Origin of the sequence: Psychromonas sp. MME2 (genome assembly GCF_040566515.1) — a bacterium.
Taxonomy (GTDB): domain Bacteria; phylum Pseudomonadota; class Gammaproteobacteria; order Enterobacterales; family Psychromonadaceae; genus Psychromonas.
In genome coordinates this window covers 115343-230685 of the sequence record NZ_JBEWXI010000012.1, presented here as the reverse complement: position 1 = coordinate 230685, position 115343 = coordinate 115343, and the positions used below count along the sequence as shown (strand labels likewise).

The 115343-nt window shown below is 39.5% G+C and carries 108 protein-coding genes, 1 tRNA gene, 1 other RNA gene and 5 pseudogenes (2 of these 115 running past the window's edge); 53 read left to right on the top strand and 62 right to left on the bottom strand.

Features of this window, described 5'->3' with window-relative positions:
- The 11 genes and pseudogenes from miaB to yrfG all read left to right on the top strand — a co-directional run.
- Window positions 1–762 (top strand): annotated as a pseudogene (gene miaB / locus AB1A03_RS11385) (tRNA (N6-isopentenyl adenosine(37)-C2)-methylthiotransferase MiaB) (it extends 670 nt beyond the left edge of the window).
- A gap of 45 nt (window positions 763–807) precedes the next feature.
- Window positions 808–1842 carry a PhoH family protein gene (locus tag AB1A03_RS11380; RefSeq protein WP_354624766.1) on the top strand — a complete coding sequence of 345 codons (1035 nt, stop codon included), beginning with the start codon at window positions 808–810 and terminating at the stop codon, window positions 1840–1842.
- Window positions 1842–2321, top strand: coding sequence for an rRNA maturation RNase YbeY (gene ybeY, locus AB1A03_RS11375; protein WP_354624765.1), 480 nt, complete (start codon window positions 1842–1844; stop codon window positions 2319–2321). Before AB1A03_RS11380 ends, ybeY begins: the two co-directional genes overlap by 1 nt.
- 5 nt (window positions 2322–2326) lie before the next feature.
- On the top strand, window positions 2327–3187 hold the full coding sequence (corC, locus tag AB1A03_RS11370; protein ID WP_354624764.1) for a CNNM family magnesium/cobalt transport protein CorC: 861 nt from the start codon (window positions 2327–2329) through the stop codon (window positions 3185–3187).
- Window positions 3188–3302: 115 nt separating this feature from the next.
- Window positions 3303–4745, top strand: coding sequence for an apolipoprotein N-acyltransferase (gene lnt, locus AB1A03_RS11365; protein ID WP_354624763.1), 1443 nt, complete (start codon window positions 3303–3305; stop codon window positions 4743–4745).
- A 188-nt stretch (window positions 4746–4933) separates the two neighbouring features.
- Window positions 4934–5662, top strand: a complete 729-nt coding sequence (locus tag AB1A03_RS11360) for an ATP-dependent zinc protease family protein (protein WP_354624762.1) — start codon at window positions 4934–4936, stop codon at window positions 5660–5662.
- Window positions 5663–5670: 8 nt separating this feature from the next.
- Complete coding sequence (locus tag AB1A03_RS11355; RefSeq protein ID WP_354624761.1) at window positions 5671–6117, top strand: UUP1 family membrane protein; 447 nt, start codon at window positions 5671–5673, stop codon at window positions 6115–6117.
- On the top strand, window positions 6077–7201 hold the full coding sequence (locus tag AB1A03_RS11350; protein ID WP_354624760.1) for a UUP1 family membrane protein: 1125 nt from the start codon (window positions 6077–6079) through the stop codon (window positions 7199–7201). Before AB1A03_RS11355 ends, AB1A03_RS11350 begins: the two co-directional genes overlap by 41 nt.
- Window positions 7201–8154: an alpha-L-glutamate ligase-like protein gene (locus tag AB1A03_RS11345; RefSeq protein WP_354624759.1), complete on the top strand. Its 954-nt coding sequence runs from the start codon at window positions 7201–7203 to the stop codon at window positions 8152–8154. The genes AB1A03_RS11350 and AB1A03_RS11345 overlap by 1 nt, the downstream gene beginning before the upstream one ends.
- Before the next feature lie 211 nt (window positions 8155–8365).
- Complete coding sequence (locus tag AB1A03_RS11340) at window positions 8366–8542, top strand: hypothetical protein (RefSeq protein ID WP_354624758.1); 177 nt, start codon at window positions 8366–8368, stop codon at window positions 8540–8542.
- Window positions 8543–8828: 286 nt separating this feature from the next.
- The gene (gene yrfG, locus AB1A03_RS11335; RefSeq protein WP_354624757.1) at window positions 8829–9497 is read left to right on the top strand and encodes a GMP/IMP nucleotidase; all 669 of its coding nucleotides are present in this window, start codon (window positions 8829–8831) and stop codon (window positions 9495–9497) included.
- Window positions 9498–9605: 108 nt separating this feature from the next.
- Here yrfG and AB1A03_RS11330 read toward each other — a convergent pair whose 3' ends face one another.
- The 8 genes from AB1A03_RS11330 to zapE all read right to left on the bottom strand — a co-directional run bounded on the left by AB1A03_RS11330 (window position 9606) and on the right by zapE (window position 15964).
- Window positions 9606–10028, bottom strand: coding sequence for a ClpXP protease specificity-enhancing factor (locus tag AB1A03_RS11330; protein WP_502945949.1), 423 nt, complete (start codon window positions 10026–10028; stop codon window positions 9606–9608).
- 105 nt (window positions 10029–10133) lie between these two features.
- The gene (sspA, locus tag AB1A03_RS11325) at window positions 10134–10769 is read right to left on the bottom strand and encodes a stringent starvation protein SspA (RefSeq protein WP_354624756.1); all 636 of its coding nucleotides are present in this window, start codon (window positions 10767–10769) and stop codon (window positions 10134–10136) included.
- 104 nt (window positions 10770–10873) lie between these two features.
- Window positions 10874–11608: a cytochrome c1 gene (locus tag AB1A03_RS11320; protein ID WP_354624755.1), complete on the bottom strand. Its 735-nt coding sequence runs from the start codon at window positions 11606–11608 to the stop codon at window positions 10874–10876.
- Window positions 11605–12885, bottom strand: coding sequence for a cytochrome b (locus tag AB1A03_RS11315; protein ID WP_354624754.1), 1281 nt, complete (start codon window positions 12883–12885; stop codon window positions 11605–11607). The genes AB1A03_RS11320 and AB1A03_RS11315 overlap by 4 nt, the downstream gene beginning before the upstream one ends.
- Complete coding sequence (gene petA / locus AB1A03_RS11310) at window positions 12885–13475, bottom strand: ubiquinol-cytochrome c reductase iron-sulfur subunit (RefSeq protein WP_354624753.1); 591 nt, start codon at window positions 13473–13475, stop codon at window positions 12885–12887. The genes AB1A03_RS11315 and petA overlap by 1 nt, the downstream gene beginning before the upstream one ends.
- A gap of 327 nt (window positions 13476–13802) precedes the next feature.
- Window positions 13803–14192: a 30S ribosomal protein S9 gene (gene rpsI / locus AB1A03_RS11305; protein ID WP_354624752.1), complete on the bottom strand. Its 390-nt coding sequence runs from the start codon at window positions 14190–14192 to the stop codon at window positions 13803–13805.
- Between the two features lie 13 nt (window positions 14193–14205).
- Window positions 14206–14634, bottom strand: a complete 429-nt coding sequence (gene rplM / locus AB1A03_RS11300; protein WP_354624751.1) for a 50S ribosomal protein L13 — start codon at window positions 14632–14634, stop codon at window positions 14206–14208.
- Between the two features lie 220 nt (window positions 14635–14854).
- Window positions 14855–15964, bottom strand: a complete 1110-nt coding sequence (zapE, locus tag AB1A03_RS11295) for a cell division protein ZapE (RefSeq protein ID WP_354624750.1) — start codon at window positions 15962–15964, stop codon at window positions 14855–14857.
- A gap of 358 nt (window positions 15965–16322) precedes the next feature.
- Here zapE and pykF point away from each other — a divergent pair, with 358 nt between their 5' ends.
- Both pykF and degS read left to right on the top strand, forming a co-directional pair.
- The gene (gene pykF / locus AB1A03_RS11290; RefSeq protein WP_354624749.1) at window positions 16323–17732 is read left to right on the top strand and encodes a pyruvate kinase PykF; all 1410 of its coding nucleotides are present in this window, start codon (window positions 16323–16325) and stop codon (window positions 17730–17732) included.
- Between the two features lie 438 nt (window positions 17733–18170).
- Entirely contained in the window at window positions 18171–19238 is a 1068-nt protein-coding gene (gene degS / locus AB1A03_RS11285; RefSeq protein ID WP_354624748.1) for an outer membrane-stress sensor serine endopeptidase DegS, read from the top strand.
- Window positions 19239–19327: 89 nt separating this feature from the next.
- Here the strand turns inward: degS and murA are convergent, their stop codons facing one another.
- From murA to AB1A03_RS11245, 8 genes are all read right to left on the bottom strand, one after another.
- Entirely contained in the window at window positions 19328–20587 is a 1260-nt protein-coding gene (murA, locus tag AB1A03_RS11280) for a UDP-N-acetylglucosamine 1-carboxyvinyltransferase (protein ID WP_354624747.1), read from the bottom strand.
- Window positions 20588–20600: 13 nt separating this feature from the next.
- Window positions 20601–20849 carry a BolA family protein gene (locus AB1A03_RS11275; RefSeq protein ID WP_354624746.1) on the bottom strand — a complete coding sequence of 83 codons (249 nt, stop codon included), beginning with the start codon at window positions 20847–20849 and terminating at the stop codon, window positions 20601–20603.
- A gap of 8 nt (window positions 20850–20857) precedes the next feature.
- Window positions 20858–21124 carry an STAS domain-containing protein gene (locus tag AB1A03_RS11270; protein WP_354624745.1) on the bottom strand — a complete coding sequence of 89 codons (267 nt, stop codon included), beginning with the start codon at window positions 21122–21124 and terminating at the stop codon, window positions 20858–20860.
- On the bottom strand, window positions 21121–21546 hold the full coding sequence (locus tag AB1A03_RS11265) for an MlaC/ttg2D family ABC transporter substrate-binding protein (RefSeq protein WP_354624744.1): 426 nt from the start codon (window positions 21544–21546) through the stop codon (window positions 21121–21123). The genes AB1A03_RS11270 and AB1A03_RS11265 overlap by 4 nt, the downstream gene beginning before the upstream one ends.
- Window positions 21546–21734 (bottom strand): hypothetical protein, encoded by a 189-nt coding sequence (locus AB1A03_RS11260; RefSeq protein ID WP_354624743.1) that lies wholly within the window; start codon window positions 21732–21734, stop codon window positions 21546–21548. The genes AB1A03_RS11265 and AB1A03_RS11260 overlap by 1 nt, the downstream gene beginning before the upstream one ends.
- Before the next feature lie 2 nt (window positions 21735–21736).
- Entirely contained in the window at window positions 21737–22207 is a 471-nt protein-coding gene (gene mlaD, locus AB1A03_RS11255; protein WP_354624742.1) for an outer membrane lipid asymmetry maintenance protein MlaD, read from the bottom strand.
- Window positions 22208–22273: 66 nt separating this feature from the next.
- Entirely contained in the window at window positions 22274–23053 is a 780-nt protein-coding gene (mlaE, locus tag AB1A03_RS11250; RefSeq protein ID WP_354624741.1) for a lipid asymmetry maintenance ABC transporter permease subunit MlaE, read from the bottom strand.
- Window positions 23050–23859 (bottom strand): ATP-binding cassette domain-containing protein, encoded by an 810-nt coding sequence (locus AB1A03_RS11245; protein ID WP_354624740.1) that lies wholly within the window; start codon window positions 23857–23859, stop codon window positions 23050–23052. The genes mlaE and AB1A03_RS11245 overlap by 4 nt, the downstream gene beginning before the upstream one ends.
- A gap of 283 nt (window positions 23860–24142) precedes the next feature.
- On the opposite strand from AB1A03_RS11245, the gene kdsC reads away from it, so the two are divergent.
- The 10 genes and pseudogenes from kdsC to glgC all read left to right on the top strand — a co-directional run bounded on the left by kdsC (window position 24143) and on the right by glgC (window position 32678).
- Entirely contained in the window at window positions 24143–24691 is a 549-nt protein-coding gene (kdsC, locus tag AB1A03_RS11240; RefSeq protein WP_354624739.1) for a 3-deoxy-manno-octulosonate-8-phosphatase KdsC, read from the top strand.
- A complete protein-coding gene (gene lptC, locus AB1A03_RS11235) occupies window positions 24692–25255 on the top strand; it encodes an LPS export ABC transporter periplasmic protein LptC (protein WP_354624738.1) in 564 nt (187 codons plus the stop codon).
- Window positions 25242–25787 carry a lipopolysaccharide transport periplasmic protein LptA gene (gene lptA / locus AB1A03_RS11230; protein WP_354624737.1) on the top strand — a complete coding sequence of 182 codons (546 nt, stop codon included), beginning with the start codon at window positions 25242–25244 and terminating at the stop codon, window positions 25785–25787. The genes lptC and lptA overlap by 14 nt, the downstream gene beginning before the upstream one ends.
- A 5-nt stretch (window positions 25788–25792) precedes the next feature.
- Window positions 25793–26518, top strand: a complete 726-nt coding sequence (gene lptB, locus AB1A03_RS11225) for an LPS export ABC transporter ATP-binding protein (RefSeq protein ID WP_354624736.1) — start codon at window positions 25793–25795, stop codon at window positions 26516–26518.
- A gap of 38 nt (window positions 26519–26556) precedes the next feature.
- Window positions 26557–28005, top strand: a complete 1449-nt coding sequence (locus AB1A03_RS11220) for an RNA polymerase factor sigma-54 (protein ID WP_354625300.1) — start codon at window positions 26557–26559, stop codon at window positions 28003–28005.
- A gap of 101 nt (window positions 28006–28106) precedes the next feature.
- On the top strand, window positions 28107–28553 hold the full coding sequence (gene ptsN, locus AB1A03_RS11215) for a PTS IIA-like nitrogen regulatory protein PtsN (RefSeq protein ID WP_354624735.1): 447 nt from the start codon (window positions 28107–28109) through the stop codon (window positions 28551–28553).
- A 38-nt stretch (window positions 28554–28591) separates the two neighbouring features.
- A pseudogene (gene rapZ, locus AB1A03_RS11210) lies at window positions 28592–29439 on the top strand (RNase adapter RapZ).
- Window positions 29440–29715: an HPr family phosphocarrier protein gene (locus tag AB1A03_RS11205; protein WP_354624734.1), complete on the top strand. Its 276-nt coding sequence runs from the start codon at window positions 29440–29442 to the stop codon at window positions 29713–29715.
- Between the two features lie 12 nt (window positions 29716–29727).
- Window positions 29728–31089, top strand: coding sequence for a magnesium transporter (gene mgtE, locus AB1A03_RS11200; RefSeq protein WP_354624733.1), 1362 nt, complete (start codon window positions 29728–29730; stop codon window positions 31087–31089).
- 368 nt (window positions 31090–31457) lie between these two features.
- Complete coding sequence (gene glgC / locus AB1A03_RS11195) at window positions 31458–32678, top strand: glucose-1-phosphate adenylyltransferase (protein WP_354624732.1); 1221 nt, start codon at window positions 31458–31460, stop codon at window positions 32676–32678.
- A gap of 129 nt (window positions 32679–32807) precedes the next feature.
- On the opposite strand, the gene AB1A03_RS11190 is transcribed toward glgC, so the two are convergent.
- The 3 genes from AB1A03_RS11190 to clpS all read right to left on the bottom strand — a co-directional run bounded on the left by AB1A03_RS11190 (window position 32808) and on the right by clpS (window position 35918).
- A complete protein-coding gene (locus AB1A03_RS11190) occupies window positions 32808–33176 on the bottom strand; it encodes a YacL family protein (protein WP_354624731.1) in 369 nt (122 codons plus the stop codon).
- Between the two features lie 108 nt (window positions 33177–33284).
- Window positions 33285–35546: an ATP-dependent Clp protease ATP-binding subunit ClpA gene (clpA, locus tag AB1A03_RS11185; protein WP_354624730.1), complete on the bottom strand. Its 2262-nt coding sequence runs from the start codon at window positions 35544–35546 to the stop codon at window positions 33285–33287.
- A gap of 45 nt (window positions 35547–35591) precedes the next feature.
- The gene (gene clpS, locus AB1A03_RS11180; protein WP_354624729.1) at window positions 35592–35918 is read right to left on the bottom strand and encodes an ATP-dependent Clp protease adapter ClpS; all 327 of its coding nucleotides are present in this window, start codon (window positions 35916–35918) and stop codon (window positions 35592–35594) included.
- Window positions 35919–36416: 498 nt separating this feature from the next.
- Between clpS and AB1A03_RS11175 the strand changes: the two genes are divergently transcribed.
- The 3 genes from AB1A03_RS11175 to AB1A03_RS11165 all read left to right on the top strand — a co-directional run bounded on the left by AB1A03_RS11175 (window position 36417) and on the right by AB1A03_RS11165 (window position 39585).
- On the top strand, window positions 36417–36836 hold the full coding sequence (locus AB1A03_RS11175; protein ID WP_354624728.1) for an Hsp20/alpha crystallin family protein: 420 nt from the start codon (window positions 36417–36419) through the stop codon (window positions 36834–36836).
- Window positions 36837–37062: 226 nt separating this feature from the next.
- A complete protein-coding gene (locus tag AB1A03_RS11170; protein WP_354624727.1) occupies window positions 37063–38916 on the top strand; it encodes a phosphate ABC transporter substrate-binding/OmpA family protein in 1854 nt (617 codons plus the stop codon).
- Between the two features lie 18 nt (window positions 38917–38934).
- A complete protein-coding gene (locus AB1A03_RS11165) occupies window positions 38935–39585 on the top strand; it encodes a hypothetical protein (protein WP_354624726.1) in 651 nt (216 codons plus the stop codon).
- 265 nt (window positions 39586–39850) lie between these two features.
- On the opposite strand, the gene AB1A03_RS11160 is transcribed toward AB1A03_RS11165, so the two are convergent.
- From AB1A03_RS11160 to nrdD, 6 genes are all read right to left on the bottom strand, one after another.
- Window positions 39851–40246, bottom strand: a complete 396-nt coding sequence (locus AB1A03_RS11160) for a phosphate ABC transporter substrate-binding protein (protein ID WP_354624725.1) — start codon at window positions 40244–40246, stop codon at window positions 39851–39853.
- Window positions 40247–40257: 11 nt separating this feature from the next.
- Window positions 40258–40593 (bottom strand): hypothetical protein, encoded by a 336-nt coding sequence (locus AB1A03_RS11155; RefSeq protein WP_354624724.1) that lies wholly within the window; start codon window positions 40591–40593, stop codon window positions 40258–40260.
- Window positions 40594–40721: 128 nt separating this feature from the next.
- Window positions 40722–41423, bottom strand: a complete 702-nt coding sequence (locus tag AB1A03_RS11150) for a hypothetical protein (RefSeq protein WP_354624723.1) — start codon at window positions 41421–41423, stop codon at window positions 40722–40724.
- Between the two features lie 35 nt (window positions 41424–41458).
- Window positions 41459–43075 carry a methyl-accepting chemotaxis protein gene (locus AB1A03_RS11145; protein WP_354624722.1) on the bottom strand — a complete coding sequence of 539 codons (1617 nt, stop codon included), beginning with the start codon at window positions 43073–43075 and terminating at the stop codon, window positions 41459–41461.
- 212 nt (window positions 43076–43287) lie between these two features.
- Window positions 43288–43758 carry an anaerobic ribonucleoside-triphosphate reductase-activating protein gene (gene nrdG, locus AB1A03_RS11140; RefSeq protein WP_354624721.1) on the bottom strand — a complete coding sequence of 157 codons (471 nt, stop codon included), beginning with the start codon at window positions 43756–43758 and terminating at the stop codon, window positions 43288–43290.
- A 75-nt stretch (window positions 43759–43833) separates the two neighbouring features.
- On the bottom strand, window positions 43834–45951 hold the full coding sequence (nrdD, locus tag AB1A03_RS11135; protein WP_354624720.1) for an anaerobic ribonucleoside-triphosphate reductase: 2118 nt from the start codon (window positions 45949–45951) through the stop codon (window positions 43834–43836).
- A 358-nt stretch (window positions 45952–46309) separates the two neighbouring features.
- Here nrdD and rsxA point away from each other — a divergent pair, with 358 nt between their 5' ends.
- From rsxA to nth, 7 genes are all read left to right on the top strand, one after another.
- Window positions 46310–46888, top strand: coding sequence for an electron transport complex subunit RsxA (gene rsxA / locus AB1A03_RS11130; RefSeq protein ID WP_354624719.1), 579 nt, complete (start codon window positions 46310–46312; stop codon window positions 46886–46888).
- Between the two features lie 14 nt (window positions 46889–46902).
- On the top strand, window positions 46903–47460 hold the full coding sequence (gene rsxB / locus AB1A03_RS11125; protein WP_354624718.1) for an electron transport complex subunit RsxB: 558 nt from the start codon (window positions 46903–46905) through the stop codon (window positions 47458–47460).
- Between the two features lies 1 nt (window position 47461).
- Complete coding sequence (gene rsxC / locus AB1A03_RS11120) at window positions 47462–49690, top strand: electron transport complex subunit RsxC (protein WP_354624717.1); 2229 nt, start codon at window positions 47462–47464, stop codon at window positions 49688–49690.
- 2 nt (window positions 49691–49692) lie between these two features.
- Window positions 49693–50745 carry an electron transport complex subunit RsxD gene (gene rsxD, locus AB1A03_RS11115; protein WP_354624716.1) on the top strand — a complete coding sequence of 351 codons (1053 nt, stop codon included), beginning with the start codon at window positions 49693–49695 and terminating at the stop codon, window positions 50743–50745.
- Window positions 50745–51371 carry an electron transport complex subunit RsxG gene (gene rsxG / locus AB1A03_RS11110; RefSeq protein WP_354624715.1) on the top strand — a complete coding sequence of 209 codons (627 nt, stop codon included), beginning with the start codon at window positions 50745–50747 and terminating at the stop codon, window positions 51369–51371. The genes rsxD and rsxG overlap by 1 nt, the downstream gene beginning before the upstream one ends.
- Before the next feature lie 80 nt (window positions 51372–51451).
- Entirely contained in the window at window positions 51452–52057 is a 606-nt protein-coding gene (locus tag AB1A03_RS11105; protein ID WP_502945966.1) for an electron transport complex subunit E, read from the top strand.
- Window positions 52058–52066: 9 nt separating this feature from the next.
- Window positions 52067–52702, top strand: coding sequence for an endonuclease III (gene nth / locus AB1A03_RS11100; protein ID WP_354624713.1), 636 nt, complete (start codon window positions 52067–52069; stop codon window positions 52700–52702).
- Window positions 52703–52894: 192 nt separating this feature from the next.
- Here the strand turns inward: nth and AB1A03_RS11095 are convergent, their stop codons facing one another.
- The 4 genes from AB1A03_RS11095 to AB1A03_RS11080 all read right to left on the bottom strand — a co-directional run bounded on the left by AB1A03_RS11095 (window position 52895) and on the right by AB1A03_RS11080 (window position 55187).
- A complete protein-coding gene (locus AB1A03_RS11095) occupies window positions 52895–53293 on the bottom strand; it encodes a hypothetical protein (RefSeq protein ID WP_354624712.1) in 399 nt (132 codons plus the stop codon).
- Window positions 53294–53861: 568 nt separating this feature from the next.
- The gene (locus AB1A03_RS11090; protein ID WP_354624711.1) at window positions 53862–54038 is read right to left on the bottom strand and encodes a type 2 periplasmic-binding domain-containing protein; all 177 of its coding nucleotides are present in this window, start codon (window positions 54036–54038) and stop codon (window positions 53862–53864) included.
- Window positions 54039–54055: 17 nt separating this feature from the next.
- On the bottom strand, window positions 54056–54406 hold the full coding sequence (locus AB1A03_RS11085; protein ID WP_354624710.1) for a LysR family transcriptional regulator: 351 nt from the start codon (window positions 54404–54406) through the stop codon (window positions 54056–54058).
- Between the two features lie 196 nt (window positions 54407–54602).
- On the bottom strand, window positions 54603–55187 hold the full coding sequence (locus AB1A03_RS11080) for an NAD(P)H-dependent oxidoreductase (protein ID WP_354624709.1): 585 nt from the start codon (window positions 55185–55187) through the stop codon (window positions 54603–54605).
- 365 nt (window positions 55188–55552) lie between these two features.
- On the opposite strand from AB1A03_RS11080, the gene AB1A03_RS11075 reads away from it, so the two are divergent.
- Window positions 55553–56635, top strand: coding sequence for a LamG domain-containing protein (locus AB1A03_RS11075; protein WP_354624708.1), 1083 nt, complete (start codon window positions 55553–55555; stop codon window positions 56633–56635).
- A gap of 575 nt (window positions 56636–57210) precedes the next feature.
- Window positions 57211–60405, top strand: coding sequence for an alpha-amylase family glycosyl hydrolase (locus AB1A03_RS11070; protein ID WP_354624707.1), 3195 nt, complete (start codon window positions 57211–57213; stop codon window positions 60403–60405).
- A gap of 391 nt (window positions 60406–60796) precedes the next feature.
- Here AB1A03_RS11070 and xylA read toward each other — a convergent pair.
- The 4 genes and pseudogenes from xylA to AB1A03_RS11050 all read right to left on the bottom strand — a co-directional run bounded on the left by xylA (window position 60797) and on the right by AB1A03_RS11050 (window position 65324).
- Window positions 60797–62115 (bottom strand): annotated as a pseudogene (gene xylA / locus AB1A03_RS11065) (xylose isomerase).
- Window positions 62116–62403: 288 nt separating this feature from the next.
- Window positions 62404–62706 (bottom strand): helix-turn-helix transcriptional regulator, encoded by a 303-nt coding sequence (locus AB1A03_RS17375; protein WP_502945965.1) that lies wholly within the window; start codon window positions 62704–62706, stop codon window positions 62404–62406.
- A 102-nt stretch (window positions 62707–62808) separates the two neighbouring features.
- Window positions 62809–63578, bottom strand: a pseudogene (locus AB1A03_RS17370) (XylR family transcriptional regulator); the annotation flags it as partial.
- Window positions 63579–64046: 468 nt separating this feature from the next.
- On the bottom strand, window positions 64047–65324 hold the full coding sequence (locus tag AB1A03_RS11050) for a family 8 glycosyl hydrolase (protein ID WP_354624704.1): 1278 nt from the start codon (window positions 65322–65324) through the stop codon (window positions 64047–64049).
- 466 nt (window positions 65325–65790) lie between these two features.
- Between AB1A03_RS11050 and AB1A03_RS11045 the strand changes: the two genes are divergently transcribed.
- Window positions 65791–67056, top strand: a complete 1266-nt coding sequence (locus AB1A03_RS11045; protein ID WP_354624703.1) for a carbohydrate porin — start codon at window positions 65791–65793, stop codon at window positions 67054–67056.
- 319 nt (window positions 67057–67375) lie between these two features.
- Here AB1A03_RS11045 and AB1A03_RS11040 read toward each other — a convergent pair whose 3' ends face one another.
- The 7 genes from AB1A03_RS11040 to AB1A03_RS11010 all read right to left on the bottom strand — a co-directional run bounded on the left by AB1A03_RS11040 (window position 67376) and on the right by AB1A03_RS11010 (window position 74266).
- On the bottom strand, window positions 67376–68215 hold the full coding sequence (locus AB1A03_RS11040; RefSeq protein WP_354624702.1) for an inositol monophosphatase family protein: 840 nt from the start codon (window positions 68213–68215) through the stop codon (window positions 67376–67378).
- Between the two features lie 181 nt (window positions 68216–68396).
- Window positions 68397–68540 (bottom strand): hypothetical protein, encoded by a 144-nt coding sequence (locus tag AB1A03_RS11035; RefSeq protein ID WP_354624701.1) that lies wholly within the window; start codon window positions 68538–68540, stop codon window positions 68397–68399.
- A gap of 376 nt (window positions 68541–68916) precedes the next feature.
- Window positions 68917–70044 (bottom strand): TIR domain-containing protein, encoded by a 1128-nt coding sequence (locus tag AB1A03_RS11030; protein WP_354624700.1) that lies wholly within the window; start codon window positions 70042–70044, stop codon window positions 68917–68919.
- Between the two features lie 29 nt (window positions 70045–70073).
- On the bottom strand, window positions 70074–70511 hold the full coding sequence (locus AB1A03_RS11025; RefSeq protein ID WP_354624699.1) for an RNA-dependent RNA polymerase family protein: 438 nt from the start codon (window positions 70509–70511) through the stop codon (window positions 70074–70076).
- Window positions 70512–70996: 485 nt separating this feature from the next.
- The gene (locus tag AB1A03_RS11020) at window positions 70997–71992 is read right to left on the bottom strand and encodes a hypothetical protein (protein ID WP_354624505.1); all 996 of its coding nucleotides are present in this window, start codon (window positions 71990–71992) and stop codon (window positions 70997–70999) included.
- Window positions 71993–72363: 371 nt separating this feature from the next.
- Window positions 72364–72651: a hypothetical protein gene (locus AB1A03_RS11015; RefSeq protein WP_354624698.1), complete on the bottom strand. Its 288-nt coding sequence runs from the start codon at window positions 72649–72651 to the stop codon at window positions 72364–72366.
- Window positions 72652–73108: 457 nt separating this feature from the next.
- Window positions 73109–74266 (bottom strand): PilT/PilU family type 4a pilus ATPase, encoded by a 1158-nt coding sequence (locus AB1A03_RS11010; protein WP_502945964.1) that lies wholly within the window; start codon window positions 74264–74266, stop codon window positions 73109–73111.
- A 421-nt stretch (window positions 74267–74687) separates the two neighbouring features.
- Between AB1A03_RS11010 and AB1A03_RS11005 the strand changes: the two genes are divergently transcribed.
- Genes AB1A03_RS11005 through AB1A03_RS10990 form a run of 4 tightly spaced genes read left to right on the top strand, consistent with a single transcriptional unit; the run spans window position 74688 to window position 79264 of the window.
- Window positions 74688–74954 carry a DUF4212 domain-containing protein gene (locus tag AB1A03_RS11005; RefSeq protein WP_354624696.1) on the top strand — a complete coding sequence of 89 codons (267 nt, stop codon included), beginning with the start codon at window positions 74688–74690 and terminating at the stop codon, window positions 74952–74954.
- 11 nt (window positions 74955–74965) lie between these two features.
- Complete coding sequence (locus AB1A03_RS11000) at window positions 74966–76684, top strand: sodium:solute symporter family protein (RefSeq protein ID WP_354624695.1); 1719 nt, start codon at window positions 74966–74968, stop codon at window positions 76682–76684.
- 55 nt (window positions 76685–76739) lie between these two features.
- Entirely contained in the window at window positions 76740–78584 is a 1845-nt protein-coding gene (locus AB1A03_RS10995) for a DUF294 nucleotidyltransferase-like domain-containing protein (RefSeq protein WP_354624694.1), read from the top strand.
- Complete coding sequence (locus AB1A03_RS10990) at window positions 78584–79264, top strand: exonuclease domain-containing protein (protein WP_354624693.1); 681 nt, start codon at window positions 78584–78586, stop codon at window positions 79262–79264. Before AB1A03_RS10995 ends, AB1A03_RS10990 begins: the two co-directional genes overlap by 1 nt.
- Window positions 79265–79310: 46 nt before the next feature.
- Here AB1A03_RS10990 and glnS read toward each other — a convergent pair.
- The 12 genes and pseudogenes from glnS to AB1A03_RS10930 all read right to left on the bottom strand — a co-directional run bounded on the left by glnS (window position 79311) and on the right by AB1A03_RS10930 (window position 91355).
- Window positions 79311–80971, bottom strand: a pseudogene (glnS, locus tag AB1A03_RS10985) (glutamine--tRNA ligase).
- A 175-nt stretch (window positions 80972–81146) separates the two neighbouring features.
- Window positions 81147–81836, bottom strand: coding sequence for an aspartate/glutamate racemase family protein (locus tag AB1A03_RS10980; RefSeq protein ID WP_354624692.1), 690 nt, complete (start codon window positions 81834–81836; stop codon window positions 81147–81149).
- Between the two features lie 50 nt (window positions 81837–81886).
- On the bottom strand, window positions 81887–82201 hold the full coding sequence (locus AB1A03_RS10975) for a YdbL family probable chaperone protein (RefSeq protein WP_354624691.1): 315 nt from the start codon (window positions 82199–82201) through the stop codon (window positions 81887–81889).
- Window positions 82202–82231: 30 nt separating this feature from the next.
- Complete coding sequence (locus AB1A03_RS10970) at window positions 82232–82405, bottom strand: YnbE family lipoprotein (RefSeq protein ID WP_354625299.1); 174 nt, start codon at window positions 82403–82405, stop codon at window positions 82232–82234.
- Window positions 82406–82422: 17 nt separating this feature from the next.
- Entirely contained in the window at window positions 82423–84438 is a 2016-nt protein-coding gene (locus AB1A03_RS10965) for an intermembrane phospholipid transport YdbH family protein (protein ID WP_354624690.1), read from the bottom strand.
- Window positions 84439–84444: 6 nt separating this feature from the next.
- Window positions 84445–85404: a KpsF/GutQ family sugar-phosphate isomerase gene (locus AB1A03_RS10960; RefSeq protein ID WP_354624689.1), complete on the bottom strand. Its 960-nt coding sequence runs from the start codon at window positions 85402–85404 to the stop codon at window positions 84445–84447.
- A gap of 49 nt (window positions 85405–85453) precedes the next feature.
- Window positions 85454–85530, bottom strand: a tRNA-Pro gene (locus tag AB1A03_RS10955).
- Between the two features lie 181 nt (window positions 85531–85711).
- Window positions 85712–86914 carry an enoyl-ACP reductase FabV gene (fabV, locus tag AB1A03_RS10950; RefSeq protein ID WP_354624688.1) on the bottom strand — a complete coding sequence of 401 codons (1203 nt, stop codon included), beginning with the start codon at window positions 86912–86914 and terminating at the stop codon, window positions 85712–85714.
- Window positions 86915–87017: 103 nt separating this feature from the next.
- Window positions 87018–88223 carry an FAD-dependent monooxygenase gene (locus AB1A03_RS10945; RefSeq protein WP_354624687.1) on the bottom strand — a complete coding sequence of 402 codons (1206 nt, stop codon included), beginning with the start codon at window positions 88221–88223 and terminating at the stop codon, window positions 87018–87020.
- The gene (ubiH, locus tag AB1A03_RS10940) at window positions 88220–89455 is read right to left on the bottom strand and encodes a 2-octaprenyl-6-methoxyphenyl hydroxylase (RefSeq protein ID WP_354624686.1); all 1236 of its coding nucleotides are present in this window, start codon (window positions 89453–89455) and stop codon (window positions 88220–88222) included. The genes AB1A03_RS10945 and ubiH overlap by 4 nt, the downstream gene beginning before the upstream one ends.
- 2 nt (window positions 89456–89457) lie before the next feature.
- The gene (gene pepP / locus AB1A03_RS10935; RefSeq protein WP_354624685.1) at window positions 89458–90774 is read right to left on the bottom strand and encodes a Xaa-Pro aminopeptidase; all 1317 of its coding nucleotides are present in this window, start codon (window positions 90772–90774) and stop codon (window positions 89458–89460) included.
- A gap of 11 nt (window positions 90775–90785) precedes the next feature.
- Window positions 90786–91355 carry a UPF0149 family protein gene (locus AB1A03_RS10930; protein WP_354624684.1) on the bottom strand — a complete coding sequence of 190 codons (570 nt, stop codon included), beginning with the start codon at window positions 91353–91355 and terminating at the stop codon, window positions 90786–90788.
- Window positions 91356–91579: 224 nt separating this feature from the next.
- Here AB1A03_RS10930 and AB1A03_RS10925 point away from each other — a divergent pair, with 224 nt between their 5' ends.
- The 5 genes from AB1A03_RS10925 (at window position 91580) to serA (ending at window position 95032) form a co-directional block, all read left to right on the top strand.
- Window positions 91580–91888: a cell division protein ZapA gene (locus AB1A03_RS10925; protein WP_354624683.1), complete on the top strand. Its 309-nt coding sequence runs from the start codon at window positions 91580–91582 to the stop codon at window positions 91886–91888.
- Between the two features lie 104 nt (window positions 91889–91992).
- Window positions 91993–92177: non-coding RNA, 6S RNA (gene ssrS / locus AB1A03_RS10920), on the top strand.
- A gap of 99 nt (window positions 92178–92276) precedes the next feature.
- Window positions 92277–92888: a 5-formyltetrahydrofolate cyclo-ligase gene (locus AB1A03_RS10915; protein ID WP_354624682.1), complete on the top strand. Its 612-nt coding sequence runs from the start codon at window positions 92277–92279 to the stop codon at window positions 92886–92888.
- 93 nt (window positions 92889–92981) lie between these two features.
- A complete protein-coding gene (rpiA, locus tag AB1A03_RS10910) occupies window positions 92982–93638 on the top strand; it encodes a ribose-5-phosphate isomerase RpiA (RefSeq protein WP_354624681.1) in 657 nt (218 codons plus the stop codon).
- A gap of 164 nt (window positions 93639–93802) precedes the next feature.
- On the top strand, window positions 93803–95032 hold the full coding sequence (gene serA / locus AB1A03_RS10905) for a phosphoglycerate dehydrogenase (protein WP_354624680.1): 1230 nt from the start codon (window positions 93803–93805) through the stop codon (window positions 95030–95032).
- A gap of 47 nt (window positions 95033–95079) precedes the next feature.
- Here the strand turns inward: serA and AB1A03_RS10900 are convergent, their stop codons facing one another.
- The 9 genes from AB1A03_RS10900 to AB1A03_RS10860 all read right to left on the bottom strand — a co-directional run bounded on the left by AB1A03_RS10900 (window position 95080) and on the right by AB1A03_RS10860 (window position 102846).
- A complete protein-coding gene (locus AB1A03_RS10900) occupies window positions 95080–95811 on the bottom strand; it encodes a GGDEF domain-containing protein (RefSeq protein ID WP_354624679.1) in 732 nt (243 codons plus the stop codon).
- A gap of 19 nt (window positions 95812–95830) precedes the next feature.
- Complete coding sequence (gene rlmF / locus AB1A03_RS10895; RefSeq protein WP_354624678.1) at window positions 95831–96772, bottom strand: 23S rRNA (adenine(1618)-N(6))-methyltransferase RlmF; 942 nt, start codon at window positions 96770–96772, stop codon at window positions 95831–95833.
- A 25-nt stretch (window positions 96773–96797) separates the two neighbouring features.
- Window positions 96798–97541 carry a DUF3108 domain-containing protein gene (locus tag AB1A03_RS10890; RefSeq protein ID WP_354624677.1) on the bottom strand — a complete coding sequence of 248 codons (744 nt, stop codon included), beginning with the start codon at window positions 97539–97541 and terminating at the stop codon, window positions 96798–96800.
- Between the two features lie 12 nt (window positions 97542–97553).
- Entirely contained in the window at window positions 97554–97943 is a 390-nt protein-coding gene (locus AB1A03_RS10885) for a SufE family protein (RefSeq protein ID WP_354624676.1), read from the bottom strand.
- Window position 97944: 1 nt separating this feature from the next.
- Window positions 97945–98556, bottom strand: a complete 612-nt coding sequence (locus AB1A03_RS10880; protein ID WP_354625298.1) for a penicillin-binding transpeptidase domain-containing protein — start codon at window positions 98554–98556, stop codon at window positions 97945–97947.
- Window positions 98496–100091 carry a transglycosylase domain-containing protein gene (locus tag AB1A03_RS10875; RefSeq protein ID WP_354624675.1) on the bottom strand — a complete coding sequence of 532 codons (1596 nt, stop codon included), beginning with the start codon at window positions 100089–100091 and terminating at the stop codon, window positions 98496–98498. Before AB1A03_RS10875 ends, AB1A03_RS10880 begins: the two co-directional genes overlap by 61 nt.
- 243 nt (window positions 100092–100334) lie before the next feature.
- Window positions 100335–100616: an ATP-dependent helicase C-terminal domain-containing protein gene (locus AB1A03_RS10870; RefSeq protein ID WP_354625297.1), complete on the bottom strand. Its 282-nt coding sequence runs from the start codon at window positions 100614–100616 to the stop codon at window positions 100335–100337.
- Window positions 100535–102529 carry an ATP-dependent helicase HrpB gene (gene hrpB, locus AB1A03_RS10865; RefSeq protein WP_354624674.1) on the bottom strand — a complete coding sequence of 665 codons (1995 nt, stop codon included), beginning with the start codon at window positions 102527–102529 and terminating at the stop codon, window positions 100535–100537. The genes AB1A03_RS10870 and hrpB overlap by 82 nt, the downstream gene beginning before the upstream one ends.
- Window positions 102530–102537: 8 nt before the next feature.
- Complete coding sequence (locus AB1A03_RS10860; protein ID WP_354624673.1) at window positions 102538–102846, bottom strand: hypothetical protein; 309 nt, start codon at window positions 102844–102846, stop codon at window positions 102538–102540.
- Between the two features lie 449 nt (window positions 102847–103295).
- Here AB1A03_RS10860 and dksA point away from each other — a divergent pair, with 449 nt between their 5' ends.
- From dksA to panD, 7 genes are all read left to right on the top strand, one after another.
- Window positions 103296–103745 (top strand): RNA polymerase-binding protein DksA, encoded by a 450-nt coding sequence (gene dksA / locus AB1A03_RS10855; RefSeq protein ID WP_354624672.1) that lies wholly within the window; start codon window positions 103296–103298, stop codon window positions 103743–103745.
- Between the two features lie 69 nt (window positions 103746–103814).
- Window positions 103815–104717, top strand: a complete 903-nt coding sequence (gene gluQRS / locus AB1A03_RS10850) for a tRNA glutamyl-Q(34) synthetase GluQRS (RefSeq protein ID WP_354624671.1) — start codon at window positions 103815–103817, stop codon at window positions 104715–104717.
- 120 nt (window positions 104718–104837) lie between these two features.
- Window positions 104838–106220 (top strand): polynucleotide adenylyltransferase PcnB, encoded by a 1383-nt coding sequence (pcnB, locus tag AB1A03_RS10845; protein ID WP_354624670.1) that lies wholly within the window; start codon window positions 104838–104840, stop codon window positions 106218–106220.
- On the top strand, window positions 106213–106695 hold the full coding sequence (gene folK, locus AB1A03_RS10840; protein WP_354624669.1) for a 2-amino-4-hydroxy-6-hydroxymethyldihydropteridine diphosphokinase: 483 nt from the start codon (window positions 106213–106215) through the stop codon (window positions 106693–106695). The genes pcnB and folK overlap by 8 nt, the downstream gene beginning before the upstream one ends.
- 33 nt (window positions 106696–106728) lie before the next feature.
- Window positions 106729–107523 carry a 3-methyl-2-oxobutanoate hydroxymethyltransferase gene (gene panB, locus AB1A03_RS10835; protein ID WP_354624668.1) on the top strand — a complete coding sequence of 265 codons (795 nt, stop codon included), beginning with the start codon at window positions 106729–106731 and terminating at the stop codon, window positions 107521–107523.
- A gap of 15 nt (window positions 107524–107538) precedes the next feature.
- On the top strand, window positions 107539–108390 hold the full coding sequence (gene panC / locus AB1A03_RS10830) for a pantoate--beta-alanine ligase (protein ID WP_354624667.1): 852 nt from the start codon (window positions 107539–107541) through the stop codon (window positions 108388–108390).
- A gap of 72 nt (window positions 108391–108462) precedes the next feature.
- Window positions 108463–108843, top strand: a complete 381-nt coding sequence (gene panD, locus AB1A03_RS10825; protein WP_354624666.1) for an aspartate 1-decarboxylase — start codon at window positions 108463–108465, stop codon at window positions 108841–108843.
- A 94-nt stretch (window positions 108844–108937) separates the two neighbouring features.
- Here the strand turns inward: panD and AB1A03_RS10820 are convergent, their stop codons facing one another.
- Window positions 108938–110713, bottom strand: a complete 1776-nt coding sequence (locus AB1A03_RS10820; RefSeq protein WP_354624665.1) for a choice-of-anchor I family protein — start codon at window positions 110711–110713, stop codon at window positions 108938–108940.
- Between the two features lie 645 nt (window positions 110714–111358).
- On the opposite strand from AB1A03_RS10820, the gene AB1A03_RS10815 reads away from it, so the two are divergent.
- Window positions 111359–115343, top strand: the 5' portion of a protein-coding gene (locus AB1A03_RS10815; protein ID WP_354624664.1) for a trypsin-like serine protease. It continues 65 nt past the right edge of the window; only the first 3985 of its 4050 coding nucleotides appear in the window; it begins with the start codon at window positions 111359–111361; the stop codon falls past the right edge of the window.

The following is a 115343-nucleotide window of genomic DNA, read 5'->3' as shown; positions in this document are numbered from 1 at the left end:
TATGTCGCCTCGATTGATGGCATTGATCGTTTACGTTACACCACCAGTAATCCAATTGACTTTACGGAAGAGATTATTGATGTTTATAGAGATACCCCAGAACTAGTGGATTTTTTACATCTACCAGTACAAGCTGGTTCAGATCGCATTTTAAGTGCCATGAAACGCGGCCATAGCGTAGCTCAGTACAAAGAAAAAATTGCACAACTCAAAGCCGTTCGCCCCAATTTAACCATCAGTAGTGATTTTATTGTTGGTTTCCCTAATGAAAGCGATGACGATTTCCAACAAACAATGGATCTAATTAATTATATTGGTTTTGATACCAGCTATAGCTTCATTTATAGTCAACGCCCAGGCACGCCGGCAGCTGATATGCCTGATGATGTAAGCCCTGAAACTAAAAAACAGCGTTTAGCTATTTTACAAGATAGAATTCATCAAAACTCTCAGCTTATTGGTCGTAAAATGGTCGGCACGGTACAGCGTATATTAGTTGAGGGACCTTCACGAAAAAATATCATGGAACTGTACGGACGCACAGAGAACAATCGCATAGTCAATTTTGAAGGTGACCATCGCTCAATTGGTGGATTCGTTGATGTTGAAATAACCGAAGTGCATACCAACTCCATTCGAGGAAAATTCATTCGGGGTGAATCTGAAATGAATTTACGCGAATCAATTCGCCCAAGTGATATTGTTAATAAACATGAAAATAAATTAGGTGTTGAAACTTTTACGCCTGAATTAAATGCATAAATATAATAAGGGGTATAAATCCCCATATAATGAGGTTTGATAATTTTGACTACAAAGTTAACTACAGTTCATCTTGATTTAGTACCAGCCGATACCAGCCGATTAGCGATTTTGTGCGGTGCCTTTGATGACAATTTAAAACAAATTGAACGTCGTTTAGGTGTTGAAATCGTCTATAAGGGTGCACATTTCCAAATTCTTGGTGAACATCGCTATGCACAAGCTTGTAGTGATTTATTAAAAGATCTTTATATCGAAACATTGACCGTAAAAGGAAAAAGGGCAACCTTAAATGATTCTGATATCCATCTCGCCCTGCAAGCGCTCATTAATAATCATCATTTATTAGAAGTGAAGAGTAACGAACAGCAAACGGCCTACCAAACGTTATCAATTAAAACAAAACGTGGCATCATTAAACCTCGTGGGGAAAATCAAACAAAATATGTCAATAACATGCTCACCAATGATATTAGCTTTGGTATCGGGCCTGCTGGCACAGGTAAAACCTATCTAGCCGTGGCATGCGCCATTGAAGCGTTGGAACGGCAAGAAGTTCGCCGTATATTATTGACTCGTCCAGCCGTTGAAGCGGGTGAAAAATTAGGTTTTTTACCCGGGGATTTATCGCAAAAAGTTGATCCCTATTTACGACCTTTGTATGATGCCCTTTTCGAAATGCTAGGCTTTGAGAAAGTTGAGAAATTAATCGAACGCAATGTAATAGAAATTGCACCTCTTGCCTATATGCGAGGACGCACGTTAAATGATGCATTTGTCATTTTAGATGAGAGCCAAAATACAACTGTTGAACAGATGAAAATGTTTCTAACCCGCATCGGTTTTAATTCGACCGCGGTTATCACCGGCGACATTACACAGATCGATTTACCTCGGCATCAGAAATCAGGATTACGTCATGCGATTGAAGTACTGGGTGAAATCGATGATGGAATCAGTTTTAGCTTCTTTGTCGCTGATGATGTTGTTCGACATCCAGTTGTGGCTCGCATCGTCAAGGCCTATGAAGCCTTTGACCGAAAAACTGAATTAGCAGCGGAGCATATGGAGAAAAAATAATGCGACTTTATATTGATTTACAAATAGCGACTATTAATCAACAATCATTACCCTCATTAGCAATGATGCAAGAATGGGTTAGTGCAGCAATCACTGCGGGTTCAAAATCGCTACGCAAAAGAGCAGAAGTCACGGTACGTATTGTTGAACTCATTGAGAGTCAGCAATTAAATAATCAATATAGAGCTCAAGACAAGCCAACCAATGTCCTTTCATTTCCTTTTCAAAATCCCCCAGGGTTAACATTACCACTACTTGGGGATCTTATTATTTGTAAGGAAGTTGTTGAAAGTGAAGCAATAGCACAAAAAAAAGAGCTAACTGCTCACTGGGCACATATGCTCATTCATGGTACCTTGCACCTTTTAGGTTATGATCATATCATTGATGAGCAAGCTGAAAAAATGGAATCAATCGAAACAGAGCTGTTAATCAAACTTGATTTTGCAGATCCCTATTTAAGTGAAAAGAGTAAATAAAATTAATGTCTGATGACAAGCAAGAGCAACTAGACGAGCCTAAACCTGGATTATTTGATAAAATTGGTAACCTTTTTAATGGCGTTCCAAAAAATAAAAAAGAGTTATTAGAAATTATTCAAGGTGCAAAACAACGTGAGATCATCGATCAAAAAACCAAAGATATGATCAAAGGCGTGCTTGATGTCTCTAAATTACGCGTTCGTGATATCATGATACCGCGAGCGCAAATGATAACGCTTGGTTTACATCAAAGTGTACAAGAATTTCTTCCTCAGCTTATCGAATCATCACACTCGCGTTTCCCGGTGATAACCGAGGATAAAGACCATATAGTCGGTTTGCTTTTGGCCAAAGACTTACTTGTATACGGCTTCAGCAGCGAGGCACACGATTTTAAAATTGAAGATATTCTTCGTGAAGCGGTTGTTGTCCCAGAAAGTAAACGTCTCGATACACTGCTAAAAGAGTTTCGCAGCCAACGCTACCACATGGCCATTGTTGTTGATGAATATGGTGGTGTATCAGGGTTGGTCACTATTGAAGATATTCTCGAAGTAATTGTGGGTGAAATAGAAGATGAATATGATGATGTCGATATTGCTGAAATACGCAAAATAGGCAAAAGAACCTATGCGGTCAATGCACTCACCTCTATCGAAGACTTTAATGATTATTTTTTAACAAAATATAGTAATGAAGAGCAAGATACGATAGGTGGATTAATCACACATAAACTTGGCCATTTACCAGCAAGAGAAGAAATTGCAGTCATTGATGGCTACAAGTTTAAGGTAACTAAAGCTGATAGCCGTCGTTTAATACAATTGCAAGTACGTATTCCTAAAGAGCGAAAAACCGATTGATAAATAGTATATTCAGTCATCTGCGCCGATTTATAGGACAGATTTGGGGGCAACTGATTGTTGCCTTTGTTTTGGGTGTCGTACAAATTTTTGCATTTGCACCATATCAACACGAATGGGTCATTTATCCCTCTTTGGTCGCTTTTTTCTATTATTTGACCATCTACACAAGACCACTAAACACTATTTTTTAGTGAGTTTTACTTTTAGCATTGCCTTTTTTATCGGTACCATCCACTGGGTCTATGTGAGCATGGACCTATTTGGTGGCATGCCAATGTTAGTCAATCTATTACTCATCCTTATTTTATGTGCCTATTTAGCGCTTTTTCCAACCTTAGCATTATGGCTAAATGCCCGCTTTTTCTGGCTTAATAAAAGCATTCGCTATCTTTTATTAACACCCGTTTTGTGGTTAATATCTGATTGGTTAAGAGGATTTGTTTTAACAGGATTCCCATGGGCCTATTTAGGTTATAGCCATGCAGATACCCCTCTCGTTGGTTATGCGCCTATTTTAGGTGTTCAAGGTGTAACCCTCGCAATTATGATTATCTGTGGTGCACTGGCATTACTGCTACAAAGAGAAAAAATATTCTTAAATATTACCCTTATCTGTATTTTATTCATAACGGGCAGTGCATTAAAAACAAAGGAATATACAGATCAACAACCTGCGCAAATGGCCTCTTTAGTACAGGGAAATATAGCGCAAAAGGAAAAGTGGTTACCAGAACAGCTCTACCCCTCGCTGTTTAAATACCTTGACCTTAGTGAGACAGGTTTAGATGACCAACCAGAGCTGATCATCTGGCCTGAGTCAGCCATTGCAGCACTTGAACTAGATATGCAAAATTTCTTACAACCACTTTCAGAAAGCCTAGCCATTCGCAACAAAACACTGATCACTGGAATAATTGGTTATACACGTAAAACGGATCAATATTATAATACCATCATTGCACTGGGTAAGTTACCCGCTGGGAGTGATTATTCTTTAACGGGCGGTAATCGCTATCAAAAACATCATCTGTTACCGATCGGTGAATTTGTTCCCTTCGAAAACCTATTACGTCCACTTGCCCCTTATTTCAACCTACCGATGTCAAGCTTTGCTCGAGGTTCGGAGGTACAAAATAACTTACAATCTCCAGAGTCAGCAATAGCCGCTGCATTATGTTATGAAATCGCATTCCCAGAACTATTAAGACAAAACATAACAGCAACCACAGGCACAATCTTAACAATTAGTAATGATGCATGGTTTGGCAACTCAATCGGTCCCGACCAGCATTTACAAATTGCAAGAATGCGCGCCATTGAATTTGCTCGCCCACTACTACGCGTCACAAATAATGGTGTTACGGCTATGTTTGATAGGAATGGCGATGAAATCGCTCGGCTAGAACGCGATAAAGCGGCGGTATTGAGCCATTTATTTAAGCCTGCGATAGGCAAAACACCTTATCAAAACTATGGCTCAATACCATTACAAATCTACTGCACATTGATATTGCTAGGCGTGTTTATATACCGAAAAGTAAAAACTCACAATTAGCACTTATCCATCACATGAAACGACTATCAAAAGCTAAACCAATGGTTCGTTGCGTAATAAAAATTAACTACACACTATAAAAAATTAATAAGTTACAGATAACAACACAATAAAAATGCTACTATTACCATTATATAAAATATATTTTATAATTTATTAGGTTATCAAATAGTAGTTAAGGAATTTTTATGCCATTAAATAAATGTACAATGACACTTTTACTCACTTTTTTTCTCCTTTCAGGGTGTGCAGTAACAAGTAATGAAGTACAAGAAAAACAATTAAATGATTTACAAACATCTTTACAAGAAAATCAACAACAAAATAAAGCATTACAAAGCAAACTAGTTGAAAAAGAAACTGAACTAGCAAAAAGCAAAACAAAAGTTGCTCAATTAACAACGCTAACAAATACATTAAAAGCAGAAGTTAAAACAGCAAATGCAGCAACCAATAACAGTGTAGAAAAAATTGGTAATAAAACGATTCTTGGACAGACTGAATGGGTATACATCTCTTCAGCAAAAAGTAATTTTAAAGGGAGAATTGATACCGGAGCGACCACCTCTTCACTTAATGCCCAAGATATCCAAAGATTTGAACGCGATGGTCAAAAATGGGTTCGTTTTACACTACCCCATGTAAATGAAGAGAAAGGCACACCAATAGAAGCAAAAATTGACCGTATCGCTAAAATTGTACAATCAAGCAATCCTGGTGTAGAAAATGAACGTATCGTAGTTAAGTTACGTATTCACCTTGGTGGTATTTCAACCTTGACAGAGTTCACTCTTGCTGACCGTTCACATATGGAATACCCCGTTTTAATTGGCCGTACATTCATGCAAGATCTTGTACTTGTTGATATTAGCCAAGAATATATTCACCCCAAATATAAATCAAAAACTAAAGAGTAAGGAATCCTATGAAGGCTCGTATTTTATTTTATGCATTAGTTGCAGGGCTGTTTAGCATTGGTATATTTCAAACAGTACAACGACACATTGCCTTTGATATTCCTTGGTTACCAGGAGAAACTCGTACTATTTGGAATATTGATGCTAAGGTTAGTTTTGAAGCGAATGGTGAGCCTATTATCGCTTCATTATCTATCCCGACTCAGCAAGCTGGATATAATCAAATATCACAAACAGCTTCATCGCCTGGCTATGGGCTATCATTTTTAGATGAAAATGGACACGCGTTGGCACAATGGACTAAACGTGAAGCCAATGGCACACAAACACTCTACTATAATGTACAAATGCTTGTGAGTGATAAAATTGATGCCCCACAAATAACCGCCCTGCCACCTTTATTTGAAAAAGAATATGAAGCCTCAGCATATACAGCAGGAAAAGATTCTCATTAAAGATGCCATGGCAACAAGTGCCGATGCATATAGTTTCGCTCGTGAAATAATCAAGCAACTTAATGACCAAAATCCAAACCAAAATGTGACATTGCTATTATCACGAGCCACTTCAAAAGCAGACTTACTGATCTCACTGCTAAATGAAGCTGAAATACCAAGCAAAAAAATTGCAGCGCTTGAATTAGAGGATGGTTTTAGACAACAGCAATTATCGTATTTCGTTGAAGTGTTTGAAGAAAAAGATGGCGATATTACATCAAAACTATTCAACCCTGAAAACCTGCAAGCAGTCAATCGTGATAATTTATTGCTTTGGGATCAAAGCGGCAAGGCCGTTATTGAGCTGACTGGCGGAGAAAACTCTCGCATCAGTTTTTCTATGATCAAACAAGAACACCCTGCTTTATCCGCCTTGCTACAAAAATCAGATAACGACCATTTGTTCAATTTTTCAATACATAGCCTACCTATTGAAGACCAATCAACCTTTAAAAATATTTTAATGATTCCATTAGGTGTGCTAATTGTTGTTATTATGCGCGTACTAATTGGACTTAAAACATCAGGTACATTCATGCCTGTTTTAATCGCCATGGCATTTATTCAAACCAGTCTGATAACCGGGATTTTAGGTTTTCTGCTACTCGTAGCGGTTGGCTTATTTATCCGTTCATATCTTTCACACCTCAATTTATTACTGGTGGCACGAATATCGACTGTTATCATCATGGTTATTTTGTTGATCGCTATGTTTAGTGTCCTAGCTTATAAGCTAGGTCTCACTGAAGGATTAAAAATAACATTCTTCCCAATGATCATTCTTTCATGGACCATTGAACGTATGTCGGTTCTATGGGAAGAAGAAGGCCCTAAACAGGTTATGCTACAAGGTGGTGGAAGCTTAATTGTTGCAGTGCTCGCCTATTTCGCCATGAGCAACGTGGTCACTCGCTATTTAATGTTTAACTTTATTGGATTACAGTTTGTTGTTATGTCATTAGTACTCGTACTCGGAAGCTATACGGGTTACCGTTTATTAGAGCTACGCAGATTTAGACCCTTAGCTAACAAGGAAAAATAATGTTATTTGCGAATCCATTTACACTAAAGGCTAATGGAGTGCTTGGCATGAACCAACGTAACGGTCGCTATATTGGCCGTTATAATCCACGTAGGCTTTATCCTTTAGTTGATAATAAGTTACAAACTAAAATAATAGCCCAAAAGGCCAATGTCACAACACCCGCTTTATTAGGTGTTATATCCGTACAAGCTGAAGTTGACGGCGTTGAAAAATATATTAAAGATGCGCCTGGTTTTGTTATTAAGCCTGCAAAAGGTAGTGGTGGTAAAGGTATTTTAGTTATTACTAAAATTGAGAATGGTCGCTATTTTAAAGCCAGTGGTAGCGAAGAAAGCCTATCGGAAATTAAACGCCATGTTACAGATATTCTTGCAGGATTGTTTAGTTTAGGGGGAGGCGCTGATGTTGCCGTTATTGAAGGACTTATCCAGTTTGATAATGCCTTTGATGGATTTAGTTTTGAAGGTGTTCCCGATGTTCGCGTAATCGTCTTTAAAGGCTTTCCTATAATGGCGATGATGCGACTTTCAACCGCAGCATCCAATGGTAAAGCTAATTTGCATCAAGGTGCTGTTGGAGTTGGTGTTGATATAACATCCGGCAGAGCGTTACATGCAGTGCAGTTTGATCAATCAATTAAATTTCATCCTGATACCAATAAAGAGTTAAAAACATTAGAAGTACCACATTGGGAAAGGCTTATTTATCTTGCTGCTAGTTGCTATGAAATGTGTGGAATGGGTTATCTTGGCACTGATATGGTATTAGATCGCGAGCAAGGGCCTATGTTATTGGAGCTCAATGCTCGCCCCGGACTTGCAATTCAAATAGCCAATGGAACAGGCATTTTACCTCGATTAAAGCTTATCGAAAGCTTAGGAGACACAAGTACAATGAGTGTTCAGGAGCGCATTGATTTTTGTAAACAACACTTTACTCCCTCGCGCTAAATAAACAAACCCGTCATTCGTTCATATCGTAACTGAGATGCAATAATGACGGGTTCTGCTATCTTGTTCTAACTTATATTTTATTCTGGCCAAACAGGCAGCTTTTAATAAGCAGTTATATACTAAGAGTAGTTAATTGAGATAATGAACTAATCGCAAATTTACTAGCTTAGTGCCTATATTAATCTGTAGATAAAAGGGGGGAACGAAAATGAGTAATCACGAAAATTCAACAGCGTTACTGATGGAAGTGCCACTATTATTAGAAGCAATGATTTTAGAATTAGAGCTTCGTGGCTGTGAAAATCATCACCCAATAGTTAGTAAAGCAAAAGCAATGCAAAATAAAATAAAACAGTTAAATAATAATGCCAATTCCATTAATTAGATGATTTATTTAGGTAGAAGAATAAATCAATAACAGTGCGCATATATTTTAGAGTAGATAACACTAATCCGCATAAGTATCTACTCTATCTTGTTTGTTAAAAGAATAGACTGCGATTACTATTGAATCTCGCGCCCTCCTGCTCTCCCTTATTTTTCCTCAGCAAGCTATGACCATAATATTATGCAAATTGCTATAATGGCATAACAGGTATAACTGGTATAACTGGTATACCCATCAGAATAAGAAGGTATACTTACATTATTGAATTAAACAAGAGACAACTATGTTTGACTGGAATAACGTAGATACCGTACTGTTAGATATGGACGGCACATTATTAGATTTACGCTTTGATAACCAATTTTGGCTAGAACAATTACCCGTTGCCATTGCCCGTAAAAATAACATATCTATAGAAGTTGCTAAAACAAAAATAACAAGCCAATACAATGCAGTAAAAGGAACGCTTGATTGGTATTGTATTGATTACTGGAGTAAGCAAACGGGTATAGATATTCGTCAATTAAAACGCAGCAATGCAAAAAACATTAGCATACGTATCGATGTTATTGCCTTTTTAATTGCATTGCAGGAACGTAATATTGAAAGAGTATTGCTAACAAATGCACATCCAGATAGTTTAAGCCTTAAAATGGAGCAAACAGGACTAGATCAACATCTTGACCATCTCTATTCTACGCATCAATTTGGCCACTGTAAGGAATCTTTAACGCTTTGGCAGCGCTTACAAGCACATCATCCTTTTAATCCAGAAAGGACCTTATTTATTGATGACAATGAAGATCTACTGCTAGTCGCTCGTCAATTTGGAATACGTCATGTACTTGGAATTAAAAACCCAGACTCAACTAAACCAATGCAACTATTTAATGATTGCCTATCAATTGATGACTACGGGATATTAACTAAGCAGTTAACAGAAATAGAATAATTACCTATTCATTTACGTAACGGTTATGATAATAAAGCTTTGTAAATGGCAAAATGATCACTTTGCCATCATATCAATAACTTCTTAAATGCTTAACGGTATGATTTATTATTTAACTATCGTCAAGCTAGGGCGTTTATGTTTAGTCTCTTTTTGCAAAGAATGGTCTGCACTATTATCTTTATTGCTATCTTTATCAAGCGCTTCATAGGCAGGCTCTGAAGGGAAAATAGTACCCGCACCATTTTCTCTCGCATAAATTCCTTCAATAGCATACAAAGGCACATATACTTGCATTGGAACACCTGAAAATCGCGCATTAAATGCAACTGCATCATCATTCATAGAAAATTGCATCACAAATCGAGGGGCGATATTTAAGACAATTTTTCCATCTTCAATAAACTGTAATGGTACCTCAACACCCGTTTGAGTGGCATCGACAATAATATGTGGCGTACATTCGCTATCGACTATCCAATCATAGAATGCACGTAAAAGGTATGGTCGTTGTACCAACATATTATTCATAATAGAGATCCTATTTGATTAGCAATTGAAAGTTACGGAATGTATATTACCACTCCATAACTAATTTTACTCACGTTAATAGATTAACAACAATTAATTTGCCTATTATCCACCAACACGGATTTCACGCTCAGTTTCAGTCATAGACGCTTGGAAAGACTCACGTTCAAAGACCTTAACCATGTAACTTTTCAGACCTGCAACATTGTCAAAACCAAGATCAATTTTCAATTCAGGAAGACGCCATAGTAGCGGAGCCATATAACAGTCAACTAGAGTAAACTCTTCTGACATAAAGTAAGCAAAATGGTCAAAAACAGGCGCGATTAATAAAATAGCATCACGTAGTTTTACACGAGCTACTTCTGCATCAGCTTCATCATTACCTAAAATACGGTCTACAAGCGGATACCAATCACTTTCAATACGCTCCATCATTAAACGACTTTTACTGCGTTCAACTGGATAAACAGGCATCAATGGTGGATGAGGGAAACGCTCATCTAAGTATTCCATGATAATACGTGAATTATATAAAACCAGTTCACGGTCTACTAATGTAGGCACGTTATTATAAGGATTAAGTTCAGTTAACTCTTCTGGCCAGTTATCTTCAGAAACAAAAGTTATCTCAACACTAACTCCTTTCTCTGCTAATACGATACGCGTTTGATGACTATATAAGTCAGATGCACCAGAAAAGAGTGTCATGATAGAACGTTTATTTGCGGCTACAGCCATGGAAAACCCCTAATATTTAAATTAAATTGTTCGGTTTAAAAGCAAAAAAGGCAATGACGATCAATATCATCATTGCCAATAATGAATTACGAATAATGGTGACGTTAGTGCACGTCTCGCCAGTACTCTTTCTTCAGCAAGTAACTAAGGATAAATAATACGAGTAGGAAAGCAATTACCCATACCCCCATACTTTCACGCTCGAGTTTATTTGGCTCACCAGAATAGGCCAAGAAGTTTACCAGATCTAATACGGCTTTGTCATACTCATCCGATGACATTTCCCCTTGGCCATTGCTTTCTAAACTGACAATACGCTTATGCTCCACCCCATCAATCATCTCTGTTTCATAAATAGCAGTGGGAATACCCTGCAACTCTTCAAGTACATGTGGCATAGCAACATCAGGAAAAATTACATTATTTACAGCAAAAGGTCTATTTTCATCACGGTAGAAAGAACGTAAATAGGTATAAATCCAATCTGTACCACGAAGTCGAGCAACTAATGTCAAATCAGGAGGTGGACTACCAAACCATTTAGTCGCATCCTTCTTGTCCATACTATTAACCATCAACTCACCAATTTTGCTATCTGTAAAGATGAGATTTTCTTGCATTAACTCATCGGAAATCCCAAGGTCTGTAGCAACACGTTGATAACGTTGGTATCCCGTTGAATGACAAGCAAAACAGTAATTCATAAATAATTTTGCACCACTTTGCAAGGATGCTCTATCGTGCAAATCATTATTTGCTTTATCTAAATGAACATTGCCAGCGGATGCAAAGGCCAGCACTGGTAGTAATGCCATTAAGGCTATCATTAATTTTTTCATTTGAATGTTAACCTCGTTGGTAATGGCTTAGTTCTTTCATTTTTACTGTATAACCAGAGCGCAATAAAGAAACCGAAATAACCGATCGTACCGACACGTGCAATGATGGTGAGTAACGGGGTTGCAGGTAAGGCTCCAAGAATACCTAAAACGATAAAGCTCACGGTAAACTGTGCAATATTCACTTTGTGTATCAAACTACGGTAGCGTATTGATTTAACTTTACAACGGTCTAACCACGGCAAGAAAAATAGAATAACAATTGAACCACCAAAAAAGACAACACCAATTAATTTATCAGGGATAGCACGTAAAATGGCATAGAATGGCGTGTAATACCAAACAGGTGCAATATGGGCGGGTGTTTTTAGGCTATTAGCAGGCTCAAAATTGGGCGCTTCTAAGAAATAACCGCCACCTTCTGGCAGAAAGAAGATAATGGCACAGAACAAAATAAGAAAACCTGCAACCCCCATAATATCTTTGACAGTGAAGTAGGGATGGAAAGGCACAGCATCAATAATATCCTTCTTACCGCTATACTGAGGATGAAAAGTAAATTTTCCTTTCGCTTCAGTAGAGGCACTGCCCTTTTTCTGTTTAATTTCAACTCCATCTGGGTTATTTGAGCCAACCTCATGCAAAGCAACAATATGTAAAAATACAAGAGCTACAATAGATAAAGGCAATGCGACAACATGCAGCGCAAAAAAACGTGTCAATGTCGCACCAGATATAACATAATCACCGCGGATCCACAGTGTTAAATCATCACCGACAATAGGAATTGCACCAAACAACGAGATAATCACTTGCGCTCCCCAAAAGGACATTTGCCCCCAAGGAAGTAGGTATCCCATAAATGCTTCTGCCATTAAAGCGAGAAAGATTAACATACCAAAAATCCAGATCAATTCACGAGGTTTTTGATATGAACCATAGATTAATCCACGAAACATATGTAGGTAAATAACCACAAAGAAGGCGGATGCCCCCGTTGAGTGCATATAACGTAACAACCAACCGTATGGTACATCTCGCATAATATATTCAACGGAAGCGAAGGCGCCCTCTGCTGATGGATTATAATGCATGGTTAACCAGATACCCGTTAATATTTGATTGACCAACACCAGCATCGCCAGTGAACCAAAAAAATACCAAAAGTTAAAATTAACGGGTGTCGGATATTGCGCTAAGTGTTTATTCCATGTTTCCGTCATAGGAATACGAGCATCAATCCACTCTATGGTGCCCGTGACTAATTTATTAAGCATTAGGCATCTCCCTTATCTAAGCCGATTAACACCACACTATCACTCACGTAATGGTGTGGTGGAATAACTAAATTCAATGGTGCAGGTACATTTTGAAAAACGCGTCCAGCCATATCAAATTTGGAACCATGGCAGGGGCAAAAGAAGCCTGATTCGACACCTTCTACTTGCTCAGAAAAACTGTCAGGCAGATAACTCGGTGAACACCCTAGATGTGTACAAATACCCACGGCAATAAAGATATCAGATTTTAAGGAGCGCAACGCATTTGTTGCATAGACTGGCTGTTGAGGCTCTTCTGAATTAGGATCGCGCAGCTGCTCATCTAAAGTCGCTAGCTCATCTATCACCTTTTTAGTACGTGATACTACCCAAACAGGTTTTCCTCGCCACTCAACGCGGATCAATTGTCCCGGTTGTATCTTGCTAATATCGACAGAAACTGGGGCTCCAGCTGCTTTTGCTTTTTCACTCGGGCTCCAAGATTTCACGAAAGGTACCGCCACTGCAGCGGCTCCTACAGCACCAACAACACCTGTTGTTAATGTTAGAAACTTACGGCGACCAGTACTGACAGGCGCATTGCTCATTTAACCATCTCCATTGTGAGCTACTAAAATAGTGAGGATGCACATCATTGCGTGTAAATTACAAATTTGGTGGGTGCATAAACTGCTTGAATTTTAAAGAAACAGGGATAAATTTACAAGCTATTAACATTATTTTTAAGAATGCAACCACATAAAATCACTGCTTAATTGATAATGCTCTCATTAGTACATTAATTTACCGAGTTTATCCCTTTATTTTTAAGGGCAATAACTGTTATGAGAAGAATATCGATAATAGAGGGGGGAAATTTAGATAAAAAAAAGCCCAGTAAACACTGGGCTTTGGCAATTCTGATAACGTAAATATTAACGTTTTGAGAATTGTGGACGTTTACGAGCTTTATGTAGACCCACTTTCTTACGTTCAACTTTACGAGCATCACGTGTAACAAAGCCAGCTGTACGTAATTCCGCACGTAGAGTTTCGTCATATTGCATTAAAGCACGAGTGATACCTAAACGGATTGCACCCGACTGACCTGTATTACCACCACCTTTAACAGTGATGTTTAAGTCAAATTTTTCAAGACTGTCAATAAGTACTAATGGTTGACGAACAACCATACACGCAGTTTCACGACCAAAATATTCGTCAAGATTGCGTTTATTGATAGTGATATTACCGCTACCAGCCTTCATGAATACACGAGCTGTTGAGCTTTTTCGACGACCAGTGCCGTAGTATTGATTTGCCATTGTTTTAATCCTATTAGATGTCTAAAACTTGTGGTTGCTGTGCAGAATGTTGATGCTCAGTACCAGCATAAACTTTCAATTTACGATACATTGCGCGTCCTAAAGGACCTTTTGGCAACATACCTTTTACAGCAGTCTCAATAACACGTTCAGGTGCACGATCGATTAGTTTTTCAAAGCTAATTGATTTAATACCACCGATGAAACCAGTGTGATGGTAGTAAATTTTATTTTTAGCTTTATTACCTGTTACAGTAATTTTCTCAGCATTAATAACGATGATGTAATCACCAGTATCAACATGAGGAGTGTATTCTGCTTTATGTTTACCACGTAAACGTAGAGCAATTTCAGTAGCCAGACGGCCTAAGGTTTTACCTTCAGCATCGACAACAAACCAGTCGCGTGTGACTTCAGCTGGTTTAGCAACAAAAGTTTTCATTAAGTTATACCCAAATTAATGATTTAAAAAACAATTATCAAATTTGATAATCAGAAATGTATTTTGCCATTCCGTATCCCTTCGAATACGTCAAGCGTAAACAATAAATCCACCATGTAATATATTGGGGAGGTGGATAACGTGGGCGGCGACATTGTACAGAAAAAGAGAGCAGAGATCACGTAAATATTGTAATAAAAATAACAATAAACAAATTAGATTAATGATGTGCCTGATGAAGGTATGATTTGCTTTGCATTTCCAATAGCCTAGATATACAACGGTTGAATTCAAAAGATAAGCGCTCACCGATATATAACTGCTCAATTTGTACTTCTGCAGAAATAATTAATGCAACATTATGATCATAAAATTCATCAACCATGGCAATGAAACGCCGTGCTAAATCATCATTCGCCGCGTCCATCTGTTTAACATTAGCAACAATAATAGTGCGATAGATGATAGCAATTTCAATATAATCTAAAACACTTCTAGGGCCGTCACACAAAGCGATAAATTCAATACTTAACGTATTGGCGCTATAGGCAATGGTTTTTATAGAACGATTATTCACCACTATTTCTTGTCCATAATGTTTATCTCCTTGAGCTAGATTTTCAAAATGCGCTTTATTTTGTAATTGCGCCTTCTCATCTAATGGGTATTGGTAAATTTCACTTTCAGTTAACCGTCCTAATCGATAATCTCGCCCACCATCAAGATTAAAAATATCACAATGCTGGTTAATTAAGGCTATCGTTGGTAAGAATCGAGCTCTTTGTAAACCATTTTTATAGAGATCATCAGGGTGAAGATTAGAAGTAGCTAATAAGGTTATCCCCTCGGCAAAAAAAGCATTTAATACACCGGAGATAATCATTGCATCCGTAATATCCTCAACAAAAAATTCGTCGAAACACAATATATCGGTTTCTTTAGCAAATTTTTTCGCAATTTTTGTCAATGGATTAACTTCTCCTTGTAGTTGAGTCAACTCCTTGTGCACACGCAGCATAAAATGATGAAAATGTAATCGTAATTTTCGCTTGGTCGGTAAACTTTGAAAAAAGAGATCCATTAAATAGGTCTTACCTCGTCCCACACCACCATATAAATAGAGCCCATTAATAAAAGGACGTTGTTCAACGGTATTTAATAATTTATTTTTGATACGATCAATTAATCCCCTTGTCACAGGCTTACTAGACTCTCTCGATATCAACTGGTCATATAAGCATTGCAAATGATTAATTGCATCCGCCTGAACGGGATCATGCACAATTTTTTTATTTTTCAAATCGGTTTGATATAAGGAAGATGGTGTCACATAGCGCTCGATATAGGTGAAATATTGTATATATTGTAATTCAAACTACTATCAGTTGATTGTCCAACGACATTTATATCCCCGCATGGCAAGAACACCAGTTAGCATCTAAAGAGCTGTATTAATGAGAAGCAGATCAACATATAATCATTAGTAGTTACAAAAAATTACAGCTAACGCACAAAATTTTACAATAAATTACAATAGTAAAATGAAAAAAAATCCAATTAAATGACAATATACTGGAATAAATCATTTTTTATTGCTGTATTTATTGTAAAATGTGCGCCAGTTAAATAACCAGATTAAATTTTTTTTAAACTATAGCAAAAATCAAACACATTATTGGAGAAAAACTGTGAGAAAAACAAAAATAGTTTGTACTATTGGGCCAAAATCAGAATCAAAAGAGATGCTAACTAAGTTAGTGAACAACGGCATGAATGTCATGCGTCTTAACTTTTCTCATGGTAATTTTGCCGAGCACGGAGCTCGAATTGCAACTATTCGTGAAGTTTGCCAAGAAACAGGTAAAAATGTTGCGATCTTACTAGATACTAAAGGTCCAGAAATCCGTACCGTTAAGCTTGAAAATGGTGCAGATGTACTACTTACTGCTGGTCAAGAGTTTACCCTAACAACAGACCAAACTATTGTTGGTGACAATACTAAAGTAGCTGTAACTTATGAAGGTTTAACTAAAGACCTAGTAATTGGCAATACCGTATTACTTGATGACGGTTTAATTGAAATGACAGTTAAACGTGTTACAGATACAGATGTAATCTGTGAAGTAGTTAATACTGGTGAACTTGGTGAAAACAAAGGTGTTAACTTACCTGGCGTTAAAGTACAGCTTCCAGCACTTTCTGCTAAAGATAAAGGCGATTTAGTATTTGGTTGTGAACAACAAGTTGACTTTATTGCTGCATCATTTATTCGTAAAAAAGAAGATGTTCTTGAAATGCGTGAGCACTTAAAAGCTCACGGTGGTGAAAACATCCAAATTATTTCGAAAATTGAAAACCAAGAAGGTGTGGACAACTTTGATGAGATCCTAGCCGTTTCGGATGCAATCATGGTTGCACGTGGTGACTTAGGTGTTGAAATTGCAGTTGAAGAAGTTATCTTTGCTCAAAAAATGATGATTGAGAAAGCAAATAAAGCACGTAAACCAGTTATCACTGCAACACAAATGCTTGATTCAATGATCAAAAACCCTCGTCCAACTCGTGCTGAAGCAGGCGATGTTGCCAACGCTATCCTAGATGGAACAGATGCGGTAATGCTTTCAGGTGAAAGTGCTAAAGGTAAATACCCAGCTGAAGCAGTAGAGATCATGGCAACTATCTGTGAGCGTACAGATAAAGTTATGCCAACTAAAACAAACATTAAAGAAAAAGATTTACGTATTACTGAAGCGGTTTGTAGCACTGCAGTTAAAAATGCAGAGCAACTTGATGCTAAACTAATCATTGTTGCAACAGGTGCAGGTAAATCAGCTCGTTCACTACGTAAATACTTCCCAACGACGCCAATTTTAGCACTAACGAGCAATCCAAAGACTCGCCAACAATTAGCGTTAACTAAAGGCGTTTCAGCTAAAGTTATCGATGAGCAAAAAACCACAGAAGATTTTTATCAACTAGGTATGGATATGGCTAAAGAGCTTGGCCTTGTTGCTGCGGGTGATAAAGTTGTTATGGTATCTGGTGCGCTAGTTGACTCAGGCACAACAAATACCTCTTCTGTACACGTTATTGCTTAATTGAATAACTAACAGATTAGATAATTGTTCAATAAAAAGCATCACCTTTGCGTGATGCTTTTTTATGTCTATACCCATATTATACCAATCGGAGTAAATAGCGGATCTATTTTGCTGGTTAAAATAACTTACTTTTTTGTTGTAAGTTTCGTAAAGAGGCAACCATTTATGTCAACTTACGCCTCAAATTAAGCCTTTTTTCCTGCGCAAAATTTAGATCACATACTTAATCCAATTGGTATTACTTACATTTTATTCCTAGCATTTCTGTATATTTATCCTTGCTGACTTTGCATCTTGAAGTATGATCATCATAAAAATAGATTATTTCCATAATTACTTGTTCTAATTCAAGAAACGATAATAAAGCCGCCCTGCACTTTTATTTTTATATATATACTAATCACTTTGCTCTATTTGATACTGGCATTTAATAACATGAATTTTAAATCTTCATTTCTATATTTCTTTAAACCCATTTTTTGGGGGCTGCTCGCGGCAACGGCAATTATTTATGCTCACAAATTAAATAATCTAATGACCTTACTCGAAAAAGATAATCGAGTTGCAAGTTATAGTGAAGCAGTAAAGAAAGCATCTCCAGCCGTGGTTAATATATACTCGCAGCAATATATCGACTCTAGCCTTGACAATGAGCAACACATTCAACCAACGGGTCTAGGATCTGGAATCATTATTGATGGTGAAGGTCATATTTTAACTAACTTCCATGTCGTTGCTAAAGCAGATCAAATTTTAATCGCACTACAAGATGGCCGTCTATTTACTGCCTTGGTTGTTGGTAGTGATATCGTCACTGATTTAGCTGTATTAAAAATAAATGGTGATAACTTACCTGTTATCCCACAAAATCAACACTACAAACCACAGGTCGGGGACATTGTTCTGGCCATAGGAAACCCTTACAATTTGGGACAGACCATTACCCAAGGCATTATCAGCGCCACAGGCAGAAATGGTATGAGTTCCTCGGGCCGCCAAGATTTTCTGCAAACAGATGCGGCTATTAATGCAGGCAACTCTGGCGGAGCTTTAATCAATAGTAATGGAGAGTTAGTAGGAATTAACACTTCGGAGTTTTACACAAGTAATACCAATATGAGCAATGGAATCAGTTTTGCTGTGCCCTATAAACTCTCGCAACGGATAGCAAATAGTTTAATAGCACACGGCCGAGTTATTCGAGGCTCCCTTGGCCTAGTAGCTGAAAATTTAGATCCTTTAATTGCAAGGTTATGGGGATTAAAAGCACAAAACAGTATTATCATTAAAAAAGTACATGCCCAAGGACCAGCTGCAAAAGCAGGCATTGAAGTCGATGATATTCTATTAAAAATAGATTCTCAGAAGGTCAGTAATCTTGTCGAAGCGATGGATGATGTCGCAGAAATTCCACCAGGAACAAAAACCAAACTTACGCTATTACGCAAAGGTAAGGAAATTGAAGTGGAAGTAGAAATAGGCGAATTAGATTCTATTCAATAAGGTAATAATAAAAAATTGAATGGTATGCTATGCCTGCGATTAATTAGCGTAAAATCCCCACTACCATTGTTGGCAATGGGGTAAGGTCGCTATCCTTCGACACGTTTTATTTTGGCACCTAATGCAATCAGCTTATCTTCAATCGCTTCATAACCGCGATCAATATGATAAATTTCATCAACAATCGTTTCCCCCTCAGCAATCAAGCCAGCAATCACTAAACTTGCTGAAGCACGTAAATCCGTTGCCATCACTTTGGCGCCACTTAACAGGTCATGATCACCACAGATAGCCAAATTCCCTTCTAATTCGATATTAGCCCCCATGCGTTGTAATTCAGGCACATGCATAAAACGATTTTCAAAGATATTTTCTTTAATTCGCCCCCGTTCAGGAGCAACGGTATTAAGCACTGTAAATTGCGCTTGCATATCAGTTGGAAACGCAGGATATGGTGCAGTAGTAATATTGACTGATTTTAATTGACGATCAATCATATCTACTTCAATCCAATCTTCTCCTGTCGTTACCAATGCGCCGGCCTCTTCAAGTTTAGAAAGCACCGCCGATAATAGTGTTGGATCCGTATTTATACATTTAACTTTACCACCACTAACAACGCCGGCGACCAAAAATGTACCTGTTTCAATACGATCAGGTTGTACTTGATAATGGCAATCACCTAGTGATTCAACACCTTCAATCGTTAATGTATCACTGCCCGCGCCTTTGATCTGCCCACCCATTGCATTAATAAAATTCGCTAAATCGACTATTTCCGGCTCTTTAGCCGCATTCTCAATAATAGTTTTACCATCCGCCAAAGCAGCAGCCATCATTAAATTACCGGTGCCAGTTACGCTGACCATATCCATATAAATATGTGCACCTTTTAAACGGCCATCAACACGCGCCTTGATAAAGCCCTCTTCAACCTTAATAACAGCCCCCATTTGCTCAAGTCCATGGATATGCAAATTAACAGGACGTGCACCAATAGCACAGCCTCCAGGTAAAGAGATATCAGCTTCACCAAATCGAGCAACAAGTGGCCCTAAGGCTAAAATAGATGCACGCATACTGCGTACTAACTCATAGGATGCCGTATAATTTTTGACTGTTGATGCATTAATATGTACTTTGTGACCATCTTGAGATGCCTCTGCACCAAGTTCACATAATAGCTCTAACGTTGTCGATATATCTTTTAATAAAGGAACATTACTTAAGTGAATATCTCCTTTGGATAATAATGTCGCAAAAAGAATTGGCAATGCGGCATTTTTTGCGCCGGAGATAGCAACCTCACCTTTTAATTGGCAACCACCTTGAATTAAAAACTGACCCATGAAATGTCCCTTACTAAATAAAATGTTTTTGTTTCTGCCATTCGTCTGGCGTTAGTGCTTTAATCGTTAAGGCATGAATTGCATTACTCGCTATGTATTCAGTTAACGGTTCATAAATAACCTGCTGTCTTTTCACTCGACTTAAGTCGCTAAAAAGCGCTCCCACCACGATAACTTGAAAATGACCACTTTCACCTTTTACAATACATTGATCAAGCGTCAACGCTTGCTCTAGCTTTTCTTTAATTATTGTAATATCCATTAAATACCTTACATTTTAAAAATGAAACCTAGCCCATATAAATGAGCTAATACTGATGCTTTATCTGACAATCCGATATAATTCAAATCAGAATAATTACTTTTAATTTGTGCCAGATAGGCAATGCCAGCCGAATCAATATTATCTAATTTATGTAAATCAACGGTTTTTATACTTTTATAGCTATCAATAGCAGGAAACTTTCTCTCTGATATTTCACTTAATAATAAATTTCCCGTTAATATTACGGTTGTACCATCATCATTATCTATCACGATGACAACTCACTATTTTTTTCATTGAGCAGCTTAATAACATGGTCTATGCCATTTTTTTCGATTAATTCATTAATCTCAGACTGCTTGGTGGATAACATGCTAATGCCTTCAGCTACTACGTCAAATACTTTCCATTCTAACGTTCTTTTATTTTTTCGCAGCTTAAACGCTAGTTTTGTCAGTTTGCCATTTTTATCTGTAACATGCACGGCAACCGATATAATCGAGCTATCTTCATAATTTCTATTATCGAGCACTTTGATTTCTTGTTGGTCATACTCAAGTAACATGTGGCCATAGACATTCACTAGATAAGTTTTAAATGTTTCAACAAATTCATCACGCTGCTTTTCGGTTGTGTCCTTAAGATGTGTACCCATCACTTTGTAGGCTGCATACTTATAATCGATATAAGGCATTAATTCTTCATCAATGACCACCTTAATATAACTGGTTCACGCTTTAAACGTTCAGCATCAAGGTCTATACGTTCCGACGTTTTAATTGCAACGGAGCGGATAACTTCATTTGGATCACTTATCTCTGCTATTTTGGCATAAGAACAGCTGACAAAAATTAAGGCTAAAATAGGTAATAAACGCTTCATTATTATTTATCCTTATTAATAGAGTAAATGAATTGGCCGATTAAATCTTCTAGGATCAATGCAGATTTAGTATCCTCAATGCGATCCCCGTCTGCTAACATAGCAATATCATCATCAATAAACCCAGGTTGAATACCAATGTACTGCTCACCGAGCAAACCCGATGTCAATATCGACAGTGACGATGTTTCTGGATAGAAACCACTTCTTTCATACATAGAGAGCTCCACAATTGGGCGATAATTTTTAACATCTAACTTTATATTTTCCACGCGCCCAACAACAACGCCACCGAGTTTAACGGGAGCTCTGACCTTCAATCCACCAACGTTAGAAAAAGTCGCATATAAGGTATAACTATTCCCCTCACCACGTAGCGAAACACCAGCAACACTAAATACGAGTATGGCTAAACATAATATCGAAGCAACAACGAAGCTACCAACCCATAATTCCAGTTTATTCTTAGACATAATATATTCCAAACATATAAAAATCCGAGTAAATTAATCGCTTAACACTTATAACAATAATCTATTTTAAGTGCCAAACATAAATATTGTTAATACAAAGTCCATCGCAAGCACTAGCAATGATGAAACAACAACCGTTTGCGTTGTCGCCTTACTAATTCCCTGCGCATTGGGTATAACATGGTAACCATTATAAAGTGCCACCCAAGTTATCAGTACGGCAAAAAAAACACTTTTTATTATACTATCAACAACATCAGGATAATAATCAACGCTACCTTGCATCACTGACCAATAGGAACCACCATCGATCCCCATCCAGCTAACACCAATTAAATACCCCCCCCAAATGGCGACAACATTAAAAAACAAGACAAGTAAAGGTAAGGTAATAATCCCTGCGATCAAGCGTGGTGCAATGACACGTTTTAAAGGTGAAACCGCCATCATTTCCATGCTAGCTAGCTGCTCAGTGCTCTGCATTAAACCAATTTCAGCCGTTAACGCAGAGCCAGCACGACCAGCGAAAAGCAGAGCACCAACAACAGGAGCTAACTCTCGTAATAGAGAGAGCGCCACCATGCTACCTAAGCTCTGTTCTGCGGCATAGTCGACTAATACATAGTAACCTTGTAAGCTTAATACCATCCCTATAAATAAACCTGACGTTAAAATAATAGGTAGGGACAAGATCCCAAGCTGATATATCTGTGCGACAACAAGCGAAAATAGCTTGCTATGAGGCCTGCCACGAAATGTATCCCAAAACATCAAACAACTACGACCAATCGTACGCGTAATTGCTATGCTGCCTCTGCCAATCGAACTTATATACGTATTTATCATAAGTTCACCTTTTTTATATCAACAGCAAAATCATCACTCTTGAAATGAAAAGGCACGGGTCCTTCACTTCTACCATGAATAAATTGTTGCAATAATGGATTATCCTTTTGTTCAAGTACAGAATGCGTTGGTCCCTGCGCTATGATTCTTTGCCCTGCCAGAACATAAACCTCATCGGCAATAGACAAGACTTCATGCACATCATGGGAAACAATTATCGATGTTAATCCCAACGATTGATTCAATTGCTTAACTAAGTTTAGCAATACATTCATAGAAATAGGATCTTGCCCTGTAAAGGGCTCATCGTACATAATCATTTCCGGATCTAAGGCGATAGCTCGTGCTAAAGCAACACGACGAGCCATTCCACCAGAGAGCTCTATTGGTTTTAAATCTCTTGCGCCACGTAAACCAACGGCCTCTAATTTCATCAACACTAAGATAGTGAGTAGCGACTCATCGAGCTTACAATGTTCTCGCAGTGGAAATGCAACATTTTCAAATACAGACATTTCATTAAACAATGCACCACTTTGAAATAACATGCCCATCTTTTTTCTTGCTTCGTACAAAGAGTTATCAGAACAGTTATGAATTTCCTTGCCATTAAAAATTATTTCACCGCTATCTAACGCAAGTTGGCCACCAATAAGTTTTAATAGCGTCGTTTTACCGATACCACTTGGCCCTAAAATAGCTGTTATTTTTCCACGTTTAAATTCAAAATTTAAATTATCAAACAATAATCTATCATTTCGAGAGAAACAGAGGTTTTTAATAACAAGATGATTTGAATGTTTCATGTACAACCGTTATCTTTATGGATAGAAAGGTACAGTGTAAGGTTATGAGCATTTTTATACAATTATTTAATAGCCTGAACATAAATTATCATAGCACTGGTATGACCTATTTATGTAATAATGGTATATTGTTGAAAAACAAATAACAATTACACGTTAACACTTTATTTTTCTGACAATAACCGTAACAATGTAGCATCACCACATAACGAATTAAAATTAATGAGATTACTATATTCATTTTATATAGTATCCAGTTATCGATCTAAATATCGGGAAAATCATGGTCACAACACCCTATGGAAAAATTAGCCAATTAAACTATCGCAAAGCAGAAAAAATAAAAATGCTTATCTGCGATGTCGATGGTGTGTTTTCAGATGGCCGAATTTATTTAGGTAACCAAGGTGAAGAGTTAAAAGCATTCCATACCAAAGACGGCTTCGGTATAAAAGCGATATTAAAAGCTGGTATAGATGTAGCGGTGATAACTGGACGACAATCTAAAATTGTCTCTGACAGAATGCAAGCACTTGGCGTACCTTATATATTTCAAGGGCAAGAAGACAAGATAAGTGCCTATCAATCACTATTAATAAAACAAAAATTAACAGCACAAGAAGTTGCCTATATTGGTGATGATGTTGTCGATTTACCCGTCATGCAAGCATGTGGGCTAGGTATTGCAGTAAACGATGCCCATCCTTTAGTGCTGCAACATGCTGATTTAATTACTTATACAAAAGGTGGTTTTGGAGCTGTACGAGAGGTATGTGACCTATTACTACAATGCAATAATCAGTTGCATACAACACAAGGCAAAAGTGAATAAATGAATAAGCGGCAAAGCATTCCATTTATCATATTATTAGTGGCATTTTTAACGTGGCTATACTTGAAACCACAAAAAGAGCTACCGGAAACATCAAAACACCAACCTAGCTATATAGCCTATAATGTCACTAATACTCATTTTGATATTGCGGGACGAAGCGATTATAAATTATATGCAGATAAAGTAATTAATTTTAATGCAACCAATAAAACCCTTTTTGAAAATCCAAGGGTTATTATATACGCTAGAAAAACAGACGACAATGTCCCCTCCATTTGGCAACTAAGCAGTAAAAAAGGGGTGCTTTACAATCAAGACACACTAACGTTAAATGATGATGTATGGCTAAAAAATCTGAGCTTGGATCAATTAGTGCAAACGATGCACACACAAGAGCTAACGATACTATTAGATAAAAAAGAAGTGACCAGCGATCTTTTTGTTAATTGGACTGGGCCGCAAATGAAGCAACAAGGCGTCGGACTATGGGGGTCATTAGAGTCTGAAGAATTTGTTGTCAAAGATAAAATTGAAACGGTATATCTCAATGAAAAAAATTAAATTTAGCATAGCAATCAGCACGTTAATCATCACATTTTCCTGCTTTTCCATTGAGTCTGATTATGAACAGCCGATCCATGTTAGCTCCGTCAGTCAACATGCAAAAATGAAGGAAAATACGGTTGTATTTATTGACAATGTGATATTAACTCAGGGAACGATCAAAATTACCGCAGACAAACTAACGGTCATTCGTGGTGAAAAAGCAAACCAAGAAATAATGATAGCAGAAGGCAATTTAGCGACATTTTATCAAACACAAGATGATGGCAAACCCTTTGATGCCCAAGCCAACACCATTCGCTATGATCTAGCAGAAAGCACCATCACGCTACAGGACAATGCTCAAGTAAAACAACTAGATAGTGAAGTTAATGGTGAAAAAATCGTGTACTCCATCAATAATGAAGAGTTAACGGTGAGCACGGGTCAAGCTGCAACTGATCGTGTTAACACGGTATTTTTACCCGCACAATTTGAAAATAAAAACACATCGACCTCGGACGACAAAACCATAGAAAAAGAAGAATAGATAGAATGGCAGAATTAATTGCACAAGGTTTAGTGAAAAGCTACAAAGGTCGCACGGTAGTTAATGGTGTTAGCTTAACCGTGAAAACAGGTGAAATTGTCGGTTTACTTGGCCCTAACGGCGCGGGTAAAACAACCTCTTTTTACATGGTGGTGGGTTTAGTAAAACAAGATGAAGGTAAAATAACCATTGATGATGAAGATATTTCTCATCATCCCATGCATATTCGAGCACAAAAAGGGATCGGTTACCTCCCTCAGGAGGCCTCTATATTTCGTCGTTTAACGGTAAGCGAAAATATCATGGGCATTTTACAAATTCGTAAAGAGTTAACGGCAGCACAGCGCGAAGATAAGCTAGAGACCCTATTACAAGAGTTTCATATCACCCACATTCGCCACAGCAAAGGGATGAGCTTATCCGGTGGTGAGCGTCGCAGGGTAGAGATAGCCCGAGCGCTTGCTACAGAGCCAAAATTCATATTACTAGATGAACCCTTTGCCGGTGTGGATCCCATTTCAGTTATCGACATAAAAAATATTATTCAGCAGTTGCGTGACCGCGGTTTGGGCGTATTAATTACCGACCATAACGTTCGAGAAACCTTAGATGTCTGCCAACACTCGTACATTGTTAGTCATGGTGAAATTATTGCAGTTGGCACACAGCAAGAAATATTAGAGAATGACCATGTAAAACAGGTCTACTTGGGTGAAGAGTTTAGACTTTAATTAATCACCTTATTTGCGTAAGAGGAAGAGATACTTTGATAAAACAGGGTTTACAATTGAAAATGGGTCAGCAGCTTGCTATGACCCCTCAATTACAACAAGCTATTAAATTATTACAACTCTCTACACTTGATTTACAGCAAGAAATTCAAAATGTGCTGGATGAAAATCCGCTACTTCAACAAGACGATGAAAGTGGTATTGCAGAGGTAAGTAGCGAACAAAAAGATAGTAGCGACATGGACACATCGGAGGCGTTAACTCAACAGGAGTTCTCCGATGATTTGCCTATTGAAAATAGCTGGGAAGAGTCATTCACTGCACCACCAACAACGTCAGTCTCCTCTGGCACAGTCAATTATGAAGGTGAAGATACTGTCTATCAAGGCGAATCTTCAGATACATTACAAGACCACTTAATCTGGCAGATGCAGTTGACGCCATTTACAGATACAGACCAGCTCATTGCTACCGCAATTATCGATTCCATTGATGAATCCGGCTATTTAACCACTAGCTGCAGAGATATCTTAGAAAGTTTAAATGATGAACTAACGGATCTAGAGTTAGATGAAGTGGAAGCGGTACTAAAACGTATCCAACATTTTGATCCGCTTGGTGTGGCAGCTCGGTCCACACAAGAGTGTTTGCAAATACAACTAAAACATCTGTCAGAACAAACACAATGGCGCAGCGAAGCATTAATGATTCTTGATTTGCATATGGATTTACTGGCTAATCGAGATTACCGAACATTAGCAAGAAAAACTAAACTAAAAGAGAGTGAATTAGGTGAAGTAATGCGCCTTATTCAGAGTCTAGAGCCTCGTCCTGGCAATCAACTCGAAGAGAGTAAAGCACAATATATCGTACCCGATGTTTACGTTAAAAAAATTGCAGGGCAGTGGCGTGTTTCTTTAAACCCTGATTGCAATCCACACTTATCGATTAATCAGCAATATGCCGATTTATGTAAATCTAATATCAGTAAAACAGATTCACAATTTATTAAAGGTCACTTACAAGAAGCTAAATGGTTCATTAAAAGCTTAGAGAGTCGAAATGAGACACTGCTAAAGGTTTCCAATTGTATCGTCCAACAACAGCAAGCTTTTTTCGAGTATGGTGATGAAGCAATGAAACCGATGGTGTTAAATGATGTAGCACTAGAGGTTGAAATGCATGAATCAACGATTTCTCGGGTGACTACGCAGAAGTTTATGCACACCCCTAGAGGGATTTATGAGCTCAAATTTTTCTTTTCTAGCCATGTCGCCACTGAAAGTGGTGGAGAGTGTTCATCGACAGCCATTCGCGCATTAATCAAGAAGCTAGTAACAGCAGAATCACCAAATAAACCTTTAAGTGATAATAAAATAACTCAGTTACTCGAAGAGCAAGGTATTAAAGTCGCACGTAGAACCATTGCAAAATATAGAGAATCATTAGGTATACCGCCATCAAATCAGCGTAAACAGTTGCTATAGACTTGATTAAGATTAAAAAATGACTATTTGTTAATAGTCATTCAAGAAGAACCTGCTAGAATTGCGCGCTAATTTTATGGATCGTAAACAGAATATATAATATGAAAATATCGACTTTATTAACTCAAGACTCCGTTTTCAGCAAGGTAAACTGTACAAGTAAAAAAGGCGCACTAGAAAAAATTAGCCATATCGCGGCTGAAAAACTAGGCATTGACGCACAAACGTTATTTAACGATTTAATTGCGCGTGAAAAAATAGGGTCAACGGGGGTCGGAAGCGGCATTGCAATCCCACATGTAAAAATTGATACATCGTTGCCCGCTACAGCCGTTTTTTTACAATGTGATACAGCCATTGATTACGATGCTTACGATGGTAATAATGTCGACCTTTTATTTGCTATTTTTGTTCCTGAAGATAAATGCCAAGAGTACCTAGTTGCACTCTCTGAAATTAGCAAAAAATTATTAGATAAACCATTTCTGCGTCAATTGAGAACGGCAGATTCAGACGAAGCCTTGTTTAAATTACTACAATCAGAGTAGTTAACATAGGACAGAGTCAATAACTAGTTGGGATTAGCATGAAATTAATAATTATTAGTGGACGCTCAGGCTCAGGAAAAACGATCGCGTTACATGTACTTGAAGATTTAGGTTATAACTGCATCGATGGTGTCCCATACCAACTCCTTGAACAATTACTTGATAGCGTTGATCCCAGCAATAATAAAGTTGCGATCAGCTTAGATATTCGCAACTTGCCTCACGACATAGCCGCTATAGAAACGTTGCTTGCTGCATTACAGAATAAAATTGAAGTAGAAATAATTTATCTCGATGCCATGACCAGCGCTTTAATCCGCCGTTATAGTGAAACAAGGCGCCTGCATCCATTATCTAAACGCAAATTATCCTTATCGCAAGCGCTAGACCTAGAACAAGAGCTACTACTTCCCATAAAGAATATAGCCTCATTAACGATTGATACCACAACGTTATCGATTCACAATCTCAACGAACATCTAAAACTTCACTTACAAGGTTCAACTAAAAGTAACTTATTGATTATTTTCCAATCTTTTGGCTTTAAATATAAGGTCCCGGAAGATGCTGATTATATGTTTGATGTACGCTTTTTACCCAACCCTCATTGGATACCAGAACTGCAAGAACACACTGGCCTTGAAAAGCCAGTTAAAGATTACCTGCGTAGCCAGCCTATGGTCGAGCAGACCATCAATCAAATAGAAAATCTATTCCACTCTTGGTTACCCTACCTTGAAACGAATAACCGAAATTACGTCACGATTGCGATTGGTTGTACTGGAGGGAAACACCGTTCGTCTATGTCACTGAGCAAATAGCGGCACGTTTTAAACCTCACTACCAAGTGCAAATTGAACATAAATGTTTAAAAGGCAATAAATAAATGGCTATCATTAATCAAACAATTACAATACAGAATAAACTTGGCCTGCATACACGAGCAACCATAAAATTGGTTGAATTAGTAAACTCTTTTGATGCCACCATCACCATTAAGCATCAAGGAAAACAGGCCGATGCTGATAGTGTGTTGGGATTGTTGGTGTTAGAAACCTGTTATGGTCAAGAGATAGAGATTATTGCCCAAGGTAATCAAGCAGAGCAAGCAATGAGTGCAGTTACAAAGTTAATAGAAGATAAATTTTTCGAAGAAGAATAAAGGAGTTAGGCAATGCTGGAAAATACAGATGTACAAAATGCTCAGCAACGCCTTCAAGAAGTTAATCAAGCAGTAGAAAGTGGCATGTTTGTCCGTGCACGCAGCATCCTTGATAAAATGGCTGCCTGTGACATCGCTTTACTACTGGAGTCCTCCCCTCCTTCCCACCGTAAAGTGCTTTGGAATTTAACCGACCATGACCAACATGGTGAAATTTTAGAAGAATTAAATGAAGATGCTAAAGATGGCATTATCAATTTAATGGGTGCCGCTAATCTTGTAGCCGCCACAGAAGGGATGGATACCGATGATCTCGCCTACATACTAAGGGGCATTCCAGATAGCCTCTATCAAGCCGTCTTACAGAAGATGGACAAGCAAGATAGACACCGTGTAGAACAAGCATTGGCTTACCCTGAGGATACCGCTGGTTCGTTAATGAACACCGACACGATCACGCTAAGAGCGGATGTCTCTATTGATGTTGTTTTACGTTATTTACGCCTCAAAGGGGAATTACCAGAAGCAACCGACACCTTATATGTGGTCAATGAAGACGACCAATTAATTGGTGATGTACCACTATCGACTCTACTTACCGTTGATCCAAGTCTGTCTGTTGAACAGGTAATGAATGATCAAACCGAAGCGTTATCGGTAGAACTCGATGAAGGTGAAATAGCTAAATTATTCGAACGTCATGACTGGATATCCGCGCCTGTTATCGATGCCAACAAACACCTTCTTGGTCGAATCACTATCGATGATGTTGTTGATATTATTCGTGAAAATGCCGAACACTCGATGATGGGTATGGCTGGTATGGACGATGATGAAGATACATTTGCCGCGATAATTCCCAGTGCTAAACGACGTACTGTTTGGTTATCGGTTAATCTAATGGCCGCCTTTGTTGCCGCTTCCGTATCTAATATGTTTGAAGCGACCTTAGAACAAATGGCCACTCTTGCCGTCTTAATGACGATTGTCCCTAGCATGGGGGGGATCGCGGGTAATCAAACATTAGCATTGGTTATCCGTGGTATTGCCGTTGGCCATATAAGTGACAATAACACGCGCTGGCTAATTGGCAAAGAAGCCGCTATCGGATTGCTTAATGGTATTGTTTGGGCAATTTTAGTCGCTTCTGCCGTCGCTATTTGGAAAGATGATATACGTGTTGCCTTTATCATTGCTGGCGCAATGTTCATTAATCTCTCTGTAGCCGGTATCGCTGGCGTGACGATCCCTCTATTAATGCATAAATATAAAATTGATCCGGCATTAGCAGGCGGAATGGCATTAACAACCGTTACCGATGTCATCGGGTTATTCTCCTTCCTCGGCATGGCAACATTAGTACTACGACATTAACCCCCCAGTAATGCTCATGGTTCTTCACGAGCATTACTATGATCACTTTTCCCATCTAATCTATAACCTTTATAGTGCAAGGATTTATACACTTGCCTCAAAGTGGTGCTTAATAGATTCTATTTTTATTTTATCCCTTATTTTTCAATACATTAACAACTGGCATAAAGCTTGAAGTTGAAAACTATTAATAATAAATAATTAAATAACACGTATATAAAAATCAAACGTTCCCTTTGCGACACAGAAAATGAAAAACTCAGTTAATTTAAGCAGTAAAACAGATCAGCTATCTATTCTAATCGGCACAACATCAGTTTCCGATTAATATATTATTTAATGACGCTAATAACCAAGGAGAGTGTGCAATGCAAAATGTCTTAACAGTAGTTTTAGCGGGTGGAATGGGCTCAAGATTATCACCACTAACGGATAATAGAGCCAAGCCTGCAGTCCCTTTTGGTGGAAAATATCGCATTATTGACTTTACATTAACAAACTGCCTCCACTCTGGATTAAGGCGTATACTGGTTTTAACACAATATAAATCCCATTCACTGCAAAAACATCTTCGTGATGGCTGGTCTGTTTTTAATCCTGAACTTGGAGAATATGTCACCTCTATTCCACCGCAAATGCGTAAAGGTGAACAATGGTATGGCGGAACGGCAGATGCCATTTATCAAAATATATGGCTACTTTCACGTAGTAATGCTAAATACGTCGTTGTACTGTCAGGGGATCATATCTACCGCATGGACTATGCTCCAATGCTTGCACAGCATCGCTTAAACAACGCCGATTTAACCATTGCCTGTATGGATGTACCGGTAGAAGAAGCAAGTTCCTATGGCATCATGGAAATTAATAGTGACAAACGTATCATTGATTTTGTAGAAAAACCAAGCACCCCTCCAATCTCTCCGATCGACTCAACTAAGAGCCTTGCCTCAATGGGGATTTATATCTTTACCATGGATGCGCTAATTGATGCCCTAGAAAAGAATGCAGCAGATATAAATTCAAAAAATGATTTTGGCCATGACATTATTCCAAAATTAATCCAACGAGAAAGCGTTTACGCATACCGTTTTGGTGAAGAAAGTGGCCGAGTAAGCCAAGATGTTTACTGGCGCGATGTAGGCACTATTGACTCTTTTTATCAAGCTAACATGGATCTATTACAGCCCATTCCTCCTCTGGATTTATATCAACAAGATTGGGCTATTCGCACCTATGAACAACAACTTCCCCCCGCACGAACAGTCTCTTCGACGACAAAAAATTCAGGTCAATTGATAAACTCAATCATCTCAAATGGCGTCATCATTTCCGATGCTTCTGTATATCACTCAATCCTATCATCCAATGTACGCATTTTTGATAACTGCAGTATTTCCAATAGCATTGTCTTTGATAATGTAGAAATCGGCAAAGGATGCCAAATTCAAAACTGTATTATTGATAAAAATGTAAAAATTCCAGCCGGAACTCGTATTGGCTTTGATACGGCAGGGGATAAAAAACGTTACAAAATATCAGAAAAAGGAATTGTGGTCGTGCCAGAGGAGTATCAATTTACACTGTAGCACCATGGTAAGGCAAGAAAATAGCACCCATTTTCGTTGTTATAAAATATCTATTTAAACTTAAACTAGCATGGTGGTACGCTTTTTCTTGCTAACATTGCACATTGAAGTAGCATGGGGAAAAAGGGATTAATCCTTTAAAAAGGACTGCCATGATTCAATCAAAGCAAGGAAGTCTTCTAAACCACAGGCGGCTTCTATTTCAGCATCATAAAAATGTAAGTCCCCTTCCAAATCAACATCATCGTGATCATTTAATAGACTGTGATTGATAACCAAGGCTTCATCCTGTGTAAGCAGTAATATAAACTCACTTCCCGTAAGTTTATATTCACTTATCTGGCGTTGCTGTAAAGCCGATAATTTTAGCAACAAAGCATCCACCCAATTTAATGACTGCCCTTCTTGTTCTAGCCAAGTAGCAAAAGCCTCATGACCCATGGATATTTTAACGGTTGCCTGTTCACTAATAAAATCTTTTCTAAATTCGAATTCCATACCATCCCGATCTAATTGTGGCGTTTAAAAATCACTTTCAACAGTTCCACTCTATCTCAAAAAACAAAGATAAAGTGGAAATGGAAGAACCTTTGCAACTATCATTTATCAGCTTAATGCGAGTGATTTTACATAATCGAAGATAATACCACCTGAGCCATTATCATATGAAACAACCACGCTACCACCATCTTGTAACTCTCCAAATAAGATCTCATTTGCCAGTGGTTTTTTCAATTTTTCTTGAATCAATCGAGCCATTGGACGAGCACCCATGGCACGATTGTAACCTTGTTCCGCCAGCCATTTACGGGCACTTTCACTGACCTCTAAAGAGATATGCTTTTTATCTAACTGAGCTTGCAACTGAACTATAAATTTATCCACAACTTGATAGATAACTTCAATTTCAAGATGGTTAAACCAGATAACATTATCAAGACGATTACGGAATTCAGGAGAAAAGACTTTTTTAATTTCATCCATTGCTTGATGATTATCTTGTTGAGTTTTAAAACCTATATTCTGTTTGATGGATTCGCGCGCACCGGCATTGGTGGTCATCACCAAAACAATATTTCTAAAATCAGCTTTACGGCCATTACTATCCGTTAACGTACCATGATCCATTACCTGCAATAGAATGTTGTAAATATCAGAGTGGGCTTTTTCTATCTCATCTAATAGCAATACCGCATAAGGATGTTTGACCACCGCATCGGTTAATAACCCAGCTTGCTCATAGCCAACATAACCAGGAGGCGCCCCTATTAAACGTGAAATCGTATGTTTTTCCATATATTCTGACATATCAAAACGTAATAGCTGTACTCCCATCGCTTTCGCTAATTGTTGCGTTACTTCGGTTTTACCAACCCCCGTGGGCCCAGCAAAAAGGAAAGAACCAATTGGTTTTGACTCTTCAGAAAGACCAGAACGATTTAAGTGAATAGCATTAGTTAATGCGTCAATCGCATCATCTTGACCAAACACGGTCATTTTTAAACGCTCTGGTAATTTGGCTAATTGATCTTTATCTGAGCTATTGACCGATTTTTGTGGAATACGGGCAATTTTAGCAACGATATTTTCAATTTCGAATACACCAATTGTTTTTTTTCGCTTACTCGCAGGCAACAAACGCATTTGTGACCCTGCCTCATCAATCACATCTATCGCTTTATCGGGAAGGTGACGATCATTAATATATTTTGCACTAAGTTCAGCAGCCGCTTTTAATGCTTTGTTAGTGTAACGAATCTGATGATGCTCTTCATAACGAGACCGTAAACCTAGTAGGATAAGAGCCGTCTCTTCGACCGAGGGCTCAAGCACATCGACTTTTTGGAAGCGTCGACTTAATGCATGCTCTTTTTCAAAAATTTGTCCGAACTCTTTATAGGTAGTAGAGCCAATGCAGCGTAACTTGCCACCGCTCAACAACGGTTTTAATAGATTAGCCGCATCAAGTTGCCCCCCCGTCGCCGCCCCCGCCCCAATAATGGTATGGATCTCATCAATAAACAGAATAGCATTATCCTGTTTTTCTAATTTGCCTAAAACCGTTTTAAAACGCTGTTCAAACTCCCCTCTATATTTGGTACCAGCTAGCAACGCCCCCATATCTAGTGCGTATATAATATTATCTTCAATAACATCAGGAACATTCTGATTAACAATACGGTAAGCTAATCCTTCTGCTATAGCTGTTTTACCGACACCGGCTTCCCCGACCAATAAAGGGTTATTTTTACGTCGGCGGCAAAGAATTTGCACACAGCGCTCAACCTCGGCATCCCGACCAATAAGCGGATCAATACTGCCAGCGGCCACCTGTTCATTTAAATTGATCGTGAAGGGCATTTCGTCATTGCTTTCGGCAACCACGCTCTCTAGATTATCTTCTTCGCGTATTGGCTCTATGCTTGGCACTCCTGATTTGCTTATACCATGGGCAATAAAGTTGACAACATCTAAACGAGATAAATGGGCTTTTTTTAAATAATAGACAGCCTGTGACTCTTGTTCACTAAAAATAGCAACTAACACACTCGCAGCTGAAACCTCGTTATTTCCCGATGACTGGACATGAAAAATGGCACGTTGCAACACCCGCTCAAAGGCGATCGTTGGTTGAATTTCAATTTGCTGTAATTGCACCTCAGGGATCGCAGGCAGTGTTTCAAGAAAACTATTAATTTCGATATTCAGTGACACTAGATCCACAGAGCAGGCCGTTAACAACGTTTTTATCTCGCCATTCTCTAATAACGCAAGTAATAAATGCTCAACCGTCATAAACTCATGAGATTTTTCAAAAGCAAAATGGAAAGCCAAATCTAAACTATTTTCTAACGCTTTATCTAACATAAAAATCTCCTAAATAGGGGATGACTATTCCTATAACCTGTATACTCATGACTCTTTTTCCATTGAACAACGTAAAGGATGTTCATTTTGTTGCGCGTAACGGCTGACCTGAGCAACTTTTGTTTCTGCTATCTCAGCTGTAAAAATGCCACAAACACCGACACCTTTATAATGAACATTAAGCATAACTTCAGTTGCCTTTTCATGGTTCAAACGGAAAAAACGTTGCAATACCTCAATCACAAAATCCATTGGCGTGTAGTCGTCATTATGCAGCAACACATTATATTTTGATGGAGGAACTAATTCTGTTTTAGAACGCTCTATCGTTGCCGATTCATGGCCTGTTTTAGTACTATTTTTATCGCTCATGTTTAAGTCTAGTCTTATTTACTAAAGTTAGGTGAAAATTAATATCTCGTCAAAAAACGATTTAAATCACAGGTTAATCGTTACTTTGCCAATGTGCAAATAGTAGCGATGGTTAAATCACAAAAATCGAATATTTGCCCCTAAGCAAACTTAATATTTTCAGCATTTTTTATGCCCTATCGCTTAAAAATAATAACTAAATAGAAAGCATTTGTCTGCAATCAAAAAATGTGTAAATTTTAATCAAAAGCACTTTTTATTTCCTATGTTTAATACTAAATATTGTATGGGAAGACCTATTCCTATGACCTTATACCAATTCGCATAATATTATGGTCATCGATTGTTGAGGAAAAATGATAGAGAGCAAAGCACATGGTTGAGTAATAGCGCAGGCTATTACGATTGAATGCAACGCTGTTATCTATTATTTGAACCAACAAGATAGATCCGGTACTTATGCGGATTAGTATTAACTAATAACCAATGGGAGGCATTATGAACATTATACCAAGAGAGCAATGGTTTAATATGAATCACTTCTTTGATGATTTATTTGAACATAATCAATTGTCTCACAAAAATGGTTTCTTTGAACCACGCGTTGATATCATTGATAAAGAGGATCACTACGTATTTATTGCAGACCTTCCCGGTGTCGCAAAAGAAGATGTTAATGTGCAATTTAATAATGGCCTATTAACAATGGAAGCGAAAATAAGCGAAGAAAGCAATTCCGAAACGGATAAAATCATCCGCAAAGAGAGAAGAACTGGCTCCTTTAGCCGTACTATTAACTTAGGTGATAATATCGATTCTGGACAAATAAGCGCAGAGTTTCTTAATGGCGTATTGAAAGTGACTGCGCCTAAACAACAGAAACAATCAAAGGATACCGTTAAAATAGCTATTTCATAATCACCGAATGAAAAGAGGAAAAGGAGATTCCTCTTTTTATCAAACATCCTCAGGCAAAAAACTTCGTGTAACAAAACCGTCACAAAGGTGACATGACCGTGTCATCTTGATCCCTATAATGGGGCTAATCAACCGTTTTTTTTATTTCATCAGCGAAAACCAATCGCTCTGCCAATGAGGGCTTATTGACAGAGTAGTTGCAAAGTAATATCAATCAGGATATTTAATGTCAGAACAAACAGAAGAACTAGCTTTAAACCCGCTATTTAAAGAACAATTAGGTTTATTACAAAGCGCCACTAAAAGCGCATACAATATACAGCTTTCTGTCGATAAAATGATACACGACCCAAATTATCGGCAGACTGTATTAGATGAGTTAAGTGAACTAAATAATGCAACACTAAATCAATATATCCATGTTCTGCAACGTACCCCGGTTTACATAAAAAAAGCAAAAAAAGCATTTTCTTTACATGAATTACCTTCACTCAGCCCAGTCATGCCCGCCAAAAACAAGCCAAGTAAGAAACCACTCAGTTCTGAAAACATTGATGAAAAACCCTTTAACATTAAGGTGTTAATCGCTATTTCACTCTTATTTTTAATCACGTTCATTGCTTGGCAACAGGGCTATTTACATATTTCACTAAAACAACAAAACGGTTTACATAGACAAAGCGAATTACCACTTAACCACTCATATTCAAGCGCATTAACCACAGTTCAAGGTGCACATTTAATCGCAGATCAGCTCACTAGTGCGGCGATAAGTCATGTCAACGAACCTCAACCGCAGCCTGAGAAACTGACCCTGCCCAGTGAAGAACGAACGATCAGTTTACGATTACATGGTTCCAACACCATTGGTGAAAACCTAGCGCCAGCCCTACTGGAAGCCTATTTAAAAAATAAGGGCGTTAAAGAGATGCATTGGGTGCAAGGTGAAGCTCAAGTTGAACGAGAGCTGCAATATATTGAAGATAATAAGATTAAAGCAATTCAATTACATGCACATGGTTCAACCACTGGCTTCAAAGATTTATTTCAACGACAAGCTGATATCGCTATGTCATCACGAAAAATCAAAGAGAAAGAGAGAGTAGCATTACGCCCTAACAACGGCGACCTAGGATTAGCAAGCCAAGAATATATTATCGGTTTAGACGGATTAGCGATTATAGTCAACCCAACGAACCCTATAACTGGGCTGACAAATGATAAATTAGCTAAAATATTTTCAGGTGAAATAACGAATTGGTCTGAGTTAGGCGGTGCAGATAGCCCAATTAACCTCTATGCTCGCGATGAAAATTCAGGGACATGGGATACATTTAAAAATTTAGTATTAAAACCCAATCAACAAAAATTAGCCGATAACGCACGACGCTATGAATCTAGCAATGAACTTTCCGAACAAGTCGCCGGAGATACCAGTGCGATTGGATTTATTGGTTTACCCTATGTTAATAATAGCAAAAGCCTCGCCATCGCCGAGTCGCAAGGAAGTATTTCCATCTACCCAACACACTTTACAATCAGCACAGAAGATTACCCCCTTGCGCGACGCTTATACCTCTATCTTCCGGTCAATGGCAGTGATTTGGCAAAGGGCTTTGCGGACTTTGCTGCCTCCCATGACGGGCAAATAATCGTTGAAAATGAAGGGTTAATTTCACAAAACATTAAACTAGAGAGTGTCTATCCCATTAAAAGTGCCCCCGATGTTTACAACAATTATACCGATATTGCTAAACGTCTTTCAGTCAACTTCCGTTTTCAAACTAGCAGTGACGAGCTTGACAATAAGAGCAAACGGGATCTACCGCGATTAGTACAATATATGGAAAACAATCCGGGTAGACGCATCGCCTTAATGGGCTTTTCTGATGCTTTAGGCGATAGCGCTAAAAATATCAAACTTTCACTTGCACGCGCTAAAATGATTGAAAATGAGTTATTGGCAAGAGGAATTAGTGTCGTCGCTGTCGAAGGCTTTGGTGAACAAATGCCCATAGCCTCAAATAGCAACGCATTAGGTCGAAGTAAAAATCGACGCGTGGAAGTTTGGTTTTTTTAAAATTAACAGGAGATCAAGATGGACAGCCATATTATGCAAAAAATAGAAGTAACACTGATCACCCTATTTATGAGCTTTGACGGGCAACAATTAGAGATTAGTAAGCAAAACATTATGGCATCACAACGAAAATTGAGTGATGCAGTACAACAACTACTACTCTTTATGCAACAAAAAGAGATTGGCTATGAACCTTTTTTATCTAGCAAATGCCAGCCAATTATCGATTTTCAAGACGCTCCATTAGCGAAACAGCAAGCACTTTTTTTATGCGCAGATAAATTATATGATTTTTTTAACCGCATTCCCCTTGTCGAAGCGCATGTGCTCAACAATAAAATTCACACGGCACAACAAATTGCTCAACAAAACAAGCAATCGACACAGTTACAACAAACGCATATCGTGGAATTTAGCCATTATAAAAAACCATTATCTATCGCTGAGGTAGAAAAAATTATAAATCTAAAACAGTTTTTAGAGAGCAATGACAATGAAAGCTATCGGGATTATTTTTATCAACTTCATCAGGGAGAGCTAGCACTCGTGACCGATCCCAATAAGTATCAAAAACCGATGCTGCTATATAGCGAGTTATCACCGTTACAACAACTAACGGCACAGCAGCTAGTGAACGGATCGCGTCAAAAAAAGGCGATAATGCAGTAGAAAGTGAGAACAGATACTTATACCAATAAGCTTAAGATCTGATCTATCTTGTTGGTTAAAATAATAGAAAGCTGCATTGCATTCAATCGCAATAGCTAACGATTACTCAATTATGCGCCTTACTCTCCATCATTTTTCTTCAACAAGCCCAGATCACAATATTATGCAGAATAATGCAATTACCTACGGGATGATCTAAAAAAAAGAGGTAACACCTTATAGGGGCGACCTCTTTTTATTATGAGAAATGAACTAATTAATAGACCTAAGGCTTTAAAATAACCTTAACTGAACTATCAAGATCAGCCTCATCAATATAACCTATCGCATTAGGATTTGCAGCGACAGCCGCTTTCATCGCAGACGCTGATGAGACCGTTGCAGGCGGATTTCCCTTACCGGTAAAAACTTGCTTCGACCAGAAGGCTTTTAACTGAGACTCTGATTTCCCCGTTACCACAGAGTGGAATTCAGTACGAGTTGCATCACCTTCATCTAGTTCATAAATCACCAGTGAAGTATCCCCTTTTCCTAAGAACAATTTTTTGGCTTCACCTAATGATATATCACTCGCGGCTGGATTACCTATAACCACCACCCCTGCTGAAACAGAGAAAACAACGCCAAATACGAGCGTTAATACTAATAATAATTGTTTCATTTTATCGCCCCTTAAAATACCGCGTCGAACTTAACTGTGTAGACAAATGTATCATCGAGCATGAATGAACCAGTCGCAGGATTATATTCATTACCAGATAAACCACCGGAGGTATCACCAAAATCAGTGGCATAGGTTAAATCAAATTTAATAGCCACATTATCAATAGCATCCCAACGAACACCTGCGCTATAAGCTGTTCTTTTATCATTTAATGCAAGATTTAGCGGCATTGAGGTTCTTTTGTCGTTGTCGGTAGTTTTCATGTAAGCGACCGTTGTATAGGGCGTAAATACATCAATACGATAACCTAATGTCAAATATCCTGACTCATGATCGGCAAGCAAGCCATCAACTTTTACTTTTGTCCATTCTGTAACAGCAAGGAATGAACCATTATCGTAACTACCACCGATTCCTGTAAATGTAGCTTGCTCATCTTCGACAGGTAAAGCCCCACCGAAGACAGCGCCATCTACATCAGCTTGTCCATATACAGCGCGGACAGTCCAGGTGAGATCAGTCCAGGCTGCACTCCCCCTATTAAGTTAGAAAAATCTACATTAATACTATCTTCATTAACATTCGATTCACCACCAAAGGCTTGCAATGTTAAGGTTGAATCGTCAAATTCGATATCATAAGCAATATCACCACCTGTATATGAAGTAAAAATGACATGGTCATAAACTTCTTTTGGTGGACGGGCAAAGGGTTGAGCGTAGCCAACATCTAAGTAATCAGAATACATAAATAGAGGCACACGCAACTTACCACCTCGTACCTTTACACCATTATCCAAACGGTACGATAAATACGCCCATTCCGCTTTAACATCCCAATCATCTTCACCTTTCATCAGAAGCTGCAAAACAGCCTGAGTTTGATTATTGATATTAAAAGAGCCTTGAAAGCCCATTTTACTATCTTGAGAAAAATCGGCACTGGAGGTTGCGCCGTTATAACTGGCTCGATTATTTGAACTGATATAAGCACCACTGATAAATCCATTAAAATTAAATCTATCGACTAAACTATTGGTTTGGTGCGCTTGTAATGCCTTAACTTGTTGCTCTAATTGTGCAACTTTTGCATCCATCATTTCGTCAGCCATCCCTGAGACTGGCACGAAGGCAATAGAAATCGCCAGTGGTAACGTTTTCAAATTAAACTTCATTATGTAACTCCCTGTAATATTAATTATTATTTTTCTTATACTTTAAATTGATTGGTGATAATTTGTAGCTGTTGACTTACATTTTGAATATCGAAACTAATCCCTCCCATATCTTTAGTGGTTGTTTGTACTTTTTGTGAATTAGATTGAATGTCAGCAACATATTTTTGAATTAACACAGAGGTATTATTTTGCTCTTCAGTGGCAGCTGCAATCTGTTCGTTAACTTCGCTTATCGCACTGACTTTCATGTTAATGCTGGTTAATGCTGTTCCTGCTCGCATCGTTGATTCAACGCCATCATTTGCAGTTATCACACCATGCTGCATGGCTTGAACAGCTTGCTTCGATGATGTTCTAAGTTCCTGTAACACCTGCTGAATCTCTTGAGTCGACGCTTGAGTACGAGAAGCCAATGTTCTCACCTCATCAGCAACGACAGCAAAACCGCGCCCCTGTTCACCCGCTCTAGCAGCTTCAATTGCGGCGTTTAATGCAAGCAGATTAGTTTGATCCGCAATGCCTCTGATAGTGTCTAAAATATCATTAACATTGTTCGTAAAAGCATCGAGTTTATTGACGACTGCAGCGGTAGTTTGTACTTCACCTGCGAGTTGCTTAATTGTAGCCACCGCTTCATTAACCACTACGGAGCCATTTTGTGCTTCTTTATGGGCCTCATTCGCCTCATTAGAAGCATTGGCGGCGTACTCCGCGATATGCGTAACACTAATAAACATTTCATTCATCGCATGCGATATTTTTTCAATAGCGATATTTTGCTCATTTACGCTCAACTCACTATTTTTTGTCCCCTTTAATAAGGTATTTGATACCTCACTAAGGCTATCAGTCGTATTTTTAGTATCGGCGATTGAAGATTGCAATTTTGATACAAACTGATTAAACCAACGCACTAATTCAGCTATTTCATCTTTACCGTCATACTGAATACGCGAACGTAAATCACCCTCACCTTCGGATATATTTTGTAATGACATAGTGACACTTGACAGTGTAGAGGTAATTGAGCGATTAACTAAAAATCCCACTAAAATCATTAATAACGTAGCGATAACAGCAATTATCATCATGGACATTTGCGCACTATCAGATTCAGTATTGGTAATTTCAATACTTTGAGTAAAAAGGTCTTGAAACTCTCTTAGATTACTCGCAAAGTTTTTAACCAAACTCTGGTAGCGCTCTGCATTACTAGCTGCTTGTGCTTTAATCGCATTAAAATCCACGTCATCAGCTAAAAAAGCACTAACTAATAATTCTGCATTTTTATGGTAAGTTACTACGTCTTTTTTTACTTGCTGCATGGTATTGGTTTTTTCTGGCAATAACTGACCAATTTGATCTAAGTTAGTACTAATCTGATCGACCATTTTTTTTACGGTTTGTAAATTTTCTTCTTCACCCGTCGTTACCGTTGACTGAATAATCTGATCTAATTGAATGAGTAACCCTTCATTGATCGTCGCAAGATTGAGCACCGGATAAAGTTGATTTTGCAGAGCGTTTAACCTAGCTGCATTATTTGCAGTAGTCATGTTATTAATAATGACTGAAATGATAAAGGAGGCTAATGCAACAAACGTTATCATGTTAATACGGTGTTTAATTTTTAAATTTGAAATTTTCATTTTTCACCATTACTTCGTCCATAAAATATGAGGGTACTGTAATGTATAAATCATTTTTTAGGAAGTTAGAGGTAAAAAAAAACCGTGCTATAGAGAATTTATGACATGTAAATTAGAATTTATGATATGTAAGTTAGCATTCGTTGACCAAGCCAGCGGAATTTCAAACACGAATACCTAATGACTTACATAGCTCCCCTCATCTTTAAGGTTTATACTTTCTCAAAGCGATGTACGACTTGATTACTACTGCCTCGCCACTGCAAGTTTGGATCGGCAAGCTCCTTAATAAACTTACCATCTACCAGCACATCAATCAGCGCAATAATTTCTTGCTGTTGTGGATTAAGTTCCGCTAATGTATAGCCAGTCCATAGCCATATATTTTTATCGACACACTCATTTTTAACACGCTTAATCAATGCCAAAACCTGTTCGATATTTGCTGGATGCAGAGGATCACCACCGGAGAGGGTTAACCCCGCTCTTTTTATGCGTGTGTCATTAAGGTCTTGAATTATCTGATCAGCCAACTGCTCGGTAAACAACTCCCCAGCGTCGGGCGAGAGGGTTGACTGATTATAACAACCTTTACAGTGATGAATACACCCAGAGACAAATAGTGTACAACGCGTACCTTCACCATTGAGTACATCAAGCGGATAATATTTACTGTAATTCATACCGGCGAATTCCTAAAAGCAAAACACCCCACGTTAAGCGAGGTGTTTTTATCTTGCTGTTATTAAATATAAAATTTAAAGGTGTTTAACGCGACGCTTCACTTCTTCTTGCTTGCCTTCATTAAATGGGCGCGCATCGGGGCTACCTAGGTAGCCACATACACGGCGTGTTACCGCCACTTTTTCAGAGTCGGAGTTACCACAACTAGGGCATACAAACCCTTTACTGGTACAGTCAAATTCGCCATGGAATCCACACTCATAACACTCATCAATGGGGGTGTTAGTACCGTAATAAGGGACGCGTGAATAGCTGTAATCCCAAACGTCTTCTAACGCTTTAAGGTTATGTTGCATATTTGGATATTCGCCATAACAGATGAATCCACCGCTAGCAATCGCAGGGTATGGCATCTCAAAATCAAGTTTATCATATGGATTCGCGATTTTTTCAACATCCAAATGGTAACTATTTGTATAATAGCCTTTATCGGTCACCCCATCTAAAACACCAAATTGCTTCGCATCTAAGCGGCAGAAACGGTCACATAAATTTTCTGAAGGCGTTGAGTATAGACTAAAGCCATAGCCAGTTTCCGCAGTCCAACGTTTAGTCGCCTCTTTTAAATAACTAATGACAGCAAGTGCTTTTTGTTGTTTTTCAGTGTTATCAAATAGGTGATCATCTGTACCGTACAATGCATTAATTGTTTCATGTAAACCGATGTAGCCCAATGAAATAGAAGCGCGGCCATTTTTAAATATATCGGCAACACAATCATTGGCTTTTAAACGTACCCCACAGGCACCTTCCATATAAAGGATAGGAGCAACACTGGCTTTCACTTCCGACAACCTTTCAATACGCGTATCTAATGCTTTTTTCGCCAAGGCTAAACGACTATCTAATAATTTGTAGAACTGTTCTTCATCACAGCCAGATTCAAGAGCAACACGAGGTAAGTTAACACTTACAACGCCAAGATTATTACGACCATCATGGATCAGCTCATCATTTTCTTTATAGGCATCCAAGAAACTGCGGCATCCCATTGGGGTTTTAAATGACCCAGTGACTTCCACCACTTTATCGAAATTCAAAATATCTGGGTACATCCGTTTTGAGGCACATTCCAATGCCAATTGTTTAATATCGTAGTTGGGATCGCCCTGTTTATGGTTAACCCCCTCTTTAATCGCAAATACCAATTTAGGGAAAATGGCGGTTTTGCGATTTTTACCCAAACCAGCGATACGAATTTTAAAGATCGACTCTTGAATTAAACGCGCTTCCCAACTGGTGCCCAATCCTAAACCAAAGGTAACAAAAGGCGTTTGACCATTAGCCGTATGTAAGGTATTCACCTCATACTCGAGTGACTGGAAGGCGTCATAGCACTCTTTTTCTGTCTGTTCAGCAGCATAGTTTTGCGGCTCGGCAATATTCCACTTATTAGCTATCACAAGATGTTTTTTATAACTCATGCTGACATAGGGTGCGAGCGTAGTATCAATCCCATTAATAGTGGTTCCACCATAAATGTGGCTAGCCACCTGTGCAATAATTTGTGCCGTAACAGCCGTCGCCGTTGAAATTGATTTTGGCTCCTCAATTTCAGCATTGCCCATTTTAAAGCCCTGCGTAAACATCCCCTTTATATCGATCAACATACAGTTAAACATTGGGAAAAAAGGCGCATAATCTAAATCGTGATAATGTAATTCACCTTTATCGTGCGCACGCACCACATCGCGAGGTAATATATAAGATTTAGCATAATGCTTAGCGACAATCCCCGCTAAGAGGTCGCGCTGGGTCGGGATAACTTTACTATCTTTATTGGCGTTTTCATTTAGTAATGCGGCATTGCTTTGCTCAATCAACCCATAAATCTCACTATTTAAGTGACTTTTACGTTCACGGGCAATGTCTCTATCGTGACGATATTCAATGTAAACACGGGCTAATTCACTATGCCCACTTTTCATTAAACAAACTTCAACGGCATCTTGAATATCATGAATATCTACTTCAACCTGCCCCTGCAATTGCAACTCGACTTCCGCTGCAATGGCAAAAGCGTCAACGCCTTTACAACGCGCTGCGCCCGATGCTTTTAAGATAGCTTCCGCTATACGCAAGGAATTAAATGGTACTTGACTTCCATCTCGTTTAATTACAACAGGTTTCATCACAACGCTCCAAAATCACCAGCAACATACTATATATTGTGGGTGCGCATGATACATAACACTAGATATTGAGCCTTGATATAAATCAATTTTCAATTCAGGTGATAATTTAGTATCTTAAAATTGCTCATCGACTACATTTTTGATGATTTTTTGTTGCTATTTTAAGAAGGCTTTTAGATAAAATAAAAGGCTGATAGTAGCCACTATCGCTGTATAAGTGATAACAATAAAAGCGTAACGATTAACTTTATAAAATGCACTATTTAGACACTGACCAGAAGGTATTTTATTGCTATTATAACAAGTTAGAGTTAACCACGCATTACCCCTATTTTTCCAGTGGAATTAAATTGTTATGAACGATTATTTTTTACTTTTTTTTGGCACAGTGTTAGTTAATAACTTTGTTTTAGTAAAGTTTCTTGGCTTATGCCCTTTTATGGGTGTCTCAAATAAAGTTGAAACTGCCGTTGGCATGTCCTTTGCGACGACCTTTGTTTTAACATTAACAGCAGCATTGTCCTATGTCGTCAATACTTATTTACTGATACCACTCGACTTACTCTATCTACAAACGTTAAGCTTCATATTAGTGATCGCAGTGATTGTGCAATTTACAGAAATGGTAATGCATAAAACTAGCCCAACGCTATACCGTTTATTAGGCATATTTTTGCCCTTAATCACCACCAACTGCGCTATTTTAGGTCTCGCGTTACTAAACATAAATGAGCAACACAATTTTGTGCAATCCATTATTTATGGTTTTAGTGCTGGGGTTGGTTTCTCCTTGGTCTTGGTGCTATTTTCATCCATGCGCGAGCGCCTCGCTGCGGCCGATGTTCCTTTACCTTTTAAGGGCGCATCGATAGCAATGATCACCGCAGGGTTAATGTCACTTGCCTTTATGGGCTTTACAGGCCTAATTAAGTAATAGAGAAAGATATAATGATAACAAACATTGCTATCGCTATTTTGTCATTGGGGGTACTCGGAGCCATTTTTGGCGTGCTACTGGGATATTCATCATTACGATTTAAAGTTAAAGAAGATCCTATCGTTGAAGAACTCGATGCCATCTTACCACAAACACAGTGTGGCCAATGTGGTTATCCCGGTTGTAAACCCTATGCGCAAGCCATCGCAAATGGCGATGATATTAATAAGTGCCCCCCGGGCGGTGATGCTGTTATGCGTCAACTTGCTGCGCGTATGGGCGTTGAACCGAAAGAGTTAGAAGGTGAAGAAAAACCGAAATTGGTTGCCTTTATTCGTGAAGATGAATGCATTGGTTGCACGAAATGTATTCAAGCTTGCCCTGTCGATGCCATTTTAGGCGCAACTCGGCAGATGCATACCGTGATCAGCGATGAATGTACAGGCTGTGAACTCTGCGTTGCTCCCTGTCCAACTGATTGTATTGATATGATTCCAATTGCTTTAACTACACAAAATTGGCAATGGGATCTCAACCGTATTCCAACTAAAAACAGTATTGAGTCTTAGTATGTCAATAATGCCTATCAATCTACTTAGCGACGATCAACTCGCACTAATTTCCTCTGGCAAACAGTGGTCATTTCATGGGGGGATTCATCCTCAAGAAAATAAACAACAAAGTAACCAAACTGCCATTGAAGATGCGGGTATTCCTCCCTTTTTAATCATTGCCGTTGAGCATAAGGGCCACACTCCTGAGTTATTAGTAAAAGTTGGCGATCCGGTTTTAAAGGGGCAACCATTAACCAAAGTCTATGGCGCAATGGTGACACAACATGCCTCTAGCTCAGGAACCGTGCATGCAATAGAAAAACGTACTGATTTACATCCATCGGGACTCCCCGTTCTCTCAGTGGTGATCGCCACCGATGGTTTAGATAGGCATGTAAATTATGAGAGATGTGAGGATTACCAAGCACAAGCCAATGTCCAACTCATTGAAAAAATTTATCAAGCTGGCATTGTGGGTTTAGGTGGCGCGGGTTTTCCAACGCATTTAAAACTGTTTCATAAAGAAGGTATCAAACTGCTTATTATTAACGCAGTCGAATGTGAGCCTTATATCACCGCAGATGATCGACTAATGCAAGAGCATAGTGACGAGATCATCAAGGGGATACAAATATTACAGCATATACTCAAACCAACACTGACCGTTATCGCCATTGAAGATAATAAACCACAAGCAACATTGGCATTAAATGAAGCAGTGCAAAAAGTCGCAGTTGAACAAGAAAGTAACATAATCATTCGGACCATTGCGACACGCTATCCTTCAGGCAGTGAAAAACAGCTAATCGAAATTATTACCGGTCAACAAACGCCCCATGATAAGCACCCGACTGACCTTGGCATTGTCATGCAAAACGTTGGCACCGTGTTTGCGATTAAAGAGGCAATCATTGATGGTAAACCACTTATTTCCCGTATTGTCACCTTAACCGGCGATGCATTTTCTCAAAAAGGCAATTTGAGTGTCCGCATCGGTACCCCTATCCAATATTTACTCGATAGAAATAAATTTGATGAGAAACAGGCAGAACAATTAATTATTGGCGGGCCGATGATGGGCTTTTCGATTAGCCATAGCAACATTCCCGTCAGCAAAATATGTAACTGCATTCTTGCAGCAACGACAAAAGAGCTTCCTGCTCCACCGCCAGAGCGAGCCTGTATTCGCTGTGGGGAATGTGCACAAGTCTGCCCAGTTCAACTATTACCACAGCAACTTTTTTGGTACGCAAAGAGCAAAGATCATGGCAATTTAGCGGAATATAACCTGTCAGCCTGTATCGAGTGTGGTGCCTGCGCCTTTGTTTGCCCAAGCAATATTCCCTTAGTGGAATATTATCGCGTCGCCAAAGCTGAAATAAAAACGGCAAAAGAGGAAGCACAAAAATCAGAAAAAGCCCGTCTACGTTTTGAAAAACGCGCGGCACGATTAGAGCAAGAAAAAAGAGATCGCCAAGCAAAACACAAAGAAGCGGCGCAGAAACGTCAACAGCAACTTAAACAGCAAAATGGTGGGGAAGACCTTATCGCAGCTGCATTGGCTCGCGCTAAAGCGAAAAAAGAAGCAAGCAACGAAGGCACTGAAGCGCCAACAGGCGATACCCGCAAAGATGCCGTGGCAGCGGCTGTAGCCCGTGCGAAAGCGAAAAAAGAAGCGAGTAACGAAGGCTCCGCAACACCAACAATCGATACCCGCAAAGATGCCGTGGCAACGGCTGTAGCCCGTGCGAAAGCGAAAAAAGAAGCGAGTAACGAAGGCTCCGCAACACCAACAATCGATACCCGCAAAGATGCCGTGGCAGCGGCTGTAGCCCGTGCGAAAGCGAAAAAAGCAGCGAGTAACGAAGGCTCCTCAACACCAACAAGCGATACCCGAAAAGATGCCGTGGCAGCGGCTGTCGCCCGCGCTAAAGCAAAAAAAGCGGCGAATGTGGAGGCCGCTTCCCAAGATCGTAATAACAGCGCAGTTGATGAACAGCAAATCATTGCTCAAAACCAAGCGGCAATCACTGCACGTCAACAACGTAAAGAGCAAGCTCGTTTAAAAAAACAACAAAAACAAGCGGAACAATCGGACCAGAATATGGAGCCAGCAATAGCACCAGCATCGTCCGATGAGCAAGAGAGCCACGCAGAAAAAACGCCCGATGATAGTCGTAAAGCAAAAATCGCAGCCGCTATTGCTCGTGCAAAAGCGAAAAAAGCCGCAGCAGAGGATCTTTAGAGATGGCATTTATTAATTCCAGTTCACCACACCAACGTATTCGCCGTAGCACCTCGCAAATAATGGGGTTAGTCACCTTATGTTTATTACCCGGCATAGCCACGCAAAGCTATCTCTTTGGTATAGGTAACCTATTGCAAATAGCCTTAGCCTGTTTAGTGGCATTGCTAAGTGAAGCATTCGTATTAAAGCTCCGCAAACGCGCTATTATTCATACCCTAAAGGATGGCAGTGCCTTGGTCACCGCCATTTTAATTGCCATTTCCATTCCGCCTTTAGCACCTTGGTGGATAGTCGTTATCGGCACCCTATTTGCGATAATTTTTGTCAAACAGCTATATGGGGGGCTAGGTAATAACCTATTTAATCCTGCGATGGCAGCTTACGTGCTGTTACTTATCTCATTTCCCGTGCAGATGACATCTTGGATCCCAGTACAATCGCTACATCCATTTACGTTAAGCTTTATGGATCAAATAAACACCTTTATTAGCGGGTTTACACTCGATGGCTATTCCGTCAAACAACTTAGCATTAGTGTTGATGGTTTAACCATGGCAACCCCCCTTGATACCGCGCGCACAGCACTCAACTCAGGGCATACCATCACTGAATTACTGCATAGCGCCGAGTATAAACACGCCTCATGGCAAGCGATTCAATGGGTTAATGTGGCCTTTTTAGTAGGTGGATTAATCATGCTCAGCAAACGTGTGATCCATTGGCATATCCCAATCAGTTTTCTAGCGGGTATATGCGTATTTTCATTTATCGCCTTTGCTTATAATCCGGATCTTAACATATCCCCCATGTACCATCTTTTTTCAGGTGCCACCATGCTCGGCGCTTTCTTTATCTTGACCGATCCAGTCACGGCATCCACCACCGCAAAGGGGCGAGTTTTATATGCCCTGCTAATTGCGCTAATTGTCGTTGTTATCCGTAATATCGGGGGCTACCCCGATGCCGTTGCCTTTGCCGTTTTACTGGGTAATATGTGTGTCCCACTCATCGACTATTACACACAACCCAAAGCCTATGGGAGAGTTCGCTAATGATTCCAACTATCACTCGTAACGGTTTTTTATTAGCGGCGTTTGCCATCGTTTGTACAGCATGCGTTGCCATTGTAAATGCCTTTACTACCCCGATTATTGCGGTTCAGGAGCAAAAAGCATTGATCAAAATCATTAACCAAATCATCCCTGAAAGCAGCTACAATAACGATGTATTCAGCACTTGTTTTAACGTCAGTGATGATTTACTAGGTGCAGGCGAGCAGCAGCAGGTATTTATTGCCAAAAAAAATAACGTGCCCGTCGCAGCCATCTTAGAGACCACCACCTTCCGTGGTTATTCAGGTGAAATCAAATTAGTCCTCGGTGTTTATACTAATGGCAAAGTCGCGGGTGTACGCGTTATTCGCCACTCAGAAACCCCCGGACTTGGCGACAAAATTCAAACTAACAAATCCAAATGGATCTATTCCTTTGATGACACGATCTACACTCCTAGCGACGATAAGCAGTGGGAAGTAAGCAAAAATGGCGGTAACTTTGATGCCTTTACAGGTGCATCGATCACCCCCAGAGCCGTTGTCTTAGCGGTCAAGGATGCCTTGATCTACTTCGATAAAAACAAAGTCAATTTGTTAAATCAACCAGCAAACTGTGGAGCATAATAATGAGTGAACCGTTAACATCCCCTGCCGACACAGAAAGCAACGCAGCCGCAAACACAGCCCCCAGCTACAAAGAGCTGATGCTACAAGGTTTATGGAAGAACAATCCCGGTATCGTGCAATTATTAGGGCTCTGTCCACTACTGGCAGTAACCAATACCGCAACTAACGCCTTAGGTTTAGCGCTTGCAACACTGTGCGTCTTAGTGGCATCAAACAGCTTGATCTCCTTGATCCGTGCGCATGTTCCGAAAGCGATCCGAATTCCGATTTTTGTCATGATCATTGCCTCCCTAGTCACCTGTGTGCAATTACTAATGAATGCCTTTACCTATGAACTCTATTTATCTTTGGGTATTTTTATCCCATTAATCGTCACCAACTGCATCATCATTGGCCGCGCCGAATCCTTCGCCTCGAAAAATAGCGTAAAACATGCCGCCTTTGATGGTTTAATGATGGGATTAGGTTTTGCAGCCGTTTTGCTACTATTAGGTGCGAGCCGTGAACTGCTCGCTCAGGGGACACTCTTTGATGGTATTGAAACACTGCTTGGCGAGTGGGCTACCTTTATGACACTTCAGGTTTATCATAGCGATAGCCATTTTTTACTGGCCGCTTTACCACCGGGTGCCTTTATGATCATGGGGTTAATTATTGCGCTGAAAAATTTTATCGATAAATAAGTATTATAAATGAACAAAATAAAACGCCTAGAAATATTAACACGCCTGCGAGATGCCAATCCGCATCCAAAAACAGAGCTCAATTACAGCTCGCCCTTTGAATTATTGATCGCGGTTATCTTATCAGCACAGGCAACCGATGTTAGCGTCAATAAAGCCACGGATAAACTCTACCCCGTCGCCAATACCCCTGAAGCGATTGCCGCATTAGGGGTCGATGGGCTGAAAAACTACATTAAAACCATTGGCCTATTTAACAGTAAAGCAACCAATGTTATTAAAGCCTGTGAAATGTTAATAGCACTGCATAACAGTGAAGTACCCGAAAATCGCGAAGCTCTAGAAGCGCTACCCGGTGTCGGACGAAAGACCGCCAACGTAGTACTCAATACCGCCTTTGGCTGGCCCACCATTGCCGTTGATACCCATATTTTCCGCGTTAGCAATCGCACTAAGCTGGCGATGGGACAAAATGTCGACCAAGTTGAAGAAAAACTACTAAAGGTCATTCCTAGAGAGTTTAAAGTGGACGTACACCACTGGCTAATACTACATGGGCGCTATACCTGCATTGCGCGTAAACCGCGTTGTAGTTCTTGCCTGATAGAAGATTTATGCGAATACAAAGATAAAACAGAAGAGTAAAAAATAACTCCCCTGCCACATCGCATTAAGCGATGAAATATGGTTGTAAGGTCGAGGATTAGGGGCTGTACTTCAATCCGCATAGTGCGAGTATCATGCCTATCTCAAATCAAAAATTGAAGAGTTGAACCTGACTGTTTTGCTTATTGTGGGCAGCCTATACTATACCCATGTTACTAGACATCACTTAATTTAAGCTTCTTTGAGGATTTTATAACCTTTACTATTTAGCCAAATTTCGGCATCGGCTTCTGTTTTAAAAAACCCACTCTTAGTAGTAGGAAGCGCCGTTTGTAACTCTCTTAAAATATGCTCTTGGATAACTTGAGAGCAAACAACGGCTTCGTGCATTTGGTTGTTTTTTGCACACCAGTGATTAGTATCCAAAATGGGTCCCCATACTTCCGGACCACCTAATCCCCACTGCGTTAAGTCAATTAAGCAGGCCCAGGGGTTATCCGTAATTGTTGATGCAATTTGCATAAATTCCTTGCACATATTTTCAGAGGTTTCTCTATTCCAACTCGATATAAAACGGACAATAATCACTTGCTCATATAGCTCAATTTTATAACTTCCATGCTCTTTCATCATTTACCCTTTTCGATACAAAAACATCTTCTTAAATAACCCCAAAGACAATTTGCCACCTCAGCCTTATACAAAAGGAAAGCGCTATATATAAAAAGAGACCTCTATCACTTTCTTTCTGAAGCCTAATATCAATTACAATAATAGGCTAATCTATTTTTGTTTAAAATAATTTATTTTTTCATTAAATTTTTCGTGAAGAGAATAACCATTTACGAAAAACCCACGTTGAACCAAACTCTTTCTCTATAAGATTTATTTAATGGTACAACTGTAAGTTAACGGGATCATGCCCTGACCGTACTGCGCGTATCAGCCCAAAATAATATCAAAATTAAAGATCAAGCTCTGACCGTTTACATGGACAAACAATATCGCAATATGAACTTACTGATTATACTAGCCACTACTACCAAGCAGCAGGCCGTGAGAATATTAGTTTGCCTGAATATTTTAATCAGCTGAAATCCAAAAATAGTAATTAGATGCAAAGCCCGTTAGTCATCCCAATAGGGGGTATCACCATAAAATTGACTGGCAAAATCAATAAAACTACGTACTTTCCCTGCTAGAAAAGTTCTGTTGGCATAAAGCGCATAAAGTGCCAAAGGTGGGGATCGTAACCGATTAATATCTGTTGTAATTTACCCTCTGCCATTGCTTCACCTGTAATAAAAGTAGGTTGTATGATGAAGCCTCCCCCATAAATAGCGGCATTGACTAAGAAATCCCCATTATTGGTCACTATCTTCTCTTTTAATCTCAGTTTCTTATATTCAATATCAAATTTAGAAAAATCATATCTTGGTCTGAACCACTGTATTTTAGGTAGCTATGTCCCTGAAGTTCCGCTGCCGTATTCGGTGTGCCATTTTTTGCGAGGTATTCTGGAGGGGCACTGATTGTTAATAGACCAGAAATATTTTGGTGTAGGTTAGTTAATGCCCCCTCCATCTCTTCAATATCATCTAAAATTTGTTGGCAACGGTGGTAATACTCCATCCCCGCTTCAGTTAAGCTGACTTTACGTGTCGTTCTATTTAATAAGCGAATATGTAATTTACTTTCTGAACTAATACACTTTATGAGTGCTCCGGCTGCCGCTGAATTCATGGGTCATATAGATGCTTCAACAATGAATATGAAGCGCTACTCAAAATAAAGCTTCTGTATAAGCACATTGGTTGCATTTACAAACCATGTGCTTAATTAATACAGTTTTGTCTAAATTGCAGTGACAAGTATGACGTTAAACAATCTATTTTTTATCATACTTATATACTGCAATTAAATTATCTCCTGCTACTTTTTAACGTATAAATTGTGTATCTAAATGCGCTTTATATCGCGCTACGTCGCCCTCGATGCTTGGGTTTTTAATAACATCATTGCTCATAAAAGTTTCAAGCGGTGACATGCCTAAAAATTGATGTGCTTTATGCATTGCCATATAAACACCATCGACACCAGCACCTTCAAAAAACTGCTTAGGATCAGTAAATGATTCTGCGGGCGCATTCCAAGTAACTGAAAGCATATACTCTTTCCCCTGTAGTAAACCACCAGAGCCATATTTGTGATCACTGTTTTTACGTGTTCTGCCATCACTTTGGTACAAACGACCATGCCCATTAGTGAATACTTCGTCGATATATTTTTTTACAATCCACGGAGCCCCCATCCACCATGCGGGTGTTTGTTGAATAACAGTATCTGCCCAAACCCACTTTTGTATTTCCTCTTCAATATCATAACCATCTTCAATTGTCGTTATTTGAATATTATGACCTAGCTGTGAGAGATGCTGGTGTGCGGTATCTGCCATTGTTTTGTTGAGCGCACCTTTCGAGTGCTCAAAGGTTTTAGCGCCATTTATAATTAAGATGTTTTTCATTGTTATCGACCTTGTTTAAGCTTGTTATTTTCAAATTTAGGGTAAGACTGCGTATTAACATGATGCAGCTCGGATAACATTTGATGCGATCACTTTTTTATCTGTCTGTAGACTTCAGTAAAATCTAACTTAACTGATTAGGATGCGTCAAGGGGGTTAGCGTTTTACTAGCAAAAGTTAACGGGCACTGACAGCCTTTACTGTGCTTCGACTCACATTACAACTGTAAATTTGACACAATGAAATTTTTTGTCTACTAAAATGCTATAATCCTGTTCGTTTCATTCTTTCATTTTTATAATAATCAAAATAACTTCTAATATTAAATGGAATTAGCAGTTATTTAATACATGGATACAGCTAATATGTTAACAAACCTTAAAAAAACATCCATCGTTCTACTATTTGGATTCGTTTTAACAGCATGTGGTAGTGGTGGTACGTCAAGTCCTTCTGAAGTCGTTAAGGGACCTGATGCCGATAATGATGGAATCAGTGATGCACTTGATCAGTGTCCTGATACAGTTGCTGGTACAGTCGTAGATGAAACCGGTTGCGACTTTGAATATGAAGGCGACGAGATTAATGTGAATAATGCCAATCCTGCTTGGCCTTCTTTTACGACCTTTAATGATACAACGCCTGCTGGTAAAAAATGGCAAAAAGTTGAAAACTTATCCGATGAATTTGCATCTTGGGATGCATCAAAATGGCAAAAGACAACTTGGAATTATGGTAATACCCCTGTATTTATGCAGAATCAAAATTCAGGAGTGACAGCCGGTAATCTTTGGATTAAAGCTACGTTAAACGAAGAAAGTAATGACGCAATCGGAAAAACTGCTGATCAATGGTTTGAATCCTCTCGAGTGCGCTCTAAAGCTAAAATAAAGTTCCCGATGTATACAGAAAGCCGCATTAAAGTAGCAAATATTTCAGCTTACAGCACCTACTGGTTAAATAATGGTGACATTAACAATCGTGATGAGATTGACATCATTGAAATTAATCCAGCGCCAACCTATACAGGCACCCGAGGTGAATACGTATATGCGGACTACCCATGGGAAATGCATTCTCAGTATTTCATTGTGCAAGGTGGAGAAGTAAATACTGAACGTGATAAAGGTAACTCGATTAACAAGCCTGATGACAGTGACTTATCGGCTAACAATACATTACATGGCGTGCGTTGGATCGATGATTACCATGTATTTGGTATGTGGTGGAAAGATGAACACAATGTACAGTTTTACCTCAATGGCGAACCTGTTGGTAGTGTGCAAACAATCACAGCTTTCTCACTTGAACAGTCTATTATCTGGGATTTGTGGACACAGGATTCAAATTGGATTGGTGGTCTACCTGCGAAGAATGATTTATTAAATGATAATAACAATACAATGAAAGTGGACTGGATCCGTACTTGGACGTTAGTTGACGAATAAAGTTGTTACTTAAGTGTATTAGCTCAGACTATAGTGCCATTAGGGGCAGGTCTTTAATTCTGATTCCCAATGACGTTGGACTACCTTTTATATATGTTCAATGATTGACAAGGGATCTTATGAGCCGCCCTTTACGATTAGAGTTTGCTGGTGCACTTTATCACATTACTTCCCGTGGAAATGGTCGAAAAATATCTATTTTGAGAAGTGCCATTAAGGCCATCCATTAGTTAGCTCCTGTCAAACTCTTCATCACACACCTATTCTTCTCAGTATAATTGCATCGCTCCTTTTCTTACGGCTTCACAAAGCTACCTTGACTTTAAGTTGCATTGTATTTGATATTTTTCAATTGTTTGAAGTGAAACAGTAAATTTATAAATTTAGCATTGTATGATTGCCAACTTTGTTAAAACAGCTCAATTCTGCGTTGTCAGTTTTGTAAAGAAAATTACCACTTACTGTAACTAACGCATTGAATTTAGATGCTTTTTCTACACAAATTTTAGACCGCATACTTAATATATTTAGTATTATTTTTTCCATCTCCCTACATAACTATAAGGAACATAGTAATGAAGTCGACCTTTAAAAAGGCCATTCTCACAAGTAGTGTACTTTGCTGTAGCTTATTAAATGTTCAAGCTGTACAAGCAAAACCCTACGACTTTTCAAATTTTTTAAATGATATTAAACAAAAATTTGAGCAATTTTCAGCGTCTAATCCACCATTTCACTGGCATCTTCCAAAACGTAAAAGTGATGTCAGAGATGAAGTCTTTTATTTTGTCTTACCCGACCGTTTTTATAATGGTAACCCTGGTAATGACACCAGCATAGATAGCAAATTCAGCGAAGATGGTTTTGATCCAACTAACCGTAAATATTACCATGGTGGTGATTTAGACGGGGTACGTAAACAGTTAAGTTATCTTCAAGGTATGGGTATCACTTCTATTTGGTTAACGCCTGTATTTGAAAATCAACCTGTACAAGGCTCTGGTGAGACAGCTTCTGCTGGTTACCATGGTTACTGGATAACTGATTACACTAACGTGGATGCACACTTAGGTGGCAATGCAGCATTAGAACGTTTAGTAAAAGCGGCACATCGCCGTGGTATGAAAGTGTATTTAGATGTGGTGCTTAATCACACTGCTGACGTTATTGCATATGATGAATGTCATAACGCAGATGGCACACTGTTGGATGGCCTATCAAACTGCGCATACCGAACTATCGAAGAAAGCTTAACCAATGCTTACACGCCTTTCATTCCCGCAGGAAAAGAAGAATATAAAACACCGTCATGGTTGAATGATCCAAGCATGTATCATAACCAAGGTGACAGTAGCTTCTCTGGTGAAAACTCACTCAATGGCGATTTTTATGGTTTAGATGATTTGAATACGGAAGATCCTCGTGTTGTTGATGGCATGATTGAACTGAGCAAATTGTGGATTGATAAATTTAATATTGACGGTTTACGTGTAGATACAGTTAAGCACGTGGGTATGGAATTTTGGCAACAATGGTCACCTGCAGTACAAAAATATGCAGCAAGTGTCGGTAAAGAAGATTTCTTTATCTTTGGTGAAGTATTTAGTGGTAATGCCTATGAGACATCTACCTATACTACAACTGGGAAATTGCAATCGGTTCTAGATTTTGGTCTTTATTACCCAACTATGCGAGGTGTCACTCAGCCATCAAACAATACTGACTTTAGCTATATCTTTGGCCTTGATGACCTTTATACCGATGCGGATTCTGATGCAAGTACGCTAATGAACTTTGTTAGTAACCATGATGTGGGACGTATTGGTCATCATATCAATACTAGCAATCCTACTGCGACTGATGAAGAAAAATTAGCGCGTACTAAGTTAGCGCATGCCATTATGTATTTTGCTCGAGGTATTCCTGTTATTTACTTTGGCGATGAACAAGGTTTCACAGGCCAAGGTGATGGTGAAGGATCTCGTCAAGACATGATGCCAAGTTTGGTTGCGGAGTATAATGCAGACTCTTTAATTGGTACCGATGCAACAACGGCTGATAATAACTTTGACCGTCGTCATCCATTGTATAAAACCTTTAAAAACTACAGCCATATTTATAAGTATCACAAAGCATTACGTCGCGGTGTTCAAGTTGAGCGTTTTGTAGAAGAAGGTAATGGTATCTATGCGATGTCTCGAGTTGATCCAGACACTAACCGCGAATACTTGGTTGCATTTAATACAGCAACAACGGAAAAAGAGTTCACGATTGCAGGAACCAGTAAAGCATACGACTCAATATGGCCTAATCGTCCTTTGAGCTACGTAAAAACAGATTTGCAAGGTAACTTAAATGTGACTGTTCCCGCACTTGGTTTTGTTATTTATAAAGCTAGAACGGCAATGCCTGTCGTTGAAGAAAAACTGCAACTTAGCTTTGCTTCACCAATTAACGGCGCAATTGTTAATGGTCAAGTTGAGTTAAAAGTAACGGTTAGCAGTGACGTTGAACAAGTTTTACCTTTATACGATGTGAGTTTTGAAGTCAAAGTTGACGATGGCGAGTGGACTTCTTTAGGAACTGATAAAAACCCTGATTACCGTGTATTTTGGGACAGCAGCAACATTGAATATGGAACGACTGCAGAAGTTCGCGCAACAGCCACCAATAAAGCAGGTCAAAGTGTTTCAATTGTGCAATCATTAACTATTGATACAGTAGAAGGCTTAACTTTATTCTTCAAGAAGCCTGCTAATTGGACTGAAGCTAGCGCATATTGGTATGACTCTTCTATCGCAGCACCTGCTTGGCCTGGTTTACCAATGCTAGCCGCTGGGGATGATTGGTACCGTGTCGCATTACCTGAAGGTGTTTCTTCTGCAACTGTTATCTTTAATAACGGTGGCAATGGTGCTCAAACAGATAGTCTGCCTCGCAATAGCGATGGTTGTTATGACTACGACAATGCTAGCTGGTCAGATAACTGCGCAGCTCCAATGACGGTTTATTTCCAGAAACCAGAGGCATGGGCTGATGATATCCATGTACATCACTGGGGAGAATCAAATACAGATTGGCCTGGCAATGCAGCTGAAAACCGTGGTGAAGGTTGGTTTGCATATACGTTCCCAGCGGGAATTAACGCAAGTGACTTAATCTTCAATGATAATAACGGCAACCAGACTGCTAACCTTTATCGTGAAGGCGCTGGTTGTTTTGTTGCTGATAGTTGGATCGACTACTGTGAGGTACCAACGGGTGTTGAATCTGATAATGGTCCACTTGCTGAACTTGTCTTTCTTCGTGGCGGCATGAATGGTTGGGGAGCGATTGATCAATTTGAGTATTTAGGTAATGGTACTTATGAAGTCATTATGCTTATTAACAATGAAACTGGCGCACCAGTAACACATGAGTTTAAAGTAGCTGATAGCGCTTGGAGTGCGGGCACTAACTTTGGTGGTAATGGTGATGCAATTGTATGGGGAGAAGCTTTTCCTTTATATGACGGTAGCTCAAATAACTTCAGTTTAACCGTTGCGACAACGGGTTACTTCAAATTTAGCATTGATGCTAATAATGAAGAGTCTGTTCCTCTGATGACAATTACACCACTCGGCCCTTATCAAGTTCCTTTATACGTTCGTGGCGGTATGAATGGTTGGGGAACAGATAATCCATTAACTTATCAAGAAGATGGTAGCTACCAGTTTAGCTTAACGCAAGGGGCTTTATTAACTGAGCCACTATTAACGGTTACTTACTAATCGTTAAGTAAAGATATTAAATAAGAAGGTTAATTGATGAAGCCCAATCGTTATTAAACCGATTGGGCTTTTTTATTTAATGATAAAAAGCCCGAAGGGGGATTAAAAGCAAAAGACAGTCATGACTTCAAATTGAATTCACTCAATGTTCAAAGAGATAATGGAACAAACACCAACTCATTACAGAAATCATAATGAAAAAACGAATCAATGAGATTGTTTGTAATACTATTTAGAAGTGTCAAATTGCTAAAAATAGGTTACTCACATGATCTCATCTAGCAATAACATTTACTTTAACATTTTATATTAAGGGCCGTTTTAGCTTCACTATTTTTACTCTCAACAGGAAAAATAGTGAAGCTAAGCGGCCCCTAAAATAACGAATATATTATTTAAAAATAAATCCATTAACCACGTTTTCAAGATATTCTTGAGCACCGCTTACAGGCACTGGATTAATATTATCGGCAACGGCTTGCTTAGCGATTAATTCTAAAGACAAGTCACCGTTTAAGATACCTTTGCCCATTTTACTATTCCAACCAGCATAACGATTCGCGATATTTTTCCCAAGCACATCATTCTCAATCATAGCAACAGCGCGTTCTAACGATAATGCCATAACATCCATACCACCGATATGCCCTAAGAACAGATCAGCACCATCAATAGAGGGGCGACGTACACGCGCGTCAAAATTAAAGCCACCAGTGCTGAAGCCTCCTGCTTTAAGAATTTCATACATTACTAAAGTATTTTCTTCTACACTATTTGGAAATTGGTCTGTATCCCAACCTAGTTGAGGATCGCCACGATTAGCATCAACAGATCCGAATAAGCCTAAGGATGTTGCAGTAGCAATTTCATGGTGAAAACTATGGCCAGCAAGTGTGGCATGATTCGCTTCAATATTGACCTTTACTTCATTCTCTAAACCATACTGTTTTAAGAAGCCGTAAACGGTTGCTGTATCGTAATCATATTGATGCTTAGTAGGCTCTTGTGGTTTTGGTTCAATAAGAATAGCGCCTTTAAAGCCTATCTTATGTTTATGCTCAACCACCATTTGCATCATACGACCTAGTTGCTCTCTTTCCTGACGTAGATCTGTATTTAGCAGGGTTTCATACCCTTCTCTTCCGCCCCATAAAACATAATTTTCCCCACCAAGGCGTTTTGTTGCCGCCATTGCATTGAATATTTGCGTTGCTGCATAGGCAAATACTTCTGGATTAGGATTCGTTGCTGCACCGTTCATATAACGTGGATTTGAGAACGCATTAGCCGTGCCCCAAAGGAGCTTGAGGCCTGTTTCTTCTTGCTTGCCTTCTAGCACATCAACCATTTCAGCAAAGTTATTTTGATACTCTTTTAAAGAATTACCTTCAGGTGCTACGTCCGTATCATGAAAACAGTAATAGGGTACATTCAGTTTTTTAAAAAATTCAAAAGCGGCATCCGCTTTCATCTTCGCCATATCCATCACATTACCCGGTTTATGCCACGGACGATCAAATGTTCCTGCACCAAAGACATCTGAACCAGTCCAACAGAAGTTATGCCAATAACACGCAGCAAAACGCAGGTGATCTTCATTGATTTACCCATAATAATGCGGTCAGCATCATAATGGCGAAATGCTAATGGATTTGTCGAAGTTATACCTTCGAATTGTATAGGGGATACATTTTTAAAAAATTCAGTCATAATGATGATTCCATTGTTTGATTAAAAAAGCGGTTGTTTATCAATACAACCTATCTTTTTCTTTTTATGTAATACATTCAATTATGAAATTTGATAAGAGCGTTCATGGAATTAACTAACGTGCGCAATATCACATTTATTTCCTTGATATAAGTCAAATTTAATGCGAATAAACTTAACGCGCGAACAGTACGCTTTATTTTTAAACAGATAATCACAAAGAATTCATCTTCTTATTTTAAATAACTTTTGTTCCTCCAAAGTAAAGTGCCTTAAAATAATATGGAATTAAGATAACATGCTTTTTAAACGGAATTCTTTCGGAGTCATCTTTATCTCTTTTTTAAAAACGGTGTACATATACTGCAATGATGGATAACCACATAGGCTTGGTATGTCTGCAATAGTTATCGTAGTAGAAATCAGTAACTGACACGCCCTTTTGAGCTTAGCGTTATGAATTTCACAATGCACCGAGTGACCTCTTTCTTCCTTAAAGCGCAACTCTAAATTGGATCTAGAAATTCGTAAATAACTTAATACCTGATCAACTTTAATGCCGTTATAAGCATTATTACGAATATAATGCATGGCTCTAATTACATAAGGATCTTTGATCGCTTGAAAATCACTACTTTGTCGCTCAAACACCTTAACAGCAGGGACAACGATACGAGGAGAACTGTTTTCCAAACTGCCCTTAAGTGCTGCTTGCTCTAACTTCGTTAACCGATTATGTAGCATCTTTGCAGCCGTATAGCCCATTGACTTGCACCCTTGTCCGACAGAACTAAGGGATACACGAGTCAAATACCGTGTTAGCTCTTCATTATCGATACCTATAATCGCAATTTTATAAGGCACGATTAATTGCAAATGCTCACACACCTGAAGAAGATGTCGAGCACGAGCGTCGGTCACTGCAATAATACCAATCGGTGATGGTAAACGCTGAAGCCAATCAGCTAAACGATTCATATCATATTGCCAAGTTTCTGCGGTTGTTATGTTCCCTCTATAGACCGAACCATAATATTTCTCTCGATTAATAATATTATTAAATGCTTTTTCTCGCTCATTAGCCCAGCGCATTGAAGGATGCTCAGGGAGACCATAAAATGCAAAATTCTCTAACCCTTTATCTCTCAGATGATTAAAAGCGGTTTCAACTAAACTAACGTTATCTGTACCAACATAAGGTATCTTAGGGTAATCCTCTTCATTTTCATATGAACCACCAATGCCAATCACAGGAACAGTTAAAGTAGATATTAATGATTCAATTTCCGGATCATCTAAATCAGCTATAATGCCGTCCCCTCCCAATCCTTTATATGGGATAAATGAGTACAAAAATCATCTTCAAAAAAAATATCCCAATCACATTGAGTTGCCTGTAAATACTCTCCGATACCTTTAATGACTTGACGATCATAAGCCTTATTAGCATTAAATAAGAGCATGATGCGGTAATTTTTATTCATAAAGAAACCTTTAGCGATATTTAATAACGGTTAAAAATACAAAGAGAATATGAAAAATAACTCTCTTCAACCTAAATTAAAAATTATTCACAGTTATAACAAAGAAGTAGGAAAACTGAGCCTAAAATGCGTTACTCCGCTCATTATTATTATTAATTAAATAGCTATATGGATAGATTGCAGAGACTTAATTTCGCTTCAATGTTATGTAATTGTTATATTTTTACCATAAAACAATCCATATTGAGCTTTTTAAGTCTTTGTTTTGTGAAGCAGAACTCAATCAGCAACCCAGTGAGAATCATTATGAAAAGGCGTAATGTTAAAATAAATAAGGAGGGATATGTGTACCGTTTATTGTACTAACTGATGATAAATAGATAAAAATACTAGCTTTAAAAAAGCTAGTATTAAAGTCATTTAAACTTCAAGTAAGCAGCCTACGGGCTATTTATAAAATTTAAAGTGTCCAGTAACATGAAGCATAGCTAACATGTAGAGCGATCCGTTGTAATAACGATATTTTCCAGTGGGTTGTGGCGTATTCCAAAAATCGTTGAAATAGCTTGATGCTTCCGTTGAATTTGTAGACGCAAGTAATGCCACTGCATTCGCTGCTTTTTGCCCTTCACCAGCACAATAAGGACTTTCAGCAACACCAAATCCATATACTTGCTTATAGCAACCGTCACCGTTTACTGATTTGTCATAACTCAACGCGCCCAAAATACCATTGATAGCATCCTTATGCCATTGCTCAGCTCCCATCACGTGGGCATCAAGCGCAACATTCATTGCTACACGCCAAGCATCCAATTCATACCAATCACCAGGATTACTCTGACCAGCAAAAATTTCACCCGCAACAGGAGTTCCCCAAGGTCTAGCTAAGTAAGTAGGCAAGTTCCAGTGAGGATCACCATTTACTTTAGCGAAATGGTCCTTTAAGAATTTGCGGCTTCTAGTCGCCACGGCAGACCAGTACGTTTTATCCGTTGCTTTAGTTACTCGATCCGCAAAGTAATCATAAAAAGCAGGAATATGGTAAGAAGGATCTGTCACATTATCAACATAAGGCGAAAAAACAATCACTTGGTTTTTCATCAACTTATTTTTTATCGTCGTTAGCATTGTTAATGCTTCTTGATAATAATTAATACTTCCACTACTCCCCCAGCGGGCGTCAGCATTTAATAGAGCAAAAGCAAAATATTCCTCACCATCAGGCGCTGGGCCATCATCTTTTTTATATACAACGCCATTTTCATTAAACGCTAATAGCCATGCATAAGTTCCCTGTTTTTTCGGATCCTGATGATTGGTCGAATTTTTCTGATATTTCTTGGCGAAACGCCATAGATTATCAAACTCACTTCTCTTATTCATCATAACGGCTATGGTCATCCCCCACGACTGACCTTCAGTACGGATATCATTAGTGGACGTTGTTTTTATATAACTCCCCTTGTATTGGCCGTTTTCTTTATATCCATAATATAACTGTTGTTTACCGTTACTGCCGAACATATTATCAAAACCAGTTTTTAGCTTTGTCCATCCATCTTTTTTACCCATTTCTACAGCCAAATTTCGGTAATTTCCCGACTCATAGGCCCCCGTTGTCGGAGGCGTATTATCGAATTTAGCATAAGCAGAAAAACTGCTAAGTAGTAGCATCGCAGCAGCAGTTTTGATCAATAAATCACATTTATTTGTTAATGGCATAATAAATCCTTTTTTACAATTATCAGCAATTGCATGTTTAATAGAGCAAAAAGAATAGCAATAATAACTGGTTATAGATCATCAAATTTCAGAGTTTATATTGAAATAGTGAATCCACTTACGAATATTAAAAAAAACGAACAAAATCCAAAAAGCAACAAATAAAAAGCAAAAAAACACAATTTACCTTGTCTGTTTTTTGAGCTAAAACGCTTGATTATCGCATTAACAGGATGTGAATAATTGAATGTTTAAATTTTATGTGCCAAATCACATAACCAATAGCTGGTAAAAAAAAGATAATCAACAAACCAGATTTTGCACTGTTTTTGATGAAAAATTACACGAAACTAGATTAGCCGATAAATAGGAATTTATATGGCTATTCCAATGACCTACTCGTCATTGATATAAAACAACGAATTTCAAACCACATTAACAAATCATATTATATGGAATTAATACTATGAAATTAAATATACTTACTATATCAGTTGTTCTTGGATGCGCTTTAACATCAATTAGCTCACACGCTGGCACACCCAACTTTTCAGGTTATGGTCGTTATGCATCAGAAGCATCTGACGACACAATCATTGCCATAAAAGCGGATCATGCTTCTGTCAACGGCCCAGGACGTCTAGGTAACGAAGGCAACTGGATGGAGTGGATGCTTTCCCAAGGATTCGAAATGGAAAAAGCTAAGTTCGATATCAATGTGATGATCGACACTCCTGGATATACTACAGAAACAACCGGTTACTTGGACGGTAATGGTGGAGTGGTCATTAATGAAGGATGGCGTAATGCCGACATCAAGATTGCGCAGTTTTACGGCGGCGGTAAAGGCATTTTTGAATCTCAACCCGAAGCTTATGTCTGGGCAGGTAAGCGATTTAATGGACGCGAACAAACCGATATCAACGATTACTTTATGATGAGTGCTGATGGTGGTGGTGCTGGTATTGATAATCTTGATTTTGGATGGGCAAAATTTGATACAAGCTGGGTACAAGGTGGTAATGGTGCAGGGAGTGCGAACCAGAATGATGGTAATATTTCCGCATTTTTAATGCATCTACATGACATTAAAGTTGGCGAATCAGGCAAATTAAAGTTTCGTGCAACATACGCTGGCCTAAGCGGAAATATTGCAGATAATAGAGACATTGAGAACGACAAAGCAATGCAATTATATACTGCCTATCATCACGGTTTTTCGAATGGCTGGTTACAATTATCAGCACGTTATGAAACAGATGCATTAGCACTTTCTGGTGCAAATGCTGCAGGATGGGAAGTTGGCCCAAATGCAGATCATGACGCTGCAGGTTACATGCTATTCTTAAATGGTTCAGTTGACTTTAACGATATGATGGCAATGCAATACGCTAGTTCATACCTATACATTGACTGTAAAGATGATGAAGGCTGTGGTTGGCAAAGTTTTGATGATAGAACAGAATACAGCGCAACTGTACGCCCACAAATCAGCTGGAATGATTACATGGCTACTGCATTAGAAGTTGGTTACCAATACGCAGAACTTGATAACTCAGATAATGATAGTAACGCTTGGAAAGTGACCTTGTCACAAAACTTCCAACTTGGTCACTTCATGTGGTCTCGTCCCGTAGTTCGCTTTTATGCTGTAACAGGATCTGTAGATCATATTGACAACTCCTCTACTGACGTTACTAAATTTGGCGCTATGGTAGAAGCTTGGTGGTAATCTATTTAACAAAAATAATGACACGCTTTTACAGCTAACTCTGGTTGACTTGATTAACGTGTGAATTATTTATACTAGCTCATATTTAACCTGATAGTTATCCATTTCATTTGTGATAACTGTCAGATTGAATTTGAGCTAGACTCTTTTCTCTGCAGATTAAATCCCCCAACTAATATTTCAAGTGATGTTCGGACACCGCATATTATCTCTTGATGGGCACTCATTAGTGTCGTTCTTAATAAATTAATCTAGAGGAAAACAAAGAAACTACTACACCCAATATAGCCCACACTATTAAAGATAGTATGGGTATAACTCATTCAATCGTTGCTAATAGCTCATCACTAAAGGCTTTGCTTGGTGACATAATCATCGCTTGGCGTGACATAATTTTGCCCTCTTTATAAGTGGAAAAATCAAAGTCTTTTGTAACATCAAAGGTCACCGCTTGACCGTCTTCAAAGGCCAAATGAAAACCTAAATTTTTCAAAATGGCAAAACCAGCACCACTATCCCACACATTAAGGCTTGCGTAGATGCCAGCCATTCGCCCCAGAGCCAAATAAACAAAAGGGAAAACCACACTGAAGTAGCAACCGACACCACGTTTCAGTTTAGCGACATTTCTATTTTTTGCGGTGTGTTGGCTAATGGCTAAAACGCGAGAAGGTGTTGTGCAGTTCTCTTTTAATTGAAGAGATAACGGCTGTAAACTATCAAAATCCGGTAATTTATCGCCCCCTTTGCCGTAATAGGTCACACCGTTATCAGTCAGTATCACTTCAAAGGTGCCGGGCAGAACAATACAACCTTCAACAATTTTACCCTGCTCCGCATAACCAATCGAAATCCCCCAAACCGGGGTAAGTGACGTATAAGGGACGGTACCGTCAATCGGGTCAATTAAATAACTGTTGCCTTTTAGTGCAGCGTCTAGCGCTTGCTGAGAAAGCTCTTTTACTGTCTCTTCACCAATCACAAAAATTTTTTTATCAGGTTTAGCAAGCAATTCAATCGCACGTTGCTCAACCATTTTATCAGCTTGAGTAACGATACTATTATCGGGTTTAATTTCGGTGACCAATTTGTTTTGCTGAGCAATGGCGATATCAGCCAATTCACAGCTGGTTTGGTAAACAACTTTGGCATTCCACATGGTAACTATCTCTTAGAGCATTAAATGTGAAAATATAATAACACCGCTGTCATTTCTGTCACTATGGCTTAACTCATTAACCATTATTATTTTAAAGATAACCTCAGCAGCCAAATCTTTTAATAGGCGCAAATCAATAACATATTGAAATACCTACACAGTAGACACCAACTGTTGTTTGTTATGCACCTTTTAATTCGCAAAATTGCTCTGTAAGTAGCAATTCTTTATTAATTACAGCTTTACTGTCAATGAGCCTCACTACTCTTCCGCCGGCCTCCAAACCAGCCTCAGTAAATGCTTTAGGAAGAACGGGGACATCCATACCTTTTCATTTATAAAAAAACTAATAGCCATTCTTTTAAAAATAATCTTAATCCGCACTTTGCTGTAATGAAATAGTTAGATTCCAGTGGGAAGAACGGGGACATCCATACCTTTTCATTTATAAAAAATCTAATAGCCATTCTTTTTAAAAATAACCTTAATCCGCACTTTGCTGTAATGAAATAGTTAACATTCAACCAAAAAAGATAACAGATTGATATAATTGAACTATCAATTGTATATTAGCGTAACTCGCCTAAAGAAAAGTGACAAATTAAATTTAGCCTTCAGCAAAATCCACTATTTACTATAAAGAGAAGCAATTTCCAATCGGGCTTGTTCAACACCCGAATAAGGTGTCGGCTGCGCGACACCTATTCTTTTGCAAGGTGAGCTTCAACTTTTTCTGCAATTTCATTAATATTATTATCGTAACTAACAAATAGCTTATCAGCCAAAAGAGGAAGTTTTTCTATTAATGCTTCTCCGTCACCAACCATAAGCGGTAATAGTTTTGTTTGCTCAGAGCTAATTTCGGCAGAAAGTACAGCATTTAGTTCTTTCATTGGCCACGACTTATTTACCGAGTCTTCTGAAATAATTGCAATAACATACTTCGATTTTTGAAGTGCAGTATTAATTTTTGCAACAAGCGAGTCACCCCAACCTATAGAAAAACAATCAATAAATGCATTTATCTTACGTTGTTTAAGTGATTCATACAGAGGCAGTGCAACCTCATTTTTATCTTCAGAAGCGTGACAAATAAAAATATCATACATATCAAATATACCTTTTAATTTTCCAACAAAATCAGGCGGAGTATTGTCTAACTCTAATACCTGTTTACATAATGTTAAATAAGGAGAATGTTCTTCCCCTTTAACCATTTTTATAAAGCTAAGATTTCCATATACAGCTCTTTTATATATAGAACCATCGAGTTTACTGGCATTAAGCTCAGATTCCTTTGCATGATAACGAATTTTGATGAAACGCTTTTCAGCTTCAAGTAAGTCTTTCCTCCAATCATGTATCATGGCCCGAGTTTTGCGAATAAATTTCCGATTTATATTAACGCCCTCATTTACAACTAATCCAGTGACTTCTTGCCTTTGTGACTTATGTTGTAGGCGAGTTTTACTATGATTAATATTAAATCCAGAGCTTTTAATAGACCGCTCTAAAAATATCCCAACCTTATGCTTATATTCACCATTTTCCAATTCTTCTTTTTCCACAATAGAATGGGGAAAAGGCTTGTTACTTGAAAAAGTAATATCATCAGCATATCGGGTATAGGTTAAATGGTACTTTTTTGCTATTTGTACAAGCTTTTTATCTAAGGTCGTTGATGCCAAATTGGAAAGAACAGGTGAGGTACTTGCACCTTGAGGAAGCCTACCATTATGAGTGCATAACTGAGCAAGTACCGTTGCAGCTGGCACTCCCATATTGAATGGTATATTTCTGAATATACCTTGAACCCTGCCAAAGTTCACTGAATGAAAAAAATCCTGCAAGTCTAGATTTAAAACATATTTCTTTTTTTATGTTGTTCAGCATTAGATATAATGCCTTTTCCATTGCCCACAAAACCATGTACATTTTTTTTAACTCTATAGTGGGCTTCTATTAAAGACCTTACTTTATTTTGTAAAATTTTAATTAATAGTTGTGGACTTTCAATAATGCGGCTTTTACCCGATCTCTTTTTTATTGTAAAAGTATTATATTTTTTATCTTGGGAATAAAGAATGTGAAGAAGTTGGCCTACAGGAATTTCCAATAAATTAGCGACATCATTATCGGTCTGTAATCCAATAAATTTTTCTTTTGCGAGTTCCTCATTCCTAGTTAGTTGAGGGTGAAGTTTTGGGTTTTTCCAAACATAAGTGTTTTCTGATGAAATTTTAACTGGCTCAAATGAGGCCGAGCTAAATGATAGAATATCTAATATTTTAACCATGAAAATTCTCGTTAGATAAAAGTGGTTTCAACCCAATCACCTTGCGCTACCTCGAGAGGCAATACAGAAACATTAAACAATCTGCTAAAGTCGGCTGCAGGGGCATATGTCACCCTGAGTTTCTAGTCCAAAGCAGTAACAACTTCAGACATTTTAGGTTGAAACCGAATTGAATAATACACTAGTTATCAAATGCTTGGAAGGATGATTTACAGTGATGCAAATAGTGCTAACGCTGCAATAAACGGCGCATAAAAGAACGGAAAGAACGAAAAGAACGGGGACATCCATACCTTTTCATTTATAAAAAAACTAATAGCCATTCTTTTAAAAATAATCTTAATCCGCACTTTGCTGTAATGAAATAGTTAGATTCCAGCACTTGAGACTCAATCCAATATGTTTAAACAAGTTTTATTAAAATCAACGCACAGAGCCTCCTTAACGAAGCGCTAATAGTTAATAAAAAAACAAATGATTGGGAGTTAATGCAGCATACAACTTAGTTTGTTTTGCCCAGATACCCAACAGCGACCAGTGTGCTCGGCAAACAAGGCAAGCTCTTCAAGTGAGCCCACTGCACCATGGTAATCTTTACCAAAACTCACGGCTAAGGCTAACCACGTGTCACTCTCTAAACCAAGGGTACTTAATAAGCTTGGCAGTTGGCTCGAAATCACGCCGCGCTTATCCTCTCGAATCGCTCGCCCAGTCCAATCAACAAGCTCTAGATAATCGAGCAAGGCATAGGGAATACCTTCGTGGGGCGCATCACATTCTGCCGCTACAAAACCAAATAAGGGTTTACTGTTATCATGGCAATGCAACGCTTCATCGTGACTACATTTACTGTGGATACGCTCAAATATGGACGTAAATTCCGATGTTTCCACACTCTCTGACATTTTTGCCCGCACGGGGTTTAAATCAACATAAGCCATACAAGTTAATAGTGCTTTTTCATCAAGCAATGCTTGCGACTTAAAGCGCCCTTCCCAAAAGCGTCCTTTACAGTTATCTTCGGCGTTCGCTTTGCGGGCAATAAATTCATTTAACGCACGCATGAACCAAGAGATATCAAGCAGGCGATGACGCCATTTGCTGATTATCTCAAGCGCCACCTCTATTTGACCTGCGCAAGTCAGCTCCCCTTTGCGCCATCGCGAAACTATTTCTGAGCCGGAATAAAGTTGATACCAACGTCGGCAAACTTCTTCATCGCTACAGGCGCTAATCTCGGCTTCATTTGCATGTAAAACAAGGTGATAGTGATTAGACATAATCGAATAAGCGCAAACATCAATGGCAAAGATATCACTTAATTGCCGAATGCGATCGACCATCCATTGCCGGCGATGTGAATAGTTTTTACCGCTGTAATTATCTTCGCCACACAAAAATGCACGGCGAACACATCGAGAAATGCAATGATAATAAGGTGTGTCCACAAGAGAAATTAACGAAGCACGTGATTGTGTCATACCAAACCCCACAACTGTAAACAAAAACACTGTTTATATAATAGGTATAATATTCTATTTAGTCAAAAAGGTGTGGGTGTCCTGCACTACACTCATCACGCGTGATCTTCTACGAAGAATTCATAACAGAAAGCGAATAAAAAGAGGTGTATTGGCATTCAACCAAAAAAGATAACAGATTGATATAATTGAACTATCAATTGTATATTAGCGAAACTCGCCTAAAGAAAAGTGACAAATTAAATTTAGCCTTCAGCAAAATCCACTATTTACTATAAAGAGAAGCAATTCCCGATCGGGCTTGTTCAACACCCGAATAAGGTGTCGGCTGCGCAACACCTATTCTTGTTTGTTATGTGTTTTTCCGCGAGTTAAATAATTGACCTACTTCTAAATAAAGTACGACTGCATGATAAACAAATATGCTTATACCTTGGGTCATTGTGAGCAGTTAATGGTTGAAAAATGACTTTATCAGAACCACATGAATAGCATTTAGCATTTTCATCATCGCTAGTTTTGCATTCAGGATGCTTAGTTAAATATTCAGGTAATGTTGGTAGCTTTTCCCAGTCACCTTGTTGAGCTGGAGAATACAATACATAATAGTAAAAAGCACATACGGCAACTAAAACCCCTAACCCTATTAAAAACTGCATACATCATTCCCTTTTAAAAATATAGCCAGATAAAACTTGCGGACATAATAAGTCTTAAAAGCAAGAAAGGCAATTAATTATCACAAAGGCTTCAAAAATATCAAACACATAACAGCTTTATAAATGGCATCATGATGTAATGCACCGCGCCACTTATCTTATTTAAAATGATCATCACAATATCTATTAATCATCATTTAATCAATCAGTTCGCTAACTATTTGCATAAACTTTGATTTGAGATAGGCATGACACTGCCACCTATCACCTTTTTGAAATCATGCCCTAACCAACTAATTTATAAAGCAAATTAGAATGTTAACAAATATAACCTACACGGTGACGTAAAACACCGCGCCACCTATCTCATTTTAAAAACAATAAAAATCACAGTTGGTTAGGGGGGCGTTCATGTTTAGGGAGCAGATGAAAGTCCGCCCCTTTTGTATCAAACGGATTAAGAAAAACTCAAATCATCCGTTGATTTTGGTGATAATGGCTCTAAGGTTAAGCCGCCACTTTTTTTCTCATTCTCAGCAGCATGTTCGGCAACACCGCCATGATGTAGTTTAAATTTAAGCGCTAAGTTGGTCGGTGAATCCGAGTTTTTTATTGCTTCCGCTTCGGAGATACGCCCTTCTACTGCTAAATCAAATAATGCCCCATCAAAGGTTTGCATACCGAGCTGTTTAGATTTTTCCATTATCTCTTTTAATAAACCGAACTCACCACGTTTGATCATGTCGCGTACCGTTAAGGTGCCCATCATCACTTCTATCGCAGCACATCGTTTACCATCAACGGTTGGAATTAAGCGCTGTGAGATAAATGATTGTAAATTATTACCTAAGTCGCTTAGCAATTGTGGACGACGCTCTTCTGGGAAAAAGTTAATAATACGATCTAATGCTTGGTTCGCATTATTCGCATGTAACGTCGATATCGCTAAGTGCCCTGTTTCGGCGAACGCTAAAGCATGCTCCATGGTTTCTCTATCACGTATTTCACCAATTAAAATAACATCGGGTGCTTGACGTAATGTATTTTTTAATGCGGCATGAAAGCTACGCGTATCAACCCCAACTTCGCGTTGATTAATAATACTTTTTTTATGCTGATGGACATACTCAACGGGATCTTCAATGGTAATAATATGCCCAGAAGAGTTCGTATTACGGTGATCAATCAATGCAGCTAGTGAGGTTGATTTACCCGATCCCGTGCCACCAATAAAGAGCACTAAGCCTCGTTTTGCCATGATCACATCTTTGAGAATTTCTGGTAAGCGTAAATCGGCAAATTTGGGGATATCAATTTTAATATTACGGGCAACGATCGACACTTCATTACGTTGTTTAAAAATATTGACACGGAAACGCCCCACCTTGGAAATGGAGATCGCTAAGTTCATTTCTAAATCTTGCTCAAAGGCTATTTTTTGTTCGCCATCCATTATGGCATCTGCGATCAATGCAATTTCACCGGACTTTAAAGGGCTATCGGTAAGTGCTTCTAATACACCTTGAAATTTTGCGGAAGCAGGCGCCCCAGTGGACAAATAAAGATCCGAGCCATCGCGACTCGACAAGATCGTTAGCATCTCTTCAAATTCCATCATTTAACTCCTAAATACTGCATAATATGGTAATAAATAAGTCTGACTGTCTCACAGTAAGGACCTTAACTGGATGGTTTAACTATAACTCATCACATCATTTAACGCTTCGTTTGTTCTCTGAAATAGTGATTTTACTAACTCAATTAATGACACCCTTTTATTTTTAAATCCCCCTCAATTTTCTTAGCTTAGCAACTGCTTTTGATTTTTTTAGAGCTAGCGCACAATTTATTGTGCTAAAAATATAATCTATACACGCTAATCGCCTAACAATTAATCGTTTTTAACATACTCTTAACATGGTTATTTATTTGTACATAAAACATACCATTATGTGGATAACCAATAGTAGCTTGTATTAACTTTATTATTAGTTAGTACATTTTTTCATCTATATAGAGTGAAAAAGGAAATAAAAATGGCTTTTAAAAATCAAAACAGCGCAAGTGAGTATTGGAATGAAAATATAAAACTCGTCCTGACTCTGCTTGCAATCTGGGCACTGGTCTCCTTTGGTTGTGGAATTTTATTAGTAGATATTCTCAACGATATTACCTTTATGGGCTTTAAATTGGGATTTTGGTTTGCTCAACAAGGTTCTATGTATGTATTTGTCGCACTTATTTTTGTCTACGTGGCAAAAGCAAATGCATTAGATGAAAAATATGGTGTTCACGAAGATTAAGGATAATAAGCATGGATGTTCAAGCATTAACCTATTTAATTGTGGGTCTCACTTTTGCACTCTATATTGGTATCGCAATTTGGTCTCGCGCAGGCACAACAAAAGAGTTTTATGTTGCAGGTGGCGGTGTCCACCCCGTTGTTAACGGTATGGCAACCGCTGCGGATTGGATGTCAGCGGCATCCTTTATCTCACTAGCTGGTATTGTCTCATTTGTTGGTTATGATGGTGCGGTATACCTAATGGGCTGGACGGGAGGCTATGTGTTACTGGCGCTATTAATGGCACCCTATCTGCGTAAATTCGGCAAGTTTACTGTACCTGATTTTATTGGAGACCGTTACTATTCACAAACGGCTCGTACCGTTGCTGTATTTTGCGCTATTTTTATCTGCTTCACCTATATCGCAGGGCAAATGCGGGGTGTTGGCGTGGTCTTTTCACGCTTCCTCGAAGTGGACGTCAATACGGGTGTTTATATCGGCATGGCGGTTGTATTCTTTTATGCCGTGCTCGGCGGTATGAAAGGGATCACCTACACCCAAGTCGCACAATATTGTGTTTTGATTTTTGCCTTTATGGTGCCAGCTATTTTTCTATCGGTAATGATGACTGGCCATATCCTTCCTCAATTAGGATTTGGATCCGAACTCATTGATGCAGCGGGTAATAGCACAGGCATTTTTTTACTCGATAAACTTGATGGTTTATCCACAGAATTGGGCTTTGCACAGTATACTGAAGGGGCAAAAAGTACCATTGATGTGTTCTTTATTACTGGTGCATTAATGTTTGGTACGGCTGGTTTACCTCATGTTATCGTCCGCTTTTTCACTGTACCACGGGTTAAAGATGCGCGCAGCTCTGCGGGCTGGGCATTAGTCTTCATCGCGATAATGTACACAACCATCCCAGCGTTAGCGGCCTTTTCTCGTGTTAATATGATTAACACCATCAATGGGCCTGACGGTCAAGGTGTTGCCTATTCAGAGGCTCCTAGCTGGATTAAAAGTTGGGAGAAAACGGGTTTAATCACATTTGATGATAAAAACAGTGATGGCAAAATGTTTTATACAAAAGGCGATGCCAATGAGATGAAAATAGACCGCGATATTATCGTCTTGGCGACACCTGAAATTGCCGATTTACCAGCTTGGGTAATCGCCTTAGTTGCTGCGGGAGGCCTTGCTGCTGCACTATCCACGTCGGCGGGATTATTACTGGTTATTTCAACTTCCGTTTCCCATGACCTATTGAAGAAAAACTTTTTACCGAATATCTCCGATAAAAAAGAGCTCCTCTTCGCGCGTTTGGCGGCGGCGATTGGTATTGTCGTTGCGGGATACTTTGGTATTCATCCTCCTGGTTTTGTGGCTGCGGTGGTCGCTATTGCCTTTGGTCTTGCAGCATCCTCTCTCTTCCCAGCCATTACGATGGGGATTTTTTCTAAAAAGATGAATAAAGAGGGCGCGATTGCCGGGATGGTAGCAGGCTTAAGCTTTACCGCTATCTACATCATTTACTTTAAATTTGTTAACCCTGCTGGCAACATACCCGATAACTGGTTATTTGGTATTTCTCCAGAAGGGATTGGCATGCTCGGGATGGTGGTCAACTTTATAGTGGCAATTATCGTATGCAAAATGACGGCTGTCGTACCACTGGCAGTTCAAGATATGGTCGAATCAATCCGTTTCCCTAAAGGAGCGGGCGATGCGCATGACCATTAGTCGCTAAGGATAAAAGCGCTGCGGCGCTTTTTTATGTAAATAAATGGGGGGAATGATGGATAGTAGTGAACTGCAACCCGTACATGAATTTATTGCCAAAATTCCCCCCTTCGATTCGTTGGATACGGCACAGATCAATCAAACTTGCCTTGCGCTCAAAGTTGTCTACTACAGCAAAAATGAGCAATTGGTTCACGTCGATAGCAATCCCTCACAACTTTATATTGTCCGCACGGGTGCCTTTGAAGTTGTCACCCCGAAAGGAGAATTAATTGATCGCATTTCCGATGGGCAATACTTTGGTTTTAGTGGCATGCTTTCTGGTGAAAAAGTCGTTAATAAAGTACGTATCCTCGAAGATGGTTTAGTCTATATTTTACCGCAACAAGCCTTTGATCAGCTGCGCGCAAATTGCTATGCCTTTGACCGTTTTTTTAATCAAGCCTTTGCGCAACGCATTCGTCACCAGGGCGCTATCAATAGTGAAAAAATGTCGAGCAATCGTATCGACAATTTACTCTGTAAGAAGATTATTGCATTGAATAGCCAAGCCACCATCTATCAAGCCGCACAACAGATGTCAGAAAACCGCGTTTCCTCGCTATTAATCATTGATAATGAAAAATTAGTCGGTATTTTAACCGATAAAGATTTACGTAATCGTGTACTTGCACGAGGTTTAAATGGTGAGATTAGTATCGCAGAGGTGATGACGAAAGAGCCACAAACACTGCCCGCTAACGCTTTGGTTTTTGAAGCGATATTAACCATGAGTGAGAATAACATTCACCATCTGCCAATTGTTGCACAGGAGCAAGTCATTGGTATGCTTAGTAGCACCGATTTAATGCGCAATCAAAGCTCGCAACCAATTTTATTAATGGCGCAAATTAATAAGCAGAATAGGTTATCTGAACTTGTTAAGGTCAGCCAACAAATACCTATGCTACTGCAAAACCTCATTAGTAGTGATGCCAAACCCCATGAGATTGGCCGCACTTTAACAACGGTGACTGATAGTTTAACACGACGTTTAATCACCCTCGCACAGGACTCTTTAGGCATTGCGCCAGTGCCCTTTTGTTGGCTAGCATTTGGCTCACAGGCGCGTCAAGATCAAGCCGCGGGCTCGGATCAAGACAATGCCCTATTACTCGCCAGAGAGCTCGATAATGAGGAAAAAATCTATTTTCAGCAACTCGCCAAAATGGTCTGCGATGGTTTAAATGCCTGCGGTTTCCCCTATTGCCCGGGTGAAATTATGGCTAGCAATGAAAAGTGGCAAAAATCCTTGCAACAATGGCAACAAGCTTTTCGCGATTGGATACGAACCCCACAACCCAAAGCGTTATTACATGCTTCTATCTTTTTTGATATGCGCGCTATTTTCGGCCCTCAGGAATTATTTACTCAACTACAAAACAGTGTGTTAGCAGAAACCAAAGGAAATGATATATTTCTAGCGGCCATGACCAGTACCGCACTGGATCGCAGTCCACCTTTGGGTTTCTTCCGTGATTTTGTCGTTGAGCGGGATGGACGTGAGGTCAAGGGAATTGATTTAAAACACCGAGGCAACGCCTTGATTAACGATATTGTACGCGTTTACGCATTATCCATAGGATCTAAAGAAGTAAGCACACACAAACGCCTTGAAGCGCTATTGAAGAATGATCAACTCAACCATCAAGATGTGAAAAATTTACGTGATGCCAGTGAGTTTATCGCTCATCAACGTCTTGCCAATCAAGGCGAACAGTTTAGTAATAATCTTCCCATCAACAATTACCTACGACCGGATAGTCTCTCCTCGCTGAGTCGTCATCAATTAAAAGCGGCCTTTAAAATTGTTCATGAAGCACAAGTCGGTCTTAAATTAAAATTTTTAAGGCTGTATTAATGTTTAGCCTCTGCTCCATTGCCCTCGATATTCGTTGGCAAAAGTGGTCACTCAAATCCCTTCACTTGCAGCGCTATTACGACGCCCTGTTTGACCAACTTAAAACTCCCATTGCCCTAATACCGCTAGTGGCCATTGATTTAGAGATGACGGGCCTCAACAGTAAACAGGATCAAATTGTCAGCATTGCCGTTGTACCAATTATTGATGGGCAAATCCAACTTAATCAAGCGAAGCAACGCTTACTTAGAATTACAGGCAGTGTCGGGCAGAGTGCCACTATTCATGGCTTGCTTGACAAAGATCTTGATAGCGCCCTCTCATTAGAAGAGGCGATATATTGGTTACTCGATGAGATACAAGGAAAAGTCATTATCGCCCACCATGCGCCATTAGATCTTAGTTTTATAGAAACTGCCATAGAACAAGTATTGCATGAAAAATGTAAACTCTTTGCCATCGACACACTACAGATAGAGCGGCAACGACTGTTACGGCAACAGGATCATATTCAACAGGGAGAGTTACGTTTGGGGAGTGTTCGTCATCGCTACAATTTACCTATTTATAACGCCCACAATGCTTTAATTGATGCGCTCGCTTGTGCAGAACTTTTTTTAGCGCAATTGAGTCAGTTAGGTGATAAACAAAAAATAAAGGTAATAGAGCTGCTAAAATGACAAAGGGCCTAATAGGCCCTTTTTATATTGGTATAAAGAGGTGAAATTAACCCGCCCAAGAGTCGCGTAATGCAACGGTGCGGTTAAAGACTAAATGGTCAGCAGTTGACTCTTTACTATCGGCACAGAAATACCCTTCACGCTCAAATTGGTACGCTTTTTCCGCTTCAGCCTGCGCTAATCCAATTTCAACAAAACCTTGTTTAATAACTAAAGATTTTGGGTTTAGCACCTCATGAACATCTTCCGCAGCGCCAGGGTTAGCAACTAAAAACAGACGTTCATAAATACGGAATTCGGCAGCATGGTTCGATGTTGCATCAACCCAATGAATAACTCCTTTCACTTTACGACCATCACTTGGGTTTTTACCTAGTGTTTCAGGATCATATGTACAGTGAATTTCGGTGATATTGCCCGCATCGTCTTTTACAACATTTTCCGCTTTAATCACATAGGCATTACGTAAACGCACTTCTTTGCCTAACACTAAACGTTTGTAATGTTTGTTAGCACTCTCTTTGAAATCTTCTCTATCAATATAGAGCTGCGCAGAGAAAGGTAAAGTACGCGTTCCCATGCTTTCATCTTTCGGATGCGCAGGTGCAATTAACTGTTCGCTTTGATTTTCATCGTAGTTAGTGATGATCACCTTAACGGGATCAATCACCGCCATTGCACGTGGTGCATTTGATTCTAGATTTTCACGTACACAGGCTTCTAAAGAGGCAAATTCGACGGTATTTTCCTGCTTGGTTACACCAATACGTTTTGAAAATTCACGCAAAGAGGCAGCAGGATAACCACGACGACGCATGCCCGAAATAGTCGGCATACGAGGATCATCCCAACCGCTTACAATTTTTTCAGTCACCAAGGCATTCAGTTTACGTTTCGAGGTTAAGGTATATTGTAAATTTAAACGCGAAAACTCAATTTGACGCGGTTTACAAGCAATGCTGATATTGGCTAACACCCAATCGTATAATGGGCGATGATCTTCAAATTCTAAGGTACATAAACTATGAGTGATCCCTTCTATTGCATCCGAAATACAATGAGTAAAATCATACATCGGATAAATACACCATTTATCACCCGTTTGGTGGTGATGTGCGAAACGGATACGGTAAATCACTGGATCACGCATTTTCATATTCGGTGATGCCATGTCGATTTTTGCACGCAGCATCAAGCTACCTTCGGCAAATTCACCGGCACGCATACGCGCGAAAAGATCTAAACTTTCGCTAATCGGACGATTGCGGAATGGGCTATCTTTACCCGGTGACGTTAACGTACCCCGGTATTCGCGAGTTTGTTCCGCGTTAAGCTCACAAACATAGGCTTTATCATTTTCTATCAGTTCAACGGCATAATTATAAAGCTGTTCAAAATAATCAGAGGAGTAGCGAACATCGCCAGCCCATTGAAAACCTAACCATAGTACATCTTTTTCAATGGCAGCAACATAATCGGCATCTTCCTTAAGCGGATTAGTATCGTCAAAACGTAGGTTACAAAGCGCATTAGGATAATCTTCAGCGATACCAAAATTCAAGCAGATAGATTTTGCATGACCGATATGTAAATAGCCATTTGGCTCAGGAGGAAAGCGTGTCTGGATAGACTTATGTTTACCCGTTCAAGATCTTCATCGATAATATTGCGAATAAAATTGCTTGGGCTAGTTTCCAGCGTAGTCATTACTTACCTCTAAAATAGTAAAATCAAAAAATAGAAGCAATCATCGTATATTAGCAGCTGAATCTCAAGCAAAATAAAGAGAAAACAGCAATCAACGGAGTCAGTTGCTGATATTTAAGCTTACACATTGTTGATATTGGGTTAACCAACAAATACGCGCGGCAGGAAGGTTTGGCTATATTGCATATTCAACGGCTTTCTGAGCATGCAGCGCAGTGGTATCAAGAAGCATCACCTTGCTATCCGTTTGCTTAACTAACATGGCAATTTCCGTACAACCAAGGATCACCGCTTGCGCACCTTGACTTGCTAAATCGTCAATAATACGCAAGTATTCAGCTCTGGAAGCGGCAATAGTTTTCCCTAGACAAAGCTCTTCATAGATAACGCGATGGACAATATCACGGTCACCTTGCTCTGGAATGACAACCGTTAAACCGTAATTATCGCTTAAACGGCTTTTATAAAAATCTTCTTCCATGGTAAAGCGGGTACCAAGTAAACCGACTTTAGTAACCCCTCTTTTAACCAACTCCTGCGCGGTTGCATCGGCGATATGGAGCAGGGGAATATCAATCGCTTCTTCTATTTGTTGTGCGACTTTATGCATGGTGTTGGTACAAATAAGTAAAAAATCCGCACCACCCGCTTGCACATTTTTCGCGGCAGCAATCAGTATATCGGCAGTGCCTTGCCAATCCCCCACATGCTGCCGTTTTTCGATGGGCTCGAAATCAACGCTATACATGATGATTTTGGCGGAATGCAGGCCGCCAAGAGAGGCTTTTACCCCCTCATTAATCGCGCGGTAATAGCTAATCGAGCTTTCCCAGCTCATTCCTGCTAACAGTCCAATCGTTTTCATATTACCTCTCTCATTATCACAAATAGCTTAAATAGGCTCATCCGGTGTGATTATTTAACGACCCACTGCCCTGAGCTATTTTCAATGTATTGTCCCGGTGCCGTTTTGCTAATGGTTTTATCGCCAGCGAGAATCGCCACTTGCTCTAACGACATACTATTTTTTGCTGCTATTTTTTTATATTCAACTAAGCGTTTTTCATTAATCTCTTTAACTAATGTCGCGGCCTCTGATGACTCTTTAACCACGCCCAATAGGCCATTTTTTTTCTCTCCAATAAGGCCTAGTTCCTTCGCCTCTGACAAGTCCAATGCCAATGCCGAAAAACTCATTAATAAACTCAATAGTAATGCTAACTTTTTCATTTGCTCTCCTTAATCTATCTATTATTTACTTTAAAACAAGCCACTATCTTCTTCAAATAGGGAATCTAATTCTTTGTCTACTTTCACTCGGATTTCATGGTCTATTTTCACATTTAAATTAATGGTGATCGGCTCATTAGGCATCGCTAACTCGACCCGGGGCGTACAAGCGGCGAGCATCAGCGATAACACGGCCACCAGCATATTCAATTTTTTAAGCACTAATAGTTCTCCTTGATTTGGCGTATTAATTGGTCATTAAAACGCAAACTTTTAAGCAATTTTAAAATATTCTCTTGGTGTGAATAATTAAAGTTAATAGGTTGTACGCCAGTCACGGTTGGGTTACTCCCTTTTAGCTTGATGTTGATTACACTTTCACCATCAGCAGTATAACCGATTACCCCCTGTAATGTATCAAATTGAAAGTCCGATAATAATTGCATCGTGACTGATAATGCCGGATTCGCCTTGCCCATCGCAGTAACAACCGTACTTTCTGGTACTTTAATAAAACCACCAGGGGGACGAGCAAAAACAGCGCCATTTTCAATCGACATTCCCTGCTCAGTCAAAGAAAAAGGCAACATGCCATCAATCACCCCTTTGCTATCAATCTCTGGGTAAGCACTATATTTAATTATCTCACTCAACTCTATTCCGGCAATATTTATCTGCGTGTGGCTCGGTGCATGTACCGCAAAATCATCAAAATCAACGCGTCCACCTAACAATCGCGCTTTAAAATGGTTAACAATCGCGTCACCACCATTTAATTGTGCATCCAATTGGATGGCCTGAATCGGCAAGCCGACAAATAGATTATCTACATTTATCTTTTGCTTATCAGATAAAACCGTCAACTTATCCCCTGCTAATAGATAATCTAGTTCACTATCCGCAGAGACACCATCAAAGAGAATATTTTCATATTGTCCGGCTAACTCTAGTACGTTAACAGCACTTTTAATGGCCGCCTGTTTTCTTTCTAAGTCGTATTGCGCAGACAAGGCAATCTTAATATCCCCCTCCTTCACCTCGAGTAAAGCAATCTCTGGAAGGTAAGTTCGTAATGCTTCAAAGATACTTTTGACTGATAACGTTTGCTCTGCCATCGTTAATTGCACGTTATTTTTAGCATAGTCAATATGCCCAGTGAACGCTTGATTTAATAACGCCAATCGATAATCCATTTGCAATTTTTGTGCAGAGCCTTGCCCCTCGATGGCCATAAAAACGGCGGGAAGTTTCTGTTTATCAATGCGTATTCGCTGACTTTTCCCGCGTGCGACTTGTGTTAATAAATTGCTTTTACCTATTCGTAATTGCAGCGCTAATCCATGTAGCGACAAATCACTGAAATTGAGCAGTGCTGGCTGCGCTAATGCGAGTTTAATATAAGATGTTTGCCATATTTTTTTATCGTTAAGAGGATAATTTAAATCGGCTAGATCAATATCTAACACAGTGATCTGCACCTGCTCTGTTAATAAGTTAAGTTTACCAGTGAAGTCAACACGCACCTGTTCAGCGATATTATCTAACTTATCGCTATGCTTAACGGTTAACATGCCTTGCTGCCAAGTATTTAGATTCGTCGTGTATACAAGGTTAAGTTGACTTGGCAAATATCGCTGCAATGCCTTATCAATGGAGATAAAATGATTGAGCTTAGCCACGTTGATATGGCTATCAATATGCATATCATGATTGGTTAAATTGAGTTTTAACATGGCGGTGAACAGATCTGATGTTAAATTAATATGCAGTTGTTGCGCTTTTTTTTCAATCTCCACCGCGACAGACAAGCTATTGGTTATATTTAGCGTACTCAGTTTCAACTCATGAATACGAATATTACTATCGGGTAAACCGTGTAAAAAAGCGATAAACGCTGCAATCTGTTTATCTATCACACTTTTTTGAGCCACTAATAGAGACGCTTTGGGTTGCTTCACTGTGACTACTTTTTCAGTTTGCTTGATTGGACAGTCGAGATCCCAACTTATACTTGCAATGTCTCCTGTGAGTTGACCTTGCTGATTGTTAATGTGAATCGAGTGAATTTGATTTTGTGGGCAATCTTGATTAGGAATTATTCGCTCAACATCACCATTAAAAAAAGGAAGATTGATAGCGAATGGCTTAGCTGGCGATTGAGCATAAGCCAAAGTCGGGGTCGTCAGTATAAATAAAGCCGTTAATAAATAACACCTTACTTTCTGACTAATGATCACAATAGGTTACTGCCCCCATTCGATAATACCATCTATATCCCCCCCATTTTCACTGACGATTAACCATTTAATATGTTTTGCTCGCATGATCTCTTCCGCTTCGGTTAAGCGCGTATTTTGCGAAATAAACGTCGGGGAAGTATTCATTAAATCTTTTGCTAAACACGCCGTGATGGGTTTTCCTGAGATAAGAAAACGACGAACATCGCCATCGGTAATGACACCTTGTAGCTTTTCATTTTGCATAACCAAGGCGAGACCAGTACGTGTTTCCGTCATCACCATCAGAGCATCGGTCAATGAGGTATCGCAATCAACAAAGGGTAAGTTCTCACTACGCATCTCATCTTTAACAAAAGTGAGTAAACGCTTACCAAGACTGCCTCCGGGATGAAATTTAGCAAAGTCCATCGGACTAAATTTTCTTTCCAAAGTTAAGGTTGACGCTAACGCATCACCAATCACCAAGGTTAATGTGGTCGAGGTGGTCGGCGCTAAATTATTGGGGCATGTCTCTTTTTCAACACTAGCATCTAATACCACGTCGGAATTTTTTGCTAAGGTGGAATCCATACCACCAGTAATAGAGATGATCTTATTACCAAAATGCTGAATCGAGGGGATAATTTTTAACAACTCATCGGTTTCACCGCTATAGGAGATAAGCAGTAAAAGATCATCGGCCATGATCATGCCTAAATCGCCATGAAAAGCTTCACCGGGGTGCATAAAAAAAGAAGGAGTACCCAGAGATGCCAATGAAGCTGATATTTTTTTACCAATATGGCCAGACTTTCCCATTCCACAGACTATGACACGCCCAGTGCAATTTTTCATTAACAGAAGCGCCTGAATATATTCATCGCCCACTTCTTTACTACGTAGTGAAATAGCGGCACTTTGCACATCAAAAACAGTACGAACTTCTTGAATTAGTTCTGCTTTAGAAAGAGATAGTTCTGTCATAAGAACACCTTAAATGAAAAGGTTGAGATTGGTATTGATAGAAAAAAGATGGTCGGTATGAAAGGATTTGAACCTTCGACCCCTGCTCCCCCAGAGCAGTGCGCTACCAAGCTGCGCTACATACCGAATAATGAGGCAAGTCTAATAATATATTTATAAGATGCAATAGAAAATCACTAAAAAACGTTAAAAAATTACTATTTTTCAGAGAAGCCGCATAATACGGTTAGTAATTATGCAAAAATTGAACATTAAATAACAATGAGATACCTTATTCACAGGTACCTCATTGTTGAGTAGAATTAAGTTAAGCTGTTAGGCAATCAAACTCAACTAAGGTGTCAACATCGGCGTCGTAATCAACCCCATCTACGCCAAAACCAAATAGTTGTAAAAACTCTTCTTTATATTCTTTGTAATCCGTTAATTCAAATAGATTTTCTGTGGTTATTTGCGGCCACAAATCTTTACATGCTTGTTGTACATCATCACGCAATTCCCAATCATCTAAACGCAAACGGCGCATATCATCGGTTTCTGCTGCATGACTATCTTCTCGGTAAAGACGTGTATTGAATAGACGATAAATTTGCTCCATACAACCTTCATGCAGCCCTTTCTCTTTCATGATCTTAAAGACCATGGAGATATATAACGGCATAACTGGAATTGCTGAACTTGCTTGCGTTACAACACTTTTTTGTACTGCCACATAGGCTTCGCCTTGCAATGATGCGAGTTGCGCTTGAATAGCGGTTGCAGCACGATCTAAATCGACTTTCGCCTGTCCTAAAGCGCCATCCCAATAGATAGGCCAAGTTAACTCGGTACCAATGTATGAATAAGCAACGGTTTTAACGCCTTCTGCCAATACGCCAGCTTCTGCCAATGCATTTAACCAAAGTTCCCAATCTTGTCCGCCCATAACGGTAACCGTGTTAGCAACTTCTTCTGCGGTTGCAGGTTCAACGGAAGCTTCAATAATGCAATCTTTATTGGTATCAATCGCCGTTGATACATAGGTTTCACCAATAGGTTTTAAGCTTGAACGAACGATCTCACCCGTATCAGGTAATTTACGTACGGGTGCAGCAACGGAATAGATGACTGCATCAATTTGACCAAGATCTGCTTTGATCAATTCAATCACTTTTGCTTTCACTTCATGAGAGAAGGCATCGCCATTAACGCTTTTCGCATACAGGCCATCTGCTTTCGCTTGTTTTTCAAAGGCAGCACTGTTGTACCAGCCTGCAGAGCCGGGTTTCTTATCCGTTGCAGGTTTTTCAAAAAACACACCAATAGTGGCAGCATCAGAGCCATATGCAGCTGCAATACGAGAGGACATCCCGTAACCAGCAGAAGAGCCAATCACTAATACACGCTTAGGACCATTTGCAATTTTGCCCTGTTGTTTAGTGTATTCAATTTGTGTTTGAATATTCTTTTCACAACCCACTGGGTGAGTCGTTGTACAAATAAAGCCACGAATTTTTGGTTTAATGATCATAATATTTGCTCTTCTCTATATATTAATTCAATCTGTTAATCAGATGATTTTGGTTAATGGGGGGTAATATACACTTTTTTTTTAATGGCTCAAAATAAGTGCATTAAGGCTTAATCACCCGAGGCAATTCACCACTTAACCCCATCGCTTGTTTTATAAATTGTTTTTTAAGTGGCGTTGCCTTATCAGTCACGACTAAAGCGACATCACGTAATAACTGTTGTAACGGATTATTCCCCTGAAATAACCGTTTTAATAACTCCATCGAAGCAATCATCTCTGTTGCCTCGGTTTTGCGCCAACGCTCAAAAAAGCGTAGATTCGCGTACGCACCAATATCTTTTTGCTCGGCACTATTCTGTAAAATAATTTGCTGCAAACTCAATGCATCAAGCAAACCTAAATTGACGCCTTGTCCCGCGAGTGGGTGAATGGTATGTGCAGCATCACCAATGAGTGCCACGCGATGTTGCGCAAAATCACGAGCATAGCGCATGGTCAAGGGATAATTGCCGATGTCACCCTGCAATGTGCAACTGCCGAGCTGGTTATCAAAGGTTCGAGTTAACGCCTTATTAAACTCCTCAGCTGGCAGTGTTAACAAATGTTGCGCCTTTTCTGGCGGGACCGACCAGACGATAGAGCAGATATTTTGCTCAAAAAGCGGTAAAAATGCCAACGGCCCTTCAGAGGTGAATATCTGCCGAGCACAATGAGCATGGGGTAACTCTGTTTTCACCGTCGCGACTAAGGCATGGTGATTATAATCCCAGTGAACGAGCGGAATATCCATTTTTTTACGTAACCATGAATTTGCACCATCGGCTCCGACAATTAATTTGCAGGTTAAGGTATTGGCACTTTTTAAGGTTAGCCAAGCTTCCCCTTCTCCCATCGCAATATTGGTTAGTTGATCGGGGGCATATAGGGTAACGTTATGCTGTTTTTTTACGAATTGTAATAATGCTGCTTGAATTTGATTATTTTCAATAATGTAGCCAAGCTCACAGCAATCAACTTGCTGCGCATTAAAGTCTATTTTTGCAAAGCTATCCTTCTCCCAGACATGCATGCTGTCATAGGCGGTCACACGTTGCGGATCAATTTGTTGCCAAATTCCAATTTTTTCGAAAATAGCACGGCTAGCATAACTAATCGCACTCACTCGATTACTCGGTTCAATCGTTAATGGTTGGTCATTATGCGCTTCAATTAGGGCTATTGATATTGAACTATCGGCAAGGGATGCCGCTAACGTTAGCCCAACGATGCCCCCTCCGACTATCGCTAAATCATAGGATTGCATCATGCGTTGTGGTCTCGACTAAATAAATTAAATTGCCCTTTTGCTTGTTTCACAATAGGCATTGATAATGAAGGAATAGCACTCATTGCTTGCAGTGCTATGTTACGGCCGATAATAAATGGCAAGCTGCTATTTGCAAACACCCGCACTATCGAATCCGTCATCGCAATGGTTTTTTTATGATCTCTTTCTCGTGCTAACCAATAGTGATTAAGCATGGTAAAACGACCAATTTGCTCATTATTATCTAGTTCGGCAATAACGCGAGCCAATACATAAATATCACGCATTCCCAGATTAAAACCTTGCCCCATAACGGGGTGTAAGCTGTGCGCGGCATTACCGACACAGACTCCGCGATGAGTGACCGCTTTAGTTGTTTGGATCAAGGTCAGTGGATAAATATCACGTTTACCCACCTCCCTAAAAATACCCGCTCGATAACCAAATGCCTGTTGTAACTCAGCTAAAAAATCAGCATCATTTAGTGCAGACAATCTATCTACATCGACATTCGCCACGGACCAAACTAAGGAATAACGATTGTCTCGAAGCGGTAACAATGCAATGGGACCGAATTCAGTGAAACGTTCAAAGGCTTTATTGTGATGAGGTTCGCTACAGCGCAGATTGGCAATAATCGCACTGCAGTGATAATCTGAATGTTGCGCGGCAATACCGAGTAGCCCACGCGTCATACTATCGCCACCATCCGACGCAACAACCAATTGGCAACTTAATAACGGACCATTTTCAAACTGGCAAGTCGTTTTATCCGTATATTTTTCTATTGCCTGTAAACGGCTATCATACAGACGTGTTAACTCTGTATAACGTGCGAGCTGTTTATCAATAACGGCACCAACATCCTGCAACTCAACCACAAAACCAAAGGATTGTTTGTGTTTCCCTAACTGACTGTCGACGCTACACAAATCAACCATGCCACAACCTCCGCGATCGGAGATATGTATATCATCAATGGCCTGCGCATTAACACGCAACTCAGCCCACAAGCCAAGCTTTTCAAGCAACTCAACACTCCCTGCACTTAAGGCGATACTACGGGCATCAAATCCGGGGTGTTTACCCGTAACGGCACGAGCAGGGTTTTCATCAACTAAAGCAATACGCACCGTTGGTGAGCTTTTTAAAATAGCATAGGTAAGCAAACAGCCAACCATACCGGCACCAACAATAACAATATCGTAATCAAGTTCAGTCGATGCCTGCATGACTATTTTTTACCTTTTTTATTAGCGGCCATCAAGGCTTCAATTTCGTTAATATCCTTAGGTACGCTCGCCGTTAATACTTGCGCACCATGTGCGGTAATTAACACATCATCCTCAATACGAATGCCTATTCCTTTCCAGCAATCATCAACTTCAGCATCAAGACTAACATAGAGTCCCGGCTCGATGGTAACGACCATCCCCGCCTCAAGTGGACGTGGGGCTTCTAAGGAGCCATAACTGCCAACATCATGGACATCCAAGCCAATATAATGACCGATACCGTGCATATAGAAAGCTTTATAGGCCTCATCTTTAATCAGTTGCTCACTTTCACCCTGTAATAATCCCAGTTCAAGCAAACCATCCACCAACAATCGAATCGCATGCTTGTTAACATCGGCCATCGCCACGCCAGGTTTAAGCTGACTAATTGCGCTAATTTGCGTATCTAATACAAGTTGATAAAGCGTCGCTTGTTGTTCAGAAAAAACACCATTAACAGGAAAAGTACGGGTAATATCACCCGCATAATTTTGATATTCTGCGCCAGCATCAATCAACACTAAATCGCCATTATGTAGCTGCTTATTATTTTCGGTGTAGTGCAAAACACAGGCATGGTGCCCGCCAGCCACAATACTATTATAAGATTGTTGCGGTGACCCCTGCATGGCAAACTCATGCTCGATTTCTGCCTGTAATTGATATTCCCACATACCGGGATGGCAGCTCTGCATCGCACGAATATGGCCAGAAGCACTGATTTCAGCCGCCTCAGAGAGCAATTCAATTTCTAATTCTGACTTGAATAGACGCATTTCATGCAAAATAGCTAAGCTATCAAAAAAAGCAACAGGGGCGACACTACCGCGACGCGCACCGGCTCGTAAATGGTTAACCACACCACTCAAGGTGTCATACAATTGAGTATCTTGAAACATCGGGAAATAGAGGCCTGACAAGCCATTCATCAACGCTTGTAAGTGATGTTCAAATTCATTGACTTCATAGGCACTATCAAAGCCAAGATCACTCACGGCTGCACTTTGCCCAAGTCGATAGCCATGCCAAATTTCAGCACTTTTATCTTTTTTACGATTAAAAAGAATTGCTTGGTTTGCTTCGCTTTTCTTAATCAGTAATAGGTAGGCATCAGGTTCATTAAATCCTGTTAAATAATAAAAATCACTATTTTGTCGAAACGGGTACTCACAGTCATTATTACGTAGCTGCTCAGCCGCAGCAGGAAAAATAGCCATACTATTATCGCTCATTTGAGCTAAATAACGCGCTCTTCGCTCTTGAAATTCACTCATAATATCTCTTTTTAGTGGAGTGTTTTAGAAATAGGTTTAATGGGTTGACGCGAGAATGTATCAAAACAGAGCATCGCACCGATACGTAAATATTCAACAATTTCAGAAAAAGCAATCTCTGATTCTTCATCTTCTTGGGAAAAATCCAGTGAGACTTGTGAAATATCGCTAATATCTCTAATTACCTCTTGCACCTCATCAGAGGCTTGATTAAGGGCTTGCTGGACCAAGCCAAACCCGACGAGAAACCCTTGCGCCCACTGCGCCATCGCTTCAGCTCGCTCATCAAGGGGAACATTATCACTGGGTAATAATAACCTAAAACCTAAGCCATCATCAGTAATCTGCTTTACGACTTGCAGATAAATCGACTCAACCATTTTTTTTACCTCATGTGGCAAGCCCATTCCCTCGTTAACCACATCATTAAAATGCGAACGCCAACTTTCATCGTCCAGTTTCACACCACCACAAACCAACCCAGATAAAACACCATGGGCTTCCGATGCATTTGTAAATAAATCTGCAGCAGCAAATACCTGATTTATTTTTTTTAAACTTGGTAATGATACTTTACTCATTTGTTTGACTCTTTATAGTAATGAATACGCTTTTAGTGACTTTTTAACTCGGTTACATGCTTACATCTCATTTATTCTAACACTGAGCCTATTTAGCTTCCAGTAAGTACTTGAAACTTGACAACTAGATGTCTATAGTTCTGAAGTTATTTTCTCTTTAGCGAGCGGCCTCACATGTAATCTATTGTAACGCTCATTTGACCTTTATATTGTATGAGCGAATTATGGCAAATGTTGAGATATCAATTTTAGGACAGCAGTACAAAATTGCATGCCCTGATGGACAAGAAGAAACCTTACACAACACGGTTGAACAATTTAACGAAAAATTAAAAAGCATTAAAGCGAATGCCCGCGCGTTACGTAGTGAGCAATTAATTGTGATGGCCGCTTTAAATTTTTGCCATGAACTTAACAGTGAAAAAGCAAAAAACAAACAACAAATGGAACAGCTCAATAGTCGAATTCAAACACTGCAAGAGTCAATAGAGAGTGCATTGCAACCATTGGATAAAAATAGAAAACACGATTAAGCACTGTAAAATTGACGGTCAAAAAAGTTCAATTAGAGTTGATATAAGACAAATAATCTAACAAAAATCACTATGCAAATGAGCAAAATTGTCGTAAAGTATTTTTAACCCTCGGATATTCGCTAATCTTGACTACGTCCCTGAGCCGATAAGCTTTATCCTGGTGACTTGGCATGAATGCTATTGTGCAAGCTCGGCTAGTATCGAGAAGCCTAAGGCAAACACTAAGACACCGACTTTGACCTTCGGGTTCAAGGTCAACAGTCAATAACGGTATCCTTGGGTTGCTCCTTCAATGTAAAATCCCCCCTTTCTCTACAGAGTTTATTTTAATCAAGCTTTCATTAATGTTATTCTCTATTTTCCTTTTTATAAAAATAACGCAGTGATGAAAAATTCAATTGAAACGCAAAACATAATGCAAGCGCGGACAGAAATACGAACGCAGATGCGCCATGCCCGCCGTAATTTACCTTCATTACAACAACAAGATGATGCTAATAAATTGCTTGCACGCTTGATTAAACATGAACGGATCACGCAAGCCACTAAAATTGCAATATCACTGGCCAATGATGGTGAAATAGATACGCAACCATTTATACAATGGTGCTGGGAAAATCATAAACAACTCTATTTACCAGTAGTCCACCCTTTTAGTCAGGGACATCTGCTTTTTTTAGCCTATAGTGAAACGTCTGAAATGGTGCTTAATCGCTATGGCATTTATGAACCTAAATTAGATCAATTAAACGCCTGTCCTGTAAAAGAATTAGAGCTGATATTTACTCCCTTAGTCGCCTTTGACCTTAAAGGTAATCGCATTGGCATGGGTGGCGGGTATTACGACCGCACACTCGCACCTTGGTTTAAAAATCAAAGTGGCCCTTACCCCATTGGTCTTGCCCATGACTGCCAAAAAGCAGCGACTATACCTACACTTGAATGGGATGTACCACTGCCTGAGATTATCACTCCAAGTAACCATTTCAAATGGTAATATCAACCATCCCACCTAATGCACATCTGTATTTCTAATTTACTTCGGTATATAATCTCGACACTTTAAATCGCTTCTTCGATAAGGTTCAAGATGACACAGGATGAAATGAAAAAGGCGGCAGCCTATGCAGCATTACAATATGTAGAAAAGGATTCGATTGTTGGTGTTGGTACAGGCTCAACAGTTAATCATTTTATTGATGCACTAGCGACCATCAAATATGACATTAAGGGAGCCGTATCAAGCTCTATCGCATCAACTGAAAAATTAAAAGCTTACGGTATTGATGTGTTTGAACTTAACGAGATATCTGAATTAAGTATTTATGTTGATGGCGCAGATGAAATAAACCCATATAACCACATGATTAAGGGTGGTGGTGCAGCATTAACGCGTGAAAAAATCGTTGCCGCGGTTGCCGATAACTTTATCTGTATTGTTGATAATACTAAAAATGTAGATGTATTAGGGGAATTTCCACTCCCAGTAGAAGTGATCCCAATGGCACGTAGCTATGTAGCACGAGAGTTAGTTAAATTAGGCGGCGACCCTGTCTACCGCCAAGGTGTAGTAACTGATAATGGCAATGTTATTTTAGATGTATATAACATGAAAATTGCCGAGCCACTTAAACTTGAAGCACAAATCAATGCTATCGTTGGTGTCGTCACCAATGGTCTATTTGCAGCTCGTGGCGCAGATGTTGTTTTGGTCGGCACGCCAGAGGGCGTAAAAACTTTAAAATAATTCCAGAATAGTTTTGTGATTTAGTTATCTCACTTTTCATCATATGTTAGTGTGATTTTTTATATCTCGATATGTGCATAAAAATTCACATATCCTATTGTTTTTGCTATTTTACTAGCACAATTGATTGTTCAGTTACCTTATCTAAGACCCAAGGAAATAAAATGACTAAGTTTTCACTCAGTAAAGATAAAATTAAAGTTCTACTGCTTGAAGGATTACACCACAGCGCAGTCGATACATTCACCCAAGCGGGCTACACGAACGTTGAATCGATTAAAACCTCATTAAGCGAAGAAGAGCTAATAGAAAAAATAAAAGATGTTCATTTTATTGGTATTCGCTCACGCAGTAACATTAATGCAAAGGTTCTCGAAGCTGCGGATAAATTAGTCGGAATTGGTTGTTTCTGTATCGGAACCAACCAAGTTGATTTAGATGCCGCGCAAAAAAAAGGGATTGTAGTATTTAATGCCCCATTTTCAAATACACGCAGTGTAGCTGAATTAGTCCTAGGACAAGCATTACTATTGTTACGCGGCATACCAGAGCGTAATGCTAAAGCGCATCGAGGTGAATGGGATAAATCAGCAAATGGTTCCTATGAAGCACGCGGTAAAAATTTAGGCATTATTGGTTATGGCCATATTGGCACACAATTTGGTATTTTAGCTGAAAACTTAGGTTTTAAAGTCTCTTTTTACGATATTGAAAATAAATTAACACTTGGTAATGCAACACAAGTTGCGACATTAGATGAATTATTAGCACAATCTGATGTGATAAGCCTACATGTACCAGAACTTGATTCAACTAAAAACATGATGGGTGCAAAAGAGTTCGCAAAAATGAAAGATGGTGCGATTTTCATGAATGCAGCACGCGGTACTGTGGTTGATATTCCAGCGTTATGTGATGCACTAAAAAGCAAAAAGATTTCTGGCGCGGCAGTGGATGTTTTTCCGATTGAACCAAAATCAAATAATGAAGAATTTGAATCGCCATTACGCGAATTTGATAACGTCATCCTAACGCCACACGTTGGTGGTAGCACGCAGGAAGCACAGGAAAATATTGGTTATGAAGTCGCAGGGAAATTAGTTAAATACTCTGACAATGGCTCGACTCTATCTTCTAAAAACTTCCCTGAAGTTTCATTACCTCTGCATAAGGGCGCGAGTCGTTTATTACACGTTCACCAAAACCAACCGGGTATCTTAACTAAGATCAACTTGGCCTTTGCAGAAAGCAATATCAACATTGCCGCGCAATATCTACAAACAAATGAAAATATTGGTTATGTGGTTATTGATGTAAACAGTGAAGATGCACAGGTAGCATTAGACAAGTTAAAAGAGATCCAAGGCACTATCCGCGCACGTTTGCTTAACTAAGCAATGCCTATCATACCCATTATCATGCAATTGCTTGATAATGGGTATTAATAAGCAACAACGGTATTACCACCAATTTTTTTAGCTTTATAAATAGCAAATTCAACATTCTTAATTAACTCTTCAAGCGATTTATCCAAATCTGCTTCAGAAATGCCAATACTGACACTCAATTCCACACCATCCTTTAATAAACCATAAATATCTGTACGCACTCTTTCTGCGACCAAATGCATCGCACTTACTTCACTGACCGGGCACAGAATCAAAAATTCAGTACCACTCCAACGAGAACAAAAATCTGTCTGGCGGACATTTTTAACTAATTTATCGGCAATCTCAACAATCAGACGATCCGCATCTCGATGACCGAAGTTATCATTAATCGCTCTAAAATCATCAATATCGAGTAGCATCAAACAAAAGGGCTGCTTATAACGAACAAAACGCCACCACTCTTCCTGTATTTTTGACTCCATTGTACGGCGATTGTATAGCTTAGTTAAACCGTCATTAGTTACACGTTGATTAGCTAATTTATTCAGGTTAGTACTATCATGCCAACGACGAAGAACAAAAAAAAAGCCACTCATTAATAGCGTAATAGTTAATGGAATAATAATATGCAGGCGAGAACTCGGATAATTAATGGCATAATCTTGCACCAATTTGAGTATATCTATTGATGAAAATAAAAAACCGAAAAAGAGGTTTAACAAAGTAATAAGCAGGATATCTATTACTATTTTTTTATTAATTTGCAGTTTATTACTAAGCATAGCCCCTCCTTTTTCGCATTCAATTTAACTGTAGATTTACTTCAGATAAAAAGCTCCATGCTATCAAACGACTTATTTTTTGCCCTTGAGACATGTTAATCACTCTAACTTGGATCGCACCCATTTTTAGCAGATATTTTTTAAGTACAGCAATATTTTCAGACTTGGAAACAAGGCTAGTAAACCAAACAACCTGTTCTGCATAATTTTTGCTTTCACGAACCATCTCTTTCAAAAATGCAATTTCACCGCCATCACAGTATAACTCATTATCTTGCCCTGCAAAATTAAGCGATACATCAACTGTTTTTTTATCTTTACTTAAATTATTGACCTTTCTTGCATTACTCGCCATTGCCTCGGCTTTAGAGGCATGAAATGGTGGGTTACACATCGTTAATGCAAAGCGATCTTGTTTTTTAATAATACCATCGAAAATTGCATTTTTATTTTTCTGTAAAACTAACTTCACAAAGGGTGATAATTGTGGGTTTGAGGTGACGATTAAATTAGCTGTTTTAACGGCTAACGAATCGATATCACTGCCACGAAATGACCAGCCATAGAGTTGGCTACCAAGAATAGGATAAATACAATTGGCACCACTGCCTATATCAAGAACTTTGATCTGCTTCCCTGTTGGCACAATGCCGTTATTGCACTCTGCCAATAAATCAGCAAGATAATGAATATAATCGGCACGACCAGGAATAGGAGGAGATAAATATCCGGTCGGTATTTGCCAAAAATCAACATGATAAAAACACTTTAATAGCGCTTGGTTAAGAGCTAACACCGCATTAGAATTAGCAAAATCGATAGTATCACGACCATCTGGATTGCGAATAACAAACTCCGTTAACGCAGGACTAATAGTGCATAGCTTTTTAAAATCATACCCTTGTGAGTGTAAATTTCTTGGATGTAGCCTACCTTTTTCAATCTGTTGTTTATTTTTCATCAATTTCCAAAACTATTTAATCTTTTTATGGTTTAGGGTTAATACCCATTGGTATCACGGAGTATTCACTTAGCACACCACTAACATCTAATAACTTTCGCTTATAATGAAATTTCACCATTTGATAATTTAACTCCGGTGCAAACCAAGCGACTAATGTTCGATCATTTTTTTTTATTTGTTCCACACGTAATGTGGTCAGCTTACCAAATTTACTATCGATCACTTCTTGCCCCTTAACGGCAAAAAAATAGTGCATAATGGCCTTGGACGTCTGCATATAATAGTCAAAACTGACTTGCCCGCTTTTTAATTCCTCAACTAACTGCAAGCTTAACCCGTTAAAATCTAATATACGCCCCACTTCACTGATATATTCACTCTCTTTACCATTATTGACAAGCCGAGTGCGGTGGCCATCATCGAAAAAATCGGCTTGGATGTAGCTTATTCCGAAGCCATCACTCACCCGATTAAATTTTTTAACGAAAACCTGCTGTAAAGGGATACTCCAATAAAGCTGAGAGTCTTGGCTGGCAAAAAAATCGTAGCTTAAAAAGGATAAATCCGCATGGCTAGTGATACTGATATGGTTATTGTAATAGCTTATGTCGCGGCTAATTTCACCAATAAAATAATTTTTATAATAAATATTATAAACATAGTGCTGCTTTGAATCTTTAAAACCAACAGCCTGCTTAGCCTGTATAAAAAACGGCGTCATGGCAGACAGTAAAAAAACAACAATAACAGACGTTTTTTTTAACACATTACAAGCTCTTTATTTTATTAACAATAGCAACGAGACCATTGGTTGCGAAGGGCTGAGGTGATGTAACAACCCTAATTTTTGAAAAACAGCATCACTATCTAGCGCTTTAATTTGCTGTGCATTTTTACCCTCAAAGAGAATAAATAAGATCATCATTAAACCACTCACCACTCGCGTATCACTGGCCATTTTAAAATGATAGCCTTCACCTTGCTGCTCGACAACTAACCACGCAAGACTTTCACACCCCTTAACTTGATTTTCATCGTTCTTTTCATCTTCATGCAAGGCAGGCAACTGCTTACCTAGCTGAATAATTAAACGATACTGTTTATCCCAGCCTCTATTTTCGGCAAAGGCGTCGATCAACTGCTCGATACTCATTAATGAACTGCTCATATTAATGCCTATTTTTCTGTTTCATATAATCAGAGAAAAGCACCAAGGCGCCACTGCTGCCTGTTAGCTCTGCACTGTCATTATTATCTTTACCCACCCAGGTCGTGACCAACTCATCGTTATCAAAGCCCACAAACCAGCTATCATTAAGGTCATTTGTTGTGCCGGTTTTACCTGCAAACACCTCGCCAGAATTGCGCCAACGCAAGCTGCGCGCAGTTCCTTCGCTAGTAACTTTATGTAATGCTTGATTTAAATTGTCGACGGCTTGCTTGGAAAATATCCGCGATGCTTTATTTTTTCTTGCATATAATAACTCCCCATCGCTAGATACAATGGCGCGAATAATTGTTAAGGGTTCATACACCCCCTGCATCGTGATCGCTTGGTACATTTGTGCAACCTGTATCGGCGAAAGCGAAACACTGCCTAATACCAAGGAAGGATAAGGTAATATTTTTTCTTTCACCCCCATCTTATGGAGATTATCAATCACATTGTTTAATCCAACCTGCATCCCTAAATTAACCGTTGGGACATTTAAAGAATGTACTAAGGCATATTCAAGCGTAACTTGCCCACGGAATTTACGATCATAATTTTCGGCTGCCAGCGCTGCCCAGTTGAATTTTTAAGGACAATAGCAGTGTCATTTAAAATATAATCTAATCCATAGCCCTCCTCTAGGGCGGTCAAGTAAACAACGGGTTTCACTAATGAACCGATCGGTCTAATGGCATCTAAAGCACGATTAAAACCACTAAACTTGACATCTTTACCCGATACGACAGCATGGATCTCTGCATGTTCTCTATCACTAACGACCATTGCACCTTGCAGATCTGGCTGATTCTTTTTAGCAACGCGCTTTATCCCATTTTGTACAGCATACTCAGCATGCAACTGTGAAAGCGGATCAATAGAGGTAAAAATATGTAAACCACTTTTATTGCGAACCGCTGAGGGCACATTCCCCTGCAACTCTCTATACAACAAACTAATAAAAGCTGGATTTGCACGGTCATTAAGGGCACCGCTATCGCTCAAATTAAGCTTGTCTGCAACGGCATATTGATAATCCGCAGCCGATATTAAATTATTATCGACCATTTCACGCAACACAAGATCTCGCCGCGCGAGCGCCCGTTCGGGATTACGACGCGGATTATAATAGGAAGGTCCTTTAATGATAGCCACCAGCAACGCAATCTGTTCGATACGTAATTCATTGATCGGACGAGCAAAATAAAAATCACTGGCAAGCCCGATACCGTAAATCCCCGTTGCGCCATTTTGAGCAAGGTAAACCTGATTTAAATAGGCTTCCAAAAGCAAGTCTTTGCTATATTTACTATCCAATAATAGAGCAATATAGGCTTCTTGAAATTTACGCCAAAGGCTACGTTCTTGTGTTAAAAATACATTTTTAGCTAACTGCTGGGTCAGCGTACTCCCTCCCTGAACCGTCCGCCCGGCTTGAAAATTAACCAAAAAAGCACGCAAAATTGCAAAGGGAGAAACCCCTTGATGATGGTAATAATTTCTATCTTCCATCAATAATAATGTATCAATAAATAGATCTGGAATTTTTTCAAAGGGAACAAATACTCGATCTTCAATCTGTTGTGAGTGTAAACGGGTTAAGAGCAATGGGTCGAGACGAATTGATTGTATTTCTCGCCCTTTGCTATCTTTAATCGCGACTATTTTGTCAACATCAAAGTGGATATTTATCTTAACAGCGCTTTCTGGTCTATCTGAAAACGTAAAAGCACGACGATAAATCGTCACCTGATCGCCTGCAACTGAAAACTGCCCTCGACTTTGCACTATTTCTACAGGACGATAGTTGAGTGTTTTTAATTCACTTATCAATAATGTCGGCGATAACTCCTTGCCGACTTGCAAATGTAACGGTCGAGCATAAACTTGCGCTGGCAATGCCCATGTTGCACCATCAAATTTACGTTCAATTTTACGATCAAAATAGATACCTAAAAGAAACATTACCGCGATCAAAGCGAGTGAACTTTTCCACAAAAAGGACCAGATAAAATGCAAAATAGTTTGCTTAATCGTTTTCCCTTTAGCTGTTACTTTCTTTTTACTGCTCGTTGTTTTCTTTGTAACACGACTTTTTTGTGACATCCAATTTCCAACCACTTGTATTTATTATTAATATTTTTACTTAGCGATAACCGCGATGCGGTTCACTCAACCAGTGACATCGGCTTTAATAGACAAAAAATTACCGAGAGAGCGTCCCATTTATCCCTATGTTCACAATTGTAACAAGCATATTGCTACAATTACTAATTTGCACAGTAAATCGTGATAGCGACGCCTTAAATCCCCCTAATCGCCTACTTCATAGACAAAATTAATTGCCTGTTATTTGCTAACTTTAATCGAACGCCCTGGGCGTTCCTCGAGGGGTTTTTCAGGCCAACGATGTTTCGGGTATCGTCCACGCATCTCCTTGGCAACATCAAAGTAGGAGGTGCACCAGAAATTAGCTATATCACTGGTTGTTTGAATCGGACGTGATGCAGGAGAAAGTAATTCAAAGCGAATTGCTATGCTATTATTGGCTAATTTAGGTGAAGACAACTGACCAAACATCTCCTGTAACACAACTGATACTGTCGGCCCTTGATGAGGATCGTAGCGAATGGCAATCGATTTTCCACTAGGGGCTTGATGAAGAGAGACTCAGGGGCATGGCTCTCTAACATCTCCCTTTCCTGCCAAGTTAAGGTTGCCATCAGTAAATCGATAAGATGATATTGTCTCAGCTGTTTAATCGTTTTAATGTGGCTAATGTAAGGCAAAAACCAGTTTTCCAATTCATTCATTAAATAACGCTCATTAATCGGCGGAAAGCTATCCATTACGCCGCCTAGCCACTCAGCCCTTGCTAACCACCCTGCACATTTTTTCGTCCAATTAAGAAACCCAAGCCCCTCCTGCTTTACAATATCAGCAACGCATTTTACAAAATCATTCTCAGGAATGGTATTGACTATTTTTTCTTGCAGCAGCAGTGAGTGATAAAGTAATTGCTCTCTACCAATCACCTTCTCTTTTTTATCATCTAATAGGTAATGGTGATTTGTCTTAAACGACGATGCCAGCACACTGTTAATCTGCGCCATGGAAACGGTCGCTGCACTATAAATGTAACCATCCTTATTTTTACCATCGCAGTCACAGACAACAAGCCACTGCGACCCCTGCAAAGCGTCACCCTCACGAAGCGTCACTCCGCGACCATTGGCAAGCAAATAGCGATTACTATTTACATTGCGTATTTTCGCTAGACGGTCAGGATATGCCCTTAGTAACAAGGTGCCGACCTGCGCATTCAATTCTGGCAAACTCATGGGGTCGTGTAACATCGCTATGCGCAGCGATTTAGCAAAGGATCTCGCTAAGGTGATAACTTGATCTAATACGTGAATATTAATGCGCTGATTTTGCTTGGCTATTCTTCTATCCTTAAGATAGTCATTAAACAGGATCACCCGCTCCATAATATCAGCGCTATCGGCATTGAATAAAATATCACGCTCACTCAATAATGCCGCCAAAACAGAGGCGACATGTTGTTGCGATGCTGAATCACAGTGCAGCAACATACTCGCTAATCTTGGTTCTAGCCCCATTGTTAGCGCCAACTCCCCCTGCTGAGTTAGCTTATTATGATCCGCCATTAGCGACAATGATCGATTCAACGTGCAGGCGACATCAAAGTGATGTTCAGGAGGAGGCGTTAACCAGTTCACCATATCAAACTGCGTCACGCCCCACGCAGAAAGCTCTAGCACTAAACTACTTAAATCTTTATTGGTGATCTCTTCGGCTTGAAATTCATGCAATCCATGCTGTTTTGCTTCGCTCCATAGGCGAATACAACGTCCATTTTGTAAACGTCCGGCTCGCCCAGCTCGTTGTGTGGCTGACGCTTTAGATATATGCGTTGTATCTAGCCGAGACAATCCGCTTTTAACATCAAAATTTAACTGTTTTTCTAAACCAGAATCAATGACACAAGTAATACCTGTAATCGTTAAACTGGTTTCAGCAATATTCGTCGAAAATATCACTCGACGTTGATGCTCAACTGTTTTACTAAGCACCAACTCTTGCTGTGCCAGTGGTAATGCGCCATATAATGGCAGGAACTCGATGTTCGAATCTAATTGCTCCTTAGCCAATTTTAACAGCCGTTTTATCTCCCCTTGCCCGGGTAAAAAAACTAATATATCGCCCATATTAATCTCATTTAAAACAACTCTCAGCGCCTGCATCACTTGCTGTTCAAGGTAAGTTGTAGGATTATTGATATAGTCAATGGCAACGGGGTAAGTTCGCCCAGGGCAGCTAATAATCGGCGCGTTATTCAGGTAATTGGCAAGTAAATCAGCATCTATCGTCGCAGACATGACTAATAATTTTAAATCATCGCGATAGGCTTGTTGCACTTCCAAGGCTAACATTAATGCTAAATCAGCATGAATTGACCGCTCATGAAATTCATCAAAAATAATCAACCCCACCCCACTCAACTCTGGGTCCTTTTGCAAACGACGCGTTAATACCCCCTCAGTAACAATTTCCAGCTGCGTATTAGCAAACGCTTACACTCGTTACGAATCTGATAACCAATGCGTTGGCCGACACTTTCCCCCAACTGTTTCGCGAGATAGAAGGCGATCGACTTAACAGCGACACGTCGCGGCTCTAATAAAATAATCTTTTTCCCACCTAAAAAAGGCGCATCGAGTAATGCCAATGGCACAGCTGTTGATTTACCCGCACCGGGCTCAGCCTGAAGTACCAATGCGTTGGATTGAGTAAGCTCTGTCTGTATTTGCGTAATAAAATGATGGATCGGAAGCACGTCTAAAATAGCCTAAGTAAGTGAATGGTATTAATTCGTATCTATGCGATATCGGGCTAGCTTACGCTAACTTAACGTAGATTTCGTCACCTCAATGAGGCAAAGCTTGATATAAGCTATATAATGAGGGAATTAATAGCGGTTTTATCATCAATAAAATAGATTTACAAGGCGCTGCTAATATAAAAATTGAGTGGTGACATCGCGGCAATATCAACCAATAGAAAATAAGTTAAGGCAATTATCTAATGTTTGCCTTCTCACATAAAAACAGATCAAATTAATGCCTAATTATGCATTTAATTTGACTAGGTGGTTAATACTTGCTATAGATAGCCGCAAAAAATAAGCAGAGTCATTTTATGGCAATTTTCTGCAATATTAATTCTATTTACCACTGAATGATGCCAGCAACTTCACGCGATTAAGCATTTATTAAGGAATTTTCAATGCCCACTAACGATAGTAAAAAAACTTTAGGTATTTTAGCCCTTGCCGGTGTGGAGCCGTATACAGCAAAAAGCGGCGAAGAATACATGGATAAAGCGCAACGCCAGCACTTTACTAAAATTTTAGAAGCATGGCGTACACAACTGCGCGAAGAAGTTGACCGCACCGTTGATCACATGAAAGATGAAGCAGCGAACTTCCCTGATCCTGTTGACAGAGCAACACAAGAAGAAGAGTTCAGCCTAGAGTTACGTGCTCGTGACCGTGAACGTCGTTTAATTAAAAAAATATCTAAAACACTGAAAAAAATAGAAGAAGATGATTTTGGTTACTGTGAATCTTGTGGCATTGAAATTGGTATTCGCCGCTTAGAAGCGCGCCCAACTGCTGATTTATGTATCGATTGCAAAACATTAGCTGAAATTAAAGAAAAACAAATTATTGGTTAATCACGAATAGTCTATGCCAAAATACGGTTAGCTTTAGGTTAACCGTATTTGTTTACAAGGTATCAACTTTTGTCTCATTCCCTATCCAGCCCAAAAATAAGCTATCGAGGACGTTTTGCCCCCTCTCCTTCAGGAAGTTTGCATTTTGGCTCTCTTATCGCCGCCCTAGGTAGCTATTTACAAGCCAAATCACAACAAGGCCTTTGGCATGTGCGCATTGAAGATATCGACCCACCTCGTGAAGTCACAGGTGCAAGTGATGATATTCTCCGGACTTTAGAAGCCTATGGATTACATTGGGATGGCAAGGTTGTTTATCAAAGCGAGCGCAGTGAGGCCTATGAAGAGATTCTTTCACAACTTAATAAACAAGCAATGTGTTATGGTTGTAGCTGCACTCGACAAATGATTAAGCAACAGGGCGGCATCTACTCTGGCCAATGCCGAGAAAAAAATTTACCCATAACAAATAATGCCTTACGGATAAATTTAAGTAAATTATCCCATCCTATTAGCTATTTTTATGATCAACTGCAGGGCGAGGTACACTTTAATAAAAGGCAAGCCGAAGAAGATTTTATTATTAAACGTAAAGATGGCCTATATGCTTATAATCTCGCTGTTGTCATCGATGATATTGAGCAGGGCATAACAGAAATAGTACGTGGCGCTGACCTATTAGAGACAACGGGCAAGCAGTTATCTTTATACCAATTATTAGATGCACCTGCAGCAAACTATATTCATTTACCCGTTGCAGTTACCTCACCGGGTAAAAAATTATCCAAACAAAATCATGCCCTAGCGATTGACCGCAGAGATCCTATTCCCACATTGCTTAAGGCACTCAGCTTTCTCGGCAACCCGGTATCAGCGGACACAGACGTAAGCAGTTGTGAAAATATACTAAAATCGGCCGTTGCTAATTGGTCTTTACAGAAAATAACAAAACAGTTAGAAATTCAAATTTAAAAATTAATTTGTTTTTAATGAGCCACGCACATAAAATAAGCGCTTGATTTTTTTTAAGCTACATGAATCGCAGTCTTCGAGGATAAAGTTATTAAACGATTAACTACATTCGTTAAAAAAGTGTTTAGCAAGCAACAGAAGCAAACACCAACGGCAACGTTAGAGCAATACAAAATTCCACGTGAGCAACACTCTATCTCACGCAAAAATATCGATGAAAATGCCCTAAAGGTACTGTATCGACTGCATAATGCCGGATTTCGTGCCTTATTGGTTGGCGGTGGCGTTCGCGATTTACTACTTGGTTTGAAACCAAAAGATTTCGATATCACAACAGATGCAACCCCCGAAGAAGTGAAAGCCTTATTTCGTAACTGTCGCTTAATTGGTCGCCGATTCCGCTTAGCTCATATTCTATTTGGACGCGAAGTCATTGAAGTTGCCACTTTCCGTGGTCATCACGATGACAACCATGCCCAAGATAAACAAAAAGTTAAACAATCTCAAGCAGGCATGTTACTCCGCGATAATGTCTATGGCTCATTAGAGGAAGATGCAGAACGACGCGACTTCACCGTTAACGCCCTCTACTATGATATAGCAGACTTCGCCCTTTATGATTTCTGCGGTGGTATGGACGATTTAGCAGAACGAAAATTAACGCTGATTGGCGATCCCGAAGTACGTTACCGAGAAGATCCCGTGCGCATGCTACGAGCGATCCGCTTTGCAGGAAAATTGGATCTAACCATCAGTACAGAGTGTGCTGAGCCGATCCGACGTTTAGCACCGCTTCTACAAGATATTCCAGCAGCGCGTCATTTTGATGAAGTCATTAAATTGCTACTTTCTGGACATGGTTTAACAACCTACCGACTATTAAAAGAATACAAGCTACTACAGATGCTATTCCCCATTCTATTTAAAGATGGGGAAGACGATAAAGCGACCGCTATCATTGAGCAAGCACTACGTGACAGTGATGCGCGCATAAAAGCAAGGCAGCGAGTTACCCCGGCCTATATTTACGCCATTATGTTATGGTATCCGCTTGAGCAACGTGCGCAAGAGATGAGCTTTGAAAGTGGCATTGAATATCACGACGCCTTTTTATTAGCCATGAATGAAGTGCTCAATATTCAAGTAAAAACGATTGCTATCCCGAAACGTTTTACGGCGACAATTCGTGATATTTGGATGCTACAGTTGCGTTTACCTCGTTTTGGCGGAAAACGTGCACAGCGCGTTTATCAACATATTAAATTCCGAGCGGCCTTCGATTTCTTATCCTTGCGAGCGAAAGTCGAACAGACGACTGAATTAGCAGAGTTAACCGCTTGGTGGCAGGAGTATCAACTGCATAATAAATTGCCTGAGCATGACCACGGTCGCCAGCAAATTAATAAGGCCACTGAATATAAACCTGACGCAAACAAAAGGCCTAAAAAACGTAGATACCATAAGCCTAAACGTGCAGACAAAACGGTAAATAAAAGTGAATAGTTATATCGGTATAGGTAGCAATCAAGCGACGCCCATCTTGCAAATAAAACAGGCTATTGAAGCACTAAAAGCGCTGCCTAACACAGAGCTAGTGACGGTTTCTTCGCTTTACAGTAGCACGCCGATGGGACCGCAAGACCAGCCTGATTACGTGAATGCAGTGGCGCACCTTAACACGCAATTGTCGGCACTTGAATTATTAGACAACTTGCAAGCAATAGAACAAACACAAGGACGAGTACGCAAGGAAAACCGCTGGGGACCGCGCACCTTAGATCTGGATATTTTATTGTATGGCGATGAACAGATAAATAACGCGCGCCTAACCGTTCCGCATTATGGAATGAAAGTACGTGAATTTGTTCTTTACCCCCTATTAGAAATAGCAGCAGATCTACAACTACCCGATGGTAGTGTGCTATCACAATTAGTAAAACAATGTGATAGAAACAACTTAACCATCATTAACGAATAGAAAATAAAATACATTTCTTATTTAGGAGTCATCATGGCTAAAATTAGCGTTTCTGGTTTAGTAAAAATGAAACAAAACAAGCAAAAAATAACCTGTATTACAGCTTATGATGCAAGTTTTGCTGCCATTTTCGATCAAGCTGGTATTCAAGTACTATTAATAGGTGATTCATTAGGAATGGTACTTCAAGGGCATGATTCCACACTTCCCGTGACGGTTGATGATATTAAATATCATACCCAATCCGTTGCCAGTACCGCAAAAAATGCACTTATTATCGCAGACTTACCTTTTATGAGTTATGCCACACCAGAGCAAACCTATAGCAATGCAGCGACCCTAATGCGCTCTGGTGCCAACATGGTTAAATTAGAAGGTGGAGAATGGCTTGCGTCAAGCATAAAAGGTTTAGTCGAACGAGGCATCCCCGTATGTGGACATCTCGGTCTAACCCCACAATCGGTCAATGTTTTTGGTGGTTACAAAGTACAAGGGCGCAGTGAAGAGCAAGCCGATTTACTAATTAAAGATGCATTACAACTAGAAAAAGCAGGCGTTCAACTTTTAGTATTAGAATGCGTCCCCGTTCCGCTGGCCGCGCGTGTCAGTGAGGCATTGCAAATACCCGTTATTGGTATTGGTGCAGGCAATGAAACCGATGGACAAATTTTGGTGATGCATGATGCCTTTGGTATTTCAGCCGGCTTCTGCCCCAAATTTTCCAAAAATTTCTTAATTGAGACCGGTGATATTCGCCGAGCTGTTGCACTCTATAAAGAACAGGTGGAAAACGGCACTTTCCCTACCGCTGAACACAGTTTTTACTAAAAAAAGAATACCGACATGCTGACTATTGAGAATCCTTTACAATTGCGGGAAAAGATAAAGCAATTGAAGCAACAAGGGAAAAGTGTTGCCTTCGTGCCTACCATGGGCAACTTACACCAAGGCCATTTACAGTTAGTGGATGAGGCTAAGAAAAAAGCAGACATTATCGTTGTCAGCATTTTCGTTAATCCAATGCAATTTAATAACGCACAGGATTTACAAAATTACCCAAGAACCCTCGCTGAAGATATACAAGCACTCGAAGCACAAGACGTGGATATTGTATTCACTCCAACAGCAGATGTTATCTACCCCAATGGTTTAGAAAAACAAACCTATGTCGAAGTGCCCGTTTTAAGTGACTGTTTAGAGGGAGAACTTCGCCCGGGTCATTTTCGCGGGATGACCACCATCGTTAACAAACTGTTCAACTTGGTACAGCCTGATTTTGCCTGTTTTGGTGAGAAAGACTTTCAACAACTCGCGATTGTTAAACAAATGGTCACTGATTTAGCGATGCCGATTGAGATCATCCCAGTGGCAACAGTGCGAGAAACGACGGGCTTGGCGATGAGTTCACGGAATAATAAACTCAGTAGTGCAGAGAAAGAGATCGCTCCATTACTGGCAAAGGTGATGAATAAACTCGCAATAGATGTTCAAAAGCAACAAGTTGAACACACAACATTAATCGAGCAGGCGGTCATTGAACTAGAAAATGCGGGCTTTAAAAATGATGCTATTCATATTGTTGATAGCCACACACTACAGCCAATGACAGAGGAAAGTAAAGAAGTTGTGATCCTTATGGCTGCTTTTTTAGGCTCAACACGTTTAATTGATAATATCGTTGTGACTTGTGTATAAATTTGCACCGCTAAGCATTTTACTTTATAGTCGCAACCTGCTCGAATTATCACAAAATAGAAAGGTTTTTGTATGCAAAAAACAATGCTAACCGGCAAACTTCACCAAGCTCGTGTGACTCATGCTGAACTTAATTACGAAGGTTCATGTGCTATTGACCAAGATCTGCTTGATCAGGCTGGCATTTTAGAGTACGAGCAAATTACGATTTACAACATTGAGAATGGCGCGCGCTTTTCAACCTACGCAATTGTTGGTGAACGCGGCTCGAAAATGATTTCATTAAATGGTGCAGCAGCTCGCATGGCAGCGGTCGGCGATCGTATTATCATCTGTACCTATGCAAGCCTAAATGATGCGGAAATTGCGCAACATAAGCCCAGCTTAGTGTACTTAGATGCACAAAATAATGTTGTTCGTACAAGTAAAGATGTACCCGTACAGGTTGCTTAATTAAATCTGTTTAACAGAGTACTAATAAATCTTATAAAAAAATCCGCAATTAGCAGGCTAGTTGCGGATTTTTTATTTACCCCCCCCCTGATTTCTACAACTGAGTCGTATCAATGCGATAAAAACTAGTTGTACCGCTAACTTCATTGGCAACAATTAATATTGGGCTATTCGTTGGACTATCTTGCGCGGCAACAAAGCGCATTCCCTCAGGCCCTAAATCCCCCGCATCAACCGCATAGATCTTTTTCCCCTGTTCATTAAGCTCGCTATTATCTTTGGGGTCCAGCGATAAATCTCGATTATTTAAATATTGAACAAACCTAGCTTGAGCGGGTTCACTGATATCGTACACCATGATCCCCCCCATACGCTCTAAACCGATAAAGGCATAGGCTTTACCTTCAATCACCGCCGTCGTTAATGCTTCAGGCTCAGGACCTTTTTTAGCGCTTCTATCTTCCGCTTTATTTTTGCTGTGCGTCTGATTAAAGTTTGCGCCATACTTTTCTGCCGTAATACGCTCAAAATCACTGCCAGAGTCAAAGGTAAGTTCTCCTGTTTGCATATTCCAAATAGAGAATGAACGGCCGCCAAAGGTCAATAACCTGTCTATTTTTCCATCGCCATTAATATCGCCAAACTGTTTAGTCGCAGAATAAGAGAATTTTAAACGTTTAACAGCATCTGCTTGACTACCGAGTTCAGTAAACTCACTGAAATCGAGACGATTAGTCGCACTCAATGGATTATAAACCCTACTATCCAAGGCATCTTTTAATTTAATATCATCGGCACAAGCTTTATCTTCTAAATTAAAATAGTAATGACCAGCTTCACATTCAGCCTGATTTAAGTCGCTGATCCAGTCACTACGATCATCACCTTCATTGGCTGTTATCAAATAGTCTATTCCTGCCATCGTCACCACCGCAACCGAATCGGGCTGATACATGCCCCAAGCAGGCTCACTTTTTAACATCGCCTGTCCATCTTTATCATTGCCGTCTAACTCATTACCCGGCTGTAGATGATCTTTAAAACCGAGTGCAATAATTTTTTCAATCTTTTTCTCGGTCAGAGAAATCACCGCAATCGCATTATTTTCTTGTAAACTCACATAAGCTTTACTGCTATCTTTATTAATCGCCACATATTCAGGCTCTAAATCTTGCGCCACAGATGCGTTAAAACCATTTAATACAAGCTGATCAGGCAGCTCACCAAAACGGTCACCAGCACGGTTAAACTGCTCAAAATTAAGACGCGTTAAAGCGGTGGACAATGCACCACCTTGCCAATCAATATCAATAATGGCAATTTCCCCAATCGGGTCAACAGCGTAATTATTATCGGAAGGCTCCCCTTCAATGGCGACCACCAGCTGTTTACCATTTGCTGAAAATGTTAACATGTCAGGTAATGAACCAACATACAGCGCTTTAATAAAAGTTAACGTTTGCGTATCGTAAAAAGCCACCCAGCCCGCGTCAGTTTTATTTTTAGCCTCGATGGCAACGGCTAACAAACCATTGAACACATCAACGCTATTCGCCGCTCCCGCAAACGCATCAAAATGAGATTTAATATCGGTGGCAACATTAAGGCTATTTAATAATTTTGGCTCGCGAATATCCGCGCTATCTAAGACATCGACTTGCCCTGACTCAGCATTAACAACAAAAGCACGTTGTAATTTTTTATCAAAAGCGACAATTTCAGCGGCACTTTCATCAAAAACATGCGATTGATAACGACCTTGCTCGACTAATTTAATTGTTTGATGTGAAGCTTGATTCGACGAATCCGTAGAATGACACCCCATCAACGAGGAAGATAGAATAATAGAAGTCAGTAAGTTAAGTTTCATAAGTATCTCAAATAGAAGTAATTGTGGCTTCTTTTTACAGGGCAAATATGACAAGAAAATGAAACTGAAAAGTTAATCTTTTTATAGAGCAAATCATTACTTAGCATCAACAAAAGAAAAAATAACAAATCAAATATACCCCCTTGTCAATATTAATTTTACAAAGTGTGCAGCAAGACACAACGCTAGCCGTTTTATTAATTTAGCGATAAGTTTTCGGTAGAAATTTAATCAATAAAAACGATACAAAAAGATAGTTAGCTCCCATTGTTACATAAATATAACAATCATAAATAAAAAAGTAAGCGCTTTCTCTCGTTTTCAAATGACACTTATATGATTTAATTATTTTGCATTGATGATTATTGATTGACAGTTATTTTTGTTTCATGCAAGTAATTTGTCAATTGGGTTTCAAAAATATTTCATATCTGAAATTTGAAACAAGGCTCGTCATTAATCTCTTTTTATTAATGACCAATCAATCATCTCTACGGAGCCATCGAGACAATCACTCGATGTCTATGAAATACCGGGATTTTAAATTCTGGTATGGTCGTGGTCATTTAATGTTGAATGACATTTCTGATTAAGCGTCGATCTTTTTCAGGATTACATTAAAATATTTGATAAGGAAGTTTATAAATGGATAGTGTATTTTTATTTAAACAGAAAATATCTAGGATGCAAAAGATCTATTTTTTGATCCTATTTACTTTTCTGTTTAGCCTTTTTACCACCAATGCCGGTGCAACGGGCTCAGACCTAATGCCCATCGAAGATAAACAGATGCTCGCCAAAATCGTTGGTGGTCAGCAGGCGAGTCCTGGAGAGTTCCCGTTTATGGTCTCTCTACAGAATGGTGGATATCATCTCTGTGGGGGATCGGTGGTCAGTCGTTATTATATTTTAACAGCAGCCCACTGTGTCGCTTACCTCGACTCTGCGGTGATGGGGCTTTACAATAAAAACGATACGAATGGAACTCAACGCCTTACTATCGTTGAAAAAATACCACACCCTAATTATGCCACTGATAGTAGTTATGATATAGCCCTTGTCAAAACCAATCTGCCGATAGATTCAATATACCCATCCGTTAGTTTTGGCAGTGCCAACACAGGCTCGATGGCTACGGTTACCGGTTGGGGAGCAATATACCATGGCGGTCCAGCTTCAGATATTTTACTAAAAGTAGATGTGCCAATAGCATCTAGCAGTGTATGTAATGCGACCGAAAACATGCTTTGCGCAGGTTATGCCGCTGGCGGAAAAGATTCCTGTCAAGGTGATTCTGGTGGCCCATTGTTTACAGGCAACGGCACTCAAATAGGTATCGTCAGTCACGGTAATGGTTGTGCGGATCCTGGGCAATATGGTTATTATACTCGCGTATCTACCTTTACAAGCTGGATCAACCAATATACAGGTAGTGCGCAACCAATAAATTACACCCTCACCGTTAATGGTGGCAGTGGTAGTAATAGCTACGCTGTAGGTACAAACGTGACGATTAACGCCAATGCTGCGCCAGCGGGTCAAGTCTTTGACCACTGGGTCGTAACTAATGGTAACCCTCAAATAGCCAATAACAGCGGATCAACCACGACTTTAACAATGCCAGCAACTTCTGTAACGGTAACGGCAACCTATAAGGAAGTCGGGTCGTCAAATTATTATCTGACTGTAAACAATGGCAGTGGCAGTGCGAGTTATGCTGCGGGTACAAACGTAACGATTAACGCCAATACTGCGCCAGCGGGTCAAGCCTTTGACCACTGGGTCGTAACTAATGGTAACCCTCAAATAGCCAATAGCAGCGGATCAACCACGACTTTAACAATGCCAGCAACTTCTGTAACGATAACGGCAACCTATAAAGAAGTCGGGTCGTCAAATTATTATCTGACTGTAAACAGTGGCAGTGGCAGTGCTAGCTATACAGTGGGGGAAAGTGTTCTGATCACAGCCCACATGGCACCCTATGGTCAAGAGTTTGATCGGTGGGTAGTCAATTCCGGTAATACTCAGATAACTAATATAAACCAATTTAGCACCTTCATTACGATGCCAGCAAGTGCGGTAGAAGTAACGGCAATGTACAAGGCGTTAAAAAACCTGACACTGAAAGTAAACAATGGCAGTGGCAGCGGTACTTATCTATCAGGCACTACTTTAACCGTCACTGCCAACACAGCCCCTGCCGGTAAAATCTTTGATAAATGGGTTGTGAATGCGGGGGATCCTTGGAATCTAGATCTCACTGCTTCAACCAGTTACTTAATGATGCAGTCATTGCCTGTCACTATCACTGCAACCTATAAGCCAATATCAGAACCGACTTATAGACTGACAGTACAGAATGGCGGTCTCAATGGCGATTACAAAGTGGGTGATGTAGTAACCATTCAGGCCAACCAGTCGCCTTACGGTAAGGTTTTTGATCGATGGTTTGTATTGTCGGGTGATCCTCTTATCACCAGTAGAACCGACGAAATTACTACGTTAACAATGCCTGCACATGCAGTGACCTTAAGCTCAACGTACAAGAACAAACCGCTTTACACGCTGAAAGTAATTGGGGGAAGTGGCAGTGGTAATTATCCGTCAGGTACACCTGTGGCCATTGATGCCAATCCGGCTTATGACCAATATTTTGTCGAATGGCTAGTAAAATCAGGTACTCCTACTATTGATAGTTTACTCTCAGAGAGCACTACATTAATAATGCCCGCAAACGATGTTGCCCTTGCAGCTCAATTCGACGGCGGTGATGATAGTATTAATACGCAGGAATATCAGGCAGAAGATTATACGAGTAGGTGGAACGTCTCTTCAGGAACGGGGGCATTTGGTTATACTGGCACCGCCTTCATGGATTATGGCGGCAATGAAAGTTATCTTGAATGGAATAATATTTACGTCTCCAATTCAGGTGATTATCAACTCGACTTCCGCTACGCAGCGGGTAGCAGTAGGCGTCCAAGTAAAGTGATCCACAATGGCAATACTATCGGTACACTGAATTTTGCGAGAACGGCAAATTGGTCGACCTGGAATACTGAGTCAATCGTCGTTCCATTAGTCAGTGGCTATAATACCATTAGAGTGGTTGCTGGAGGCAACGGTGGTCCGAATCTTGATAAAATGTCTTTTATCGAAAGCGAACAACCTGAAAACATTTTGTCCACAACGGTACCAAGCAACCTTGCCTTAGGTAGAGAGACTAGCCAATCGTCGACTTATGGTGTTAGCGCAATTTCTGATCGTGCTGTAGATGGCAATACCAGTGGAATTTGGGGAGATTACTCTACTACTCGTACAGGCAACGATATGAATGCATGGTGGAAAGTTGAACTTGGCGGTGCGCGCAAGGTTAATAAAGTGACGCTTTGGAATAGCACTGAAGAAGCTTATCTGCAATTTTTAACAGACTTTAACGTCGATTTACTCGATGTTGATAATAACGTTATCGCAACAAAACATTATCCTGGCACAGCGGGTAGCAAGACTGATATCGACGTATCAGGCATTGGTGTCCATGCGGTACGTGTGCAGAAAAACAGACAAGGTTACCTATGCTTAGCAGAAGTAGAAGTCATTGGAACTGACTTAATTAATGGCATTGGCTACGAAGAGGGGTATGACCCAACCGACTCCGATGACAATATAGCCTTGTATAGAAACACCAGCCAATCATCGACCTATGCCGATGCACTATCATCGTATGTAGTGGACGGTAATACAGACGGAAGATGGGGCTATGTATCACTGGGACATACCAATAGTGAAGCTAACGCTTGGTGGAAAGTTACACTAGATGGTGCAAGTACGGTTAATAAAGTGGTGATTTGGAACAATACCGATGTTGATCCAGACCAATTAACTGATTTTCACGTCGACTTATTGGATGTCAAAGGCAATGTAATTGTAACAAGACAGCACTCTGGGACAGCGGGGGTCAAAACAGAATTTGATTTATCTGCCTCAGGAGTCTACGCAGTCCGCGTACAGTTAAATGGAACAGGAGCGCTAATCTTAGCAGAAGTACAAGTATTTGTTGGCGATGGCACCGTGAGTGAAAACAACCCGGGTGGTGGCTATGACCAAACCGAGTCCAATATTGCTTTACATAAGAGTACCAGTCAATCGTCGAATTACTCGAATATTACGGCATCACGCGCAGTGGATGGTAATACAGACGGAAACTGGTCTTCGGCCTCTTTAACGCATACTCTTAATGACCATCAAGCTTGGTGGAAAGTTGATTTGGGTGGCGCGCATCAGGTCAATAGAGTCGTCCTTTGGAACCGCACCGACTGTTGCAGCAATCGATTGAGTAACTTCCACGTGGACTTACTGGATATTGACGGTAATGTACTCGCCTCTGAGGAGCATCCAGGTATGGCGATTACCAAGACAGAGATCAATATCTATTCCGATGATGTCTATACGGTACGCGTGCAGTTAAATGGCCAAAATTACCTTAGCTTAGCGGAGGTAGAAGTATTTGGCTACGCAAACAAAATAACAGACTTTAATGACGCTGATTATTCACTTGCTGACGAAGCAGGTTCTGCAAGTTCATTGGCAAACAATGCAGAGACAGCGACTGAAAATAGTGCTGGTG

What these genes read in the sequence shown, in the direction of transcription:
- AB1A03_RS11315 (WP_354624754.1), bottom strand. Translation starts at nt 12,885, where the DNA reads ATGCTTAATAAATTAGTCACGGGCACCATAGAGTGGATTGATGCTCGT.
- AB1A03_RS11150 (WP_354624723.1), bottom strand. Translation starts at nt 41,423, where the DNA reads ATGAAGTTTAATTTGAAAACGTTACCACTGGCGATTTCTATTGCCTTC.
- mlaE (WP_354624741.1), bottom strand. Translation starts at nt 23,053, where the DNA reads ATGATAAATACGTATATAAGTTCGATTGGCAGAGGCAGCATAGCAATT.
- panC (WP_354624667.1), top strand. Translation starts at nt 107,539, where the DNA reads ATGCTGACTATTGAGAATCCTTTACAATTGCGGGAAAAGATAAAGCAA.
- ptsN (WP_354624735.1), top strand. Translation starts at nt 28,107, where the DNA reads ATGAAAATATCGACTTTATTAACTCAAGACTCCGTTTTCAGCAAGGTA.
- AB1A03_RS11350 (WP_354624760.1), top strand. Translation starts at nt 6,077, where the DNA reads ATGAAGCCTCAGCATATACAGCAGGAAAAGATTCTCATTAAAGATGCC.
- AB1A03_RS10945 (WP_354624687.1), bottom strand. Translation starts at nt 88,223, where the DNA reads ATGATGCAATCCTATGATTTAGCGATAGTCGGAGGGGGCATCGTTGGG.
- nth (WP_354624713.1), top strand. Translation starts at nt 52,067, where the DNA reads ATGAACAAAATAAAACGCCTAGAAATATTAACACGCCTGCGAGATGCC.
- corC (WP_354624764.1), top strand. Translation starts at nt 2,327, where the DNA reads ATGTCTGATGACAAGCAAGAGCAACTAGACGAGCCTAAACCTGGATTA.
- rlmF (WP_354624678.1), bottom strand. Translation starts at nt 96,772, where the DNA reads ATGAAAAATAAACAACAGATTGAAAAAGGTAGGCTACATCCAAGAAAT.
- AB1A03_RS10980 (WP_354624692.1), bottom strand. Translation starts at nt 81,836, where the DNA reads ATGAAAACGATTGGACTGTTAGCAGGAATGAGCTGGGAAAGCTCGATT.
- AB1A03_RS11160 (WP_354624725.1), bottom strand. Translation starts at nt 40,246, where the DNA reads ATGAAACAATTATTATTAGTATTAACGCTCGTATTTGGCGTTGTTTTC.
- AB1A03_RS11105 (WP_502945966.1), top strand. Translation starts at nt 51,452, where the DNA reads ATGCTACAAGGTTTATGGAAGAACAATCCCGGTATCGTGCAATTATTA.
- lnt (WP_354624763.1), top strand. Translation starts at nt 3,303, where the DNA reads ATGGGTCATTTATCCCTCTTTGGTCGCTTTTTTCTATTATTTGACCAT.
- degS (WP_354624748.1), top strand. Translation starts at nt 18,171, where the DNA reads ATGAATTTTAAATCTTCATTTCTATATTTCTTTAAACCCATTTTTTGG.
- AB1A03_RS11245 (WP_354624740.1), bottom strand. Translation starts at nt 23,859, where the DNA reads ATGAAACATTCAAATCATCTTGTTATTAAAAACCTCTGTTTCTCTCGA.
- kdsC (WP_354624739.1), top strand. Translation starts at nt 24,143, where the DNA reads ATGGTCACAACACCCTATGGAAAAATTAGCCAATTAAACTATCGCAAA.
- panB (WP_354624668.1), top strand. Translation starts at nt 106,729, where the DNA reads ATGGCTAAAATTAGCGTTTCTGGTTTAGTAAAAATGAAACAAAACAAG.
- rsxC (WP_354624717.1), top strand. Translation starts at nt 47,462, where the DNA reads ATGTCAATAATGCCTATCAATCTACTTAGCGACGATCAACTCGCACTA.
- rpiA (WP_354624681.1), top strand. Translation starts at nt 92,982, where the DNA reads ATGACACAGGATGAAATGAAAAAGGCGGCAGCCTATGCAGCATTACAA.
- AB1A03_RS10875 (WP_354624675.1), bottom strand. Translation starts at nt 100,091, where the DNA reads ATGTCACAAAAAAGTCGTGTTACAAAGAAAACAACGAGCAGTAAAAAG.
- mlaD (WP_354624742.1), bottom strand. Translation starts at nt 22,207, where the DNA reads ATGTCTAAGAATAAACTGGAATTATGGGTTGGTAGCTTCGTTGTTGCT.
- AB1A03_RS10995 (WP_354624694.1), top strand. Translation starts at nt 76,740, where the DNA reads ATGGATAGTAGTGAACTGCAACCCGTACATGAATTTATTGCCAAAATT.
- lptB (WP_354624736.1), top strand. Translation starts at nt 25,793, where the DNA reads ATGGCAGAATTAATTGCACAAGGTTTAGTGAAAAGCTACAAAGGTCGC.
- AB1A03_RS11320 (WP_354624755.1), bottom strand. Translation starts at nt 11,608, where the DNA reads ATGAAAAAATTAATGATAGCCTTAATGGCATTACTACCAGTGCTGGCC.
- rplM (WP_354624751.1), bottom strand. Translation starts at nt 14,634, where the DNA reads ATGAAAACTTTTGTTGCTAAACCAGCTGAAGTCACACGCGACTGGTTT.
- clpA (WP_354624730.1), bottom strand. Translation starts at nt 35,546, where the DNA reads ATGTTAGATAAAGCGTTAGAAAATAGTTTAGATTTGGCTTTCCATTTT.
- AB1A03_RS11145 (WP_354624722.1), bottom strand. Translation starts at nt 43,075, where the DNA reads ATGAAAATTTCAAATTTAAAAATTAAACACCGTATTAACATGATAACG.
- pepP (WP_354624685.1), bottom strand. Translation starts at nt 90,774, where the DNA reads ATGAGTGAATTTCAAGAGCGAAGAGCGCGTTATTTAGCTCAAATGAGC.
- AB1A03_RS10820 (WP_354624665.1), bottom strand. Translation starts at nt 110,713, where the DNA reads ATGAAACTTAACTTACTGACTTCTATTATTCTATCTTCCTCGTTGATG.
- glgC (WP_354624732.1), top strand. Translation starts at nt 31,458, where the DNA reads ATGCAAAATGTCTTAACAGTAGTTTTAGCGGGTGGAATGGGCTCAAGA.
- AB1A03_RS10975 (WP_354624691.1), bottom strand. Translation starts at nt 82,201, where the DNA reads ATGAAAAAGTTAGCATTACTATTGAGTTTATTAATGAGTTTTTCGGCA.
- AB1A03_RS11345 (WP_354624759.1), top strand. Translation starts at nt 7,201, where the DNA reads ATGTTATTTGCGAATCCATTTACACTAAAGGCTAATGGAGTGCTTGGC.
- AB1A03_RS11260 (WP_354624743.1), bottom strand. Translation starts at nt 21,734, where the DNA reads ATGAAGCGTTTATTACCTATTTTAGCCTTAATTTTTGTCAGCTGTTCT.
- AB1A03_RS11095 (WP_354624712.1), bottom strand. Translation starts at nt 53,293, where the DNA reads ATGAAAGAGCATGGAAGTTATAAAATTGAGCTATATGAGCAAGTGATT.
- AB1A03_RS10915 (WP_354624682.1), top strand. Translation starts at nt 92,277, where the DNA reads ATGAAAAATTCAATTGAAACGCAAAACATAATGCAAGCGCGGACAGAA.
- AB1A03_RS10960 (WP_354624689.1), bottom strand. Translation starts at nt 85,404, where the DNA reads ATGACAGAACTATCTCTTTCTAAAGCAGAACTAATTCAAGAAGTTCGT.
- AB1A03_RS11010 (WP_502945964.1), bottom strand. Translation starts at nt 74,266, where the DNA reads ATGGAATTTGAAGAGATGCTAACGATCTTGTCGAGTCGCGATGGCTCG.
- AB1A03_RS10900 (WP_354624679.1), bottom strand. Translation starts at nt 95,811, where the DNA reads ATGCTTAGTAATAAACTGCAAATTAATAAAAAAATAGTAATAGATATC.
- sspA (WP_354624756.1), bottom strand. Translation starts at nt 10,769, where the DNA reads ATGGCTGTAGCCGCAAATAAACGTTCTATCATGACACTCTTTTCTGGT.
- rpsI (WP_354624752.1), bottom strand. Translation starts at nt 14,192, where the DNA reads ATGGCAAATCAATACTACGGCACTGGTCGTCGAAAAAGCTCAACAGCT.
- rsxD (WP_354624716.1), top strand. Translation starts at nt 49,693, where the DNA reads ATGGCATTTATTAATTCCAGTTCACCACACCAACGTATTCGCCGTAGC.
- ybeY (WP_354624765.1), top strand. Translation starts at nt 1,842, where the DNA reads ATGCGACTTTATATTGATTTACAAATAGCGACTATTAATCAACAATCA.
- AB1A03_RS11165 (WP_354624726.1), top strand. Translation starts at nt 38,935, where the DNA reads ATGGACAGCCATATTATGCAAAAAATAGAAGTAACACTGATCACCCTA.
- AB1A03_RS11205 (WP_354624734.1), top strand. Translation starts at nt 29,440, where the DNA reads ATGGCTATCATTAATCAAACAATTACAATACAGAATAAACTTGGCCTG.
- dksA (WP_354624672.1), top strand. Translation starts at nt 103,296, where the DNA reads ATGCCCACTAACGATAGTAAAAAAACTTTAGGTATTTTAGCCCTTGCC.
- AB1A03_RS11025 (WP_354624699.1), bottom strand. Translation starts at nt 70,511, where the DNA reads ATGGTTAAAATATTAGATATTCTATCATTTAGCTCGGCCTCATTTGAG.
- AB1A03_RS10930 (WP_354624684.1), bottom strand. Translation starts at nt 91,355, where the DNA reads ATGAGTAAAGTATCATTACCAAGTTTAAAAAAAATAAATCAGGTATTT.
- AB1A03_RS11035 (WP_354624701.1), bottom strand. Translation starts at nt 68,540, where the DNA reads ATGGATGTCCCCGTTCTTCCTAAAGCATTTACTGAGGCTGGTTTGGAG.
- AB1A03_RS11020 (WP_354624505.1), bottom strand. Translation starts at nt 71,992, where the DNA reads ATGACACAATCACGTGCTTCGTTAATTTCTCTTGTGGACACACCTTAT.
- AB1A03_RS11265 (WP_354624744.1), bottom strand. Translation starts at nt 21,546, where the DNA reads ATGCCTTATATCGATTATAAGTATGCAGCCTACAAAGTGATGGGTACA.
- serA (WP_354624680.1), top strand. Translation starts at nt 93,803, where the DNA reads ATGACTAAGTTTTCACTCAGTAAAGATAAAATTAAAGTTCTACTGCTT.
- lptC (WP_354624738.1), top strand. Translation starts at nt 24,692, where the DNA reads ATGAATAAGCGGCAAAGCATTCCATTTATCATATTATTAGTGGCATTT.
- rsxB (WP_354624718.1), top strand. Translation starts at nt 46,903, where the DNA reads ATGATAACAAACATTGCTATCGCTATTTTGTCATTGGGGGTACTCGGA.
- nrdG (WP_354624721.1), bottom strand. Translation starts at nt 43,758, where the DNA reads ATGAATTACAGTAAATATTATCCGCTTGATGTACTCAATGGTGAAGGT.
- mgtE (WP_354624733.1), top strand. Translation starts at nt 29,728, where the DNA reads ATGCTGGAAAATACAGATGTACAAAATGCTCAGCAACGCCTTCAAGAA.
- yrfG (WP_354624757.1), top strand. Translation starts at nt 8,829, where the DNA reads ATGTTTGACTGGAATAACGTAGATACCGTACTGTTAGATATGGACGGC.
- AB1A03_RS11075 (WP_354624708.1), top strand. Translation starts at nt 55,553, where the DNA reads ATGTTAACAAACCTTAAAAAAACATCCATCGTTCTACTATTTGGATTC.
- panD (WP_354624666.1), top strand. Translation starts at nt 108,463, where the DNA reads ATGCAAAAAACAATGCTAACCGGCAAACTTCACCAAGCTCGTGTGACT.
- lptA (WP_354624737.1), top strand. Translation starts at nt 25,242, where the DNA reads ATGAAAAAAATTAAATTTAGCATAGCAATCAGCACGTTAATCATCACA.
- AB1A03_RS11340 (WP_354624758.1), top strand. Translation starts at nt 8,366, where the DNA reads ATGAGTAATCACGAAAATTCAACAGCGTTACTGATGGAAGTGCCACTA.
- AB1A03_RS11000 (WP_354624695.1), top strand. Translation starts at nt 74,966, where the DNA reads ATGGATGTTCAAGCATTAACCTATTTAATTGTGGGTCTCACTTTTGCA.
- AB1A03_RS11085 (WP_354624710.1), bottom strand. Translation starts at nt 54,406, where the DNA reads ATGAATTCAGCGGCAGCCGGAGCACTCATAAAGTGTATTAGTTCAGAA.
- AB1A03_RS10970 (WP_354625299.1), bottom strand. Translation starts at nt 82,405, where the DNA reads ATGCTGGTGGCCGTGTTATCGCTGATGCTCGCCGCTTGTACGCCCCGG.
- AB1A03_RS11360 (WP_354624762.1), top strand. Translation starts at nt 4,934, where the DNA reads ATGCCATTAAATAAATGTACAATGACACTTTTACTCACTTTTTTTCTC.
- AB1A03_RS11170 (WP_354624727.1), top strand. Translation starts at nt 37,063, where the DNA reads ATGTCAGAACAAACAGAAGAACTAGCTTTAAACCCGCTATTTAAAGAA.
- AB1A03_RS17375 (WP_502945965.1), bottom strand. Translation starts at nt 62,706, where the DNA reads ATGCATTATATTCGTAATAATGCTTATAACGGCATTAAAGTTGATCAG.
- AB1A03_RS11275 (WP_354624746.1), bottom strand. Translation starts at nt 20,849, where the DNA reads ATGGATATTACAATAATTAAAGAAAAGCTAGAGCAAGCGTTGACGCTT.
- petA (WP_354624753.1), bottom strand. Translation starts at nt 13,475, where the DNA reads ATGAGCAATGCGCCTGTCAGTACTGGTCGCCGTAAGTTTCTAACATTA.
- AB1A03_RS11050 (WP_354624704.1), bottom strand. Translation starts at nt 65,324, where the DNA reads ATGCCATTAACAAATAAATGTGATTTATTGATCAAAACTGCTGCTGCG.
- AB1A03_RS11045 (WP_354624703.1), top strand. Translation starts at nt 65,791, where the DNA reads ATGAAATTAAATATACTTACTATATCAGTTGTTCTTGGATGCGCTTTA.
- fabV (WP_354624688.1), bottom strand. Translation starts at nt 86,914, where the DNA reads ATGATCATTAAACCAAAAATTCGTGGCTTTATTTGTACAACGACTCAC.
- AB1A03_RS11175 (WP_354624728.1), top strand. Translation starts at nt 36,417, where the DNA reads ATGAACATTATACCAAGAGAGCAATGGTTTAATATGAATCACTTCTTT.
- murA (WP_354624747.1), bottom strand. Translation starts at nt 20,587, where the DNA reads ATGGGTCAGTTTTTAATTCAAGGTGGTTGCCAATTAAAAGGTGAGGTT.
- AB1A03_RS10990 (WP_354624693.1), top strand. Translation starts at nt 78,584, where the DNA reads ATGTTTAGCCTCTGCTCCATTGCCCTCGATATTCGTTGGCAAAAGTGG.
- AB1A03_RS11005 (WP_354624696.1), top strand. Translation starts at nt 74,688, where the DNA reads ATGGCTTTTAAAAATCAAAACAGCGCAAGTGAGTATTGGAATGAAAAT.
- clpS (WP_354624729.1), bottom strand. Translation starts at nt 35,918, where the DNA reads ATGAGCGATAAAAATAGTACTAAAACAGGCCATGAATCGGCAACGATA.
- AB1A03_RS11040 (WP_354624702.1), bottom strand. Translation starts at nt 68,215, where the DNA reads ATGTGGAATGCCAAAGTTGTTTACCAAACCAGCTGTGAATTGGCTGAT.
- AB1A03_RS11190 (WP_354624731.1), bottom strand. Translation starts at nt 33,176, where the DNA reads ATGGAATTCGAATTTAGAAAAGATTTTATTAGTGAACAGGCAACCGTT.
- rsxG (WP_354624715.1), top strand. Translation starts at nt 50,745, where the DNA reads ATGATTCCAACTATCACTCGTAACGGTTTTTTATTAGCGGCGTTTGCC.
- nrdD (WP_354624720.1), bottom strand. Translation starts at nt 45,951, where the DNA reads ATGAAACCTGTTGTAATTAAACGAGATGGAAGTCAAGTACCATTTAAT.
- rsxA (WP_354624719.1), top strand. Translation starts at nt 46,310, where the DNA reads ATGAACGATTATTTTTTACTTTTTTTTGGCACAGTGTTAGTTAATAAC.
- AB1A03_RS10925 (WP_354624683.1), top strand. Translation starts at nt 91,580, where the DNA reads ATGGCAAATGTTGAGATATCAATTTTAGGACAGCAGTACAAAATTGCA.
- AB1A03_RS11330 (WP_502945949.1), bottom strand. Translation starts at nt 10,028, where the DNA reads ATGAATAATATGTTGGTACAACGACCATACCTTTTACGTGCATTCTAT.
- ubiH (WP_354624686.1), bottom strand. Translation starts at nt 89,455, where the DNA reads ATGCAGGCATCGACTGAACTTGATTACGATATTGTTATTGTTGGTGCC.
- AB1A03_RS11015 (WP_354624698.1), bottom strand. Translation starts at nt 72,651, where the DNA reads ATGCAGTTTTTAATAGGGTTAGGGGTTTTAGTTGCCGTATGTGCTTTT.
- AB1A03_RS11080 (WP_354624709.1), bottom strand. Translation starts at nt 55,187, where the DNA reads ATGAAAAACATCTTAATTATAAATGGCGCTAAAACCTTTGAGCACTCG.
- AB1A03_RS10885 (WP_354624676.1), bottom strand. Translation starts at nt 97,943, where the DNA reads ATGAGCAGTTCATTAATGAGTATCGAGCAGTTGATCGACGCCTTTGCC.
- AB1A03_RS11070 (WP_354624707.1), top strand. Translation starts at nt 57,211, where the DNA reads ATGAAGTCGACCTTTAAAAAGGCCATTCTCACAAGTAGTGTACTTTGC.
- AB1A03_RS11355 (WP_354624761.1), top strand. Translation starts at nt 5,671, where the DNA reads ATGAAGGCTCGTATTTTATTTTATGCATTAGTTGCAGGGCTGTTTAGC.